Origin of the sequence: Streptomyces sp. AM8-1-1 (genome assembly GCF_032229325.1) — a bacterium.
Taxonomy (GTDB): Bacteria; Actinomycetota; Actinomycetes; order Streptomycetales; family Streptomycetaceae; genus Streptomyces; species Streptomyces achmelvichensis.
In genome coordinates this window covers 1,652,724-1,765,237 of the sequence record NZ_CP135086.1, presented here as the reverse complement: position 1 = coordinate 1,765,237, position 112,514 = coordinate 1,652,724, and the positions used below count along the sequence as shown (strand labels likewise).

110 protein-coding genes and 2 pseudogenes (2 of these 112 cut by a window edge) are annotated in these 112,514 nt (G+C 69.7%); 69 read left to right on the top strand and 43 right to left on the bottom strand.

Annotation, left to right across the window (positions count from 1 at the left end):
• The 4 genes in view from RPQ07_RS08040 to RPQ07_RS08025 are tightly spaced (each overlapping or abutting the next) and all read right to left on the bottom strand, a layout consistent with a single transcriptional unit that may run on beyond the window.
• Window positions 1–130, bottom strand: partial view of a SpoIIE family protein phosphatase gene (locus tag RPQ07_RS08040; RefSeq protein ID WP_313943376.1) — the 5' portion only. It extends 878 nt beyond the left edge of the window; only the first 130 of its 1,008 coding nucleotides appear in the window; its start codon is at window positions 128–130; its stop codon lies beyond the left edge, outside the window.
• Window positions 127–615: an anti-sigma regulatory factor gene (locus tag RPQ07_RS08035; RefSeq protein ID WP_413777711.1), complete on the bottom strand. Its 489-nt coding sequence runs from the start codon at window positions 613–615 to the stop codon at window positions 127–129. The genes RPQ07_RS08040 and RPQ07_RS08035 overlap by 4 nt, the downstream gene beginning before the upstream one ends.
• Entirely contained in the window at window positions 593–1,003 is a 411-nt protein-coding gene (locus RPQ07_RS08030) for an STAS domain-containing protein (protein ID WP_313943375.1), read from the bottom strand. Before RPQ07_RS08030 ends, RPQ07_RS08035 begins: the two co-directional genes overlap by 23 nt.
• Window positions 1,000–1,878, bottom strand: coding sequence for an STAS domain-containing protein (locus RPQ07_RS08025; RefSeq protein ID WP_313943374.1), 879 nt, complete (start codon window positions 1,876–1,878; stop codon window positions 1,000–1,002). The genes RPQ07_RS08030 and RPQ07_RS08025 overlap by 4 nt, the downstream gene beginning before the upstream one ends.
• Before the next feature lie 194 nt (window positions 1,879–2,072).
• On the opposite strand from RPQ07_RS08025, the gene RPQ07_RS08020 reads away from it, so the two are divergent.
• Window positions 2,073–2,504: a MarR family winged helix-turn-helix transcriptional regulator gene (locus RPQ07_RS08020; RefSeq protein ID WP_313943373.1), complete on the top strand. Its 432-nt coding sequence runs from the start codon at window positions 2,073–2,075 to the stop codon at window positions 2,502–2,504.
• A 157-nt stretch (window positions 2,505–2,661) separates the two neighbouring features.
• On the opposite strand, the gene RPQ07_RS08015 is transcribed toward RPQ07_RS08020, so the two are convergent.
• Entirely contained in the window at window positions 2,662–3,159 is a 498-nt protein-coding gene (locus RPQ07_RS08015) for a MarR family transcriptional regulator (RefSeq protein WP_313943372.1), read from the bottom strand.
• Between the two features lie 102 nt (window positions 3,160–3,261).
• Between RPQ07_RS08015 and RPQ07_RS08010 the strand changes: the two genes are divergently transcribed.
• The gene (locus RPQ07_RS08010) at window positions 3,262–4,428 is read left to right on the top strand and encodes a PP2C family protein-serine/threonine phosphatase (RefSeq protein ID WP_313943371.1); all 1,167 of its coding nucleotides are present in this window, start codon (window positions 3,262–3,264) and stop codon (window positions 4,426–4,428) included.
• 23 nt (window positions 4,429–4,451) lie between these two features.
• Here RPQ07_RS08010 and RPQ07_RS08005 read toward each other — a convergent pair whose 3' ends face one another.
• Entirely contained in the window at window positions 4,452–5,243 is a 792-nt protein-coding gene (locus RPQ07_RS08005; protein WP_313943370.1) for a hypothetical protein, read from the bottom strand.
• Between the two features lie 307 nt (window positions 5,244–5,550).
• Here RPQ07_RS08005 and RPQ07_RS08000 point away from each other — a divergent pair, with 307 nt between their 5' ends.
• From RPQ07_RS08000 to RPQ07_RS07970, 7 genes are all read left to right on the top strand, one after another.
• Entirely contained in the window at window positions 5,551–5,703 is a 153-nt protein-coding gene (locus RPQ07_RS08000) for a hypothetical protein (RefSeq protein ID WP_313943369.1), read from the top strand.
• The gene (gene kdpF / locus RPQ07_RS07995; RefSeq protein ID WP_063801986.1) at window positions 5,700–5,789 is read left to right on the top strand and encodes a K(+)-transporting ATPase subunit F; all 90 of its coding nucleotides are present in this window, start codon (window positions 5,700–5,702) and stop codon (window positions 5,787–5,789) included. The genes RPQ07_RS08000 and kdpF overlap by 4 nt, the downstream gene beginning before the upstream one ends.
• 8 nt (window positions 5,790–5,797) lie before the next feature.
• A complete protein-coding gene (kdpA, locus tag RPQ07_RS07990; RefSeq protein WP_313943368.1) occupies window positions 5,798–7,462 on the top strand; it encodes a potassium-transporting ATPase subunit KdpA in 1,665 nt (554 codons plus the stop codon).
• Window positions 7,459–9,603: a potassium-transporting ATPase subunit KdpB gene (kdpB, locus tag RPQ07_RS07985; protein WP_313943367.1), complete on the top strand. Its 2,145-nt coding sequence runs from the start codon at window positions 7,459–7,461 to the stop codon at window positions 9,601–9,603. Before kdpA ends, kdpB begins: the two co-directional genes overlap by 4 nt.
• 4 nt (window positions 9,604–9,607) lie before the next feature.
• Entirely contained in the window at window positions 9,608–10,285 is a 678-nt protein-coding gene (locus RPQ07_RS07980) for a potassium-transporting ATPase subunit C (RefSeq protein ID WP_313943366.1), read from the top strand.
• A gap of 151 nt (window positions 10,286–10,436) precedes the next feature.
• Window positions 10,437–11,000, top strand: coding sequence for a hypothetical protein (locus RPQ07_RS07975; protein ID WP_313943365.1), 564 nt, complete (start codon window positions 10,437–10,439; stop codon window positions 10,998–11,000).
• Between the two features lie 344 nt (window positions 11,001–11,344).
• Window positions 11,345–11,629: a DUF6896 domain-containing protein gene (locus RPQ07_RS07970; RefSeq protein WP_313943364.1), complete on the top strand. Its 285-nt coding sequence runs from the start codon at window positions 11,345–11,347 to the stop codon at window positions 11,627–11,629.
• Window positions 11,630–11,750: 121 nt separating this feature from the next.
• Here RPQ07_RS07970 and RPQ07_RS07965 read toward each other — a convergent pair.
• Window positions 11,751–12,272 (bottom strand): annotated as a pseudogene (locus RPQ07_RS07965) (transposase); the annotation flags it as partial.
• A 297-nt stretch (window positions 12,273–12,569) separates the two neighbouring features.
• On the opposite strand from RPQ07_RS07965, the gene RPQ07_RS07960 reads away from it, so the two are divergent.
• From RPQ07_RS07960 to RPQ07_RS07930, 7 genes are all read left to right on the top strand, one after another.
• Window positions 12,570–13,595, top strand: coding sequence for a hypothetical protein (locus tag RPQ07_RS07960; protein ID WP_313943363.1), 1,026 nt, complete (start codon window positions 12,570–12,572; stop codon window positions 13,593–13,595).
• Between the two features lie 83 nt (window positions 13,596–13,678).
• Complete coding sequence (locus RPQ07_RS07955; protein WP_313943362.1) at window positions 13,679–13,876, top strand: hypothetical protein; 198 nt, start codon at window positions 13,679–13,681, stop codon at window positions 13,874–13,876.
• Entirely contained in the window at window positions 13,873–14,145 is a 273-nt protein-coding gene (locus RPQ07_RS07950; RefSeq protein WP_313943361.1) for a hypothetical protein, read from the top strand. The genes RPQ07_RS07955 and RPQ07_RS07950 overlap by 4 nt, the downstream gene beginning before the upstream one ends.
• A gap of 97 nt (window positions 14,146–14,242) precedes the next feature.
• Entirely contained in the window at window positions 14,243–15,943 is a 1,701-nt protein-coding gene (locus RPQ07_RS07945) for a S8 family serine peptidase (RefSeq protein WP_313943360.1), read from the top strand.
• A 53-nt stretch (window positions 15,944–15,996) separates the two neighbouring features.
• Window positions 15,997–16,317, top strand: a complete 321-nt coding sequence (locus RPQ07_RS07940) for a hypothetical protein (RefSeq protein WP_313943359.1) — start codon at window positions 15,997–15,999, stop codon at window positions 16,315–16,317.
• 55 nt (window positions 16,318–16,372) lie between these two features.
• A complete protein-coding gene (locus RPQ07_RS07935; RefSeq protein WP_313943358.1) occupies window positions 16,373–17,056 on the top strand; it encodes a hypothetical protein in 684 nt (227 codons plus the stop codon).
• Complete coding sequence (locus tag RPQ07_RS07930) at window positions 17,013–18,026, top strand: peptidoglycan-binding domain-containing protein (protein WP_313943357.1); 1,014 nt, start codon at window positions 17,013–17,015, stop codon at window positions 18,024–18,026. Before RPQ07_RS07935 ends, RPQ07_RS07930 begins: the two co-directional genes overlap by 44 nt.
• A 498-nt stretch (window positions 18,027–18,524) precedes the next feature.
• Here the strand turns inward: RPQ07_RS07930 and RPQ07_RS07925 are convergent, their stop codons facing one another.
• Entirely contained in the window at window positions 18,525–19,664 is a 1,140-nt protein-coding gene (locus tag RPQ07_RS07925; RefSeq protein ID WP_313943356.1) for a magnesium and cobalt transport protein CorA, read from the bottom strand.
• Window positions 19,665–19,872: 208 nt separating this feature from the next.
• On the opposite strand from RPQ07_RS07925, the gene RPQ07_RS07920 reads away from it, so the two are divergent.
• Complete coding sequence (locus RPQ07_RS07920) at window positions 19,873–21,009, top strand: winged helix DNA-binding domain-containing protein (RefSeq protein WP_313943355.1); 1,137 nt, start codon at window positions 19,873–19,875, stop codon at window positions 21,007–21,009.
• Window positions 21,010–21,059: 50 nt separating this feature from the next.
• Here RPQ07_RS07920 and lysA read toward each other — a convergent pair whose 3' ends face one another.
• The 6 genes from lysA to RPQ07_RS07890 form a co-directional block, all read right to left on the bottom strand.
• A complete protein-coding gene (gene lysA, locus RPQ07_RS07915; RefSeq protein ID WP_313943354.1) occupies window positions 21,060–22,397 on the bottom strand; it encodes a diaminopimelate decarboxylase in 1,338 nt (445 codons plus the stop codon).
• 18 nt (window positions 22,398–22,415) lie between these two features.
• Window positions 22,416–22,856 (bottom strand): SAV_915 family protein, encoded by a 441-nt coding sequence (locus RPQ07_RS07910; RefSeq protein ID WP_313943353.1) that lies wholly within the window; start codon window positions 22,854–22,856, stop codon window positions 22,416–22,418.
• Window positions 22,857–23,081: 225 nt separating this feature from the next.
• Window positions 23,082–23,612 carry a chloramphenicol phosphotransferase CPT gene (gene cpt, locus RPQ07_RS07905; RefSeq protein WP_313943352.1) on the bottom strand — a complete coding sequence of 177 codons (531 nt, stop codon included), beginning with the start codon at window positions 23,610–23,612 and terminating at the stop codon, window positions 23,082–23,084.
• A gap of 169 nt (window positions 23,613–23,781) precedes the next feature.
• Complete coding sequence (locus tag RPQ07_RS07900) at window positions 23,782–24,426, bottom strand: LysE family translocator (protein WP_313943351.1); 645 nt, start codon at window positions 24,424–24,426, stop codon at window positions 23,782–23,784.
• A 149-nt stretch (window positions 24,427–24,575) separates the two neighbouring features.
• Window positions 24,576–25,331 (bottom strand): SDR family oxidoreductase, encoded by a 756-nt coding sequence (locus tag RPQ07_RS07895; protein WP_313943350.1) that lies wholly within the window; start codon window positions 25,329–25,331, stop codon window positions 24,576–24,578.
• Window positions 25,332–25,436: 105 nt separating this feature from the next.
• On the bottom strand, window positions 25,437–26,264 hold the full coding sequence (locus RPQ07_RS07890; RefSeq protein WP_313943349.1) for a helix-turn-helix transcriptional regulator: 828 nt from the start codon (window positions 26,262–26,264) through the stop codon (window positions 25,437–25,439).
• 99 nt (window positions 26,265–26,363) lie between these two features.
• Between RPQ07_RS07890 and RPQ07_RS07885 the strand changes: the two genes are divergently transcribed.
• Window positions 26,364–28,040 carry an AMP-binding protein gene (locus RPQ07_RS07885; protein ID WP_313943348.1) on the top strand — a complete coding sequence of 559 codons (1,677 nt, stop codon included), beginning with the start codon at window positions 26,364–26,366 and terminating at the stop codon, window positions 28,038–28,040.
• Entirely contained in the window at window positions 28,037–29,644 is a 1,608-nt protein-coding gene (locus tag RPQ07_RS07880) for an AMP-binding protein (protein ID WP_313943347.1), read from the top strand. Before RPQ07_RS07885 ends, RPQ07_RS07880 begins: the two co-directional genes overlap by 4 nt.
• A gap of 169 nt (window positions 29,645–29,813) precedes the next feature.
• Here the strand turns inward: RPQ07_RS07880 and RPQ07_RS07875 are convergent, their stop codons facing one another.
• Together RPQ07_RS07875 and RPQ07_RS07870 are read right to left on the bottom strand one after the other, a co-directional pair.
• Entirely contained in the window at window positions 29,814–30,320 is a 507-nt protein-coding gene (locus tag RPQ07_RS07875; RefSeq protein ID WP_313943346.1) for a GNAT family N-acetyltransferase, read from the bottom strand.
• 82 nt (window positions 30,321–30,402) lie between these two features.
• On the bottom strand, window positions 30,403–31,122 hold the full coding sequence (locus tag RPQ07_RS07870; RefSeq protein ID WP_313943345.1) for a hypothetical protein: 720 nt from the start codon (window positions 31,120–31,122) through the stop codon (window positions 30,403–30,405).
• A gap of 202 nt (window positions 31,123–31,324) precedes the next feature.
• On the opposite strand from RPQ07_RS07870, the gene gcl reads away from it, so the two are divergent.
• Complete coding sequence (gene gcl, locus RPQ07_RS07865) at window positions 31,325–33,103, top strand: glyoxylate carboligase (protein ID WP_313943344.1); 1,779 nt, start codon at window positions 31,325–31,327, stop codon at window positions 33,101–33,103.
• Between the two features lie 209 nt (window positions 33,104–33,312).
• Here the strand turns inward: gcl and RPQ07_RS07860 are convergent, their stop codons facing one another.
• Complete coding sequence (locus tag RPQ07_RS07860; protein WP_313943343.1) at window positions 33,313–34,398, bottom strand: helix-turn-helix domain-containing protein; 1,086 nt, start codon at window positions 34,396–34,398, stop codon at window positions 33,313–33,315.
• A gap of 99 nt (window positions 34,399–34,497) precedes the next feature.
• Between RPQ07_RS07860 and RPQ07_RS07855 the strand changes: the two genes are divergently transcribed.
• Window positions 34,498–35,823: an MFS transporter gene (locus RPQ07_RS07855; protein ID WP_313943342.1), complete on the top strand. Its 1,326-nt coding sequence runs from the start codon at window positions 34,498–34,500 to the stop codon at window positions 35,821–35,823.
• Here the strand turns inward: RPQ07_RS07855 and RPQ07_RS07850 are convergent.
• The 4 genes from RPQ07_RS07850 to RPQ07_RS07835 all read right to left on the bottom strand — a co-directional run bounded on the left by RPQ07_RS07850 (window position 35,736) and on the right by RPQ07_RS07835 (window position 40,482).
• The gene (locus RPQ07_RS07850; protein ID WP_313943341.1) at window positions 35,736–36,644 is read right to left on the bottom strand and encodes a hypothetical protein; all 909 of its coding nucleotides are present in this window, start codon (window positions 36,642–36,644) and stop codon (window positions 35,736–35,738) included. The genes RPQ07_RS07855 and RPQ07_RS07850 overlap by 88 nt on opposite strands.
• 375 nt (window positions 36,645–37,019) lie before the next feature.
• Window positions 37,020–38,477 (bottom strand): catalase, encoded by a 1,458-nt coding sequence (locus RPQ07_RS07845; protein WP_313943340.1) that lies wholly within the window; start codon window positions 38,475–38,477, stop codon window positions 37,020–37,022.
• Window positions 38,478–38,680: 203 nt separating this feature from the next.
• On the bottom strand, window positions 38,681–39,583 hold the full coding sequence (locus tag RPQ07_RS07840) for a 2-hydroxy-3-oxopropionate reductase (RefSeq protein ID WP_313943339.1): 903 nt from the start codon (window positions 39,581–39,583) through the stop codon (window positions 38,681–38,683).
• Window positions 39,584–39,621: 38 nt separating this feature from the next.
• Window positions 39,622–40,482 carry a TIM barrel protein gene (locus RPQ07_RS07835; RefSeq protein ID WP_313943338.1) on the bottom strand — a complete coding sequence of 287 codons (861 nt, stop codon included), beginning with the start codon at window positions 40,480–40,482 and terminating at the stop codon, window positions 39,622–39,624.
• A 123-nt stretch (window positions 40,483–40,605) separates the two neighbouring features.
• Between RPQ07_RS07835 and RPQ07_RS07830 the strand changes: the two genes are divergently transcribed.
• From RPQ07_RS07830 to RPQ07_RS07800, 7 genes are all read left to right on the top strand, one after another.
• The gene (locus RPQ07_RS07830; protein WP_313943337.1) at window positions 40,606–40,857 is read left to right on the top strand and encodes a thiamine-binding protein; all 252 of its coding nucleotides are present in this window, start codon (window positions 40,606–40,608) and stop codon (window positions 40,855–40,857) included.
• A complete protein-coding gene (locus RPQ07_RS07825; RefSeq protein WP_313943336.1) occupies window positions 40,854–41,231 on the top strand; it encodes a helix-turn-helix domain-containing protein in 378 nt (125 codons plus the stop codon). Before RPQ07_RS07830 ends, RPQ07_RS07825 begins: the two co-directional genes overlap by 4 nt.
• A 177-nt stretch (window positions 41,232–41,408) precedes the next feature.
• Entirely contained in the window at window positions 41,409–41,915 is a 507-nt protein-coding gene (gene uraD / locus RPQ07_RS07820; protein ID WP_313943335.1) for a 2-oxo-4-hydroxy-4-carboxy-5-ureidoimidazoline decarboxylase, read from the top strand.
• 3 nt (window positions 41,916–41,918) lie between these two features.
• Window positions 41,919–42,323: a hydroxyisourate hydrolase gene (gene uraH, locus RPQ07_RS07815; protein ID WP_313943334.1), complete on the top strand. Its 405-nt coding sequence runs from the start codon at window positions 41,919–41,921 to the stop codon at window positions 42,321–42,323.
• Between the two features lie 5 nt (window positions 42,324–42,328).
• On the top strand, window positions 42,329–43,252 hold the full coding sequence (gene pucL, locus RPQ07_RS07810) for a factor-independent urate hydroxylase (RefSeq protein WP_313943333.1): 924 nt from the start codon (window positions 42,329–42,331) through the stop codon (window positions 43,250–43,252).
• Window positions 43,253–43,400: 148 nt separating this feature from the next.
• Window positions 43,401–44,777: an 8-oxoguanine deaminase gene (locus RPQ07_RS07805; RefSeq protein WP_313943332.1), complete on the top strand. Its 1,377-nt coding sequence runs from the start codon at window positions 43,401–43,403 to the stop codon at window positions 44,775–44,777.
• A gap of 230 nt (window positions 44,778–45,007) precedes the next feature.
• The gene (locus RPQ07_RS07800) at window positions 45,008–46,489 is read left to right on the top strand and encodes a nucleobase:cation symporter-2 family protein (protein WP_413777710.1); all 1,482 of its coding nucleotides are present in this window, start codon (window positions 45,008–45,010) and stop codon (window positions 46,487–46,489) included.
• A 114-nt stretch (window positions 46,490–46,603) separates the two neighbouring features.
• Here RPQ07_RS07800 and RPQ07_RS07795 read toward each other — a convergent pair whose 3' ends face one another.
• Window positions 46,604–47,470 (bottom strand): chitosanase, encoded by an 867-nt coding sequence (locus RPQ07_RS07795; RefSeq protein WP_313943331.1) that lies wholly within the window; start codon window positions 47,468–47,470, stop codon window positions 46,604–46,606.
• A 143-nt stretch (window positions 47,471–47,613) separates the two neighbouring features.
• Complete coding sequence (locus RPQ07_RS07790; RefSeq protein ID WP_313943330.1) at window positions 47,614–48,213, bottom strand: exonuclease; 600 nt, start codon at window positions 48,211–48,213, stop codon at window positions 47,614–47,616.
• Between the two features lie 130 nt (window positions 48,214–48,343).
• On the opposite strand from RPQ07_RS07790, the gene RPQ07_RS07785 reads away from it, so the two are divergent.
• Complete coding sequence (locus RPQ07_RS07785) at window positions 48,344–50,452, top strand: HEAT repeat domain-containing protein (RefSeq protein WP_313943329.1); 2,109 nt, start codon at window positions 48,344–48,346, stop codon at window positions 50,450–50,452.
• A 186-nt stretch (window positions 50,453–50,638) separates the two neighbouring features.
• Here the strand turns inward: RPQ07_RS07785 and RPQ07_RS07780 are convergent, their stop codons facing one another.
• Window positions 50,639–51,244: a TIGR03086 family metal-binding protein gene (locus RPQ07_RS07780; RefSeq protein ID WP_313943328.1), complete on the bottom strand. Its 606-nt coding sequence runs from the start codon at window positions 51,242–51,244 to the stop codon at window positions 50,639–50,641.
• Window positions 51,245–51,349: 105 nt separating this feature from the next.
• Here RPQ07_RS07780 and RPQ07_RS07775 point away from each other — a divergent pair, with 105 nt between their 5' ends.
• Both RPQ07_RS07775 and RPQ07_RS07770 read left to right on the top strand, forming a co-directional pair.
• Entirely contained in the window at window positions 51,350–51,526 is a 177-nt protein-coding gene (locus tag RPQ07_RS07775; RefSeq protein ID WP_313943326.1) for a hypothetical protein, read from the top strand.
• An 81-nt stretch (window positions 51,527–51,607) separates the two neighbouring features.
• Window positions 51,608–52,159: an SUKH-4 family immunity protein gene (locus RPQ07_RS07770; protein WP_313943325.1), complete on the top strand. Its 552-nt coding sequence runs from the start codon at window positions 51,608–51,610 to the stop codon at window positions 52,157–52,159.
• 108 nt (window positions 52,160–52,267) lie between these two features.
• Here the strand turns inward: RPQ07_RS07770 and RPQ07_RS07765 are convergent, their stop codons facing one another.
• Window positions 52,268–52,849 (bottom strand): hypothetical protein, encoded by a 582-nt coding sequence (locus RPQ07_RS07765; RefSeq protein ID WP_313943324.1) that lies wholly within the window; start codon window positions 52,847–52,849, stop codon window positions 52,268–52,270.
• 36 nt (window positions 52,850–52,885) lie between these two features.
• Between RPQ07_RS07765 and RPQ07_RS07760 the strand changes: the two genes are divergently transcribed.
• Window positions 52,886–53,572: a response regulator transcription factor gene (locus RPQ07_RS07760; RefSeq protein ID WP_313943323.1), complete on the top strand. Its 687-nt coding sequence runs from the start codon at window positions 52,886–52,888 to the stop codon at window positions 53,570–53,572.
• The gene (locus tag RPQ07_RS07755) at window positions 53,569–54,873 is read left to right on the top strand and encodes a HAMP domain-containing sensor histidine kinase (protein WP_313943321.1); all 1,305 of its coding nucleotides are present in this window, start codon (window positions 53,569–53,571) and stop codon (window positions 54,871–54,873) included. The genes RPQ07_RS07760 and RPQ07_RS07755 overlap by 4 nt, the downstream gene beginning before the upstream one ends.
• A 41-nt stretch (window positions 54,874–54,914) precedes the next feature.
• Here RPQ07_RS07755 and RPQ07_RS07750 read toward each other — a convergent pair whose 3' ends face one another.
• On the bottom strand, window positions 54,915–55,754 hold the full coding sequence (locus tag RPQ07_RS07750) for a CAP domain-containing protein (RefSeq protein ID WP_313943320.1): 840 nt from the start codon (window positions 55,752–55,754) through the stop codon (window positions 54,915–54,917).
• Between the two features lie 766 nt (window positions 55,755–56,520).
• Between RPQ07_RS07750 and RPQ07_RS07745 the strand changes: the two genes are divergently transcribed.
• A complete protein-coding gene (locus tag RPQ07_RS07745; protein ID WP_313943319.1) occupies window positions 56,521–57,144 on the top strand; it encodes a hypothetical protein in 624 nt (207 codons plus the stop codon).
• A gap of 163 nt (window positions 57,145–57,307) precedes the next feature.
• Window positions 57,308–57,766 carry a hypothetical protein gene (locus tag RPQ07_RS07740; protein WP_313943318.1) on the top strand — a complete coding sequence of 153 codons (459 nt, stop codon included), beginning with the start codon at window positions 57,308–57,310 and terminating at the stop codon, window positions 57,764–57,766.
• 88 nt (window positions 57,767–57,854) lie between these two features.
• Here RPQ07_RS07740 and RPQ07_RS07735 read toward each other — a convergent pair.
• The 4 genes and pseudogenes from RPQ07_RS07735 to RPQ07_RS07720 all read right to left on the bottom strand — a co-directional run.
• Window positions 57,855–58,407: pseudogene (locus RPQ07_RS07735) on the bottom strand (UvrD-helicase domain-containing protein); the annotation flags it as partial.
• Window positions 58,408–58,480: 73 nt separating this feature from the next.
• The gene (locus RPQ07_RS07730) at window positions 58,481–59,059 is read right to left on the bottom strand and encodes a hypothetical protein (RefSeq protein WP_313943315.1); all 579 of its coding nucleotides are present in this window, start codon (window positions 59,057–59,059) and stop codon (window positions 58,481–58,483) included.
• Window positions 59,060–59,068: 9 nt separating this feature from the next.
• Entirely contained in the window at window positions 59,069–60,568 is a 1,500-nt protein-coding gene (locus RPQ07_RS07725; RefSeq protein ID WP_313943314.1) for a hypothetical protein, read from the bottom strand.
• A gap of 10 nt (window positions 60,569–60,578) precedes the next feature.
• Window positions 60,579–61,052: a hypothetical protein gene (locus RPQ07_RS07720; RefSeq protein ID WP_413777709.1), complete on the bottom strand. Its 474-nt coding sequence runs from the start codon at window positions 61,050–61,052 to the stop codon at window positions 60,579–60,581.
• Window positions 61,053–61,527: 475 nt separating this feature from the next.
• Here RPQ07_RS07720 and RPQ07_RS07715 point away from each other — a divergent pair, with 475 nt between their 5' ends.
• Both RPQ07_RS07715 and RPQ07_RS07710 read left to right on the top strand, forming a co-directional pair.
• Window positions 61,528–63,201, top strand: coding sequence for a DUF262 domain-containing protein (locus RPQ07_RS07715; RefSeq protein ID WP_313943312.1), 1,674 nt, complete (start codon window positions 61,528–61,530; stop codon window positions 63,199–63,201).
• A 126-nt stretch (window positions 63,202–63,327) separates the two neighbouring features.
• Entirely contained in the window at window positions 63,328–64,032 is a 705-nt protein-coding gene (locus RPQ07_RS07710; RefSeq protein WP_313943311.1) for a hypothetical protein, read from the top strand.
• Between the two features lie 18 nt (window positions 64,033–64,050).
• Here RPQ07_RS07710 and RPQ07_RS07705 read toward each other — a convergent pair whose 3' ends face one another.
• Entirely contained in the window at window positions 64,051–64,542 is a 492-nt protein-coding gene (locus RPQ07_RS07705) for an ATP-binding protein (protein ID WP_313943310.1), read from the bottom strand.
• 787 nt (window positions 64,543–65,329) lie between these two features.
• On the opposite strand from RPQ07_RS07705, the gene RPQ07_RS07700 reads away from it, so the two are divergent.
• The gene (locus tag RPQ07_RS07700) at window positions 65,330–65,794 is read left to right on the top strand and encodes a hypothetical protein (RefSeq protein WP_313943309.1); all 465 of its coding nucleotides are present in this window, start codon (window positions 65,330–65,332) and stop codon (window positions 65,792–65,794) included.
• Window positions 65,795–65,863: 69 nt separating this feature from the next.
• Here the strand turns inward: RPQ07_RS07700 and RPQ07_RS07695 are convergent, their stop codons facing one another.
• Entirely contained in the window at window positions 65,864–67,303 is a 1,440-nt protein-coding gene (locus RPQ07_RS07695; protein WP_313943308.1) for a hypothetical protein, read from the bottom strand.
• 578 nt (window positions 67,304–67,881) lie between these two features.
• Between RPQ07_RS07695 and RPQ07_RS07690 the strand changes: the two genes are divergently transcribed.
• Window positions 67,882–68,310 (top strand): hypothetical protein, encoded by a 429-nt coding sequence (locus tag RPQ07_RS07690; RefSeq protein ID WP_313943307.1) that lies wholly within the window; start codon window positions 67,882–67,884, stop codon window positions 68,308–68,310.
• Between the two features lie 113 nt (window positions 68,311–68,423).
• Here RPQ07_RS07690 and RPQ07_RS07685 read toward each other — a convergent pair whose 3' ends face one another.
• Window positions 68,424–68,942 carry a protein kinase domain-containing protein gene (locus RPQ07_RS07685; RefSeq protein ID WP_313948816.1) on the bottom strand — a complete coding sequence of 173 codons (519 nt, stop codon included), beginning with the start codon at window positions 68,940–68,942 and terminating at the stop codon, window positions 68,424–68,426.
• 445 nt (window positions 68,943–69,387) lie between these two features.
• Here RPQ07_RS07685 and RPQ07_RS07680 point away from each other — a divergent pair, with 445 nt between their 5' ends.
• The 3 genes from RPQ07_RS07680 (at window position 69,388) to RPQ07_RS07670 (ending at window position 75,916) form a co-directional block, all read left to right on the top strand.
• Entirely contained in the window at window positions 69,388–70,341 is a 954-nt protein-coding gene (locus tag RPQ07_RS07680) for a fibronectin type III domain-containing protein (protein ID WP_313943306.1), read from the top strand.
• Window positions 70,342–70,615: 274 nt separating this feature from the next.
• On the top strand, window positions 70,616–75,514 hold the full coding sequence (locus tag RPQ07_RS07675; protein WP_313943305.1) for a DUF3320 domain-containing protein: 4,899 nt from the start codon (window positions 70,616–70,618) through the stop codon (window positions 75,512–75,514).
• 99 nt (window positions 75,515–75,613) lie between these two features.
• Complete coding sequence (locus tag RPQ07_RS07670; protein ID WP_313943304.1) at window positions 75,614–75,916, top strand: SelT/SelW/SelH family protein; 303 nt, start codon at window positions 75,614–75,616, stop codon at window positions 75,914–75,916.
• Window positions 75,917–75,991: 75 nt separating this feature from the next.
• Here the strand turns inward: RPQ07_RS07670 and aceB are convergent, their stop codons facing one another.
• Window positions 75,992–77,614 (bottom strand): malate synthase A, encoded by a 1,623-nt coding sequence (gene aceB, locus RPQ07_RS07665; RefSeq protein WP_313943303.1) that lies wholly within the window; start codon window positions 77,612–77,614, stop codon window positions 75,992–75,994.
• A gap of 252 nt (window positions 77,615–77,866) precedes the next feature.
• Window positions 77,867–78,472 (bottom strand): nucleotidyltransferase family protein, encoded by a 606-nt coding sequence (locus RPQ07_RS07660; RefSeq protein ID WP_313943302.1) that lies wholly within the window; start codon window positions 78,470–78,472, stop codon window positions 77,867–77,869.
• A gap of 535 nt (window positions 78,473–79,007) precedes the next feature.
• Here RPQ07_RS07660 and RPQ07_RS07655 point away from each other — a divergent pair.
• On the top strand, window positions 79,008–79,319 hold the full coding sequence (locus RPQ07_RS07655; protein ID WP_313943301.1) for a DUF5955 family protein: 312 nt from the start codon (window positions 79,008–79,010) through the stop codon (window positions 79,317–79,319).
• 133 nt (window positions 79,320–79,452) lie between these two features.
• Here RPQ07_RS07655 and RPQ07_RS07650 read toward each other — a convergent pair whose 3' ends face one another.
• Window positions 79,453–79,596, bottom strand: a complete 144-nt coding sequence (locus tag RPQ07_RS07650) for a hypothetical protein (RefSeq protein ID WP_313943300.1) — start codon at window positions 79,594–79,596, stop codon at window positions 79,453–79,455.
• 232 nt (window positions 79,597–79,828) lie between these two features.
• On the opposite strand from RPQ07_RS07650, the gene RPQ07_RS07645 reads away from it, so the two are divergent.
• Window positions 79,829–81,973, top strand: coding sequence for a tetratricopeptide repeat protein (locus RPQ07_RS07645; protein WP_313943299.1), 2,145 nt, complete (start codon window positions 79,829–79,831; stop codon window positions 81,971–81,973).
• Window positions 81,974–82,046: 73 nt separating this feature from the next.
• Here the strand turns inward: RPQ07_RS07645 and RPQ07_RS07640 are convergent, their stop codons facing one another.
• The gene (locus RPQ07_RS07640; protein WP_313943298.1) at window positions 82,047–82,850 is read right to left on the bottom strand and encodes an IclR family transcriptional regulator; all 804 of its coding nucleotides are present in this window, start codon (window positions 82,848–82,850) and stop codon (window positions 82,047–82,049) included.
• A gap of 404 nt (window positions 82,851–83,254) precedes the next feature.
• Here RPQ07_RS07640 and allB point away from each other — a divergent pair, with 404 nt between their 5' ends.
• Together allB and alc are read left to right on the top strand one after the other, a co-directional pair.
• A complete protein-coding gene (gene allB, locus RPQ07_RS07635; RefSeq protein ID WP_313943297.1) occupies window positions 83,255–84,598 on the top strand; it encodes an allantoinase AllB in 1,344 nt (447 codons plus the stop codon).
• Window positions 84,595–85,713, top strand: a complete 1,119-nt coding sequence (alc, locus tag RPQ07_RS07630) for an allantoicase (protein WP_313948815.1) — start codon at window positions 84,595–84,597, stop codon at window positions 85,711–85,713. Before allB ends, alc begins: the two co-directional genes overlap by 4 nt.
• 253 nt (window positions 85,714–85,966) lie before the next feature.
• Here the strand turns inward: alc and RPQ07_RS07625 are convergent, their stop codons facing one another.
• Window positions 85,967–86,695 carry an SDR family NAD(P)-dependent oxidoreductase gene (locus RPQ07_RS07625; protein ID WP_313943296.1) on the bottom strand — a complete coding sequence of 243 codons (729 nt, stop codon included), beginning with the start codon at window positions 86,693–86,695 and terminating at the stop codon, window positions 85,967–85,969.
• A 228-nt stretch (window positions 86,696–86,923) separates the two neighbouring features.
• On the opposite strand from RPQ07_RS07625, the gene RPQ07_RS07620 reads away from it, so the two are divergent.
• Window positions 86,924–87,538: a dihydrofolate reductase family protein gene (locus RPQ07_RS07620; protein WP_313943295.1), complete on the top strand. Its 615-nt coding sequence runs from the start codon at window positions 86,924–86,926 to the stop codon at window positions 87,536–87,538.
• A gap of 36 nt (window positions 87,539–87,574) precedes the next feature.
• Entirely contained in the window at window positions 87,575–87,949 is a 375-nt protein-coding gene (locus RPQ07_RS07615; RefSeq protein ID WP_313943294.1) for a hypothetical protein, read from the top strand.
• A 42-nt stretch (window positions 87,950–87,991) separates the two neighbouring features.
• Here RPQ07_RS07615 and RPQ07_RS07610 read toward each other — a convergent pair whose 3' ends face one another.
• Complete coding sequence (locus RPQ07_RS07610; protein ID WP_313943293.1) at window positions 87,992–88,201, bottom strand: hypothetical protein; 210 nt, start codon at window positions 88,199–88,201, stop codon at window positions 87,992–87,994.
• 146 nt (window positions 88,202–88,347) lie between these two features.
• On the opposite strand from RPQ07_RS07610, the gene RPQ07_RS07605 reads away from it, so the two are divergent.
• The 4 genes from RPQ07_RS07605 (at window position 88,348) to RPQ07_RS07590 (ending at window position 91,949) form a co-directional block, all read left to right on the top strand.
• On the top strand, window positions 88,348–89,577 hold the full coding sequence (locus RPQ07_RS07605; RefSeq protein WP_313943292.1) for a sensor histidine kinase: 1,230 nt from the start codon (window positions 88,348–88,350) through the stop codon (window positions 89,575–89,577).
• The gene (locus tag RPQ07_RS07600; protein ID WP_313943291.1) at window positions 89,574–90,245 is read left to right on the top strand and encodes a response regulator transcription factor; all 672 of its coding nucleotides are present in this window, start codon (window positions 89,574–89,576) and stop codon (window positions 90,243–90,245) included. The genes RPQ07_RS07605 and RPQ07_RS07600 overlap by 4 nt, the downstream gene beginning before the upstream one ends.
• Before the next feature lie 9 nt (window positions 90,246–90,254).
• Window positions 90,255–91,433, top strand: coding sequence for a cytochrome P450 (locus RPQ07_RS07595; RefSeq protein ID WP_313943290.1), 1,179 nt, complete (start codon window positions 90,255–90,257; stop codon window positions 91,431–91,433).
• A gap of 96 nt (window positions 91,434–91,529) precedes the next feature.
• Window positions 91,530–91,949 carry a PaaI family thioesterase gene (locus RPQ07_RS07590; RefSeq protein WP_313943289.1) on the top strand — a complete coding sequence of 140 codons (420 nt, stop codon included), beginning with the start codon at window positions 91,530–91,532 and terminating at the stop codon, window positions 91,947–91,949.
• Window positions 91,950–92,089: 140 nt separating this feature from the next.
• Here RPQ07_RS07590 and RPQ07_RS07585 read toward each other — a convergent pair whose 3' ends face one another.
• On the bottom strand, window positions 92,090–93,094 hold the full coding sequence (locus tag RPQ07_RS07585) for a Gfo/Idh/MocA family oxidoreductase (RefSeq protein WP_313943288.1): 1,005 nt from the start codon (window positions 93,092–93,094) through the stop codon (window positions 92,090–92,092).
• 155 nt (window positions 93,095–93,249) lie between these two features.
• Here RPQ07_RS07585 and RPQ07_RS07580 point away from each other — a divergent pair, with 155 nt between their 5' ends.
• The 15 genes from RPQ07_RS07580 to RPQ07_RS07510 all read left to right on the top strand — a co-directional run bounded on the left by RPQ07_RS07580 (window position 93,250) and on the right by RPQ07_RS07510 (window position 106,690).
• The gene (locus RPQ07_RS07580) at window positions 93,250–93,969 is read left to right on the top strand and encodes a GntR family transcriptional regulator (protein WP_313948814.1); all 720 of its coding nucleotides are present in this window, start codon (window positions 93,250–93,252) and stop codon (window positions 93,967–93,969) included.
• Window positions 93,970–94,130: 161 nt separating this feature from the next.
• A complete protein-coding gene (locus tag RPQ07_RS07575; protein WP_313943287.1) occupies window positions 94,131–95,129 on the top strand; it encodes a sugar ABC transporter substrate-binding protein in 999 nt (332 codons plus the stop codon).
• Between the two features lie 120 nt (window positions 95,130–95,249).
• Complete coding sequence (locus RPQ07_RS07570; RefSeq protein WP_313943286.1) at window positions 95,250–96,263, top strand: sugar ABC transporter substrate-binding protein; 1,014 nt, start codon at window positions 95,250–95,252, stop codon at window positions 96,261–96,263.
• Window positions 96,260–97,321 (top strand): ABC transporter permease, encoded by a 1,062-nt coding sequence (locus tag RPQ07_RS07565; protein WP_313943285.1) that lies wholly within the window; start codon window positions 96,260–96,262, stop codon window positions 97,319–97,321. Before RPQ07_RS07570 ends, RPQ07_RS07565 begins: the two co-directional genes overlap by 4 nt.
• Window positions 97,318–98,163, top strand: coding sequence for an ATP-binding cassette domain-containing protein (locus tag RPQ07_RS07560; RefSeq protein WP_313943284.1), 846 nt, complete (start codon window positions 97,318–97,320; stop codon window positions 98,161–98,163). The genes RPQ07_RS07565 and RPQ07_RS07560 overlap by 4 nt, the downstream gene beginning before the upstream one ends.
• 131 nt (window positions 98,164–98,294) lie before the next feature.
• Window positions 98,295–99,455, top strand: coding sequence for an ROK family glucokinase (locus RPQ07_RS07555; protein WP_313943283.1), 1,161 nt, complete (start codon window positions 98,295–98,297; stop codon window positions 99,453–99,455).
• A gap of 2 nt (window positions 99,456–99,457) precedes the next feature.
• Window positions 99,458–100,033, top strand: a complete 576-nt coding sequence (locus RPQ07_RS07550; protein ID WP_313943282.1) for a hypothetical protein — start codon at window positions 99,458–99,460, stop codon at window positions 100,031–100,033.
• A gap of 101 nt (window positions 100,034–100,134) precedes the next feature.
• Complete coding sequence (gene pcaC, locus RPQ07_RS07545; protein ID WP_391837670.1) at window positions 100,135–101,421, top strand: 4-carboxymuconolactone decarboxylase; 1,287 nt, start codon at window positions 100,135–100,137, stop codon at window positions 101,419–101,421.
• 12 nt (window positions 101,422–101,433) lie between these two features.
• Window positions 101,434–102,066: an MBL fold metallo-hydrolase gene (locus tag RPQ07_RS07540; protein ID WP_313943280.1), complete on the top strand. Its 633-nt coding sequence runs from the start codon at window positions 101,434–101,436 to the stop codon at window positions 102,064–102,066.
• A gap of 30 nt (window positions 102,067–102,096) precedes the next feature.
• A complete protein-coding gene (locus RPQ07_RS07535; RefSeq protein ID WP_313943279.1) occupies window positions 102,097–102,876 on the top strand; it encodes an exodeoxyribonuclease III in 780 nt (259 codons plus the stop codon).
• Between the two features lie 58 nt (window positions 102,877–102,934).
• Complete coding sequence (locus tag RPQ07_RS07530; protein ID WP_313943278.1) at window positions 102,935–103,384, top strand: DUF6278 family protein; 450 nt, start codon at window positions 102,935–102,937, stop codon at window positions 103,382–103,384.
• 111 nt (window positions 103,385–103,495) lie between these two features.
• On the top strand, window positions 103,496–104,239 hold the full coding sequence (locus RPQ07_RS07525) for an amino acid ABC transporter ATP-binding protein (RefSeq protein WP_313943277.1): 744 nt from the start codon (window positions 103,496–103,498) through the stop codon (window positions 104,237–104,239).
• Between the two features lie 17 nt (window positions 104,240–104,256).
• Window positions 104,257–105,171, top strand: a complete 915-nt coding sequence (locus tag RPQ07_RS07520) for a glutamate ABC transporter substrate-binding protein (RefSeq protein WP_313943276.1) — start codon at window positions 104,257–104,259, stop codon at window positions 105,169–105,171.
• A gap of 11 nt (window positions 105,172–105,182) precedes the next feature.
• Window positions 105,183–105,827 carry an amino acid ABC transporter permease gene (locus RPQ07_RS07515; RefSeq protein ID WP_313943275.1) on the top strand — a complete coding sequence of 215 codons (645 nt, stop codon included), beginning with the start codon at window positions 105,183–105,185 and terminating at the stop codon, window positions 105,825–105,827.
• Window positions 105,824–106,690, top strand: coding sequence for an amino acid ABC transporter permease (locus tag RPQ07_RS07510; protein ID WP_313943274.1), 867 nt, complete (start codon window positions 105,824–105,826; stop codon window positions 106,688–106,690). The genes RPQ07_RS07515 and RPQ07_RS07510 overlap by 4 nt, the downstream gene beginning before the upstream one ends.
• Window positions 106,691–106,770: 80 nt before the next feature.
• Here the strand turns inward: RPQ07_RS07510 and RPQ07_RS07505 are convergent, their stop codons facing one another.
• Window positions 106,771–108,378, bottom strand: a complete 1,608-nt coding sequence (locus RPQ07_RS07505) for a CocE/NonD family hydrolase (RefSeq protein ID WP_313943273.1) — start codon at window positions 108,376–108,378, stop codon at window positions 106,771–106,773.
• A gap of 111 nt (window positions 108,379–108,489) precedes the next feature.
• Entirely contained in the window at window positions 108,490–109,671 is a 1,182-nt protein-coding gene (locus RPQ07_RS07500) for a L,D-transpeptidase (RefSeq protein ID WP_313943272.1), read from the bottom strand.
• Window positions 109,672–109,877: 206 nt separating this feature from the next.
• On the opposite strand from RPQ07_RS07500, the gene RPQ07_RS07495 reads away from it, so the two are divergent.
• On the top strand, window positions 109,878–110,420 hold the full coding sequence (locus RPQ07_RS07495; RefSeq protein WP_313943271.1) for a PH domain-containing protein: 543 nt from the start codon (window positions 109,878–109,880) through the stop codon (window positions 110,418–110,420).
• Window positions 110,421–110,662: 242 nt separating this feature from the next.
• On the opposite strand, the gene RPQ07_RS07490 is transcribed toward RPQ07_RS07495, so the two are convergent.
• Complete coding sequence (locus RPQ07_RS07490) at window positions 110,663–111,406, bottom strand: hypothetical protein (RefSeq protein WP_313943270.1); 744 nt, start codon at window positions 111,404–111,406, stop codon at window positions 110,663–110,665.
• Window positions 111,407–111,511: 105 nt separating this feature from the next.
• Here RPQ07_RS07490 and ggt point away from each other — a divergent pair, with 105 nt between their 5' ends.
• Window positions 111,512–112,514, top strand: partial view of a gamma-glutamyltransferase gene (gene ggt / locus RPQ07_RS07485; RefSeq protein WP_313943269.1) — the 5' portion only. Its footprint extends 815 nt past the window's final position; the window shows 1,003 of its 1,818 coding nt (coding positions 1–1,003); it begins with the start codon at window positions 111,512–111,514; the stop codon falls past the right edge of the window.

The window sequence follows — 112,514 nt, the reverse complement described above, 5'->3', positions numbered from 1 at the left end:
CGTGGTCCGGCAGCGCCCCGGGCAGGCCGCACTCCCGTGCGAGCGCGCGCGCCCGGTCCGCCGCGACCTGAACGGCACTGTGGTGGTCGACGGGGATCTGCACCGTCGGCCGGGGTACGCCAGGCGTCACGTCCGCGCGTTCCATCGCAGCGCCACGACGACCGTGCCCTGCCCGGGGGCGGTGTCCACCTCGAACTCGTCCATCAGGCGCCGCGCGCCGCCCAGGCCGTGTCCGAGGCCGGCGCCCGTCGTGTACCCGTCGGTGAGCGCCCGCTCGACGTCCGCGATGCCCGGTCCCTGATCCGCCACGGACAGGCGCAGGCCGCGCTGACCGGTGCGCTGGACGTGCTCTATCGCGAGGGTGCCGCCACCGCCGTGGACGTAGGCGTTACGGGCCAGTTCGCTGGCGGCGGTGACGATGCGTGTCTGGTCCACCAGTCCGAAACCGGCGCGCTGGGTGGCCGCTCGCACCGCGTGGCGGACGACGAGCAGGTCCTCCGCGGTCCGGATCTCGTACGTCGTGGACGTCTCGTCGCCGTCCGTCTCCGTACCGGTGGAACGCCCCGGCGATGGGGCCGGCCCCGCGTTGACCTCACCGTGTGGAAGCACCGGCACTCCCCTTCTGGAGTTGGGGAACCCGCCGCCAGCCCAGGGCGGCGAGGCCCTGTTCGGCGTTGAGCGCGGTCTCGACGCCGTCGAGCTGAAGACCGAGCTCCACCAGGGTGATGGCCACGGCGGGCCGCATTCCGGCGACCACGACGCGTGCCCCGAGCAGGCCCGCGGTGGTGGTCAGTTCCATCAGGGTGCGCGCGACGAACGAGTCGATGATCTCCAGCCGGGAGATGTCGATCAGCACACCGGAGGCCCGGTCGGCGACGATCCGCTCGGTGAGTTCGTCGGTGAAGTCGATGGCCGCCTTGTCGTCGAGCTCGTTCAGCAGCCCGGTGATCAGGACGTCTCCCAGGCGCAGGACCGGCACGCCCGCGGTACCGCCGCCGCTCACCGGAGAGCCGCTGTACCGGTCGCCTGCCCGGACGCCTCGGTGAGAGGGATGGCGGCGGCCAGGGCGTCGGCGAGGGTGGCACGGGTGAGGATGGCGGACAGGTCGATGCCGAGCTGGGAGATGGTCTGGGCGATGGGCGGGCGGATGCCGCTGATGACACAGTCGGCGCCCATGAGCCGTACGGCGTTGACCGTCTGCATCAGGTGGTGGGCCACGGCGGTGTCCACCGTCGGCACCCCGGTGATGTCGATGATCGCGACCTGCGCCTCGTACTGCTGGATGGCCTCCAGCAGGTTCTCCATCACCACCTGGGTGCGGGCGGTGTCCAGCGTGCCGATCAGCGGGACCGCGAGCACCTTGTCCCACAGCCGCACGACCGGCGTGGACACCTCCAGCAGCTGGCGGCTCTGCCGCCGGATGATCTCCTCGCGCCCCTCCACGAACGTGGCGAAGGACACCGCGGCCGCGGCGTCCAGCAGGCGGTCGGTCAGCCGGGCGGTGGCGTACAGGGACGCGCTGTCGCGCGAGAGGTCCTGCACGGCTTCCAGCAGTGCTTCCTTCAGCGCCCGCACGGCCGACGCGATCACGGCGGGCGAGGCTCCGCGCCGGGCCCGCAGCAGGGACAGCTCGGTGATCGCCTGGTGCAGGCCCCGGTGGGCCTCGACCAGCTGCTCGACCGGCTGGTCGCTCTCCAGCCCGGCCCGCAGCGCGTCGACCAGGGTGTCGGCCTCCTCGCGGAGTTCGGCTTCGGTGATCCCGGTCCCGAGCGCTGCCTGCTCCAGCTGAAGCTGCACCCACCGGTCGGCCACCTTCTCGCCCCGCTCGCGCAGTACTGCGCAGATGTCGAGCCGGGCCTCAGGCTCACTGGCGTTCATTCGGTCCACCTCGTCATGGTTGTCGCGCGGAAAATGTTAGCGGAGGGGCTGTAGGGCCCGAAGATGGCCCCGACAGCCCCGCGCATGCCGCTCGCGATGCCGGGCAGGCGCAGTACGACAGCGAACCTCGACCCGAACGTGTGATGAGCGACAGTGAAGCGCTGATACCCCGGGAAGGCAGAGATGCAGCCAAAGTGGAAGTCGAGGCTCCGGCGGGCAGCGAGACCGCGGTAGCGGCTCTGATGGCCCTGGCCGAGCACGCCGGCCTCACCGCGCCCCATCCCCACCTGTGGCTGCGGGCTCTGGTCGCCGTGCAGGGCGGAGCCGACTGCCCCGCCGAGCTGCGGCGGGCACTGGGTACCACCGCGCCCTCCACCAGCCGGTTGTGCGCCCGGCTGGAGAGTGCCGGGCTCCTCGCGCGGCACGCCGATCCGAAGGACCGGCGCAGGACGCTGGTCGAGCTCAGCCCGGCAGGCGCGGAAGAGGTGCGCAGCCATCACGCGCGCACGGCGGATCTGATCGGGGCGGCCCTGCCCGCGTCGGGGCCCGAGGTGGAGGCCTTCGGGGTCGCGTGCACCATCGCGCGCGCCCACCTCATCCGGGCGCTGTCGTCCCCCGGAAGCTGATGGCAGTGGCGCAGCACCAACGGTTGTCGTTTGACAACTGTCCACCAAAGGAAACAATCTGACCTCGTGCGGATCAGCGTCCGTGCCTCCGCGCCGTCCCTACGCTCCGGAACAAGGCAGGTGAACCGTGCAGGGATCCCGCTCCCGAACGTCCCGGTCAGGCGGACTCCGCCGCGGTGCCCGCCCGTCCGTCCTTGGAGGGCGCGCCCTCGAAGGCGAAGCGGAAGCCGCCGAGGCCGTCCACGAGCGCCGTACGCTCCGCGGGTGTCATGCTGGAGATGACCTCGAGCAGTGCGCCTTCGCGCCGGATCCGCAGATCCCGGAGGTAGCTCTCACCCCGGCCCGACAGGCGCAGCTCCAGCTCGCGGCGGCTGGCTGAGCTGGGAGATCGCTGGATGAAGCCCAGGGCTTCGAGTCGATCGCACATCCGGCTCACCGACGAGGGTGCCGACCCGAGGACCTCGCCGAGTGTGCGCAGGTTGATGGGCTGGTCGCGGTCGAGGATGTACAGCACGCGCAGTTGCGAGGACGAGACGGGGGCCGTGGACGTCGCGTCGCGGCCTTGGTGCCAGAGCACTTCGAGAAGTTCGATGACCTCACGGGCTGCGTGGACGGCGGCAGCCCGATCGTCGTTCGAAGAAGTCTCGGAATGCATGCCCCCAACTGTGACACTTCGCAACGGCCTTGTCAGTCGCTGAGACATAAGAGGCCATCCGGTCCTTTTGCTCATTCTTCCCGAACAGGTGGTAATCGAACGGTGGACAGATTCACGGCCGTGGAACGTGCGCTGCGCGGGGCTGCGCCTCACGCACTCCTCGAGGCAGTGCAGGGCGCGCTCGCCGTCCACTACGCGGCCGTCTCCGTCGATCTGCTCCTCGCCGACTACGCGATGACCATACTGCAGCCCGTCAACGTCCCCTCCGGCGCGGACCACTCGGTCCCCGCCCACGCCAACGGACAGGGCCGCGCCTTCGGGGCCCAGCAGCCTCATGTGGAGAAGGACGAGCGGTCGCAGCAGTGCACCGTCCACCTGCCGGTCAGCGTCCGCGGCGACCGCCTCGGAGTCCTCACCGTCGAACTCCCCGCCGACCGGTTCACACCCGACGCCGAGCGGGAACTGACGGACATCGCGGAGATCCTGGGACACGAGATCATCGTGGCCGGGCGGGACACCGACCGCTTCCTCGAGGCGAGCCGCGCCACCAGGCTCACGCTCGCCGCCGAGATGCAGTGGCAGCTCCTGCCCGGCCGCTCCCGCATCCGCCCGGAGTACGAGATCGGCGCCCAGCTGGAGCCCGCGTACTCCACACACGGTGACAACTTCGACTGGTCGGGCGACGCGGACCAGTTCACCCTCACGCTCACCAACGGCATGGGCGAGGGCATCGAGGCCGCCCTGCTCACCAACCTCGCCATCAACGGACTGCGCAACGCCCGCCGTGCGGGACTCTCGCTCGTGGACCAGGCCTTCCTCGCCGACCAGGCGGTCTACGGGCACTACCACGGCATCGTCCATGTCGCGGCGCTCCTGCTGCGCTTCGACCTCGCCACCGGAGACGTGGAGATCGTCGACGCCGGATCCCCGAAGATGTGGCGCATGCGGCAGGGCAGGATCGAGCCCATCGAACTCGAACCCCAGCTGCCGCTCGGCATGTTCGAGGAGACGATCTACACCGCCCAGCGCTTCCAGGTGCAGCCCGGCGACCGCCTGCTGTTCGCCAGCGACGGCGTCTACGACGTCCTCTCGCCCGCCGGCGAACGCTACGGCGAGAAGGCCCTGGCCCGGGCCATCACCTCCACCCGTCTGCTGCCGCCCTCCCAGGTACCCGGCGCCGTTCTGAAGGAGCTCTCCGGGCACCGCGGGGAGGGCGAGGCGGACGACGACGCGATGGTGGTGTGCCTCGACTGGCACGGCCGCCCCTGACGAGCAGGCGGCCGTACGCCGGGTCAGCGCATCAGTGAGGCCACATCGCCCATGACGATGACCGGGTTCCTGGCCGGGTCGAGCCGGAGCAGCAGATCCACCATGTGGGGCTGCTCCAGCGACACGCACGCGCGCGTGGGTCCGCCGTGATCCACATGTACCCAGATACCGCCGCCCTTTTCCTCGCCCTCGGGCCGGTTCCGGTCCAGCGGTGACGTACCGGGAATGCGGTTGTAATCAATGGCGACGACGTAGTTGAAAGAGCCTTCCAGCGATTCACCCAGAAAGCCGATACCGGATTCCGTGAATTGCTCGTCCTGGTCGTAGGGGAGTTTCGTACCGGGATTCGGGAGCCGCCCGCCGGCGTCACCCAGGGAGAAGACACCGACGGGCGAGCGCAGGTCGTCCACGACGTGGTCGTCCGTCCACCCGCGCAGTGCGTTGTGCGCCGGCCAGGGGCCCGCCACCGCGGCCCACGGCCGGCCCGTCTCGCGCTGGTACAGGACCGCCGAGGCGATGGAGGAATCCACGCCCGCTCCGGTGACGACCAGTGCCTGCCGTGTGCCGGCGGGGACGCGGGAGCTGGTGACGGGTCCCAGCCCCCGGATCACACCGGCGTCCGCCTTCTTCACCTGCGCCCCTGCCTGTCCGCGCGGCGACGCGGTGACGCGCGGGGCGTTCGCCGGGTCGGGAGCGCCGCCGGTGTCCGGCCCCGCCGAACACCCCGTGAGCAGAAGTCCGGCGCAGGAGAAGACGAGAAGAAATGCGCGAATGCGATTTCTGACCAGCACGTCCAGAGCCTTCCGGTCGGGCATTGACTGACCGTCAGTGTGACCCATGGTCGGCCGGAATCGTGGAATGCCGCGGGGCCGTGCCGTTCCTTTCCGCGGGCGACGGAGTCATGGGACGCGTGGCAGGGCGCCAGGCGCGCGGCCCGAATCCGGCGGGCGCCCGGCCGTGTCGCCCGGACGCCGGTCAGATGGCGGAAAACCGCCCTCTCGGCGAGGCCGGCAACCCCCGAACGGCGGAGTGCCGGACCGCATTCTCACAGGTCGGAGCGGTGGACGTCAGAGAGCCGTCAAGGCAGCGCCGATGGCCGTAAGAGACCCGTCAACGACAGGCATGTCCGCCGGGGGACGAGGTTTCCTCAAGAGGTCCGAACATTTTCCGCCTCTCTTTGAGGAGCTCACGATGGCCGACGTGGCCTTCGTCGTCATCACGATCGCGGTCTTCGCGCTGGTGGCGTTCATCGCCAAGGGGGTGGCGAAGCTGTGACTGCCGAGAACATCGTCGGCCTGATCGTGGCCGTCGCCCTGCTGGGCTACCTCGTCCTCGCCCTTGTGTACCCGGAGAGGTTCTGAGCCCTGTCATGAGTCCCATCCTCGCCGCCGTGCTCCAGATGCTCGCGCTGATCGTCGCGCTGGCGCTGGCGTACCGCCCGCTCGGCGACTACATGGCCCGGGTCTACTCCTCGACCAAGCATCTGCGGGTCGAGAAGTGGATATACAAGGCCATCGGCGCCAACCCGTCCGCCGAGATGCGCTGGCCCGCCTATCTGCGCGGTGTGCTGGCCTTCTCCGCGGTCGGCGTCCTCTTCCTCTACCTGCTCCAGCGGCTCCAGGGCAGCCTGCCCGGCTCGCTCGGCTTCGCCTCGATCGACCCGGACCAGGCGTTCAACACCGCCGCGTCCTTCGTCGCGAACACCAACTGGCAGTCGTACTACGGCGAGCAGGCCATGGGCCACGTCGTCCAGACCGGCGGTCTGGCGGTGCAGAACTTCGTCTCCGCCGCCGTCGGCATCGCCGTCGCGGTCGCCCTCGTCCGGGGCTTCGCCCGCGCCCGCACCGGTGAGCTGGGCAACTTCTGGGCAGACCTGGTCCGCGGCACCGTCCGCATCCTGCTGCCCATCGCCGTGATCGGTGCGATCCTCCTGGTCGCGTGCGGCGCGATCCAGAACTTCGCCGGGATCCACGAGGTCGGCCAGTTCATGGGCGGCACGCAGGAGTGGAACGGCGGCGCGGTGGCCTCGCAGGAGGCCATCAAGGAGCTGGGCACGAACGGCGGCGGTTACTTCAACGCCAACTCGGCCCACCCCTTCGAGAACCCGAACGGCCTGTCCAATCTGCTGGAGATCTTCCTGATCCTGCTGATCCCGTTCGCGCTGACGCGCACCTTCGGCCAGATGGTCGGCTCGGTCAAGCAGGGCTACGCGATCCTGGCGACGATGGTGGCGATCTGGATCGGGTTCACCGCGCTGATGATGTGGACCGAGTTCCACCACGGCGGCCCGGCGTTCGACATCGCCGGCGGCGCGATGGAGGGCAAGGAGACCCGCTTCGGAGTCGGCGGCTCGTCGATCTTCGCGGTGGCCACGACGCTCACCTCGACCGGCGCGGTCAACTCCTTCCACTCCTCGTTCACGGGCTTCGGCGGCGGTATCACCATGCTGGGGATGCAGCTGGGCGAGATCGCCCCCGGTGGTACGGGTTCCGGTCTCTACGGCATCCTGATCATGGCGATCATCGCCGTGTTCATCGCGGGCCTGATGGTCGGCCGTACCCCCGAGTACCTCGGCAAGAAGATCGGCACCCGCGAGATCAAGCTCGCGGCCTGCTACATCCTCATCACCCCGGCGCTGGTGCTGTGCTTCACCGCCGCGGCGCTGGTCCTGCCGACCCCGGTGAACTCGCTGACCAACTCGGGTGCGCACGGCTTCTCCGAGATCCTCTACGCGTACACCTCGGCGGCCAACAACAACGGCTCGGCCTTCGCGGGTCTGAACGCGGACACGCAGTGGTTCAACACCACCCTCGGTCTCGCGATGCTCCTGGGCCGCTTCCTGCCGATCGTGTTCGTCCTCGCCCTGGCGGGCTCCCTCGCCGAGCAGAAGCCGGTGCCGGCGACCGCGGGCACCCTGCGGACCGACAAGCCCCTCTACGCGGGCCTGCTGGTCGGCACCATCCTGATCATCGCGGGTCTGACCTACTTCCCGGCACTGGCGCTGGGCCCCCTCGCCGAAGGACTGGCGTCATGACCCCCGCAACGAAGAAGCACGAGGAGCCCCGCTCCATGTCCACTGCCACACCGACCCGGGCGCCTCACAGCGATGCGCCCACCGGTCACAAGCCCGACGCGGCCCGCGTCGGCGGGGGTCTGTTCGACCCGAAGCAGCTGATCACGTCCCTGCCGGACGCCCTCAGGAAGCTCGACCCGCGGGTGATGATCAAGTCGCCCGTGATGTTCGTGGTCCTGGTCGGCTCCGTGCTGACGACGATCTTCGCGATCACGGACCCGACCAACTGGTTCGGCTGGGCGATCGCCGCCTGGCTCTGGCTGACCACGATCTTCGCCAACCTGGCGGAGGCCGTGGCCGAGGGGCGCGGCAAGGCGCAGGCCGACACCCTGCGCAAGGCCAAGACCGACACCGTCGCCCGCCGTCTGACCAAGGACGGCAGGGCGGAGGAGCAGGTGCCCGGCACCGAGCTGCGCATCGGCGACCTGGTCGTCTGCGAGGCCGGCGACATCATCCCCGGCGACGGTGACGTCGTCGAGGGCGTCGCATCGGTCGACGAGTCGGCCATCACCGGCGAGTCGGCCCCGGTCATCCGTGAGTCCGGCGGTGACCGCAGCGCGGTCACCGGTGGTACGAAGGTGCTGTCCGACCGGATCGTCATCAAGATCACGGCGAAGCCCGGTGAGACGTTCATCGACCGGATGATCGCGCTCGTGGAGGGCGCGGCCCGTCAGAAGACACCCAACGAGATCGCGCTGAACATCCTGCTCGCCTCGCTGACCATCGTCTTCCTGCTCGCGGTCGTCACCCTCCAGCCGTTCGCGAAGTACGCCGGCGCCGAACAGACCATGATCGTGCTGACCGCACTGCTGGTCTGTCTGATCCCGACCACGATCGGCGCACTGCTCTCGGCCATCGGTATCGCGGGCATGGACCGGCTGGTCCAGCGCAATGTGCTGGCCATGTCCGGCCGCGCTGTCGAGGCCGCGGGCGACGTCTCCACCCTCCTTCTCGACAAGACCGGCACCATCACCCTCGGCAACCGCCAGGCCGCCGAGTTCGTCCCGGTCAAGGGAGTCACGGAGGCCGACCTGGCGGACGCGGCCCAGCTCTCCTCGCTCGCCGACGAGACCCCCGAGGGCCGCTCCATCGTCGTCCTGGCGAAGGAGAAGTACGCGCTGCGCGAGCGCCACCAGGGCGAACTGGCGCACGCCGAGTGGATCGCCTTCACCGCCCAGACCCGGATGTCGGGTGTGGATGTCGACGGCCGCAAGGTCCGCAAGGGCGCGGCGGGTTCGGTCATCGCCTGGGTCGCCGAGCGCGGTGGCACCGTCTCCGACGACGCCGACACCCTCGCAGGCACGATCTCGCAGGCCGGCGGCACCCCGCTGCTGGTCGCCGTCGAGGACGACCGGGGCGCCCGGATCCTGGGTGTCATCCACCTCAAGGACGTCGTCAAGGAAGGCATGCGTGAGCGGTTCGACGAACTGCGGCGCATGGGCATCAAGACGGTCATGATCACGGGTGACAACCCGCTCACCGCCCGGGCGATCGCCGAGGAGGCGGGTGTCGACGACTTCCTCGCCGAGGCCACGCCCGAGGACAAGATGGCGCTCATCAAGCGGGAGCAGGCCGGCGGCAAGCTGGTCGCGATGACCGGCGACGGTACGAACGACGCCCCCGCGCTGGCCCAGGCGGACGTCGGAGTGGCCATGAACACCGGTACCTCGGCCGCCAAGGAGGCCGGGAACATGGTGGACCTGGACTCCAACCCGACGAAGCTGATCGAGATCGTCGAGATCGGCAAGCAGCTCCTCATCACCCGAGGCGCTCTGACGACCTTCTCGATCGCCAACGACGTCGCGAAGTACTTCGCGATCATCCCCGCGATGTTCGCGGTGGTCTACCCGGGCCTGGACAAGCTCAACATCATGGGCCTGTCCTCACCGGAGTCCGCGATCCTGTCCGCGGTCATCTTCAACGCGCTGATCATCGTCGCGCTCGTGCCGCTCGCCCTCAAGGGCGTGCAGTACCGGCCGACCAGCGCCGACAAGATGCTCCGCCGCAACCTCGGGATCTACGGACTCGGCGGCCTCATCGCCCCGTTCATCGGCATCAAACTCATCGACCTGCTCATCTCCCTCATCCCTGGCATCGGGTGACGTCATGAACAACTCTGTCGGCAGCACGGCACGGCTGATCGGGGCAGGGCTGCGCGCCCTCCTCGTCCTGACCGTCGTCTGCGGCGTGATCTACCCGCTCGCCATCACCGGGGTCGCCCAGGCACTCTTCAACAACAAGGCCAACGGGTCCGAGGTGTCCTCGAACGGCAAGGTCGTCGGCTCCGAACTGATCGGGCAGACGTACAACCTTCCGCCGAAGAACCCCAACGACCCGGAGGAGGCCCCGGCCCCGGACCTGAAGTGGTTCCAGCCGCGCCCGTCCAACGGCCTGGGCAGCAACAGCGTCAACACCCAGTACTCGCTGATTCTCTCCGGAGCGACCAACCGTTCGGGCGACAACCCCGAGCTGATCCAGTGGGTCAAGGACGCCAAGGCCGCGGTGGTCAAGGACAACTCCACCGCCACCTACAAGGTCAAGCCCTCCGAGGTCCCGGCAGACGCCGTCACCTCCTCCGGCTCCGGCCTGGACCCGGCCATCTCCCCCCAGTACGCGGAGCTCCAGGTCCACCGGGTGGCCGAGAAGAACAACCTCGACGTCGGCAAGGTCGAAAAGCTGGTCAAGGACCACACCGACGGCCGAACCCTCGGCTTCATCGGCGAGCCGACGGTGAACGTCCTCGAACTCAACATCGCGCTCAAGGAGCTCACCGGCGGACACTGACCGTCGCCGGACAACGTCTGCGGCCCGCACCCTGACAGGAGGGTGCGGGCCGCAGAACCATGTGGACCGGGTCAGCCGCCGCAACCGCCGTTCACCGTCATGTGGTCGATGCCGTGCAAGCTCTGACGTCGCCGAGAAGGGCACGCACCACATGTCCGTCGACCAGGCGTCCGGGGACGCAGCGGTACGCCACCTGTACGGGGACGCGTACTCGTACGTCGCCACCGGTCCGCGCCGCAACGAGGACTCGACGCTCGACGTCCTCGCGGTGATGTCCCGCACTGCCCCCGACCCCCGGGGCTGGGCACGCATCGACGACCCGGCGCAAACTCCGGAGGGCCAACGGTTCCCCACGTACCCGTTCATCATCCGGCCCACGGAGTACGTCACGCCGCGCCTCAAGGAGATCGACCGGGAAAGTGCCGAGAACCTGCTCCTCGCCCTCACCGAGGGCGGCTGCACCCTGGCCAACCTCCAGCACTTCACCGAGTCCGAGAGCGAACTGCGCGCGATGGCGCGAACGATCGTCGAACGGTACGGGGACGCGGCCACCTGTCGCACCAACGTCAGCATGACCGGCAGCGCGCCCGGCACACTCGACTTCACGCTGAACAGCCTGGAATACAGTCCGATGACCCACTACACGGAGGACTGCGGCCTCGTCGTCATGTCGGACACCGAGGTCGGCCTGTTCTGGACCTTCAACGACCTCTGACTCGGCCGCCGATCCCGTGCAGGCCCTTCACCGCCGGCTCGCTCGGGACATGCGGTCCCGGTTCACCGTCGAAGCCGCCTGGCCCACCCGAGAGGAGCCCGTGGGCCGGGTCCCAGTTGGAGGGCGGGCTGCCGGCCGGGCGCGGACCCGTCGAAGTCCGCGCGGCACGCGTGGTTTCATACCTCTGACCGGCACATAAGCACCGTCGGTGGGAGAGTTGGCGGGCTTCGACCCGCGTATGGTCCGGATCTTACTGATCGCTTCAGAATGCCGTCCTGCGGAGACGCCGGCGGCCCCATGGACCAATTCGCCGGCCACGGACGGGCTCAGGGGGATGGCGCGGTATGGAACGGGTGGGGGCTGCACGAGACCTCGTGCTCGGCTACGTACGCGCTCTGAGCGCGATTGATGAGGCCATGCGGGTCGCGATCCCCTCGCTTGAGCGCATGGCGGACGTCGTCGGCCTGGCCCGTTCGCGCCGGATCAGGCGGAGTGATCACGTCGGCGCCTACTCCTACATGGTTCATGGGGCGGGCTGCCGCTTCGTCAGTGACAACGACACTGAGGTCGATGTGGACTTCGCAGTCGACGGGAGTGAAGTCTTCGACCTTTGGCGGCTGCGCTGTTAGGGACTGAGCCTGCCGGACACGGTTGACGTCACGGATGAGGAGCTGTGGTCCGCAGTGCGGTCGCTGCAACCGCTTCTGCACGAGGTGAGGCCGGGGTGGTTCCGGGTAGCCCACTGATCGCTCAGGGTGAGGTTCGTAGGCGGCGGAGGCATATGAGGTTGCAGGTCAGTTCGAGCAGGCCCTGGTGGAGATCGGCGACGCATCGTTCGTACCGGGTGCGGAGCCGTTGAACTGGTGCAGCCAGGCAACAGCGCGCTCGACCACTCAGCGCACCTTGACCAGTCCGCAGCCGTGGGCGACGCCGCGTCGGTGACGGCGAGCGGGGTTCCGTGACGGTCGACGATCAGGTGGTGCTTGGAGCCGGGACGGGCGCGGCAGACGGATGAGGGGCCGACGTGACCCCCCTTTGAGGGCCCGGACGCGCGATCCGTCCACGGAGAAGTCGTCCAGGGTCCAGCAGGTCGGCGCGGCGAAGCTCGCGCGGCAGGGCGGCGTGCAGGCGGGGCCGGAAGCCGGCCTCGGTCCAGTCCCGCAGTCGGCGTCAGGCCGTCACACCGGAGCCCCCCATGGTCTCCGCCGGGACGTCCCGCCATGCCGCACCGGTCCGCAGCACGAACAGGACACCGGCGGATTCGCTGACGTCTCGTCGGGCGTGTGCCCAACTGCCCATTTCTCACGAGAACCAGAATGCAATTGCATTCCCGGCAACTCGCATTCGCATGAGGGGCGTTGGCGCAACCTCTAGCCGACCTGGCGCAGAGAATCTCTTCAGAGAGGAAACGTTTTTTCATCAACTGCTGCGTATTCAAATAAAATTGTTACTTCGTCAACTATCTGCTGTTGCGGCGAATTGGAGGCGCAGTTAGTGTCGAAATGCCCCAAAATGGGATGAACGGCGTGCCCTGGGTCGACTCAGTGGCACAAAGAGAGGACGGACATCATGACGACTCCCAATGGCGGTCAGGCCACCGCTGCCCACGCTCTCGGCAATGCGCTCGGGCAGGGAATGCCCTTCTCCGCCCAGAGTGCGGGACAGGCCTCGCCTCAGCCCTCGTCACCCCAACAGCAGCAGATCGACCCGCAGTTCCTCCCCATACTCGCCGCTCTGGCGCCGGTGATAGCCAGCACTGCGCAGAGCATCATCAGTAGCCTGGGTGCGCAGCAGGGTCAGCCGCAGGGTGTGGGGGCGGCGCAGCCGCAGAGTGTGAGCCCGCAGTTCCTCCCGGGGTTCCCGGGTTTGGCGCTGCCGTTCGTGCCGAAGCCGGAGAACCTGATCAGTGGAATCGGCAAGATCTTCGGGCTGAGTGCGCCCGAGGGTCAGCCGCAGACGGCCGCCGCTGGGGGCCAGTCGCAGCAGATCGACCCGCAGTTCTTCGAGCTCGTCAAGTTCCTGCCGGGCCTGGTGGAGGTCGTCGGCGACGCCGTCAAGAGCCTGAGTGCGCCCCAGGGCCAGCCGCAGACGGCCACCGCTGGGGGCCAGTCGCAGCAGATCGACCCGCAGTTCCTCCCCATACTCGCCGCTCTGGCGCCGGTGATAGCCAGCACTGCGCAGAGCATCATCAGTAGCCTGGGTGCGCAGCAGGGTCAGCCGCAGGGTGTGGGGGCGGCGCAGCCGCAGAGTGTGAGCCCGCAGTTCCTCCCGGGGTTCCCGGGTTTGGCGCTGCCGTTCGTGCCGAAGCCGGAGAACGTGATGAGTTCTATCGGCAAGATGTTCGGGCTGAGTGCGCCCGAGGGTCAGCCGCAGACGGCCGCCGCTGGGGGCCAGTCGCAGCAGATCGACCCGCAGTTCTTCGAGCTCGTCAAGTTCCTGCCGGGGCTGGTGGAGGTCGTCGGCGACGCAGTCAAGAGCCTGAGTGCGCCCCAGGGCCAGCCGTCCTACGCGCAGCCGCAGAGTGTGAGCCCGCAGGGCTACGGGGGCACGGCTGGTGACATGTACAACAAGCTCCGATCTCAGATGGCCGTGTAAGCGTGGGCACCGCAAGCCTCACCGGGGCGGGCCCCGTGCTCTCGCCCGAATCCCGGGACGTCGTGCAAGGCATGTGTGCGGGAATGCTCCGCCGGATCCATCTCTGGCTGCAGCGCGCTGTGCTGGACGTACCGCAACTCGCGGAGGTCGTACCCACGCTCAGGCAGGCAGCCAGGCTGTACGGCGAGGGGCAGTACGAGGAGTGCCTCTCGCACGTGATGGCCGTGGGGCGGAAGCTCGAGGAATCACGTGCCGCGCAGCCGACACTGCCGCCGCTGTGAGCCCTGACATGGAGCTCGGGTCGGCCGGCGGCCGACCCGAGCAGCCCCGCCTCCCGCACATCATCGGCGCCGGCGACCCGGCGGTACTGCGCCTCCTCGCGGCCGAACTGGCCCGTGATCCGGAGGTGACCGTCCGCGGACACCACGGCTCCGCCGAGGAACCGACCCTTCTCCTCACCGATATGACAGCCGCTCACGCGGAGGTGCTGCGCCGAGCCCATCCCGCGGTGACGATCGAGGTCGACGCGCCGCTCGAACCGTACGCGTAGCCCTCTCACCGGGGACCCATGGCGGAGCACCTCGACATGGCGACGCCGTGTCCCCCGACTTCCCCCTCGACACCGCGCCAGGAAAGCGGAGACACCCATGAGCGAGTTCAGCCCCGACACATCGGAACAGGAACGCGAAGTGCAGGAGCGCCCCCTGCGCTGGCTGGTGGCACCACTGCCCGGTGCGGTACTGCCGCAGGGCGTGAGCCCCGTGCCGCCCGAGTCGGTCTTCGACCGTCTCGCGGCCGAAAGGGACGTCCAATTGTGCGGGCACATCGTGCCCGGTGAGCGGCTCCAGACTCTGTCGGAAGGCGACGCGTTTCCGGAGGTCGGGATCTTCACGATGACGGAGGAGCGGGCCCGCCGACTCAACCAGGACGTCGAGATCCACGTGGAGCGCGACCGCCGGCTGATCTACGGCATGCCCGTGGCGTCCTCGGACGACGCCCTGGTCGTGCAACCCGCAGCCGTGCCACTCCTGGCAAGCACGCTCAGCCTCGCGTTCTCCGTCCGGGGCAGTGACGGCACTCCCGTGCCACAGGCGACGGTGTCACTGAGAGGGTCTGCGTGGCCCGCCCAGGGCGTCACCGGGCCGGACGGACGCGTCGTCATCTCCGTCAACGGCGAAACCCCGGGATCTATCGACGCGGTCTACGTCAAGGCCGAGCAAGGGCACTGGGACCGCTGGCTGATGCGACCCCAACTGGTCACTGACGGGGACAACGTGGTCACCCTGGTGCGCCTGGACCAGACCGTGCCGGACTTTCCCGGCCGCCAGATGTTCGGCTGGGGACAGCGGGCGATGCACCTCGATCGCATCCCGCCCTCGTACCGCGCCCATGGGATCAAGGTCGCGGTCATCGACTCGGGCATCGCCACATCCCACCCCGACCTCGCCGGTCGTGTGGTCGGCGGTGTGGACGCGGCGGAAGGCGCGGACTGGAGCGTCGATGTCATCGGGCACGGAACGCACTGCGCGGGCACGATCGCAGGTGCCGACACCGGTACGGGAATCATCGGCTCTGCCACGGAAGCCGAAATTCATGCGTGCAGGATCTTCCCCGGTGGACGCATCAGCGCCTTGCTCGCCTCTCTGGACTACTGCATCGAGCACGACATCGATGTGGTCAACCTCAGCCTCGGTACCGGGGAGCACTCGCCGCTGGTCGCACAGAAGATCGCGGCCGGCCGCGGCATCGGCATGGCGTGCATCGCCGCATCCGGGAACAACGGCACGGACCAGGTCCTCTTTCCGGGATCACTCGACACCGTGCTGACCGTCGCCGCCATGGGCAAGAAGGGAGAGTGTCCGGAGGACAGCTCCCACGCCTTCCAGGTGTTCGGCGAGCCCACGGCCGAGGGCTACTTCTCCGGCAAGTTCAGCTCCCACGGTCCGGCGGTCGATGTTTGCGCGCCGGGAGTGGCGGTCATCTCCTCGGTACCGCCGCAGGGGTACGCCGCGCAGGACGGGACGTCCATGGCCGCCCCCCATGTCGCGAGCCTTGCCGCTCTGGCACTGGCACACCACCCGGATTTCCAGGAGCAGTTCGCCACCCGCAACGAGGCTCGGGTGGAGCGGCTGTTCCAGATCCTGCGGGACAGCTGCGATCCGCTCGACTTCGGTGACCCGCGCCGCTCCGGTGCCGGGATGCCCAATGCGGTGCGCGCCCTCGGGCTGGAGTCCGGCACGCTGCTCGGCGCGGCCGCCGCGCCGGAAACCGGGAGCTTCACCCGTTCGACCGCCGCGGCGGCGGTCGAGGAACTCGGACAGGAACTCGCACGAATCGGCATCTCCTGATGGCTTCCCGCCGCTGACGGCCGGGCCGCGTGCACGGACACGAGGAGGACAGCATGGACGGGACGGGCGACCGGACGGAGAGCAGGATCCAGCAGATCCGGGCATGGGCCGGCCTGCTCGTCGTAGGCCTGGGCGACCTGGCCATTTCGGCGGCCGCGATCTGGGGCGTCACCCATGTGGACGGCTCCGAAGCCGTTGCGGTCCTCACCAGCGCGTTCACGGCGATCAGTGCCATGACGACCGCGTACTTCGGCATCCGAGCCGCGACGAATGCGGCCCAATCCGGCGGGGCTCAGCCCTTGGCGCCTCTGGGCCCCCTGTCGGCGCCCCCAGCGGCCCCTTCGCCGGTCGGCCGTGCGACGAGTGGCCCGTGACCTCGGGGACATCCAACGCAGGCCACACCGCTGCGACTCGAGGAAGGTGTTTCCCATGTCATGGAGAGTTGCGCGGTGCCTGGATGTTCTGCTGCGCCAGATCGACGGGAGATTCCCCCACCGCGACAGGGCGAGCGACGGGGCGATCGGGGACGCCGACCACCAGAAACGCGACAGCGACCACAACCCCTGGTACGGGCCGGGCATCGTCACCGCGAGGGACTTCACCCACGACCTGGTGAACGGAGTCGACATCGGCCCCTTCACCCGTGAACTGGCAGACACGCGGGACCGGAGGATCAAGTACATCATCGCCAACGGGCTGATCCTGGACTCGCGGTCATGGCAGTGGAATCCGTACCACGGCGACAACCCGCACACCCGGCACTTCCACCTGTCCGTCGTGGCCGATCCGGTCTGCGACGACACCAGCCCGTGGGCCGTCCCGACGCTCGGTGAGGTGCCGAGCGAGGGGGGCGACGACGCGAACCGGGCGATGTTCACGACCTGGGGGACGTCGGTGAACGTCCGCGCAGAACCGCGTCTGGACGCTGCCGTCGTGAGGCTCCTGCCCGGGCCCACTCGGGTCCATGTCCGGTGCCAGACGCATGGCGACCTCGTTCGTGCCGCGGGCCTCACCAATGACGCCTGGTCCTTCGTCCCGGACCTGGGCGGTTACGTGTCCAACATCTTCGTTGACCATCCCGACGCCTGGCTGCCGGGTGTCGACGAATGCTGAGCAGGGTCGTCCCACGGGACGACGCCGAGAGGAGCCCGCGATGCACCAGAGCGTGAGAGAAGCGTTCATGCCGTTCAGCAAGCCGCTCGAGGGCCGCCTCGATTTCATGTACCTGGACGTGAAGGGCCTCGTGTCCACTGGCGTGGGCAATCTGCTGGATGCCGACGACCCGTCGGCATTCGGCAGCAACCCGAACCCACTCCCGGATATTTTCACCCTGGACTGGTTCGACAAGGACACCGGCGTACTGGCGGACCGGGCCGAGATCGAGGAGGAGTATCGAAAGGTCAAGTTCAGTGGCACGTCCCTGGCGACGACTGATCAAAAGGGAGCCGTGACACGGCTGCGGACCTCTCAGCAGGCCATCGACGCGCTCGTGACGCGCAAGCTGGACTCCTTCGAGAACTCCCTGCGGGGACGTGACATGTTCGCGGGGTACGACGGTTGGCCGGCCGACGGTCAGCTCGGCCTCCTCAGCATGGCCTGGGCCATGGGCCCTCTCTTCCGCTTTCCGAAGTTCCAGGCAGCTGCCGCGTCCGGGGACTGGCTGACCATGGCGCAGGAGTGCAGGATGACGGAGGCCGGAAACCCGGGGATCATCCCGCGCAACGTGAGAAACGGCCTGCTCTTCACGCTTGCCGGATGGGTGACGACTCTTCCGGACGGTGATCACGGCAGGCTCGTGTTCGACCCCGTGCGCAGGCTCGACGACTGGATGCGCTCAGGGGATCATCCCGTTCCGCTGAACCTGACGATCGGGCTGCAGAAGGCACTGGAGACACTCGGCTTCGACCCCAAAGGGCTCGACGGAATCATCGGGAAGGGGACCCGCGCCGCCCTCACAGCATTTCAGGCCTCGCTGGCGCTCACGCAGACGCCTGGGGTGTCCAGCGTCACCGACGTTCCGCAGGAAACCATGGTCGCACTGCGGGCCGGTCTCGACGCCAGAGGAGTCGCCTGCTTCCCCTGAGCAACGCTGCCGGTTCGGCCGGCTCCGGGCGTTCACGCAGCCGTTCGAGAGCGGCGTCCGTCAAGCGCTCGCAGCCTGCTCGGGCTGCAGCAGGCCCCAGTTGTTGCCGTACCAGGTCCTCGAAGACCGCGACCGATCCGTACGGCTCGTGCCGCAGGCGGCACGGGCGGGCGGACCACCACCCAGCGCGTGGAATCCGCGTGTCACCGTGATGTGCCAGCTCCATGTCACTGTCGCGCGGCTGGAGTTGGGGACGGCATCTGTCGTCGGCTCCGGCCTGAACCAGCCCAACGGCAAAGGAATTCATCACCGCACGACACAGAAGGAGTACGAAGGTTCTGCACGACGTACGGCAATGCCGGGCGGGCGAACCAACGTCGGTCGAGGCGGGAGAATCCGTCGTCACCCTTGTGCGTCGGCTCGGACACTCCAGCCCGACCATCACCTGCCGCGCTCGGGGCTCTGCCCTCTCGCGGTGGTGGCCCTCGCCGTGATCACTCAGAGCCAGTGACGCCGTTTGAAGATGAAGTACAGGCTCGTACACACCAGGCCCATCAGACCGATGGCAAAGGGATAGCCGAACCCCCAGCCCAGCTCCGGCATGTTCTCGAAGTTCATCCCGTAGATCGTGCCGACCAGCGTCGGGGCGAAGAGGATGGCGGCCCAGCTGGAGATCTTCTTGATCTCCTCGTTCTGCTCGAAGCCCGCCTCCGCCAGTGCCCGCATCTCCGCGTTCTGCTGCTGCGTGACCAGCGTCGCGTTCACCGTGAGGATGTCCGAGAGCGCCTGGCGGAAGCCGTCGACGCGCTCGCTGGTGTGGGTCACGTGGTCGGCTACGTCCCGCAGATAGCGCTGGAGTTCCTCGTCGGTGCCGTACTTCGCGAAGCCGGCCATCAGACCGTGCAGCATGCCGACCAGCGGACGGGTGGCCCGCTGGAACTCGACCATTTCCCGGGACAGTTCGTAGATGCGGCGGGAGACCGCCGGGTCTCCGCCGAACACCTCGGTCTCGATCTCGTCGATGTCGTTCTGCACACCCGTGACGACCGGGGCGTACCCGTCGACCACGCTGTCCAGGATGGCGTACAGCACCGCTTCCGGTCCCAGCGCCAGGAGTTCGGGGTTCTCCTCCATACGGTGGCGTACCGCGGACAGGTCCGGGGCCGCGCCGTGGCGGACCGTGATGAGGAAGTCCTTGCCCACGAACACATGCAGCTCGCCGAAGTCGACCTCCTCCTGGGCGTCGAGATAGCGCGCGGCGCGCAGGACCACGAAGAGCGTGTCGCCGTAGCGCTCCAGCTTGGGGCGCTGATGGGCCTCCATCGCGTCCTCGACGGCCAGTTCGTGCAGGTCGAACTCTGCGGCCAGCGACAGGAGTTCGGCCTCCGACGGGCGGTGCAGTCCGATCCAGGCCATGCCGTCGGGGTACTCGTGCAGCTCGCGGTAGGTCTCGGCGAGCGAGTCCGGGGTCGAGACACGACGGCCCTCGCGGTACAGCGACGCCTGGACGACGCTGCCCTGGTCCTTGTGCACCGGCCCGGCGCCGGGGGGCTCGGTGCCCGCACCGTTCTGCGGCGGAGAGCCGCCCGGGGGCTGGGGCCGGCGGCGCCACTGGGGTCGCTTCGGCGTCAACGGCATCGGCGTCTCACCTCCCACGTCGGTCGGCGGCGCGCAGGGAGACGTGCGCCGCCACGGCCTCGGTGCAGGATATCCACGTCGCATCGGCGGGTACGACCGACAGGCGTCCGTGGCGCCGCCGGGGGAGTGTCCCCGGGCGCGGCATCACACCCCCACCGCACGCCCTTGAGGACCGAAGGTGTCCGCAAGTCTGAGTAGCGTGTGGTCCATGGCCCCGAAGACGACGCATCCCGTGATCGGCAGGCGCGCCCTCAACCGCGCCACCCTCGAACGTCAGCTCCTGCTGCGCCGCGCGCCCCGTTCGGAGATGTCCGTCAAGGGCGCCGTCGAGCACCTCGTCGGCCTCCAGGCGCAGAACGTGAAACCGCCGTACTACGCCCTCGCGGCGCGGCTCGACGGCTTCCGCCCCGAAGAGCTCTCCGCGCTGATGGCGTCCCGCGAGGTCGCGCGCCTGGTCACCCTGCGATCCACCATCCATACGCACTCCGCGGACGACTGCCTCAGCCTGCGGCCGTTCGCCCAGGCCGGCGGCCCCGACCGGGAGCTGAGGATGTTCCAGTCCCGCGGCGGGCTGGACGGGGTCGATCCCGACCGGCTCCGCACCGTCGCCCGCGAGGTGGTCGAGGAGGAGCCGCGGACCCTGGGGCAACTGCGCGAGGAGCTGCTGAAGCAGTGGCCGGACGCCGATCCCTTCTCCCTGTCGGTCGCCGCCCGCTGCGTACTGCCCCTGGTGCAGATCACGCCGCGCGGCGAGTGGGGCCGCAGCGGTCAGGTCGTGCTGACGACGGCCGAGCGGTGGTTCGGCCGGGAGTCGTCGCCGGCGGCGTCCGCCGACGAGGTCGTACGGCGGTATCTGGCCGCCTTCGGGCCCGCGTCGGTCAAGGACATGCAGACGTGGTGCGGGCTGACCCGGATGCGGCAGGTCTTCGAGCGGCAGCGGCCCGGCCTCGTCGTCCTCCAGGACGAGAAGGGCGTGGAGCTGTTCGACCTCCCGGACGCGCCCCGGCCCGACGAGGACATCCCCGCCCCGCCGCGCTTCCTGCCCGAGTTCGACAATCTGCTGCTCTCGCACGCCGACCGCAGCCGCGTGGTGGCCGACGACCACAAGAGCCTGACCTGGCGCGGCAACCAGGCGTACTCCACGCTGCTCGTGGACGGCTTCCTCGCCGGGATCTGGCGGTCGGTGGAGGAGAAGGACACGGTGAGCCTGACGATCCAGGCCTTCGGGAAACTCAGCCGCGCGCAGCGCGACGCGGTGGCCGCGGAGGGGGAGTCGATGCTCTCCACCCTGTCCACGGCCACCGCGCACGACATCCGCTTCGGGGACGTTCTCGGTACGTCCTGATCGGAGCCCGACGTCCTCATCGGCCCTGAGTCCCGCTCAGTACGTCCCGGTCAGAGGCCGACGTCCCGGCTGCGGTGGTCGTCGAACGTCTCCCGGCGGACCAACAGCCGCGACCGGCCACCCGACACGGCCACCACCGGCGGCCGCCCCGTCATGTTGTAGCCGGACGCCATCGACACCTGGTACGCGCCCGACGCCGGCACGGCCAGGACGTCCCCGGGCCGTATGTCCTCCGGCAGTTCCACCGCCTCCGCGAGCACATCGCCCGCCTCGCAGTGCCGGCCGACCACCGTCGTCGCGCGCATCGGGGCGGCCGAAGCGCGCCCCACCAGGCGGACGGTGTACCGCGCCCCGTACAGCGCAGGTCTCGGGTTGTCGCTCATTCCGCCGTCGACCGCCACGAACACCTGCCCGCCGGTCCGCTTGACCGCCAGCACCCGGTAGAGGGCGATGCCCGCGGGAGCCATGATCGAACGGCCCGGCTCCACCGTGAGGCGGGGCAGCGGATAGTCGAACTCCGCGCAGCTGCGCACCAGTTCGTCGTTGATGCGACGGCCGTACGCCGCCGGAACCGGCGCCGGGTCTCCCGGCAGATACGCCACGGCGAAGCCGCCGCCGAGGTCGAGCTCGGGCAGGGTGATCCCATGACGCTCGCGGATGCGGGCCATGAAGGCGACCACCCGCCGCACATTCTGCGCGTACGGCTCCGGGGAGGAGATCTGCGAGCCCAGATGGCTGTGCAGACCGGTCAGTTCGAGCCGTGGCTGCCCGAGGATGCGGGCGATCGCGTCCTCGGCGTCGCCGTCGGCGATGGACAGGCCGAACTTCTGCCCCTCCGCGCCCGTACGGATCTTCGCGTGGGCGCCCGCCTCGATGCCGGGCAGTACGCGCACCATCACCTGCTGCGCCCCGGGTCCCGTCACCTGAGCGGCGAGCCGGGCTATCTCGCAGTCCGAGTCGATCACGATCCGGCCGACGCCGAGCCGCAGCGCGGTGCGCAGGTCCTCGGGCGACTTGGCGTTGCCGTGCAGCACGATCCGCTCGGCGGGGAAGCCGCGGACCGCGGCCAGCTCCAGCTCGCCCGCGGAACAGACGTCCAGGCCGAGGCCCTCCTGCTCCATCCAGTCGACGACGGCCCGGCACACGAACGCCTTCGCCGCGTAGACGACTTCGGCGTCGGGCAGGGCGCGCAGCCACGCACGGGCCCGGGAGCGGACCTCGTCCTCGTCGAGGATGTAGGCCGGGGTGCCGTACCGTTCGGCGATCTCGGTGAGCGGGACTCCGCCGACCGCCACGTCGCCCCCGGGTGCGGAGACGGCGGACACGGGCCACACCGAGGGTGCGGCGAGTTCGGGTATCGACACCGGTACTGCGGGGATGGCAGTCATCCGTACACCTCCAGTGGTTCAGTCGAGGAAAGCGTGGACGGCGGTGACCGCGGTCCACACGAACGCGGTCGCCCCGGTCACCCGGAGCACTCCGACCGCGTCGGGGTCCCAGCCGCCGCGGCGCGGGCAGGGCTGGACAGCGGGGGGAGCGGGCACCCGCCGGGGCGCCGGTGCGGAGAGCTGGGGGTCGACCGTCACGAGCGTCACGCCCAGCGGTTCGGCGAGCGTGCGCAGCGCGGGCTCCGCGAGGCGGATCCACTGCTGCTCGTCGCCGAGGACGGCGAGGAGCCGTTCCTTGCTGGTGAAGCCGACCGCGGTGCGTACGCCGAGCGGGGTGCGCACGAAGCGCAGCTGGTGTCCTCCGGCAGAGCCGAGCCGAACCGGCACGTAGAGCGGCCCTGCCGGGCGGCGTTCGTCGGGGTCGGCGGTGTCCGCGTCCTCACGGGTGAGGGTGTTCATCATGTCCTCCGCTGGGGGAGTCGAGCGCTTTCCTGACCCCTCGAAGCTATGCCCGCCCGGACAGGGAACGGCGGTTCCCTGACGCGCTGCTGATCGTGCGGAGCCGCTCTTTGACGCGTCTTTGGCGGGGTGACCGGAGGCGATCACCCGGTGTCATGGTGCGGAACGCGGACAGCCACCGACGGACCTCACGCGACCGGTACCAATCGAGCGCCGACGGCGCTCTCACCCGACCCGAGCGGCAATGGCCCGCGCGCACTCCATGGACTCGGTGTGCGTCGTGTCCACCTCCAGGTCGTAGCGGACGCCCGCGTGGACCAGGTCCGCCTGCGCCGCGGCCATCCCGGCGATCCGGTCGCCCCGCGCCACCTCACGGCCCGCAGCGACAGTGCTCTCGCACCGCACACCGACCCACAGCACCGGCAGTTCGCCCGCGGCCCGCTGCCACCGCTGCTGCGACGCCGCTCCACCGAGGAACACCTCGTCGACGACGACCCGGGCGCCCGCCCGCGCCATCGCGACGACCCCCTCGATCCACGCCGCCTCCACCGCCCGGAACGCGTCCCCGACGTGCACCCCGCCGTCCGCCGCGAAGTCGATCCCCGCGCCGGACGTCCGCAGGGACGCGGGCATCGCGTCGACCAGCGTGTCGACCCCGAGGACCAGCCAGGGATCCGGCAGGACCGCCTGAAGGCACCGGGCGATCCCCGACTTCCCCGAGCTGGAACCACCGTTGAGAACGATCAGCTGAGTCATCGCGCCACAGTAGGGGCGGCGACGCCACGGTCAAAAGGGATTACGGGCAGGCCGTACGACGGCGGCTACAGGCGCCTCCCGGTCGGTCCGCGCCGCCCCTGGCACCGTCGGTCCGCGCCGCGCCGGGCACCGTCGCCGTCGGTCCGCGCCGCCCCAGGCGCCGTCGCCGTCAGTCCGCGCGGCCCGTCGCCGCCACCGTCACACCCAGCCCGATCATCGCGAACCCGCCCGCGCCGCCCACCAGCGACAGCCGCCGCTCGGAGCGGGCGAACCAGCCGCGGGCCGCGGCGGCACCCAGACCCCACAGCGTGTCGGTGACCAGACCGATGCAGATCGGGACCAGTCCCAGCAGCAGCATCTGCGCGGGCAGACTGCCTGCCGAGTGGTCCACGAACTGCGGCAGCACCGCGGCGAAGAAGACGATGCCCTTGGGGTTGGTGACGCCGACGAGGATGCCGTCCACGACGGTCCGCACATCGCTGCGTGCGGGGCCGGCGGGTGCCGACATGTCGGAGACCTTCATGTCCCTGCGGTGCCGGAAGGCCTGGATGCCCAGGTGGATGAGGTAGGCCGCGCCGGCGAGCTTCACCGCCATGAACACGAGGACGGAGCGTTCGACGAGCGAGCCGACGCCCAGGGCGACGAACACCACCAGCGCGTACGAGCCGACGACATTGCCCAGCGCCGTGGCCACCGCGGTACGGCGGCCGTGCGCGAGCGCCCGCCCGATCACGAACAGCACGCTCGGGCCGGGAATCACGATCACGAGGAGGGACATCGCGGCAAAAGCGAGGAAGCGTTCGGTCGACACCATGGGCGTCATTCAACCCGACGGCGAGGAGGCGCCTCCAGGGCCGGGATCCGCCCCTCTGCTGTGACCCGGACCACGGACCGACGCGTCACCGGCGCGGTACGGCGCGCGGCGGTGGTGTCACCGTGGTGTGTCCACCGGCCCGCGGCGGCTCACCGTGCCATCCAGCCGCCGTCCACGACGAGCACATGCCCGTTCACGTAGTCCGCCGCCGACGAGGAGAGGAAGACGACGCTGCCCGCGAGGTCCTCCGGGCTGCCCCATCGGCCGGCGGGGATACGGCCCAGGATCTCGGTGTTCCGCTCAGCGTCCTCACGCAGGGACTCGGTGAAACCCGTGGCGATGTAGCCCGGCGCGACCGCGTTGACCTGCACCCCGCGCGGGCCCCACTCGGTGGCCAGCGCCTTGGTCAGACCGGCGACCGCGTGCTTGCTCGCGGCGTACGACGGCACCCCGACACCGCCCTGGAACGACAGCAGCGACGCCACGTTGACGATCTTCCCGCTGCCGCGCGCCGCCATCGCCGTGCCGATCTCCCGGCAGAGCAGGAACACGGCGTCGAGATTGACCGCGAGGACACCGCGCCACTCCTCGTAGGCGGTGTGCTCGGCCGGTGAGCGGTGGATCGCGCCCGCGTTGTTGACGAGGATGTCGACGGGCCGCCGGGCCAGCAACTCCCGCACCGCGGACGGGATCGCGCTCGGTACGGCCAGATCGAGCACCAGCGTCTCGGCGTCACGGCCGAGGGCGCGCACCGCCTTCTCGGTCTCCTCCAGGGGGCCGCCGCGGCCGGCGAGCACCAGATCGGCTCCCGCCTCCGCCAGCCCCAGGGCGATCGCCCGGCCGATGCCGGAACGGGCGCCCGTCACCAGCGCCGTACGTCCTTCCAGTGAGAACAGCCCGCTCATCGCCACTCCTCGGTCGTGCTCGCACGGCTCCTACCCGCAGGGTCGGGACCCACGCGGCGCGGACCCGCGACGCTCGTGCCTGCCCCGAGGCCCCGGCGGATCACCTCACGGCAGCAGACCCGCGCGGCGTGCCGCCACCACCGCCTCCGTCCGGGTGTGCGCACCCAGCTTCCGCATCGCGGCGCGCAGATACCCCTTCACCGTCTCCTGTTTCAGACCCAGCCGCTCCGCCGCGCCCGCGTTCGTCGCGCCCGTGGCCACACACGCCAGCACATCCAGCTCGCGGGGCGCCAGGGCGATCGCGGGGTCCGCGGACCGGCCGCCCGTGGCAGCCGCCAGCCTGCCGCAGACCTCCAGCAGCGACGCGCGCAGCGACGGATCGACGACCCGCGGCGCCAGCGCCCGCAACTGGCCGTGCGCCTCGCGGACCTCCTCCCATGCCCCGTGCCCCGCCGCCGGCTCCTGTGCGAAGGCCAGGAGCTCCCGCACCTCGTCCCGTACGACCAGGGTCTGCTCCACCTCACGGGCCGCGGCCACGGCGGCGTCGAAGGTCCGGTCGCCCAGCGGCACCGGCCGGCGCAGGGCGGCGTACAGGACGCCCCGCACCTTGCGGCGTACGACGACCGGTACCGCGAGCACCGAGCGCAGCCCTTCGGTGGAGACCGCCGCGTCGTACTCATGACTGATGTGGCGCGCCTCGCGGTAGTCGGTCACCGCGCACGGCCGGGACAGCGCCATGGACTTTCCGCCGAGACCGTTGCCCGCGCAGATCGCCAGCCCGCGCAGCGCACCGGTCTGCGCCCCGCTCAGTTCGGCTATCCGCAGCCGGCGGCTGTCGTGCAGCAGACCGCCGAACGCGATGGGCAGCCCGCTCGTCCGGCGCAGCCGCAGCAGCGCCGCTCGCATCTCGACCGCGTCGGCGGGCTCGGACACTGCTCATCTCCCTCGGCGGTTCACCCCCGAAAGGGGGTAGTGAGACCTGGGTCACTGATTACACGATGCTACGCAGTGGTGCGGCAACGAGGAGGACACATGGCGGCAAGCGGTGCGACGGAGGAGTTCCGGGCGGCACGGGACTTCCTGCTGCGGTACCGGGACGACTACGCGGCGGCCTACCAGGGCTTCGTCTGGCCGCGCCCCGAGCGGTTCAACTGGGCCCTCGACTGGTTCGACGTGATCGCCGAGGGCAACGACGCCACGGCGCTGCACATCGTCGACGAGGACGGCACCGAGACCCGGATCTCGTTCGCGGAGATGTCCGAGCGCTCGGACCGGGCCGCGAACTGGCTGCGTGCCCAGGGCGTCGGACCCGGCGACCGCATCGTCGTCATGCTGGGCAACCAGCACGAGCTGTGGGAGACCGCGCTGGCCGCCATGAAGCTGCGGGCCGTCGTCATCCCCGCCACCCCCCTGCTCGGTCCGGTCGATCTGCGCGACCGCATCGAGCGCGGCCGGGCCTCGCACGTACTCGTACGGTCCGAGGACACGGCCAAGTTCGCCGAGGTGCCCGGCGACTACACCCGGATCGCGGTCGGCGCGGAGACGGCGGGCTGGCTCCCGTACGCCGAGGCGTACGACGCCGATCCCGGCTTCGCACCCGAAGGGATCACCCGCTCCGACGACCCGCTGATGCTGTACTTCACCTCCGGTACGACCGCCCGGCCCAAGCTCGTCGAGCACACCCATGTGTCGTATCCGATCGGGCATCTCACCACGATGTACTGGATCGGGCTGAAGCCCGGCGACGTGCATCTGAACATCTCCTCGCCCGGCTGGGCCAAGCACGCCTGGTCCAATCTCTTCGCTCCCTGGAACGCCGAGGCGACCGTCTTCATCCACAACTACACGCGCTTCGACGCGGGCCGTCTGATGGCGGAGATGGACCGAGCCGGTGTGACCAGCTTCTGCGCACCGCCCACCGTGTGGCGCATGCTGATCCAGGCGGACCTCGGCCAGTTGCGGACCCGGCCGCGGGAGGTCGTCGCGGCGGGGGAGCCGCTGAATCCCGAGGTCATCGAGACGGTACGGCGCGAGTGGGGCGTGACCATCCGGGACGGCTTCGGGCAGACGGAGACCGCCGTGCAGGTCGCCAACAGCCCCGGCCAGCTGCTGAAGGCCGGTTCCATGGGCCGGCCGTGTCCCGGCTACCGGGTCGAACTGCTCGACCCGTCCACCGGTGAACCCGGCGCCGCGGAGGGCGAGATCGCCCTCGACCTGTCCGCCCGGCCCGTCGGCCTGATGACCGGATACCACGGTGACCAGGAGCGTACGGACGAGTCGATGGCGGGCGGCTTCTACCGCACCGGCGACATCGGCGCGCGCGACGGGGACGGCTACATCACCTACATCGGCCGCTCCGACGATGTCTTCAAGGCGTCCGACTACAAGATCTCGCCGTTCGAGCTGGAGAGCGCGCTGCTGGAGCACGAGGCGGTCGCCGAGGCTGCCGTCGTGCCCGCCCCCGATCCGCTGCGGCTCGCGGTCCCGAAGGCGTACGTGGTGCTGGCCGAGGGCTGGGAACCGGGACCGGACACCGCGAAAGTGCTCTTCGAGCACTCGCGTGCGGTCCTCGCCCCGTACAAGCGCATCCGCCGCCTCGAGTTCGCCGAGCTGCCGAAGACGGTCTCCGGCAAGATCCGCCGGATCGAGCTGCGCGAGCGTACGGCCGAGGGTTCGTCCGCCGAGTACACGGAGGGAGACCTGCGATGAGCCTCTCCTACGCCCACGGCACGGGCACCACGGCACTGCTCGGCGACACCATCGGGCGGAACCTCGACCGGGCGGTCGCCGCGCACCCGGGCCGCGAGGCACTCGTCGACGTGTCCTCCGGGCGTCGCTGGACGTACGCCGAGTTCGGCGCGGAGGTGGACCGCCTGGCCCGCGGGTTCATGGGGGTCGGTGTCGCCAAGGGCGACCGGGTCGGGATCTGGGCGGTGAACTGCGCGGAGTGGGTGCTCGTGCAGTACGCCACCGCCCGCATCGGCGCGATCATGGTGAACATCAACCCGGCGTACCGGGCGCACGAGCTGGAGTTCGTCCTCCGGCAGGCGGGTGTCTCGGTGCTGTGCGCCTCCCAGCGCCACAAGAGCAGCGACTACCGGGCGCTCGTCGAGCAGGTACGGGCGGACTGCCCCGGTCTGCGCTCCGTCCACTACATCGGCGACAGCTCCTGGGACGCGCTGACCGACGCGGCACCGGCCGTCTCGGACGAGCAACTCGCTGCGCGTGAGGCGGAGTTGTCCTGCGACGACCCGGTCAACATCCAGTACACCTCGGGCACCACGGGCTTCCCCAAGGGCGCGACGCTGTCGCACCACAACCTCCTCAACAACGGTTATTTCGTGGGGGAGATGATCGGCTACACCGAGCAGGACCGGGTCTGCATCCCGGTGCCCTTTTATCACTGTTTCGGCATGGTCATGGGGAACCTCGCGGCCACCTCGCACGCCGCGTGCATGGTCGTCCCGGCGCCCTCCTTCGACCCGGAGGCGACCCTGCGCGCGGTCGAGGACGAGCGCTGCACCTCGCTGTACGGCGTGCCGACGATGTTCATCGCCGAACTGAACCTTCCCGGCTTCGCCTCCTACGACCTCACCTCCCTGCGCACCGGCATCATGGCGGGCTCGCCGTGCCCGGTGGAGGTGATGAAACGGGTCGTCTCCGAGATGAACATGGCCGAGGTGTCGATCTGCTACGGCATGACGGAGACGTCCCCGGTCTCCACCCAGACCCGCCGCGACGACGACCTGGAGCGCCGCACGAGCACCGTGGGCCGGGTGCTGCCCCATGTCGAGGTCAAGGTGATCGACCCGGCGACCGGGGTGACGGTGCCGCGCGGCGAGGCGGGCGAGCTCTGCACCCGCGGCTACAGCGTGATGCTCGGCTACTGGGACGAGCCGGAGAAGACCGCCGAGGCGGTCGACGCCGGACGCTGGATGCACACCGGTGACCTGGCGACGATGCGCGAGGACGGCTGTCTCCAGATCGTCGGCCGGATCAAGGACATGATCATCAGGGGCGGTGAGAACGTCTATCCGCGCGAGATCGAGGAGTTCCTCTACAGCCACCCCAAGATCGCGGACGTGCAGGTCGTCGGCGTCCCGGACGAGAAGTACGGCGAGGAGATCCTGGCCTGCGTCGTCCCCCGCGACCCGGCCGATCCGCCCGCCCTGGAGGACATCGCCGCGTTCTGCCGCGAGCGCCTGGCGCACTACAAGGTCCCGCGCCGGCTGGAGATCCTCGACAGCTTTCCGATGACCGTCAGCGGCAAGGTGCGGAAGATCGAACTGCGTGAGCGGTACGCACGGGGCTGAGAGCCTGTCGGGTGATCTTCGATCGGGAAGCGGACGCGGTCTGGTGCGTGCGATTCCAAGGCGCCGGGATGCCCTTGTAGCGGAGCTACTGGGGCATTTCGGCAACGCGGGAAGGGTGCGTGCCAGGGTGTGGACGCCCGGTCAGAGGTCACCCGACAGGCTCTGAGGCTCACAGCTCCCGGCGCATGCACACCCGCGGCCAGCGGTCGAGGCCGCTCTCCTTCTCCGCGCGCCTGATCCGCCGCAGGCCCTCGGTGAGCTCCGCCTCGTCGAGGACCCGGAAGCCCAGGCGCGCGTAGTAGGGGGCGTTCCACGGGACCTCGGTGAACGTCGTCAGGGTGAGCGCGTCCAGGCCGCTGCCCGCGGCCCGTACGCCGAGATGGTCGATCAGACCGCGCCCGAGCCGCCGGTGGGCGGCGGCCGGGTGGACCGAGACCTGCTCGACATGCGCGGTCCCGTCCACCTCGTCGTGGATCAGATAGGCGAGGGGGTGGCCCTCGTCGTCGGCGGCCACCCAGGCGCGGCCCTCGCGACGGCAGTGCTCCAGCAGGTCCAGCGCCGGAGGCTCGTCGTCGGCGATCGCCGCCATGCCGAGGGAGCGGAACGGTTCGCCGGCCGCCCTCTCGATGTCCTGGAGCAGGGGGAGTTCGGCGGCCGCTGCCGGTCGGATGCCCATGGGGGCAGTATGACCGAACGCCCTCGTGCCTTCCGGGGCGGGTGCCGGACCGAGGCGCCGAGCGGTCCACGACCCGCGGACCCTATGCGCCCGTGGAGACCAGCGCGTCCGCCGGGCCGTTGACCGGCTGCGGACTGCCCGTGAGGTCCATGACGAACAGCGGGACGCCCACGCCGTCCGCTCGGGATCTGGCGTCGTGCTCGTAGCCCGCGAGGGAGAAGAAGACGGTCGCCGCCGAGGCGCTCATACCGCTCAGCCACAGGCACTCGACATCGCGCAGGGTCGCGGGCCGCGTGGACGGGTCGACCCGTGCGATCAGGCCCTGGGCGCGCAGATCCGTGCCGGACGCGGGCCGCGTGTCCGGCTGGACCACATCGCGGAACCCGAGCCACTGGAGATAGCGCGTCGCGGCCGTCACCGCGTCGCGCGCCGTACGGATGGTGACCGGGCGGAACGAGGGCCGCGGCACGGTCGCCGTGCGGGGCAGGGGTATGCGCGCGGGCGGCTCGGGGAAGGAGCGGCCGGCCGGGACGGGGGTGCTCACCGGGCGCACCGGAATGCGCAGCACGGTGCCGCAGGGGCAGCCGAGCTCCGGCTGCGGCCACTGGTCCTGCCGCCCGCACTCCGCGCAGCGGACGGTCACCCAGTCGTCGGTCCAGGTGCGGTGCGTGATGCGTTCCGGCGGGGCCGCGCGCACCAGCGGCGGCGCGAGCGGCGCGCCGCATGCGCACGGATACACCGGTGAGGCGAACAGATGGTCGCGGCGGCAGCACGGGCAGCGCACCGGGACCGGCTCGGCCATTACTTCCCCCTTGGTCTGTCCTGCTGCCGTCCATCGTCCATCAAGAGCGGGGCCTTGGGGAGGGACTTCGGGCATCCCTTGACGACACCAGGCCCGCCGCCTACATTGCTTCCATATAGCAGAACTATTCTTCCGCATTACGGAATCCAGCTCTGAGGGGCGCGAGGAGCCGGGATCCGCCAGGCCGAAGCAGGAGCACCCCATGCCTCGTATGACCGCTGCCCGAGCGGCAGTTGAGATCCTCAAGCGCGAAGGCGTCACCAACGCGTTCGGCGTGCCCGGCGCGGCGATCAACCCCTTCTACAAAGCCCTCCAGCAGGGCGGCGGCATCGACCACACGCTCGCGCGCCATGTCGAGGGCGCCTCCCACATGGCGGAGGGCTACACGCGGGCCAACCCGGGCAACATCGGTGTCTGCATCGGTACGTCCGGCCCCGCCGGCACCGACATGATCACCGGCCTCTACTCCGCGATCGGCGACTCGATCCCGATCCTGTGCATCACCGGCCAGGCGCCGACCGCGGTGATCCACAAGGAGGACTTCCAGGCCGTCGACATCGCCTCGATCGCCAAGCCGGTCACCAAGGCGGCGACCACCGTCCTGGAGGCGGCGCAGGTCCCCGGCGTCTTCCAGCAGGCCTTCCATCTGATGCGGTCGGGCCGTCCCGGGCCGGTCCTCATCGACCTGCCGATCGACGTCCAGCTGACCGAGATCGAGTTCGACCCGGAGACGTACACACCGTTGCCGGTCTACAAGCCCTTCGCGAGCCGCCCGCAGATCGAGAAGGCGCTGTCCCTCCTGCTGGCCTCCGAGCGGCCGCTGATCGTCGCCGGCGGCGGCATCATCAACGCCGACGCGTCCGACCTGCTCGTGGAGTTCGCCGAGCTGACCGGCACGCCCGTCATCCCGACCCTTATGGGCTGGGGCACCATCGCCGACGACCACGAGCTGAACGCCGGCATGGTCGGTCTCCAGACCTCGCACCGCTACGGCAACGCGACGTTCCTGGAGTCGGACTTCGTCATCGGCATCGGCAACCGCTGGGCCAACCGTCACACCGGCGGCCTCGACGTCTACACGAAGGACCGCACGTTCGTCCACGTCGACATCGAGCCCACCCAGATCGGCAAGATCTTCGCGCCCGACTACGGCATCGTCTCCGACGCCCGCGCGGCGCTGGAGCTGTTCGTCGAGGTCGCCAAGGAGCTCAAGGCCGAGGGCAGGCTGCCCGACCGCAGCGAGTGGGCCGCCTCCGCGCAGGAGCGCAAGGCCACGCTGCAGCGCCGTACGCACTTCGACAACGTCCCCATGAAGCCGCAGCGCGTGTACGAGGAGATGAACAAGGCCTTCGGCCCGGAGACGCGCTATGTCACCACCATCGGCCTCTCCCAGATCGCCGGCGCGCAGATGCTGCACGTCTACAAGCCGCGCCACTGGATCAACTGCGGCCAGGCGGGCCCGCTCGGCTGGACGATCCCGGCCGCGCTGGGCGTCGCCACCGCCGACCCGGAGACCCCGGTGGTCGCGCTGTCCGGCGACTACGACTTCCAGTTCATGCTGGAGGAGCTGGCGGTCGGCGCGCAGCACCGGATCCCGTACGTCCATGTGCTGGTCAACAACGCCTACCTGGGCCTGATCCGCCAGGCGCAGCGCAACCTGGACATCAACTTCCAGGTCAACCTGGAGTTCGAGAACATCAACTCCCCGGAGCTGGGTGTCTACGGCGTCGACCACATCAAGGTCGTCGAGGGCCTCGGCTGCAAGGCCATCCGCGTCACCGAGCCGGACCAGCTGCTGCCGGCCTTCGAGGAGGCCAAGAAGCTGGCGGCGGAGTACCGGGTCCCGGTGGTCGTCGAAGCGATCCTGGAGCGCGTCACCAACATCTCGATGGGCGTCCAGATCGACGGCGTGAACGAGTGGGAGGACCTGGCCACCGAGCCGGGCCACGCGCCCACGTCCATCAAGCCCCTGAAGGTCTGATCCCTCCTCTCGCCAACGGTCCCCGCCCCGGTCCTGACCCCGGGGCGGGGACCGTTTCCCTTGTCCGGGACGCTCTTCGCGCACGCCTCACCCGTTTGATCATCTGATAACAAGCCCCTTGGTCTCCTTCCCGTGGTCGGCTGCCGGGCAGCCGACAGAACCGGACCATGCCCCGAGGAGGGCGGCGGCCGGCGTTCCGGCGCAGCCGCTCAGCGCAGCACGGCCGCCAGCAGATCGGAGCCCAGCGCCGTCAGTTCGGCCGGCTTGAGGATGTGACGGACGTACCGGCCGTCCCGCTGTGCCGTGAGCAGGCCCGCGCGGCGCAGGACGGCGAGGTGGCGGGAGACCTCGGGGCGTGAGAGTTCCCAGGCGTGGGCCAGTTCGCTGGTGGTGTGCGGGCCGCGGGCGAGGGTGCGCAGCAGCCGCAGCCGTACCGGATGGGCGAGCGCCTCCAGCCGGAGTGTGACCGTGTCGAGTGATACCGGCTCTGATGGAGTCGGCTCGGCCACGGGGTACTGCACCACCGGCTGCCACCCGGGCGCGTGGACGGCCACCAGGTGGGGGCGGCCGAAGACGCTGGGGATGAAGGTGACGCCGGTGCCATGGGCGGAGGTCGCCTTGTCCTGCACCTTGTCCACGAAGATGCAGTCGCCGTCCGGTGCCAGGGTGACCGCGGCGGAGACGGATGCGAGTGCCGGCCCGACGCCGTGGTGCTTCAGCAGGTCGTTCTTCACGCGCAGATCGGTGGCGAGCTGCACGGCGGCGCCCGCCCAGGCGGCGTCGAAGAAGGCCTCGGCGCACTGTTCGAGGGTGTGGCGCACCCGCGCCCGTACAGCGGCCGGGTCGGCGAGCAGTCGTTCCGCGAAGGCCTCTTGCAGCGCACCGCGGGCCTGGGCGAGGTCCAGGGCCCGCTCGCGCGCCGCCGCGTCGGTGAGCGGCGACGGCGCAGCGAAGTGGACCCTGCTGCTGCCGCACGTGGTGACCAGCGCGGCGGTCACATACGTTGCGTCGTCGATGCGGTCCACGTCGTCCAGCTCCTCGGCGAGGGTGGGCCGTGGCCGGGCGGGGAGCAGGAAGTCCGCCTGTGAGGAACGCCAGAGGAACTCGGCCTCCCTGAGCCGCTCGGCCAGTTCCGGACGCAGCCCGGCCCAGACATCGCCTGCCCAGCCGGCGAGCTGCGGATGATGCCCGGGTTCGGCCAGTACGTGCAGCATCGCGGTCAGCTCGGCCAGCGGGGAGGCGGCGAACCGCAGTCGCTCGGACGGCAGGCCGCTGATGTCGATCCTCAACGTCATCGCCTCATCATCACCGACCGGACGGCCGGTGATGGCGTCGGTTGACAGTGTCCGTCAACCGACGCGGCAAGCCCGGCGGCCGACCGCACCGTTGACGCCATGCCAACCACCACCAAGATCCGGCCCCGCGCCCTCGTCCGTGCCACTGGAGGCCCCCGCTATGCCGTGGCCCTGGTCGTGGACGCACTCGGCACCGGCCTGCTGCGGCCCTTTCTGCTGCTCTACGGGGTGATGGTGCTGAGGCTGTCCGCGCCCGCCACCGGCGTCGCCATGACGGCGGGTGTCGTCGTGGGCCTGATGTGCATGCCCGCGGTCGGCCGATGGCTGGACCGGGGCGCGCGCAGCACGGTCGTGGCGGCATCGATGCTGGTGCGGGTGCTGGGCGTTGTCCTGCTGCTGGCCACACCGGCGGGGTACGTCTGGCCGTTCGCGGCGGCGGCGCTTCTCCTCGGCATCGGCAACCAGGCATGGCCGGCCGCCCATGCGGCTCTCGTGGCCACGGTCGCCCACGGCCGGGAACGCGACACCGCGCTCGCGGCGGGCCGCGCCCTGCGCAACGCCGGTATGGGAGTGGGCGCGCTCCTCGCCACCATATGTCTGGCGGGCGGCGCCACCGCTTTGCAGGCGCTGGCCGCCGTGACCGGGCTGGCGTATCTCACCGCGGCGGCCCTGGCGTGGTCGGTCCGACTGCGCGCCGATCCGGCCGCTGCCCCGCCCGAGGGCGGTGACGACGGGCCGCCGCCCCGGATGCGGGCGCTGCTCGCGGCCAACGTGGTGTACGCCTTCTGCCTCAATGTCCCCGAAATCGCGCTCCCCCTCGTCCTGGTGACCCAGTTGCACGCGTCCCCGGTGTGGTCGGCGGCGATCTTCGTGGCCAACACGGTGCTGGTGGTCACCCTCCAGGTTCCGCTGACCGTCCTGATGTCCCGCTTCCCCCGGCGGACGGTGCTGGCTCTCGCGGGTGTGGTCCTCGCCGCGTCCTACCTCGGCTTCCTGGCGGCGTTGTCACTGGGACACGGCTGGGGCGCACCGGCCGTCGCCGTGGTGTCCGTGGTCTGCACCCTCGGCGAGATCCTCTATGCCGGCAGCGCCACCGCGCTCGTCACCGCTGTCGCTCCGGCCCATGTCCTGGGACGGACCCTCGCCCGCTTCGAGCTCTCCACCGGCTTCGGCCTGGCGGTCTCCCCGGCGGTCATCACCGCTCTCGCACCGCTCGGCCCGGCTGCTCTCTGGGGCACCCTGGCCGGTGCGACCCTCGTCTCCGCCTCCGCTTTTGCTCCGTCAGCCGCCGACCAGGGCCGGGAGATCCCCGGCGGCGCTCGGGTGGGCCCCGGCCCCTATGCGGTGGTGCGTTCCCGTTCCGCGGCGATCGCCCGGCGCAGCGCCTCCAGTTTGAGGGGAAGCAGCGGGCGCAGACCGTCGTAGCGCAGACGGCCGACGCGGTAGGAGGTGATGAGGCCGTTCTCCTCCAGGGGCATGCCGGCGGGACGCAGTACGGTACGGCCGTCCTCGTCGAGGATCCCGTCATGGTTCATCCAGAGCGAGACCCAGAGCTTGCTGGTGCCGTGGGTGCGCCGGACGAGTTCCGCGCGCAGCGGCAGCCATCTGTCCAGGGCCGCGCGGGTCAGCGGTGAGGTGTCGATCCACTCACCCGGCTCCGCGCCGACGACGGCCCCGCCCTGTGGGTGCCGCTCGATGTAGACGGCGGCGTTGCCGTCCGCCAGATGGGCCAGGCGCTGCCCGATCAACTCGCCGCTGCGTGCGGCGGTGTCCAGCTCCATACAGAGCACGGCCGTCAGTCGGGTCTGCGCGGGGGACATGGCGCCGCCGAGGTACCTGTCGAGCTGCCGGCGCAGCGCCGAGAGCGTCGCCTGCCGCGGGACGGGGCGCAACGCGACTTCTCCGCCGGCCAGTTGTGGAGCGGGCATGCCGTGGGCCTCGCGCAGGAGGTCGACGCACCGGCGTCGGATCTCGTTCGTCGGCCCGGAGGTGGGCGGGTGGCCGCCCGCGACGCGGCGGGCCCGCAGCGCACCGGATTCGGCGAGGCGCAGATACGGGGTGATGGCGTCCTCTTCGAGGAGGCGCCGCAGGCTGCGCCGTGCGCCGACGGGCAGTGCGCCGCGGGTCAGCGCCCGGTCCATCTCGCCGCGGACCATGTCGAGCTGCCGCCGGCGCGCTTCGCCGACGCCGAGCTCGTCGAGGAGCCCGTCGAGGGCGTTGACCGCGGCGAATGTCGACGTGGGCATGGGGTGATTGTGGCGTACGGCCGGGGTGTGCGCCGGGAAATGAGGTGAGGGCGTGGAGTACGGGACCGTCCGTACTCCACGCCCTCACGTATGTGGTGCCGCCCGACGGAGCGAGGCTGGCGCGACAGGACATTCGCACCGCCGGACGGAGTCTGTTGTCTGGCTGGGACCGCGGCGGCGGCGATTGGTCCCGGGAGGCCGCCTCCTTCTGGTCAAGAAGCGGCTTCCGGAGCCTTCACCACCGCACTGGCATCGCACGACCGCCGCGGTCCTCGCCTTCGCCCGCTCGGCGGACCACCCCTCATTCGGGTCCGCCGTGCGGGCTCGGCGCCCAGGACATGACCTCCCGTCAGTTCCTGGGCGCAGTCGGTGCCCTCAGTCCTCGCGCAGGGCGCGGACCGCTTCCTCGACGCGCTTGCCGTAGTCGGCGTCGGCGGCGTGGAAGTGGGCGAGGTTCCTCTCGATGACATCGTCCCGGCCGACCTGGGACAGCCCGCCGGCGATGTTGGCGACGAGGCGCTGCTTCTCGTCCTCGGACATCAGCCGGTAGAGCTCGCCGGCCTGGAAGAAGTCGTCGTCCTTGACGTGGGCGGGGGCCGCGTGGGTGCCCGTCCAGCCCTGCACGGCGAGCGGTGCGGACTGGGCGCCGTCGCTCTGCGCCGGTCCCGCGTACGAGTTGGGCTCGTAGTTCTTCTCGTGGCGCGAGCCGTTGCGGGTGGCCATGATGCCGTCGCGGCCGTAGTTCTGCGCCGTCGTCGCCTTGGGGGCGTTCACCGGCAGCAGGGTGTGGTTGACGCCGAGGCGGTAGCGGTGCGCGTCCGCGTAGGCGAACAGCCGGCCCTGGAGCATCTTGTCCGGCGAGGGGCCGATGCCGGGAACGAAGTTGTTCGGGGAGAACGCCGCCTGCTCGACCTCGGCGAAGACGTTCTCGGGGTTGCGGTCGAGCACCAGCCGGCCGACGCGCTGGAGCGGGTAGTCGGCGTGCGGCCAGACCTTGGTGAGGTCGAACGGGTTGAAGCGGTAGTCGGCCGCTTCGGCCGCCGGCATGACCTGCACGTACAGCGTCCAGGACGGGTTGACGCCGCGTTCGATGGCCTGGAGCAGGTCGGTCTGGTGCGAGTTGGCGTCCGAGCCGACGACTTCGGCGGCCTGCTCCGAGGAGAGGCAGCGGATGCCCTGGTTGGTCTTGAAGTGGTACTTGACGAAGAAGGCGTCGCCCTCGGCGTTCATCCACTGGTAGGTGTGCGAGCCGTAGCCGTTCATGTGGCGGTACGAGGCGGGGATGCCGCGGTCGCCCATGAGCCAGGTGATCTGGTGGGTGGACTCGGGGGAGTGCGCCCAGAAGTCCCAGACGTTGTCCGGCTCCTGCTTGCCCGTGAAGGGGTCGCGCTTCTGGGAGTGGATGAAGTCGGGGAACTTGATCGGGTCCTTGATGAAGAACACCGGGGTGTTGTTGCCGACGAGGTCGTAGTTGCCCTCTTCGGTGTAGAACTTCAGGGCGAAGCCGCGCGGGTCGCGGACCGCGTCCGCGCCGCCGAGCGAGTCGGCGACGGTGGAGAAGCGGATGAAGGTCTCGGTGCGCTTGCCCACCGCGGAGAGGAAGTCTGCCTTGGTGAAGCCGGTGACGTCGTCGGTGACCTCGAAGTAGCCGTGTGCGCCGGAGCCGCGGGCGTGCACCACGCGCTCCGGGATCCGCTCGCGGTTGAAGCGGGCGAGCTTCTCCAGGAGGTGCTGGTCCTGGAGGAGGAGCGGGCCACCGACGCCGGCGGTGGCGGAGTTCTGGTTGTCGGCGACCGGGGCGCCTGACTCGGTCGTAAGCACACGCTGCGTCATGGTGGCGGGTCTGACCTTCCGTACTGAAGCTGTTGATGCGGCCGGCGGTGCGAGGAGCGTAATTTCGCCCTGGAGGCAGCGTCAACAGTTTGTTGAAAACGAAGTGTGGTGTTCCGGACGGCGCCGGCGCCTGGGCGCGACAGGACAGGTGTCAGCGCCGACGCCGCCCGGAAATCAGGGGGCCCCGAGCGAGGGCCGGTTGCTCAGACCTGCTGGCCGGAGAGCCGCTCGACGGCGCGCAGCAGGGCCGAGTGGTCCAGGCCGCCGTCGCCCTGCGCACGCAGGGAGGCGACCAGTTGGGCGACCACGGCGCCGACGGGCAGCGCGGCACCGACATTGCGGGCGGCGTCCGTGACGATGCCCATGTCCTTGTGGTGCAGGTCGATCCGGAAGCCGGGCTTGAAGTCGCGGTTCAGGAAGTTGTCCTTCTTGCGGGTCAGCACGGTGGATCCGGCGAGGCCGCCGTTGAGCACGTCGAGTGCGGCCTGGAGGTTCACGCCGGACTTCTCCAGGAAGACCACGGCCTCGGCGCATGCCTGGATGTTCACGGCGACGATCAGCTGGTTGGCGGCCTTCACCGTCTGGCCGGAGCCGTGGGGGCCGCACAGCACGATGGTCTTGCCGAGAGCTTCGAGGATCGGCAGAGCGGTGTCGAAGTCGCTCTGCTCACCGCCGACCATGATGGACAGCACGGCCTCGATCGCGCCGGCCTCGCCGCCGGAGACCGGGGCGTCGAGGACGCGCAGGCCCTTCTCGGCGGCGGCCTTCGCCAGGTCGACGGAGGTCTGCGGGGTGATCGACGACATGTCGATGATCAGTGCGCCGGACCGGGCGTTCTCCAGGATGCCGTCCGGGCCGTACGCGATGGCCTCGACCTGCGGGGACGCGGGCACCATCGTGATGACCACGTCGGCGTCCTTGACGGCCTCGGCGATCGAGGACGCGACGGTGCCGCCGGCCGCGGCGAGCCGGTCGAGCTTGTCCTGCTCCAGCGTGAAGCCGGTGACGGAGTAGCCGGCCTTCAGCAGGTTCTCGGACATGGGGGAGCCCATGATGCCGAGACCGATCCACGCGATCGCCGGGCGGGAATCTGCGAGATTGCTCATGAGGGTGCCTTCCTGAACACTTCTGTACGTCTGTGAGTTCAGCGCGCAGCGCGCGCCTCGGCCGGGAGCCAGTCGAAGGACTCGGCGCTCGGCCGGTCGCCGGCCTTGTACTCCAGGCCCACCCAGCCCTCGTATCCGGCCTTCGTCAGCTCCTCGAGGAGCTGCTCCAGCGGGAGCGAGCCGGTGCCCGGGGCGCCGCGGCCGGGGTTGTCGGCGATCTGCACGTGGCCGGTCTTGTCGGCGTAGGCCGCGATGACCTGGCTGACGTCCTCGCCGTTCATCGACAGGTGGTAGATGTCGAGCAGGAACTTGGCGTTCCCGAGGCCGGTCGCCGCGTTGACCCGGTCGATGACCTCGATCGCGGCCGGGGCGCTCACCAGCGGGTAGAGCGGGGACTCCGGCTTGTTGAGGGTCTCGACGAGCAGGATCGCCCCGATGCGGTCGGCCGCGCGGGCGGCCAGCACCAGGTTCTCCAGGGCGAGGGTGTCCTGGATCTGCGGGTTCACGTCCTCGACGCGGTTGCCGTAGAGGGCGTTGAGCGCCTTGCAGCCCACCGAGGCGGCGAAGTCCGCCGCCACCTCGATGTTGGCGCGGAAGCGGTCGGACTCCTTGCCGGGCACGGAGAGCGCGCCGCGGTCGGGGCCCGGCAGCTGCCCGGCGTAGAAGTTCAGCCCCACCAGCTGGGTGCCGGCGTCGTCGAGCGCCTTCTTGAGGGCGTCGAGCTCGGCCTGCGCCGGGGTGGGGGTCTCGATCCAGGGCCACCACAGCTCGACCGCCGTGAAGCCCGCCGCGGCGGCTGCCGCGGGGCGCTCCAGGAGCGGGAGTTCCGTGAAGAGGATCGAAAGGTTCACATCGAAGCGCTGGTCGGTGCCGTGCTTGTCCGTGGAAGAGGGGGCCATGAGGCTGTGCGCTCCTTCCGTATTGCGGAAGTCAGTTTCTGCTTAACGGAAGATTGCAGGCGGTCCGCCGAACTTGTCAAGGGGCCATCTCCGATTTCGCCTCTCTCGCGTTAGGTTGTGCGCGTGCGATTGAGAGTGGAGTTCACGACCGAGCCCTTCGACCTGGACGAAGCGCCCGCCCATGCCGTGGTGGCCCGTGAGGTCGTCCAGTCGGCCGAACTCGACGCCGTCGACGTGGGGCCGTTCGGCAACACGGCCGAGGGCGACGCCGATGCCGTGCTCACCGCGGTCGACGCGCTCGTGCGCCGCTCCCTGGAGGCCGGCGCCACCCGGGTCTCGCTCCAGATCAATCTGGTCGGGGAGGGCGAGAAGTGAACGGCCCCTCGGAGCACCCCCTGGCCCGCGCGGTCAAGCCGCTCGTCGACGCGATGGGCGGGGAGCTGGTCGAGCCCGGCCAGGCGAGCCCGGACGACGTGGTGCTCGCCTGGGAGGGCGAGGACGTCATAGCGGTTCGGCTGCCGCAGCTCTCCGACTCCCTCGACCACATCCTGGCCGCCCTGGAGCGCCGTCACGGCATGCCGCTGTCCGAACTGGACCGCAGGACGAAGCAGCTGGTCGTGCGCTCCCTGGAGGCCCGCGGGGCCTTCTCGGTGCGGCACGGCGTCGAGACGGTGGCCGGTGCGCTCGGCGTCAGCCGCTTCACCGTCTACAACTATCTGAACCGCGAGAACGGCACCAAGGGCGAGTGAGCGCGGGCCCCCGATTCACCCTGTGATCGCTCCCGGTCACGGCCCGTGGCGGCGATCTCCGGGCGGCGGCTCGCGTGTCACCGAGTTTTCAACAAAGTGTTGACGTTATGTTGCCGGAGGGCGTTAGCTGTCCGCAGCCCGTCCAACGCACAGCGAAAAACAGCCACGGAGGCTCCCGTGACTTCGAGCTCGACGCCGGGCCTCGCCCGGTTCAACACATCGGCGGAGAGCGACGCGACCGCCGCGCTCCACGAGGTGTGCGCCAGTTCGGCCTGGGGAAACAAGCTGCTCGCGCAGCGTCCCTACGCCACCGCCGAGGCCCTCTTCACCGCCAGTGACGCCGCGATGGCCGAGCTGACAGCTGCGGATCTGGCCGAGGCGATGGCGGGACACCCGCCGATCGGCCGGCCGAAGCCGGGCGACCCGACCTCCGCCCGCGAACAGCGGGGGATGGCCGGCGCCTCCGAGGAGCTGAAGGCCGAACTGCTCGAACTCAACCTGGCCTACCAGGAGAAGTTCGGTCACGTCTTCCTGATCTGCGCCACCGGCGCCACCGGTGAGCAGATGCGGGACGCGGTCAGGGTCCGGATCCAGAACTCCGACGAGAAGGAGCGGGAGATCGCCCGCGGAGAGCTCGTCAAGATCAACCGGATCCGGCTGGCCCGACTCGTAGAAGGAGAGTGACCTGTGAGCACCGAGACCACCGCTTCCGTGTCCACCCACATCCTGGACACCAGCATCGGCCGCCCCGCCGAGGGCGTCGCCATCGCGCTGTCGGCCCGCCCGGGCCCCGGCGCGGAGTGGACCGCGCTCGGCGGCTCCGCCACCGACGCCGACGGGCGGTGCAAGGACCTTCCGGCGCTGCCGGAGGGCACCACCCATGTACGTCTCGACTTCGAGACCGAGGCGTACTTCTCCAACAAGAACAACGCCAACCAGCAAGCCGAGGCGCAGCAGGACGCCCCCCGCGTAAGGGACAGCGGTGCGTTCTTCCCGGAGGTGGCGATCACATTCGCCGTCGTACCGGGCGAGCACTACCACGTACCGCTGCTGCTCAACCCGTTCGGCTACTCCGTTTACCGAGGGAGCTAGCAGACATGCCCACGATTCTCGGCCAGAACCAGTACGGCAAAGCAGAGAACCGCGTCGTCAAGATCACGCGGGACGGCGACACCCACCACATCAAGGACCTGAACGTCTCCGTCGCCCTCTCCGGCGACATGGACGACGTCCACTACTCCGGCTCCAACGCCAACGTCCTGCCGACCGACACCACCAAGAACACGGTGTACGCGTTCGCCAAGGAGCACGGCATCGAGTCCGCCGAGCAGTTCGGCATCCACCTGGCCCGTCACTTCGTGACCTCCCAGGAGCCGATCCACCGGGCGCGCATCCGTATCGAGGAGTACTCCTGGGAGCGCATCGCCACCTCGGACGCCAACTCCAAGTTCATCGGCTCCGACGAGGTGCGGCACTCCTTCGCCCGCAAGGGCCAGGAGCTGCGCACCGCCCAGATCACCTACGACGGTGAGAACTGGGAGGTCCTGTCCGGTCTGAAGGACCTCACGGTCATGAACTCCACCAACTCGGAGTTCTGGGGCTACGTCAAGGACAAGTACACGACGCTCAAGGAGGCGTACGACCGCATCCTGTGCACCGACGTCTCCTCGGTCTGGCGCTACAACTGGACCAGCGACGACGACCGGATGCCCAACTGGGAGAAGTCGTACGAGCAGGCCAAGAAGCACATCCTGCAGGCCTTCGCCGAGACGTACTCCCTCTCGCTCCAGCAGACCCTTTACCAGATGGGTTCGCGGGTGATCAACAGCCGCAGCGAGATCGACGAGATCCGCTTCTCGCTGCCGAACAACCACCACTTCCTGGTGGACCTCGAGCCGTTCGGGCTGAAGAACGACAACGAGGTGTACTTCGCGGCGGACCGCCCGTACGGCCTGATCGAGGCCACGATCCTGCGGGACGGCGTCGAGCCGCGGATCCCGGTCGACATGACCAACCTGTAGCCAACCGCTTGAACCCCCGACGCGTGCGCCGGCGTTGAGTCCCAGGGGGAGAGCGGGGGCATCTGCGCAACAACAGAACCGCGGACCCGGTCGTCACCCCGCTCGACCCCCGGGCCCGTTCCATCAATGGGAAGAACGAGGAACCGCCATGGCGGCTTCGCGCATCGTCATCGAGAACTGTGCCATCGCGACCGTGGACGCGGACGACACCGAGTACGCGTCCGGGTACATCGTCGTCGCCGACAACCGGATCGAGTCGGTGGGCGCCGGACAGGCCCCCGCCGGACTGGAGAACGTGGTCCGCCGCATCGACGGCACCGGCCATCTCGCCACGCCCGGTCTGATCAACACGCACCACCACTTCTACCAGTGGATCACCCGGGGCCTCGCCACCGACCACAACCTGTTCAACTGGCTGGTGGCGCTGTACCCGACGTGGGCGAGGATCGACGAGCCGATGGCCCGCGCGGCCGCACAGGGCTCCCTCGCCATGATGGCCCGCGGCGGAGTCACCACCGCCATGGACCACCACTACGTCTACCCGCGGGGCTCCGGCGACCTGTCCGGCGCGATCATCGGCGCCGCGAGCGAGATGGGTGTCCGCTTCACGCTCGCCCGCGGCTCCATGGACCGTGGCAAGTCCGCCGGCGGACTGCCGCCGGACTTCGCCGTCGAGTCCCTCGAAGGCGCGCTCGCCGCCACCGAGGAGACCATCGACAAGCACCACGACGCCTCCTTCGACGCGATGACGCAGATCGCCGTCGCGCCGTGCTCCCCCTTCTCCGTCTCCACCGAACTGCTGCGGCAGGGCGCCGAGCTGGCCCGCCGCAAGAACGTCCGGCTGCACACGCACGGCTCGGAGACCGTCGAGGAGGAGGAGTTCTGCAAGGAACTCTTCGGGATGGGTCCGACCGACTACTTCGAGTCGACCGGCTGGCTCGGCCAGGACGTGTGGATGGCCCACTGCGTCCACATGAACGACTCGGACATCGCCGCCTTCGGCCGTACGGGCACGGGCGTCGCGCACTGCCCGTCCTCCAACGCACGGCTCGCCGCCGGCATCGCCCGGGTCCCCGACATGCTGAAGGCGGGCGTCCCCGTCGGCCTCGGCGTCGACGGCACCGCCTCCAACGAGTCGGGCGAACTGCACACCGAGCTGCGCAACGCGCTGCTCGTCAACCGCCTCGGCCCCCACCGCGAGGCCGCCCTGAACGCGCGCCAAGCCCTGCGCCTCGGCACGTACGGCGGTGCCCAGGTCCTCGGCCGCGCCGAGCAGATCGGCTCGCTGGAGGCCGGCAAGCTCGCCGACCTCGTGCTGTGGAAGCTGGACACGCTCGCCCACTCCTCCATCGCCGACCCGGTGATCGCGCTCGTCTTCGGCGCGGCAGCCCCCGTATCCCTCTCCCTCGTGAACGGCAGGACCGTCGTCGAGGACAACCACCTGACCACGGTGGACGAGGACGCCATCGCCCGCTCCGCGCGGGACGAGGCACAGCGCCTGGCGCGGATCGCCGCACAGGACTGACCCAAGCGTCCGGTCGAGGGGGACGGCCCTCGACCGGAAGCCGTGGACCCGAGCGGGGTCCATGGCAGCCGTGACCGGGGGTGCGGCACCGCATATCGGTGCCGCGCCTCCCGGGACGGTGACTCGTGTCTTCACACCCCCGAAGCACCGGGCTCACCGCTGCACCACTTCGCACCACCTCCCTGACACCCGCGTCACCGCCGACGTGTAACCGACCGGAGGAACCGACCGTGGCCGCACAGCCCAGGTTTCCGAACGATGCAGACACACCCGCAGACGCGACAGCAGACGCAGACGCGGTACCGGCAGCGCCGGACGTACCGACGGAGAAGCATCCGGTCGACGAGACCCTGCCTCCTCTGAAGATGTTCACCAGCGGCCTTCAGCATGTGGCCGCGATGTATGCGGGTGTGGTGGCCCCGCCCATGATCGTGGGGCCCGCCGTGGGGCTGAGCGCCACGGACACGGCCTTCCTGATGGGGGCCAGCCTCTTCACCGCCGGCATAGCCACCCTTCTCCAGACGCTCGGCTTCTGGAAGGTCGGCGCCCGGCTCCCGTTCGTCAACGGTGTCTCCTTCGCCGGTGTGACCCCGATGGTCGCCATCGGCAGGGACCGCGGAGCGGACGGCATCACCGTCATCTTCGGCGCGATCATCGTCGCCAGCGTGCTCGGTTTCGTCCTCACGCCGTACTTCTCGAAGCTGGTCCGCTTCTTCCCGCCCGTCGTCACGGGCACCGTCATCACCCTCATCGGCGTGTCGCTGCTGCCGGTGGCCTTCAACTGGTCGCAGGGCGGCAACTCCACGGCCGACGACTACGGTTCGATGAAGAACATCGGCATGGCGGCCCTCACCTTCGTGATCGTGCTGGCCCTGCGCAAGGTCCTGCGCGGGTTTCTCCAGCAGATCGCGATCCTGCTCGGCCTCGTCGCGGGCACGGTGATCGCGGCGCCGCTCGGCATGGCGAACCTCGACGCCATCAAGAACGCCGACATCGTCGGCTTCCCCACGCCCTTCCACTTCGGCGCGCCGCAGTTCGAGATCGCCGCGATCGTCTCCATGTGCATCGTGATGCTCGTCTGTATGACGGAGTCGACCGCCGACATGCTCGCCCTCGGCAGGATCGTGGACCGGCCGGCCGACGAGCGGGTCATCGAGGGCGGGCTGCGGGCCGACACCCTCGGCAGTGCCATCAGCCCGCTGTTCAACGGATTCATGTGCAGCGCCTTCGCCCAGAACATCGGCCTGGTCGCGATGACGAAGGTCCGCAGCCGCTTCGTCGTCGCCGCGGGCGGCGGCATCCTGATCCTGCTGGGCCTGTGCCCCGTCGCCGCCTCGGTGATCGCGCTCGTACCGCTGCCGGTCCTCGGCGGCGCGGGGATCGTGCTCTTCGGCTCGGTCGCGGCGAGCGGCATCCAGACGCTGGCCACCGCCGCCCTGGAGAAGGGCGAGAACGCGCTGATCGTCGCCGCGTCGGTCGGCATCGGACTGATCCCGATCGCCGCGCCGGAGTTCTACCACGCCTTCCCGAAGGACGCGCTCGTCGTCCTCGACTCCGGCATCTCCACCGGCTGCATCGTGGCGATCGCGCTCAACCTCGCCTTCAACCACCTGGGAAAGAAGGGCAGTTCGGACGAGGTGCAGGAGGACGGGCAGGGCAGCGGGAAGCCGGACGGGGCGACGGTGGCCGCACCGGCGGCGGCGGTGCACTGAGCGAGCCTTCACCGATGACGGCAGGGAGGCGGACGCGCGAGAGGGCGCGTACCCCACGACGGGTACGCGCCCTCTCCGTCCGACGCCGGGCCGCGTGTGGCGGGCTCGAGGCGGTCAGTCGATATGGAAGCTGTCGCCGTAGACCTTCCAGTCGAGCGGCGTGTTCAGGTTGAGGTTGTTCTTCTGCACGAAGACCCGCTGAGCGGTGTCGACCCGGCTCGTGTCCTCGTGCGCCTCCTCCTGCTTCATCGCCCAGACACGGGCGTCGAGGAACGCGTTGAGGTAGGTCTTCTCGTTGCCGCCCTGGGCCGGGGGCTTGGCCTTGGCCAGCGCCCGCTTACGGATGCTGCTGAAGCTGGTCGAGTCGCCGCCGTCGCCGTGCATCACGATGGCGTCGTAGTAGATGAACTGGCCCAGCACGCCGACACCGTCGCTCTTGCCACGGCTCACCGCCGGGTTGAAGTACACCCGGTCCCGCTCGTCGTTCTGCGCGGTCTTGAACGCGGAGTCCTCGGCCGCCTTCTTCCAGTCCTTCGTGAAGTCCGGGTCGAGGCCGGCGTGCGAGTCGCTGCCGTCGACGTTGCGCAGCGCGGGCAGGTACTTGGCGAGGACGTTGCCCGGCTTGCGCTGCGTGTAGAGCTCGACAAGGTCGAGCATGTCGCCGGTGCCGGAGCAGAACCCGATGATCCCTGCGGTGTAGCCGCGCCCGTCGCCTATGTCCTCGATGTACTTGTACTGGGCCTTCCAGTCCAGCGAGGAGTTCTCCGCGCTGGAGACGATCTTCATGGCGATTTCCTTCTTCGCCGGGTCGTCGAGCCCGACGGCGGCCGGGGCCACCGCGGTCGTGGAACGGCCGTCGCCGGCGTCCGAAGGGGAGTTGGCCGCGAAGGCGGTGGCGGGCACCGCGATCAGTGTCACGCCGAGTGCCACGCGGGGGAGGAACCTGAGCGGACTCTTGGCGCGCTTGTGGGGGGTGGGCACCGTGCCTCCAGGGGGAGTTCGTCGTTCCGTATTCTGTTAGGAAGCTTTCCTATCAGAGCCGGGAACGACTCGTACACCCTTTCCCCGCAAGGAAATTCGACCCTGTCGCGGGCCGTGGACCCCGCAGCGGAAGACCCGCCAGGTCAGCGCCCCGGCCACGCCATGAGGTTGTTGAAGAGCTCCGCCTGCTCGATCGCGTCGTCCAGTCCGTGATGCGTGTGCCGCCTCGTGGAGTGGAGCTCCGGCGGCATGGTTCCCTTCGCGACAGCGCGCAGCGGAAGCCGCGCCTTGGTGGCGTACAGGGTCTTCATGTCGAAGCAGCCGGAGTGGCCGAACGGGCTCGCGCCGGTGAACCTGATCAGATACCAGTACAGGAACATCCAGTCGTAGGAGGCGGGGTAACCGCACATCACCGGCTGCGCACCGGTGGAGACCTCCCGCACCCAGGCACCGAACTCGGCCATGGCGTCGACCGGTTCGCTGCCCCCGGCGATCAGTGCGTCCCGGTCCAGCCCGCTCACCGCGAGGGCCTCGGGTACGAAGTCCTCGCTGATGGGGCGCAGTTCCCGGTAGAACGTCCGCGCCTGCGGATCGGCCGGCTCATAACCGTCGGCGTCCTGGCGGCCCGCCACGGCGGCACCGAAACTGATCATCGAGTAGGGGCCCGGGATCGGACCGTCCGCCTCGACGTCGACGGAGATGTAGAGGCTGGGTTTCACACGTGGTGCCGTACGTCGTGCCATACCGGGAGCATCGCACCGGAGCGGCTGACGGCACATCCGCATTTACGGGGCACGGGCTCCGCCCACAGGCGCATCGGGGCGGGAGCCTGTGTCGGAGGCGTTGTCAGACCCCCGTGACATGCTCGGAAGCATGGATCACGAGCAGGTTTTCGCCGGTCTGGACAGCGTGCGCTGGGCCGAGTTGGAGCATGCGTACGGCGAAGCCGACGACCTCCCCGGCATGCTGCGTGCGCTCGCGGGCGACGACGAGCAGTCGGCCGAGGCGCTCGACGAGCTGTGGAGCAGCATCCTGCACCAGGGCACGGTGTACGCAGCCACCGTGCAGGCCGTGCCCTTCCTGGCGCGGCTGGCCGCGGCAGGGACACGGACCGTCGATCTGCTCGTCCTGCTCGGTGGCATGGCCGAGAGCGACGACGTGTACGGACTGGCCGACCCCGGCGCCTGCCGGGCAGCCGTCGCCGCCCAACTCCCCCTGATCCTCCCGCTGTTCGCGTCCCAGGATGCGCGAGTGCGTCAGGCCGCGGTCTGGACGGCCGGCAGCACCGGTGCCGCTCCCGCCCTGCCGCAGCTGCGCCGGTTGTGGGACGAGGAGACCGAACCGGGTGTCCGGGCGGAGGTGCTCGCGGCGCTGGTGCGGCTCGGCCACCCGGAGGCCGCGGATGCCGCCCTCCAGGCGATCGCGCCCGGTGAACCCGCCGAGCTGCGGGTCGTCGCGGCCATGGCCTGCCTGGACGCCGGTCTGTCGTGGACGCCCGCGCACCAGGACACCCTGGTGTCGCTGCTCCCGGCGGACCGGCATGTCGCCGGCCGCTTCGACCAGGCACGCACCGAGCCGCTGCACCATGTCGTCGACACGCTGCTGCGGCGCGACACCGCCCAGGACCGCTCCTCGGCCTACGAGTTGATCCAGGCGGCCCTGGCCGCCGCGGACCCCGAGGCCCGGAAGGAGGCGCTGTGGGCGGCCGAGCACGCCTGCATGATCTCCCGCAGCGCCCCGGGCCGGCTGGCTCCCTCCCTGCTGGCCCTGCTGAAGCTCGGTGAGCACACGGCCTCCCTGCTGCCCGTCCTCGACAAGCTCGGCGTCCACGCGCAGCCGGCAGCCCCGGCGCTGGCCGCGCTCGCCGCAGCGGGCGGCGACCTGGCGGACCGGGCACTCGCGGTGCTGGTGCGGGTCGCGCCGCACGAGGCCGCCCCGCTGCTCGCCCGCGACCTCCCCGACCGCTCACGTGCCCTCGCGGCGGCGTGCGGATTCCCCGGAAAGCGGCGTGAGCGTGATATGCCGTACGCGCCGGAGCTGCTCAACGCCATCCGCATTCGGCTGACCGACGACGAACTGGCGGGGAACGAACCGGTGTGGCTGACCGGCCTGCTGGTGGCCTGGGGTGTGCGGGCGGCGGCCGCCCTGCCCGAACTGACCGCGGTGATGGACCGCTTCCCGGCGGCCGTGCCCCGGGCGCTCGCGGCGGTCTGCCCGCCCGACAGCCGCGACGCCACGGCGGCCGTCCTGCGGCGTGCAGCCGCCACGGGGCCGCCGGAGGGCCGGTACGCGGCGGCCGACGCCCTGTGGAACCTGACCGGTGAGACCGGCCCGCTGGTGGACGAACTCCGGCGCCGGCTGGAGCAGAGCGCGGGACCCGAGGCCTGCCGCACCGCGGGCGCGCTCGGCGAGGAAGGCGCCTGTCTGGTCCCGCAGTTGCGCTCGGCCCTGACGCCCGCGGGCCGTAGGCGCACCGTTCCCGAGCTCGACGCGGACATCCAGACAGCGCTCGCGCTGTGGCGGCTGACCGGGGAGGCGAACGAGACGGTCGATGTGCTCGGGGGCGTCCTGGCCGAGGCTTCCGACGGAACCTGGACGCGCTGGTCGCTTCGTGAAGCAGCTCTCGCCGCCGCCCATGTAGGCCCGGCGGCACAGGCGTTGACGCCCGCCCTCGAGGGTCTGCTGGACGACCCCTCCCATGCCCCGGCCGCGATCAGCGCCCTCCAGGCGATCAGCGGGACGCCGGACCCTGTCCGTACGGCGGAGATACTCCTGACCTCCGTCGAGCGGAACGCAGACGCCGACACAGCACTCGACGCCTTGGGCGCGCTCGGCCCCGAGGCCCTGACGCCCACGGTCAGTGCCCGGCTGAAGGCGCTGGCCGAACGCGATCTGCGGGTCGTGACGTCGGGACTGGAGCCGGAGATGGTCCCGGCGGACGAGCGGCTGAGGGAGCGCGCGCGGAAGCTGCTCGGGGCCTGACGGTGCATCGGGGGCTTCCGGTGGGCGTCACGGGGGTGCCGGGTCCGACCGGCGGCGGACGCGGACCGGGCTCCGGCCTACGACCGGGCTCCGGCCCACGACCAGGCGTCACTCACCGGGCGCCTCCCGTCCGGGCGCGGCTTCCCGAGGGACCGCCCGCCCGGATGCGGCACGAGGACGGCCGGCTCAGTTCCCCGGCTGCCAGTCGGGACGCCGCCCGCTGAACCCGATGACCTGGTCGAGGAGCGGCGCGTCGGCAGGGACGTCGACGACGGGTCCGAACGCGTCGCCGCGCGCCTCTTCGTCCCCGGGCGCCGGCTTCATCATCCCGTACGACTCGCGCAGGCTCGCCTCGTCGCAGGCGTACTTCTGTCCGGTGGCCCGGGCCAGGTCCCACCCGTGGACGACGAGCTCGTTCAGCGCCACCCGGCCGGCGATCGCGGCGGGGAAGGTGATCCCGCCGGCTTGCGTATCGCCCTCCCACGCCTCGGGCACGGTCCACGCGTCGGCCAGTTCGTCCAGCCGTCGCGGCAGCACGTCCCGCCAGTCGTCGCCGAGGACGGGCCGCGAATCGCCGGGACTGGAGGCGGTCAACGGACCGAGGTCCTTGCGCGCGGCATGCCGGAAGGCGGTGGACAGCAGGACGACATGGGCCAGCAGTTCCCGCACGGCGTACTCGGGACAGGGGGTCGGATCCCCGAGCCGCTCGTCCGGGATGCCGGTGATGAGCTGCCTCACCGCGTCGGCGGCGGGGTGGAGGTCGGGGCCGGAGGTCTGCGCTGTGGAGTCCATACCAGGGGAGACCGTGCCCGGGTCCGAAATTCATCGCTGGAGCATCCAGAGCCCGGGCGATAGGCTCCGACCTGCCTTTTGCCACCGTCGATTCCTGGAGCGCACGTGCCTGAGAACGACCCGGCCGACCCCGTGACGGACCACTTCGGGGCGGAGGGCCTGCGCCGCTTCCCGGCCGCGTCCCTTGCCGGGGTTCTGCTGCCTGACGACTCGGTGCGGGCGGTCCTGTCCGAGACCGGTGTTCCCATGGCCGTCGGCCCGGGGCGCACACCGACTCCATAGGCCGTCGGCCCGGGGCGCACACCGACTACATAGCAGGACTCAAGAAGAGTCATGGTCGGTAAGACAGAACAAGGACTGTGCATGACCCCGACCCCCGTGACCGCGCAGGACATCATCGCGACCCATGGCCTCGACGGCGTTGTGTTCTTCCCGCGGGCGGTTCATGAGAAAACGGAGATCGGCGCCCAATCCGCCGCCTTCCTGGCGCATGTCGGCATACCGACCGACTCGGTGTTCCTCGCGCGCAATGTTTCGACAGATCCTTCTGAGGACTCGGTGCATGTCGGTGCCTGGGCCGCCGAAATGGATGTACCGGTTCCCGAGAAGTATCGATCCTGGCTCGTCCTCGGGTATTTCCCCTATGCCACGGCGGCATTCAATCCGGAGGACGGCCGGGTCTACTCGTTCGCCGACGACGGCGAGGGTGAGCCCGTCCTGATCCATGAGAGTCTCGAATCCCTCGTGCGCGCTCTGATCGTTCTGAAGGAATTCATGAAGGACAGGGCGGTGGACCCGGACCTCTCGCCCGAGCGGATCCGGATCAGCATCGAAACCTTCGACAGGAACCCCTTCGCCGACGAGGATTCCGCCTGGAGCCAGATCTACGAAGAAATGTCCGACGGCATCTTCTGACGGCATCTTCTGACGGCACGTCCTCGAGTGACCGCACATCCTCGAGCGGGGACGGCCCGGGCGTCCCACACCCTGCGGCTGCCAGATGGTGTGCCCACGGGACAGCCCTCAGAACGACGTCTCGCGCACACTCGCCCGGTCCGACGGCTCCGTCGTCGCCGTGACCTCCGAGCGCTGCCGCTCGGCCGCGAACGTCACCGTCAGCGTCTCCGGGGCGCTCTGCGTCGTACTCGCCGTGAAGCCCTGGTTCGGCACCGCCGAGATCAGGCACACCCCGCCGCTGCCGTAGCGCACCGTGGCCCTGCCGCCCCGGGACGAGATGGTGTGCACACCGGAGCCGCCCTCCTGGCAGCCCTGGTTCCCGGCCGGCTTCTCGTCGGACGTCGGATCCTGCGGGCTCGGCGTCGCGCGCGGTGTCGGCGGCCGGGACTCCCGCGGCTTGCCGGCCGTCTTCGTCGGAGTCGGCTCAGGCTGCCGCCGGGAGGCGCTCGGAGAGGGCGTGGGGCTCGGGGAGCGCGTGGGACGCGCCGAGGGTGTGGGGGAGGCCGCGAAGTCCTCCGGTGCCGACTGCGCCACCGGCGCCGTGGGCCTGGTCGAGCCGACCACGAAGTGGACCGTGAATATCACGGCCGTGACGCTGGCTGTCGTGCACGACAGCCAGATGAGCAGATAGCGAAGGTACCGGGGCACGGCACCATACTGGCGGACCGGCTAACGTTCCTGCCCATGGCCTCCGTACTTGTCGTCGAGGACGACCCTGTGATCCGTGCCGCACTGACCGAGGTCCTCAGTGCGCACGGGTATGCGATCAAGACCGCTCACCAGGGGTTCGAAGCGCTGCGCGAGGTCACCCAGGGCCCGCCGGACATCGTCGTGCTCGACCTCGGACTGCCCGATCTGGACGGTCTCGACGTGCTGCGGATGATCCGCGGGATCTCCCGGGTGCCGGTGCTCGTCGCCACGGCCCGCGACGACGACCGGGAGGTCATCAGGCTCCTCAACGCGGGGGCCGACGACTACATGGTCAAGCCGTTCTCCGGCGGGCAGCTCGCCGCCCGGATCGCCGCCGTGCTGCGGCGGTCCGCGCCCGATGCGAACCGGGACCGGGAGCCCGTCCTCCAGGTCGCGGACCTCCGCATCGACACGCTCGCCCGTACCGTGCACCTCGCCGACCACGAGCTCTCGCTCACGCGGCGCGAGTTCGACCTGCTCGCCTACCTCGCCGCCAACGCCGACCAGGTCATGTCCCGTACGCGAATACTTTCCGAGGTGTGGCAGCAGCCGTATCTGGAGGACCAGACGGTCGACGTCCACCTCTCCTCGCTGCGCAGAAAGCTCGGCGAGAAGGCCTCGCGGCCCCGGTACCTCCACACCGTGCGCGGCATCGGGATCAAGCTGGTCAGCTCACCATGAGACGCGCCCTCGCAGGCATCGCCCTCGCCGTGACCACGATGGTCGCGCTGTCCTTTCTCATCCCCCTGGCCCTGCTCGTACGCGAACAGGCCCGGGACCGGGTCACCACCGCCGCCGAGCAGCGGGCGGCCGCCCTGTCGCCGGTACTCGCCCTGACGACGAAGCCGGCCGATGTACAGCAGGCGGTCTCGGGCCTGGGCTCCGACGACCAGCTGGCCGTACGGCTCCCGGACGGCGATCTCGTCGGCACGGTGCACGCCCCCCGGCAGGCGCTGGAACGGGCCGTGAGCAAGCGCGAGACGCTGGCGATGAACACCGCAGACGGCTGGATCTACTTGCAGCCCGTGGTCCTCGCCGAGGACCGGGTCGCGGTCGTCGAGTCGTACGTGCCCGGCGCGGATCTGACCCGCGGGGTGTGGGCGTCGTGGGGCGTGATGGCGCTGCTGGCCATCGGACTGGTGGGCGGTTCGGTGCTGGTCGCCGACCGGCTGGGCGCCCGGGTGGTCCGCTCCTCGCGGAGCCTGAAGAGCGCGTCCCTGGCCCTGGGCTCCGGCGACCTCGACGTACGGGTGGAGCCGGACGGGCCGCCGGAACTGCAGGAGGCCGGCGCGGCGTTCAACCACATGGCCGACCGCGTCGTCCAACTGCTCGCCATCGAGCGGGAGATGGTGGCCGACCTCTCGCACCGGCTCAGAACGCCGCTGACCGCGCTGTACCTGGAAGTGGACCTGATCAGGGGCTCACCGGGAGCCGGACGGATCACCGCGGCCGTCGAACAGCTCGAGACCGAGCTCGACTCGATCATCACGGCGGCCCGGACCCCGCTTGCCGCGGGCCAGGCGGGCGGGACGGTGTCGTCGAGATCGTCGGAGATGGCCGAAGTGGTCGCGATGCGGCTCGACTTCTGGTCCGTGCTTGCGGCACAGCAGGAGCGGCTGTGCGAGCGTTCCTTCACCCCACGGCGTACGCCGGTCCGCTTCCCGGAGGACGATCTCGCGGCCGTCGTCGACGCGCTGATCGGCAACGTCTTCCGGCACACCCCGCAGGGCACCGCCTTCGCCGTACGGGTGGAGCGCGACGACCGGAGCGTGCGGCTGACGGTGGACGACGCGGGACCGGGCTTCGCGGACCCGGAGACCGCGCTCACCCGCGGGGTCAGCGTCGGCGGTTCCACGGGGCTCGGCCTGGACATCGTGGCCAGGGCGGCCCATGACGCGGGCGGAGAGCTGGAGATATCGCGGGGGCCGATGGGGGGCGGGCGGGTACGGGTGTCGTTCGCGCTGGCGGACGCGGGGGAGTAGTCAGCGGGTCCGGCGCGCTGCGTGGTGCCGACCGGGTCCGGTCAGCGGCGGGCGCCGAAGTTCTGGGTCCACCAGGGGCCGCCGTCGCCGACGTGTACGCCGACGCCTATCTCCTTGAACGAGCAGTTCAGTATGTTGGCGCGGTGGCCGGGGCTGTTCATCCACGAGTCCATGACCGAGGCGGCGTCCGACTGGCCGCGGGCTATGTTCTCGCCCAGCGTGGACCAGGCGTATCCGGCGGCCTCCACCCGGCTGGTCATGGTGGACCCGTCGGGGCCGGTGTGGGACATCACGCCGCTCGCGGCCATGGTGTCGCTGTAGTCGTCGGCGGCCTTGGTCAGCTGTGCGTTCGCGGTCAGGGGCGAGCAACCGGCCGACGCGCGCTCCTTGTTGACGAGGGCGAGGACCTGCGCCTCGGCGCCGTTCGAGCTGCCGCCGTCCGAATTGCCCGACCCGCCGGACCCGGAGCCGGACCCACCGGACACCGGGCCCGACGTGCGCCCTCCGCCGCTGCCGCCCGTGCCCTTGGCGCTCTTCGCGTTGGTCTTCGGGGCGGTCGTGGGGGTCTTCTTCGCCTTGGGCTTGACCGGCACACTCGCGGTCGGGCTCGGCGTGGCCGACGGACTGGGACTCGCGGACGCGGACGGCGAGGCCAAGGCGCTGCCGGTCGTGTCCTCGCCGGCCGTCGTGTCGGGAACGCTGTCGGCAGCGGTCGTCACACGCTCCCCCTTGCCGCCCTCATCCCCGCCACCGGTGAGCAAGGTCGCCCCGACGCCGGCCGTGACGGTGAGCGCGCCCAGTGCCAGGACGAGGTTCCGCTTTCCGGGCCCGTCCTTGCGGCGGGCGTGGGAGCGGGATCGAGCGGCACGGTGGGAGCTCATGCGTCAGGCACCTCGTCGGTTCGGCGAGCCGGTAACCCCGGTAGGCGCGCGGACGCGCCCACCGGGACTGTGGGGGGTTGCTGAGAGAGCCTATGGCGGACGGGGGCCGGGGAGGGGGCCCGGAAGGGCTTCTTCAACAAGCCCTAAGAAAGCCATAAGACTTCGATCGGGCGGGTGGGGGGCGTCGGGTGGTGGCGTGCCTCGCATGGGCGGACGTGTTTCCGCCGACCCGCGAAGCCGGTTCGCCCGACGGCGGGACCGGAATTCCCAGAAGACGTCGAACGTGTCGATGTGCCGCCGGATCTCTGCCAGGACCTCTTCGCCACCGCCCGTGGCCGGAAGGGGCAACGGCATTTCCTCTCCGTCGGCCATGGCGAGGCTGCTGACGAATCGCACGAGATCCGGCGCCGGTGCGAACGAGTTCCGCAGCCACAAGGCGAAGAGGGCCGCTTCGTCGGCGGTCACATCGACGAGGTGATGAAGGCGGCCCCGAACAGGGAACCGGTGCAACCGGGGCAAGGACGAGATGCGACCATCGAGGTTCCAGGGGCGCCGTCGATGAGTATTCCGGACGGGCAGATGGCCCGCCTGCACACCAGGCATTACCCAGGAGTTCTATGGCAGGGAGCGGTTCGGTGAGGCACTACGACCCCGGCAAATCCGCTCCCAACGGCGACCTTCTCCCGAAGCCGAACGAGCCCGGGGCGCGGGGGCGGGCGTACGGATCCCGGGCGTGAACAGCAGGAAGGCCGGCAGAGGTCCCTCAATGAACAGCATCAGTGGTGATTCCTCTCGCGAGCGGTCCGCCCGTCGCCGTGTGCGGGTCCTCGGCGTCGTGGTGCTGGCGGTCATCGCCTGCGTTGCCGCGGCAGTCGGAGGGTTCGCGTACTTCGCCGACGATGGGTCGTCGGACCGGGCGGACGATGAGATGACCTGCTGCTGGGAAAGCGGCGCAACTCCTGCATGGATGAGCGAGAAGATCGGCATCCGCATCCCGAAGGCGGCTTCGGACCGGCGGGCCGGATACAAGACCGGCAGCCGCCACGACACGGGACTGCTCGTCTTCACCCTCTCCAGTCAGGAGGCGAACGAGTACACGTCCCGGCTGATCCGGCCGGGTACCAAGATGATCCGGAACTTCCATCCCGAGGAGAAGGATTACCGCCCGGCGGCCGCCTTCGCCCACCTCGAGCTTCCGGAGCCGGAGATCTTCGTCGAGGGGCTGCGGCGGGTGAGTCTGTGCCCTGATGACCTCAAGACCCCTGAGGGCCGGTATCTGCGCCGTTGCGTCGACCTCTTCGCGCACGAATTCCAGCCGGGCAGTACGCGCATCTATGTCAGGTCGTCGATCGAGCCGGGCCTGACCCCACCCCCTGCGACCAGCACGTAGCAGAAGGCCCTTCCGGTGCACGGACCGGAAATGCAGCAGACCGGCCCCCGATCTCCTGGAGGCCATCAAGAGCGCAGGGCGATCCGCTCCCAACTGACAGAGCATGACGGCCATGAGCCGCGTATCAGCCGGCTCACGCTGTGCCGTAGGAGGGTCAGACGCAATGACGGACCGCGATGTGCTGAGGACAACGTTCAGTTTCGCGCCGCCCGTCGACGACGCTGCGGCCTGGCACCTGCGGCTCGACGACCTCGCAGCAGGCATCGTGGAAGCCTTTCCCGGAGCTTCCACCTCCTGGGGCGCAGACCTGGGGCCGCGGTCGGCCGAGGCCTTGACCTTCGAAGTGCCGCTGGGTGCAGGGGTGTGGTTGGAAGGGCTGGCTACCACCCCCTGTCCGGAGGTCGGCTCGGTCATGGTGATGCACGCGTCGGCAGCCGAGGCCGCAAGGTTCGCCCTGTGGCTGCGCGACTCGTTCGTCCCTTCGCCCGATCTGGTCCGATTCACCAGTGAGATGGCGTTGAACAACGGTGACGACGCCCATGGGCATCTTCCCCCGTACGGAAGCGTCGATGAGATCGCCCAGACGCTCCAACAGCACATCGACGCGACCGGCCGATCGTGAGCTGTCGAGCCCTTCGAACTCCGTATGCCGGCGCGAGAGTCACGGCGCGCCTCGGGCACGCGTCCTAGGGGAGTCGGGGTGTTCCAGCCCTTTGAAAGAACCGCTCCGTCAACTGCCAGATCTCGGCCCTCTCCGGCCGGGTCACGTTCCTGCCGCGGCCGGCGCGCCGGCAGGGAGGAAGTCCGTCCGGGAGGCGACCGCCTGGCCGAGGATCACTTGCGTCCACTCTTCGTGAGGAACTCGGCGTCCCAGCCCGACTCATTGAGTTCGCCGAGCATCGAACGCCACTCACGCGGAGCCGGGTTGTCGTCGATGGTCTGTTTGCTGTTGCCGGGTTCGGCTTCTCGCACGACTCGCACGACTCGCACGACTCGCAGGGCCAACGGGTCGACACGGCTGATCTCCACGCGTCCCAGTAGCTCTTCACCGCCGAGTTCCAGCGGACCCGCAGGTCCGCCGCGAGGTTCTTGTTGTACGTGGTGAGCAGGACCGGCTCGGTTTCGCCCGGCAGGCAGTTGCGACACAAGGTGCCTGACGCGGTGCAGCGCGACGATGGTCTTGCCCGTGCCGGGGCCGCCGCCCACCCGGGCAGGGCCGGAGTAGTCGCGTTCCACGAGCTTGGCCTGAGTGGGGTGCAGGCGCCTGATGTACGCGCCGGTCTCCGAGTGGACTGATCGGGTCCGGGCCGCATCGGGGGCGGTCGTCGTTCCTTTTTCAAACCGTCGCCTTGATGTAGATACGGGTGACACCGGCGCCGAGTTCGTGCGCGAAGAGGTCGATACACGTTTTCAGGTGTCTGCCCTCAGGGGTGGTCAACTCGTCGGGGCACTCGCTGCCTTGTGTCAACCCTTCGACGAGGGTCTCCGGCTCCGGCAGGCCGAGGTGGGCGAAACCGTCCGGCGGGCGGAAGTCCTGATCCTGCGGGTGAAGGTTGCCGACCATTTGCGTTCCCTTCCGGAACAGGCGGGACGTGTAGGCATCGGCGTCGTCCGTGGGGAGAGTGAAGGCGAGAACTCCCGTGTCGTCGCGCTCGCCGATCTTGTGGCCCGCGCGTCGGTCTGTCGCTGGTTCGGGAATCCGGATACCGATCAGCTCGCTCAGCGCTGCCGGTGTGACGCCTTCGCGCCAGCAGCACGCGTCGGCCTTCTCTGCCCTGCCGACGGATACATCACTGCCGCTGAACAGGATCCCGCTCACCACCGCAGCCATGACCACCATCACAGCCGTGCCGGAGATCAACAGCCGTGCCGCAACGGAGAGGCCGGCACGTTCGTCGTCGGCGGATCGCTTCATGGCTGCCGATCACCTTCCCTTCTGCTGCTCGCGGCCCGGATCCGTTCGTCCGCCCTCACGGCCTGCCTCGTCGGGTGCAGGCAGGGGGGCCGGAGACGTGGTGGAGCCCAGGTCGTAGTGCTTGACCGAGCTGCTGCCCGCCATGTCGAATTCCTTCGCCGTACCTACCGTGTGCAGGCGCGCCATGTCGCCATCGGGGATGCTCATGTCCACCCCCGCGGGACCGTCAATGGTCACGCCCTTGTTCTCGTCCCAGTTGTAGCGGTCCCATGCGTTGACCTGGTAGTCCAGGCTGACCTGCGGCTGTCCGTTCGTGTCGGGAACGACAGTTACCACACCGGTGACGTTGGTCCGCGTGGAACCGACCGCGTAGTACCAGTTCTGCTGGGTCTCCTGCGGGAAGGAGTAGTCCCGGAGGTTCTGGGTTTCGACGGGAAACGCCACGGGCCGGCCCCCGTTCTGGTGGAACTCCTGCAACGCCTGCTCGCGCCAGCTGGCCTCATTGCTCGTGATCGCCTTGTCGACATAAGCGCGGTAGGCGGAGTCGTCGGACATCATCTTGTCCACCGGGAGTGTCATGTCCCTGCCGCTGTTGCCCAGGTAGTGGGCCATGTGGCGGGAGGCGTCGCTCATACCCATCCAGTCCGCGCCTTCGGAGATGAGGTTCATCTTCTCCCGCGTCCTGCGGTCGGCGGCTCCCGGCTTCTCTGTCCCGTAGAGGCCGGCCCCGGGATCGGGGGCCACCTGCTTGACGGTGGGGGAGAAAACCCCCGCGGCAAGCAGATCGTTCTTGTGGCCGAGCCACAGGTCCGCACGTGCCGACGGGCTCAGGGACTGCCAGAGCCGCTGAAGTTCGGCCCGCTGTTCGGCGTTGGCGCGGTCTCCGAGTGATGCGAGTCTGGTGGCACGCGGGATCTGGTCCTCGTCCAACGAGGTGTACGTGGCGTGCCCGGCGTTGTACGGATCACTGCCGTGGCTGCGTCGCAGCGCCCGTGTCAGAGCCGCGTCCACTTCGGCGGCATGGCTGACGAGAGCGGTGAGTGTGTCCGCGTACCACTGCATCATGTCCTTGGTGCGCTGGGAGGCCCCGTCGGCGTCACAGAAAGCTTCCATCACCTTGACGGTTCCGTCGCCGGCATCGGTCACCAGCAGCCCGGGGTCAGGGCCCTCGGCGCGATCCGGATTTCCCTTCCGGGCCTCGGCCGTCAGCTGTCTGGCGCGCTTCTGAAGGTGTTTGAGTTCGCCGCAGGCGTCCTCGAGTACAGCCGCAATGCTCTTCGCCTCGTGGTGAAGATCGAAGACCTCCTTGGCCGACGCCCGGACGAAGTCCTTCGTGACGATCGCGTTCAGCCCTGCCCACCTGGCCCGGTCCGACAGCTGTACCAGCCCGCTGTACACGTCTGTCCTCAGTCGCTCGAGCTTACTGGCCACCGCTCGCCAGTGGTCAGCCGACTGATCCAGTCGTGCGAGGTCGACCTCGATGAGGTCTGTGTAGGTGAAAGCCCCCATGATTTGTCCCCTACTTGACGTACTTCGAGATCTCGGACACCGGCACGGCAGTGCCGTCACGTCCCCTCAGGGAGGCGGCGATCTCGGCCTCGTCCCGCGCATGGGACTTCTTCGAAAAGTCCAGGTGGTTCGAGATGTGCGCGTACATCTGGAGCACTGTCTTCACCTGCGACTCCCAGACCTCCAGCGTGATGAGGAGTTCGCCGCCCGCGCTGAAGTTCCGCGCTGTCAGTTCGGCTGCGGCGCGGGCCGTCGAACCCACGCCGTCGGACCCCGCGCCCGCTCCGGCGACGTCGGCACCCTTCCGCAGTTCTCCGTGCACCCGGAATGCCTCGTTGCCGACCAACCCCAGGTCGTCCTGGTGAACCACCAGGTCGGCTGCGTCAGCTGTGCCCGACGAGCCGGTGCTGTTCAGCTCCATCCCGCCTGCGTGCCTCGCACGGGCGTGGGACGTGTGCTGCGCCCAATCCGCTTCGAATCCCATAGCTCCCCCAAGCTGCCGAGTCTCTGGCAATGATCTTATGCGGGTTGCGAGGCCAGGGCAGTGCTGAGGGTCGGCTTCAAGCCTCCGGCGGCCGGTTGCCGGACGATCGACATTCCGACGAAGAGCCACCAGGGAGGGGACTCCTGGAGCGACCTCGATCCGAGGAGTCGAGCGGACTGACCGGGTCCGAGCGGCCGCCATGTGAATCGTCGATCACAACTCCTTCTGCGACGACCGTCCGCACACCCGGAGCGCCGCAGAGGATGACTGGAGTCCAGTGCGTACGGCGCCGACCCGACCGGCAGGGGAACCGCGGCGACGTGGACGCGGTTCGGGCACGTCCAACACCTGACCCGTATCGCTCCGAGTCTTGCGGTGGACGACAACGTACCCGGAGCACGGCATCGGTAGCCGATGATCCATGTTTCTACGCATTCGGCCACGGCCTAGCGCTCCGCCTCGCCATCATGGGGCCATGCAAAAGCTCGAGGCACACGAGATGCCCTTGCACAAGGTGTTCAGCAGTGACTACGACTTCCACATCCCGGATTACCAGCGCCCCTACGCCTGGGAGGAGGAGCAGGCGGTCCAGCTGCTGACGGATCTCGTGGAAGCTCTGGACCGAGGCACGGAGGAGCCGTATTTCCTCGGCTCGATCGTGCTGGTCAAGAACAGCGGGACGTCGCGTGCCGAGGTCATCGACGGCCAGCAGAGGCTCACCACCTTGACCATCCTGCTCTCCGTGCTGCGTGACGTCGCAGAAGACGCGGAGATCCGGGACGACCTGGACAAGCTCGTGAGTGAGCCGGGTGACAAGATCCAGGGGCTCGCCAAGCAGCCGCGCCTCGCCTTGCGTGAGCGTGACAAGCACTTCTTCGAGCGATACGTACAGAACAAGGAAGCCGTACCGCATTTGCTCACCCTCGTGCCGGAGAAGCTCGACACTGATGCGCAGAGGGCGATCATCCGCAACGCACGGGCGCTGCACGACAGAGTGGCCATCTGGTCGGAGAGGCGTCGACTGGAATTGCTTCGGATGCTCGTCGGGCGGACCTATCTGGTCGTCGTCAGTACCCCGGACCTGGACAGCGCGCACCGCATCTTCAGTGTCATGAACTCGCGCGGACTCGACCTCTCGCCCACTGACATTTTCAAGGCGCGGATCATTGGAGACCTTCCCGAGCCGACCGCCGGTCAGTGCGCCACAGCGTGGGAGGACGCGGAGGAAGCCCTTGGCCGTGACGACTTCGCCGACCTCTTCCTCCACCTGCGCATGATCTACGCCAAGAAGCGGGCAGAGCAGGAACTGCTCAAGGAGTTCCCGGAGCAGGTGCTCAGCCGCTACCTCCCCGGCGAGGGAGAGGTGTTCGTCAACGACGTGCTCCGCCCTTACGCCGACGCCTACGTCCGGGTCCGCGACGCCGTCTACGAAGCACCCTTTGGAGCCGAGAAGGTCAACACGTGGTTTCGCAGGCTCCAGCAGGTCGACAACAACGACTGGCGCCCCGCAGCGCTCTGGGCGCTGCGCCACCGCGAGAACGACCCCGTGTGGCTCGACCGGTTCCTGGGGGCACTGGAACGGCTCTCCGCCAGCATGTTCATCCGGCGCGTCTACACCACTCCCCGTGTCACCCGGTACGCGGAGTTGCTGCGCCAGCTCGATCAGGGCGCCGGACTCGACGCCGAGGCACTGGAGTTGTCGGACCCGGAACGTGCCGAGACGCGGGCGAAGTTGGACGGCGACCTCTACCTCGTTGGCAGGATCCGCAAGTACGTGCTCCTGAGGGTCGACGAGGTTCTTGCACGCGGCCAGGGGGTCACGTACGACCACCCAATCATCACGGTCGAGCACGTCCTGCCGCAGAACCCGAAGCCGGACTCCGAGTGGACCCGTCTCTTCGACGAGGAGCAGCGCCTTGCCTGGACCCACCGGCTGGGAAACCTGGTCCTTCTCAACCGGGTCAAGAACTCGGCAGCCCAGAACCACGAGTTCGCCGTGAAGAAGGCCACCTACTTCGCCGGCCGGAACGGGGTGGTGCCCTTCGCGCTGACGACCCAGGTGCTCCAGCACACCGAGTGGAACCCCGCACTCGTCGGTTCACGGCAGAAGCAACTGGTCGGCCTGCTCGCCGAGGAATGGCGGCTCTAAGCGTCCCGCATGGTCGGACGCGAAGGAGCCGGCCGTCTGAGCGGCCTGCACTGGCTTACGCGCGTCCGCGCGGCCGGCCGGGCTGGGGATGCAGTCGATACACACAACGATGCGAGGAGTCAGGACATGGCAACAGAGGACATTGACGATCCGGAGCCGGCGGAAGACGGACGCGAGCACAAAGTTCTCGCCGTGCTGGACAAGGCGATAGCCGCCCAGAGCCCGCTGGTGCGCAAGAACATCGCGCGAGCTCGCCAGCGCAACCCGGAGGCGACACCGGCCGAGGTGCTCCGCACTCTGGAGCGGATGTACGTCAGCGCCTTGACCGGGACGGGCGCCGCGGTCGGGGGAGCCGCCGCCGCACCCGGCGTCGGCACGGGAGTCGCGCTGGCACTGTCGGCGGGTGAGGCGCTCTCCTCGCTCGAGCTCAGCGCCCTGTTCGCGCTCTCGGTGGCCGAGGTCCACGGAGTCTCCATCGACGAGATCGAGCGCCGGCGGACCATCGTGATGGGGGTCATGCTCGGCGGATCGGGCTCCGCCACCATCACCAAGGTCGCCGAGCGCACGGGCCAGCACTGGGGCCGTCAGGTCGTGGCCAAGGTACCGGTCGAGACGTTGCGTCAGATCAACAAGATCCTGGGGAAGAACTTCGTCACCAAGTACGGGACCAAGCAGGGGATCATCGTCCTAGGACGCGTGGCACCGTTCGGCATCGGCGCCGTGATCGGTGGGGGCGCCAACGCCGCCCTCGCAACGCTGACGGTGAGGGCCGGTCGCCGCGCGTTCGGCCCGCCGCCGACGTCGTGGCCGGAGCCGACACACATCATCTGACGCAGCCTCAGGCCCACGTCACGCGTCCTGGCGGAGCGTCGACCCCTGGGTGCCGGTGGGACCGGCACCCGGCGGTGAGAGTGGGAGGACCGCCCACACCGTCTTGCCCGGCGCCGTGGTCCTCGGGGTCACACCCCAGTCGGCGGCCAACGCCTCGACGAGCAGCAGCCCGCGGCCGGACTCACGGTCCGACGCGTGAGGGCGTGGCCCCGACGCCGGTTGTCGCTCCGAGCTGGTGTCGGTGACCTCGATGCGTGCCGTGTCGGGCGTTGCGGTGAGCCGCAGGTTGAAGTCCCGCTCGGGGACGTACCCGTGCGTGACGGCGTTTGCGACCAGTTCCGCTGCCACCAGGGTCACCGTCTGGTTGCCCTCACCCTCGTAGGGGTGGCCCCACTCGTGCAGCCAGTGCGACATCAGACGCCGGGCGAGGCGCGCCCCGCGCGGGGTCGAGGTGAACTGCATGGCGAACTCGCGGACGGGCGCCGAAGTCTGTGTGATCGGTCGGCTCATGCCCTCACACTGAGGGCGGGCTGACCCTTGTGACCAGGGAGTACGCGCGCACGGCGTTCCTCTGTACGCGGAGGCACGCTCTGCGTACGCGCAGCCTTCACGGCACGGTTGTTCAGGATCGTCACGCCCGTCGGGACGACGCCAGACCTCCGGTGTCACCCCGCAGGAACGAACAGGGTCAGCCCAAGCACCGCGGCGAGAGCGAACAGCCCCGGGAAGACGTACCACCACCTGCGCCGCAATAGGGCTGGGCCGAGGTGGCCGGCGGCCGGCGGCTTGGTGACACCGCTGAGGGCTGGGAACGACTGCCACGCGCCGCGTTCTTGCCGTGCGGGGTTCAACTTCGGATCACTCTTCCGCAGGGCTTCGATGCGCTTCAGACGCTCGGCGCGGCCGATGTCCTTCGGTGCCCGGACCGGCCCACGCTCGGTCGTCGCGACGACCAGCGGTCCGGGATCCCTTGTCGACAGGATCGATGCGCCGGCCTTCCGCAGGTCGTCATGACCAGCTTCCTCACCGCCACACGCTGCGGCAGACGGTACAACGCTTGAGCGCGGGCTGCTCCTTGGATGCTTCGGAGACGATCCCCCACCCGGACGGCGAGTCCTCCGTGGCCACGACGGTAGGCACCCACGCGGAAGTTCGGGAAGAGGCTGGCGGAAACCGGTGACCTCTCCCCGAATGCGGCATGCCGTGGCCAGTGCCTCCGAAGGGAGTGACTCGCCGCTACGGTGTCACCCATGCCTGCGGCGGTGCGGTGCGGTGTGACGCGTGACGAGGAGTTGGTGTGGCGAACCTGATGCGGCAGATGCGATTCGGAGCCGATGTGGGCTACCACAGCTTCTGCCTCCAGGAGTCGGACGACGCGACCCTCCCGGTGCCCTACCCGGACGACTCCGTCTTCGGGCAGTTCCTCAGCCTGTTCCCCGGCCGGATCGACATCTTCAGTGCCGGTCACACGCACACCGCCGCAGTGACCGCCGAGGTGTGGGACGGACGGCCGCCGGAGGAGGATCGCAGTCGCTGGGACGAGTACGGGGAGGGCGAGTACGTCTCCATGAGTGGCATCGTGGCGGTCTGGTCGATGAGCCTGGGGCGGACCGAGCAGGACATCCCGTTGTCCGCCGGGGGCGGCCGTTGGCGCGTCCAAGTACACTCCGCCGGACGGGCGGAGGTCGAGCGTCAGTCCGCCGAGACGGGCACCGCCGATGGCGTGGAGCGCTACCTCATCCGCTTCTGGCCTGCGGAGTAGGCGCGGTGGGACGCCGGTTGGGAGGTGAGGCCGTGGCCGTCCACGGGCAACGGCCCCACCCATTGGCGACTACGAGGCGATTCTCACCAGGAACCCGTCGTCAAGGCCGTCGAGGAGACGGTTCCTCGCGTAGAACCCGAGGAGCAGACTGCCGGCGGCACCGTTGTCGGCCTTGGCCACCGGCAGGACCGAGAAGTTGAACTTCTTCGCCTCCGAGTCATGGTCAGCCTGCGCGGCGCCCTCGTATGTCGTGGCGAAGGGGTACTCGTCACACTCGCGCGTGCCGCCCCAGGCGTATCCGTCACCCCAGTACCGCTTGCACTGCTTGACGGCCGCCTTTCGGTTGTCGTCCCTGCGGGCCTTCTGCACCAGGCGGTGCAGCGGCGCCTTTGTGTTCTGCCCGGGCACGTTCTTGGCGGACATGTACGGCTTGGTGTCGAGCGGCTTGGTGAAGGCGGTGCGGATGTGCTCGGCCACCGCCTTCTCCTCGGCCCCTTCCTTCGCGCTGTACGTCAGAGTGGGCAGGTAGCTGAAGGTCGCCGCGCCCTTGTGCGTGGGCGTTCCCCCACCCGTCGAGTTGGCGAGATAGATGGCGGCGTCCCAACGCGGTGCGAGAATAAACAGTTTGCCGGTCAGCTCACCGCCCAGCTTCCAGCCGGGCGGCGGCGTGATGGTGACGACCGGTTCGTACACGGAGAACACCTTGTCCGAACTGCTGCTCCCCTGACCCGGTGCCGCGCTGACGGTATGGGTATAGGTCCGCTGCCGCTTGAGTTCGTCGAACGTCCTGGTTCCCGGCGGAGTTCCGCCCTGCGTGTAGCGAACCCCTGAGGGCCAGCTCTGCGGGATCGCGCCCTTCGTTGCGACCTTCATGGCCGACGTCGCGGTCCTGCCGGTGGACTGCATCTCGGTGAAGTAGTAGGTGAACGTGATCTTGCGGCTGTTCAGCGGGATGGTGCCCACCACCCGGACGTTGAACATGCTCTCGCCGACGGGCCGGTTGTTCTGGAGCCAGGTCTGGAGGAACGTCGCGCCGGAGCACACGGCGAACCGGGACTTGATGAAGAACTTCTGCGTGCTGCCGAGTCCGTTGCGGCACTCGTCGTACGTCATCGTGCGGGCGGGCTCGGGATAGGTGGCCATCGGTGCGAACCGGGTGACGGCACCGTGCGTCCGGTCGGGTGCGGGTGCGGGTGCGGGTGCGGGTGCGACGGCGGACGGATCTGTCGCCAGTGGTGCGTATGACGCGGCCGGCCCCACGGTCTCGGCGGCGAGCCTGCCCTTGGACCGCATGTCGTCCGACAGTCGGTGCAGGCTCCCCGCCGCACCGGCGGCGCGTAGCTCGTCGAAGGTCAACGCCGACGCGCCGGACGGGAGTACGTAGGTCTCGACGCGCAGTTCGTCGGGACCGGTGGATGCTGCGGACGGTGCCGCTGCGGGCAGCAGCGCGGCGACGGTGAGCAGCGCGATCGTCCGTCCACGGGCATGGCGGAACCACGGTATTGGCATGGATGTAAACCCCCGGGTCGTGCGGTGTCGGCGCGTTGCCGATCACCGGGTCACCCCCATGTCTATCGAACTGGTGATCGCTCTTGGGTGGTGTGCGTCAGCTTGGCGTGATTCCGGGGTTCTCTGGCCTGTTGCCGGAGAGGCGGTGGCAGAACCCCGCCATGGACCAGGGGGAGGCGGCCACGCGATGAGCTCGGCAGCGAGCGGCGTGACTATCTCGTTGGGGGTGGGTTCGTATGGATGTGAAACGGGTCTGACGTACGACGCTCCGGTGTGCAGACGGGGCAGCGACTCCGTTCAACTGCCGGACGAAAGGCGGCAATCTCTGCCGCTCGTCGATACGGGAGCCCCGGCACGCCACCCGCTCCTGAGGGCGCCGATTGTCGTTCCTCGCTCCACCCCGCGCCTCCAGCGGCATACCACCGGCACTGTCCCCCATGGCGACGCCATGTGCGCTGACACGGCGTTCGATGACCAGCCAAGAGCCATGCAGATATTCGTGGAACTCGTGCAGGAATGCTCAACTTGGCTCTACAGTCGTGGTGTTGACCGAGCGTTGAGGGAAAGGGAGTCCCGTTGTGGACATCAAGCTGGGCAAGGAGGCGGCGGGACAGATCGCGCTCCTGTCGCGTGCGTGGGGGGTGGACGCCGAGCAGGTCGTGTTGCGGCTCCTGAAGCACTTCCAGGAGGGGGCTGAACAAGCTCACGATGCAGGGATCGACGAGCCGCGGGAGGAGGAGCTGGGCGGTCGGATCGGCGTGCACGTGCGCTATGCCGGTCACAGGGTTCCGGGCGCTTACGATGCCGAGTCGGAGAGCGTGGAGATTCTGACCGGGCCCGCCGCGGGACGCTACAAGTCCCCGAGTGGTGCTGCGACCGCGGTGATTCAGGCCTTCAAGCCAGGTGTCGCCCCCCATCGCAACGGCTGGTCCTTCTGGATCGTCGACGCGACCGGCGCCCGATTGCAGTCGCTTCGTGGCTCGTCCGACGGTGCTGCGGAGAACTGAGGAAGAACAGTAAAATGAGCAGAAATCCTCGTGGCCCGCGCATGCGTGGGAACGACGGAACGCAGGGCGGAGAGGACAGGCCTTTAGTCTCGCATCACGCTGCTGTCGTTGTGCTAGTGGCGGCTCTCGTTGCTCTTCTGATGGGCGGTCTCGCTGTCGCGAACGGCGCTGCCTGGCCGACGTTCGTCTCGGTGGCACTCATCGCTTTCGGCTGCACCGTGCCCGCGGCCCATCGTCTCATCGGCGACTGAATCCCGGTTCGCCCGTGGGAAGCGCAAGGGGTTGGTCGCGCCCCCGTTGGCCTGCTCGGGCGACATGCAGGCAGGGGTTCCCATGACGGTGTTGGGCGCGGCCAGGGTGGCGCCGGTCTCGGTGAACACCGCGAGCCCGAAGTCGATGATCTTGGGGCCGTTGGGGCCGTTGGGGCCGAGGAGGAGGTTCGCCGGCTTGAGGTCCCGATGCACGAGCCCTTGCTTGTGTACGGCGGCTAGGGCTTCCGCGAGTGTCGCTCCCAGGGAGGCGACGAGGACGGAGGAGAGTGGGCCATGGGTGGTGATGTGCTTGCGCAGATCGGCTCCGTCCACGTACTCCGTCGCGAGCCAAGGGCGCTCGGCCTCCGGGTCGGCGTCCAGGAACGCGGCGATGCGCGGCCCCCAGATCGTCTTGAGGATCTCGGTCTCCTGTCGAAGCGCAGCCGGGCCTCGGAGTCCACGACGGACGCCTTGATCACCTTCACCGCGGCCGGTTCACCGCCTGGTGACTCGCCGAGATAGACCTGCCCCATGCCGCCGTGCCCGATGCGGCCGAGCAGCTCGAAGCCGCCGAGGTCGGCCGGGTCCTCGGGGCTGAGCGGGGTCGTCTGCAAGAGGGTCCTCGTTCGGCTGATCAGGTAGTGAATGTGCTGGTACACGTTAGTCGACTGCCTTCGGTGACAGACCGGGTACGGGCGAATCGGCAGCAGGACTCCGGCGTGCCGACGCCGGGCCGGGGGGTCGAGGTGTCCCACCCCCTTGTGAGCGGCCCCCGACTGTGGCATATAGGTCTGGACCATTGCCCGTCGTCCGCGGAGGCCCGACCGTGCAACGTCCCCCCACCATCGCCGCGTTGACCTGTGCGGCCGCACTGCTCCTCACAGCCTGCGGCGGCGAGGAGAAGGACACCACCAGTCCGAGCACCCCCTCCGGCGTCAGCGCGCAGGCGGGCAGTGCCACATCCGTCCACGTGATGTGGCAGCACGCCACCGACGACACCGCCGTCACCGGATACGAGGTCTTCCAGAAGGGCACCAAGGTCAAGTCGCTGCCGGCCACCAAGCAGATGGTGGACATCGACCGGCTCGCGCCGAAGACCGCATACAGCTTCACCGTGCGGGCGCGTGATGCCGCCGGGAATCTGTCGAAGGCGAGCGCCGCGATCGCCGTCACCACTCCGGCCCCCACCCCGGAGGACAAGAAGGCGCCCACACGGCCGACCGCATTGAAGGGCAAGGTCGACGGAGGCCGGGCGGTGAGCCTCAGTTGGGGGCAGTCCGCGGACAACATCGAGGTCACCTCGTACGACATCTACCAGGAGGACACCCGTATCCACAGCGTGTCCGGTGCCGAGACGACCGCACAGGTCAGCGGGCTGCGGCCGGGAACGGTCTACACGTTCACCGTGCGCGCCCGTGACGCGGCGGAGAACTCGTCGCCCGACAGCGCGGCCGTCGACCTCACCACCCCCGCCGCGCCCGGCAAGGGCCCGAGCACGGCTCCCACAGGCCTCAGGGCGACGGCCCGCAAGGGCAGCATCGACCTCACCTGGACCCCGCCGGACACCGGCGGGGAGCCCGTGGAGGCCCACGAGTTGTACCTCAACGGGAAACCGGCCACGACGATCGTGTGGGGCACGATGCCGACGGGGCCGACGGCGACGTACACGATGACGGTCACCGACAAGCCGGGCACGCGCTACAGCATCAAGCTGCGGGCGAAGCTGCCGGACGGGAAGTGGGGGGACTTCTCGGCGCAGCGGACGGTCGTGGTGCGGTAGCGCGCCCGAACGGCCCGGTCGACCGGTAGCCGGTTCACGCCGCTGCTCTGGATCCCGGGTGGCGGTCCTCAATCGTTGCTGGCCGGTCTCGACCAGGCGACGCGGCCAAGTTTGTCCGAAATTGAACAACAAATCAACGTCGTGTTGGTGATCCCCGGTGTGTCGCCAGATGGAGGCTGATAAGTAGATATCTCCAGGGGGGACCTGTGCTGGTAGACACCCCTGTGCGCCCCGCTCAGGAGGTAGTCGTCGCATGCCCCAACAGTCTCGATCCGTGTCCGCTGCCACCCCTGATCCCGGCCTCGACCGCTTGAAGGCCGTTCTCGACGGATGGCGCAACTCGCTACTGGACATGGGTGGGCGTAACCGGCTGCTCAACTTCCGCCACACGAAGACCGCGACGCTGGAGATCAGCTCGCCGAGCGCCGGGGCTCTGCTCACGGATCTGGCCAAGGGCTGGGACTTCGCCCCGGTGGCGGACGGCATGGAGGACGCGGCTTTCGTTCCACACGCACGTCCCGGGCTGATCACGCAGAAGACCACCCAGAACACACTGGACAGCGCCCTGTACCAACTGCGCCAGAAGTCCGGCCAGATGTACAACGACTACGGTCTGTGGGTGCTCTGGCTGGGCATCGGCATGCTGGAATGGCGCGAGGAAGGCGCGCACGAGAGCAGCTCGGCGCCCCTCGTCCTTGTGCCGGTCGAGCTGCGCCGTGACAGCCACCGCCGTTACCGCCTGCACCTCGCCGACAACCAGGACCGCACGCACAATCCGGCGCTCGCGGTGAAGCTGGAACGACTTGGAGTCGACTGGGGCCCGGTCACGTCGACGGAAGTCACCGACCTTCCTGCCGTGATCACCGCCGCTCGTTCAGTCGCGGCCGGCCTCAAGGACTGGTCGGTCGACGAGCGAATGGTGCTCGGTCTGTTCGCGTCGCATCGCGAAGCCATGTACCAGGACCTTCAGCAGCACGAGGACCAGATTCTGGCCCACCCGCTGGTTCGCGCTGTTGCCCTCGGCCCGGATGCAGGCCTGCCGGATGACCTGATCGGCTTCGACCCGCCGGAGCTGGACCGCATCGATGACGTACAACTGCCCGAGCAGACCCCCCTGGTACTGGATGCCGACGCCTCACAGCGCCAATGCATCGCGGCCGCCCTCGACAACCGGTCGTTCGTCATGAGCGGACCGCCAGGGACGGGGAAGAGCCAGACCATCACCAACATGATCGCCGCGCTGATGCACGCGGGCCGCAGCGTGTTGTTCGTCAGTGAGAAGGCGGCAGCGCTCGACGTCGTACGCAACCGGTTGCGCGGCGTCGGCCTCGGAGACTTCGTCATGGCCCTGCACAGTGGCGACACCAGCAAGAAGGCAGTCGCCACCGAGCTCGCCCGGGTTCTGACCACCGAAGCACGCGTCACCGGGGCTGCAGAGCACGAATTGGAGCGTGCGCGCAGGCTGCGGGAGGAGCTGTCGGCCTACGCCACTGCCATGAACCAGTCCCGCGAACCGTTGCAGGCCACCCTGCACGATGTTCTCGGCCGTCTGGTTCTGCTGGACCGGGCAGGCACCCCCCACCTCCCGTTCTCTGCCGACAGCGCCAAGACCGTGCGCGGTCTTTCCGCCGGTTCGCTGAAGGAACTTGCCACCGCCTCCCAAGCCATCAGCCGTGCCTGGCGCCCCGCGGCAGAAGGCGAGTCCTTTCCGTGGCGCGGGCTGGTCGGCAGTGACGCGCACAGCGTGGTCTCCGAGGCTGCGGACGCCCTCAGCGGCCTCCGTATGGTCTCCGGGCGCCGCCCGTTCGCGGCCACCCAGGACGAGTCCCGTTCCGTCCGCGAACTCCAGCAGATGGTGCGTACCCTGCGAGCCGGGCTACCGGATGGGACGGTGGGGCCCACGGCTGGCCTTCCGGACGAACCCTCTGCCCAACTCGCCCAACTCGCCGATCTGTTCGGCCTTCCGAAGCCGGACACCGCGGAAGCAGCGTTCGCTCTCTGCGAGCTTGCCGATCTGACGACGGCGGACTGCCGACCACCTCGCGGCTGGTTCGACCACGCCGCACTCACCAGGGCCCGCGCCGCTGCGCAGGAACTGCGACGGGCGCTGGACGCCGAGCGCGCGGCACGCACCGCTGCGGAAGACGTCTTCGGGGAGCAGGTGCTGCAGTCTGCCGAACTTCCAGCGCTGGTAGGTCGTTTCACCGACCAGCACCGCGGGTTGATGGCTCGGTTCTCCGCCCAGTGCAAGGCCGACCGAGCAGCCGTGGCAGCGCTGACCCGCAACGGGATCTGGGAGAAGCCGCTCGTCGGCCGGCTGAACCATGCGCTGGCCTGGCACCACGCTGCCGCCGAAGTCGGTCGCCTCGTCGAAACACACGCAGCCCTGCTCGGCCGCTACACCCCTCGCACGCTCGAAGCCATGATCCACGTGGACAAGGCGCTGGCAACTGCTGAGCGCATCGCGGATCTGAGCCAAGCTGCTGTACGTCAGGATCAGCTCGCCGAGTACCTGGCCGACGACTCTGATCCGGAAGAACGTCTCCCGGTGCTGCTCGCGGACAACGTCCGTCGCTCCCTCGGCACCTGGTGCTCGATCGCGACGAGCCGCGCCGAGCGCTGGTCCCGGTCCGTCACGGCACTGCTCGACCTGTTCGACGCCGCCCGCGGCGGACAGCTGTCCCCGTGCCTGCTCGGCTTCTTCGACCAGGCGCAGCAGGTGATCGACGCCCTGGTTGCGGATCCGCACGGTCCCGACGAGTGGCATGCGTACCGCAACGGCATCGCCGTGCTCGCACGCCACAGCGCCGAAGATCTCGTCGCGAGTGCGGCCGAGCGAGGCGTCGAGCCCCAGCAATTGCCGGACATCGTGGAGCAGGCGGTACTGCGCTCCTGGGCCGATGGCATTCTCGCCACCGACAAGCGACTGTGCAGCACACGCTCCGACGATCTCGATGCCCGGGTGGCGGACTTCAAGGAAGCCGACCGGCGCCTGATCGCGGCAGCCGGTGGCGCGGTGATCGAGGCGTGCAACAAGCGGCGCCCGCGGCGTTTCGGCAGCGGAGGCGGCGCGGTCATCACTCGCGAGGCGGAGAAGAAGACCCGCCACATGCCGGTTCGCGAGCTGCTGGGCCGGACCCGTGAGGTCGTGGAGTCCATCAAACCGTGCTTCATGATGAGCCCGCTGACGGTAAGTCAGCTGCTGCCTGCCGACTACCACTTTGACGTGGTGATCTTCGACGAGGCGTCCCAGGTGCGGCCCAGTGACGCGATCAACTGCATCTACCGCGGCAGCACCCTCGTGGTGGCCGGCGACGAGAAGCAGTTGCCGCCAACCTCTTTCTTCGACTCCGCGGTCGACGACGACTCCGACGAGTATGCCGAGGACGTGCCCGACTCGTTCGAGTCCCTGCTGCACGCCTGCAAGGCCGGCGCGATGCGCGAGCTGCCGCTGCGTTGGCACTACCGCAGCCGCCACGAGAACCTGATCACCTTCAGTAACCGGGAGTTCTACCGGAACTCGATGATCACCTTCCCCGGCGCCCTGGACGAGGGCAACGACGTCGGCGTCGCCTTCCTCAAGGCGGACGGCGTCTACGACAGGGGAGGGCGCCGCGACAACCGCGTGGAGGCCGACTTCGTCGCCGCGCGAGTCATGCACCACTTCGAAACCCGCCCCGGGAAAACCCTCGGTGTCGTCGCGCTCTCCCAGGCTCAGGCGTCCGCCATCGATCAGGCCGTCCAGCAGGCCCGCCTGATGCGCCCCGACCTCGATCACTGTTTCACCGAGGACCGCCTCGACGGCTTCTTCGTCAAGAATCTCGAATCGGTCCAGGGCGACGAGCGTGACGTGATGATCATGTCGGTCGGCTATGGCCCGGACGAACACGGCAAACTGGGGCTGAACTTCGGCCCCATCAACAAGGGCGGCGGCTGGCGCCGTCTGAACGTTGCGGTCACCCGCGCCCGCTACCGCATGGAGGTCGTTGCCTCCTTCCGCGGCACCAGCCTCGCCGACAGCACCAACGAGAGCGTCCAGTACCTCAAGCGCTATCTCGAGTATGCGGAGAACGGGCCGTCCATCCTCGCCCGGGATGTGCTCCAGACCGACGCCGAACCCGACAGTCCCTTCGAGGAGTCCGTCCTTGCGGTCCTCAGCGACTGGGGGTACCAGGTTCAGCCGCAGGTGGGCGTTGCCGGCTATCGCATCGACCTGGGGCTGCGTCACCCCGAGCTGCCCGGCGCGTACGCCCTCGGTATCGAGTGCGACGGCGCGATGTACCACTCCTCCAAGGCGGCCCGCGACCGGGACAGGCTGCGCGAGCAGGTCCTGAACGGCCTCGGCTGGCGGCTGTACCGGATTTGGGGCACGGATTGGTACCGGGGCAGGGCGGCGGCGGAACTGCGGCTGCGGGAGGCGGTGGAGCAGGCCATTGCACAGGGGCCACTCGCGGCGTCCGGGCCCGCTGCCCGGGCCGCTGCGACGCCTGGCGAACTGCCCGAGGCCGGCTCTGCGGACGGAGCTGGTGCCCTGCCCACAGTCCCGGCCCCGCGGGCGGAGGAGCAAGGAGAGGTCGAAATCGCGTACGCCCGTGTGCCGGTCGACATCGAGGTAGAACGCGAGTGGAGTGCCCCGTACCGGACCGCGATGGTGAGTGTCACGTTGAGCTATGAACTCCACACCGTGGAGGCCCGGCCTGCGCTGCGCAAGGCGCTGGCGCAGATCATCGAAGCCGAGGGGCCGGTCCACGAGGACGTGCTGGTTCAGCGCGCACGTGAAGCGTGGGGACTGGGGCGCGCGGGCAACCGGATCCGGGACAACGTACGAGAGGTCGCGCAGGCTCTGGTCCGGTCCGGCCTTGTTGCCTGCGAGGGCTCATTCTTCGATGTTGCAGAGCGAGCGGAGGGGCTGAAAGCCCGTCGATCGGAGGACGGAGAGGTGCCGCGCAAGATCACGTACATCGCTCCGGCCGAACGACATCTGGCGCTGTGCGAACTCGCCGTCGAGTGTCCTGGAATGTCGGAAGAGGAGTTGATCAAGCAGGCGTGTGACTTCTTCGGCTGGCGCCGGATGGGCAAGGACATTCGTGACTGCTTGGCGGCGGACATCGGGGAGCTGCACCGGCAGCGCAGGCTGGAGGGCGGACCGGAGCGGGTCGGGGCGGTGCGGTGACGCGCGGGTCCAGAGAGTGAGCCGGGGCCGGCCGTCGCCCCTACTCGGCACAATGGTGTCGGCCCCGCCCGCCCTCACCAGCCGAAAGGCCTCACTCCCGTGAACACCCCCGCCGCCCCCGCCCCCACCCACCGCGTCCAGATCGAGTACTGCACCCAGTGCCGCTGGCTCCCCCGTGCCGCGTGGCTGGCGCAGGAGTTGCTCACCACCTTCGAGGCCGAGCTGGACGAGCTCGCTCTCAAGCCCGGGACCGGTGGGGTGTTCGTCGTGCGGGTCGACGGTGACGTCGTGTGGGACCGGCGCGAGCACGGGTTTCCCGAGCCGACCGCCGTCAAGCGGCTCGTGCGGGACCGCGTGGCGCCCGGGCGGACGCTTGGGCACTCCGACAGGTCGGCGGAGTAGACGGCCGTCCCGGGCCGGACACGACGACGCCCCCGGTGCTGTGCGGTACCGGGGGCGTCGATGCGATGCGGAGGGTCAGCCGCGGAGCTGCTCGTACGCCGACAGCGTGAGGAAGTCCTCGTAGTCCTCGTCCAGCGCCACCCTCAGCAGCAGGTCGTGCGCCTGCTGCCAGTTGCCGGACTCGAAGGCCTCGTCGCCCAACTCGGAGCGGATCGCCGCCAGTTCCTCCGCCGCGACCTTGCGGGCCAGTTCCGGCGTGGCCCGCTCGCCGTTCTCGAAGACCACGCCCGCGTTGATCCACTGCCAGATCTGCGAGCGGGAGATCTCGGCGGTGGCCGCGTCCTCCATCAGGTTGAAGATGGCGACCGCGCCCAGGCCCCGCAGCCAGGCCTCGATGTAGCGGATGCCGACCTGGACGGCGTTGCGCAGGCCGTCGTACGTCGGCTTGGCGTCGAGGGAGTCGATCGCGATCAGGTCGCCGGGAGCCACCGAGACGTCCTCGCGCAGCCGGTCCTTCTGGTTGGGCTTGGTGCCCAGCACCGCGTCGAAGGAGGCCATCGCGATCGGGACCAGGTCCGGGTGCGCGACCCAGGAGCCGTCGAAGCCGTCGCCCGCCTCGCGGTCCTTGTCGGCCTTGACCTTCTCGAAGGCGACCTTGTTGACCTCGGCGTCACGCCGGGACGGGATGAACGCCGCCATGCCGCCGATGGCGTGCGCGCCGCGCTTGTGGCAGGTGCGGACGAGCAGTTCGGTGTACGCGCGCATGAACGGCGCCGTCATCGTCACCGCGTTGCGGTCCGGCAGCACGAACTTCTCGCCACCGTCCCGGAAGTTCTTGACGATCGAGAAGAGGTAGTCCCAGCGGCCCGCGTTCAACCCCGCGGCGTGGTCGCGCAGTTCGTAGAGGATCTCCTCCATCTCGTACGCGGCGGTGATCGTCTCGATCAGGACGGTCGCGCGGACGGTGCCCTGCGGGACGCCGACGTAGTCCTGGGCGAAGACGAAGATGTCGTTCCAGAGGCGGGCCTCCAGGTGCGACTCCGTCTTCGGCAGATAGAAGTACGGACCCTTGCCGAGGTCGATCAGCCGCTTGGCATTGTGGAAGAAGTAGAGGCCGAAGTCGACCAGCGCGCCGGGGACCGGGCGGCCGTCGAGCTGGAGGTGGCGTTCGTCGAGGTGCCAGCCGCGGGGGCGCATCACGACGGTCGCGAGCTCGCCGGCGGGCTTCAGGGCGTACGACTTCCCGGACTTCGGGTCGGTGAAGTCGATACGGCGCTCGTAGGCGTCGATCAGATTGAGCTGGCCGAGGACCACGTTCTCCCACGTGGGGGCCGAAGCGTCCTCGAAGTCGGCGAGCCAGACCTTGGCGCCCGAGTTGAGGGCGTTGATGGTCATCTTGCGGTCGGTCGGACCGGTGATCTCCACGCGGCGGTCGTTCAGCGCCGCGGGTGCCGGGGCGACCTTCCAGGAGTCGTCCGCGCGGATGGCGGCCGTGTCCGGGAGGAAGTCCAGCGTGGAGGTGCGGGCGATCTCGGCGCGGCGTTCGCCGCGGCGGGCGAGCAGTTCGTCACGCCGGGGCGTGAACCGCCGGTGCAGCTCGGCCACGAAGGTGAGTGCCGCGTCCGTGAGGACCTCTTCCTGCCGGGGCAGGGGCTCGGCTTCGACGATGGCCAGCGGGGACGGCGCTGGTGCGGACATGAGCTGTCACTTCCTTCAGCGGGCGATGCCTGACGGCCGCCGGGCGCAGGGGTACGGCACTCGGTGCCGCAAGAGCCGAGATGCGGTCGCGGGCGCTTGTGTGGTGTCGGGCGCTTCTGACCAGTGGATAGTAGTTTCCTCATGGTGGAAGTTCAATGGTTTGTTGATATCGAGATTCTCCGGGTCGACAGACCATGGCTCTGAGTGCCACGCCGTTCACTCAAGGTGTGCCGTCTGCTCAGGGTGTGCCGGTCATTCAAGGCGCGCCAGATCCTCGGTCGTGTCGATGTCGTACGCCTCCGCGATGTCGCCGCACTCGACGAGCTCGATCGCGTCGGCGTGTTCCTTCAGATACGCGCGGGCGCCGCGATCGCCCACCGCGCTCGCCGCGATCGCCTTCCAGCGGTCCGCCCCGAACAGCACCGGGTGTCCGCGTTCCCCGTTGTACGAGGCCGCGACGAGCGCGTCCCGGGACCGGTACGCGGCCCGCACCCGTGCCACCGCGGGTGCGCCGATCCCCGGCTGGTCCACCAGGCAGACGAGCGCCGCGTCCGCGGGTGTCGCGGTCAGGGATTCCAGTCCGGTGCGCAGCGACGACCCCATGCCGTCCTGCCAGTCCGCGTTGTCGACGACGACGCAGCCGGACAGATCGGCCTCCTGCCGCACGTGCTCGGCCGCCGCGCCGAGGACCACGTGTACGGTGTCGCAGCCGCCCTCGCGCAGCACCCGTACCGCGTGCTCCACCAGTGGCCGCCCGCGGTGCGACAGCAGTGCCTTCGGGCGGCCGCCGAGGCGCCGTCCGCCGCCCGCGGCGAGCAGCAGTCCGGCGACGACGGGTTCGTTCGGTGCATGTGCCATGAGCACTCCTTACCTCAAATATGGGCGAAGCGCTGGGCGTCCGGTACTCCGGCGTCCCCTGCTGAAGTTCGCCGTGGGGCACGCGAGTCGATGAGTGGGTGCGCCCCTCGCACACCTCCGCCGAGGGCCACCCGCAGTCGCAGCATCCGCAGGTGGTCCACGCGCAGGCGCCGGTGGCCGTTCCCACGCCGCAGTGCGCTGTCCGCCGCAGCGGCACGCGATCGGCGTGCCCACAGGTCACCTCGCGCCCGCCACGGCAATGAAGAAGTCCGGTCGCGATCCGGCCATCGCCCTCGTCGCCACCGTCGTGCTCGGCGCGCTTGCCGGCGGCGGAGTGTTCCTGGCGCTTTCCGGCCGGAACGACGACAAGAAACGGTGCGGCGCGGCGCCACCGACCCCGTACGGCCGACGTCCTGAATTCGGTCCGTGCGGTGGCGCGCACGGACCCGGATGGCGTTAACTGGCCCGCGACCCTGGGTGTCCGGCCGGCGACGGTCGGTCAGAGGCGGCACGACGATGTGCGAGGGGGAGAGCTTTGTTGCGGAGCGTGGGGCAGACGCGGGTGACAGGGAGCGGCGAGGACCCGAGAACGACGGAGCTGCGTGCTGCTGTCGCCCGGCTCCGCCGTGAACTCGCCGGTCATCCGGCGGAGTTCTCCGACCGGGACATCGCCGAGGACGAACTCGCCGTGCTGGCGGCGATGGTCGCGGCCGGCGACCCGGAGATCCCCCGGATGCGGCGGTCGCTGCTGCTGATCGCCGGGGCGATCGGTTCGGTGAGCGCGCTGGCGCCGGCGCTGATGCAGGTACGCAACGCGATGGACCTCTTCGGCGAGGTGCCGCGCTAGCCGGTGCCGGTACCGGTGCCGGTACGGCTCCTGCGCACCGCCGCGCAGGGCAGGTTCGCTCGCGGGACGGGCAGGGCCCGCACCTGGGCCGTACCCGCCGCCGGCCGGGCGATGTACCCGGCCGGAGGCGGAGTCACTTCACGAGCAGGTGCAGCAGGGTGACGACGGCGATGCCGACGAGAAGTGCGGTACCGGCCGCGGGGTGAAGGAGCGCGATGTACGTCGCGCCGGCACCGGCGAGCATCAGGACGGCGGTACGTGTGTCGAGGCCGTTCATCGGCGGCTCCCCCTGACATCTTCGGAACCCGCTCCGCCGTGGGCGGCGGGGACTCGGTACGTCGGCATGCTGATCTCCGTCTCCGTGCCTTCGGGCTGTCGGCACGGGAAGACTGTGCGGCCGGATCGTACGGTTCGGACTTGTCCGGTGTGTTCTCGCAGGTAAGGTCCGGAAAACGGTGATGTTGTCCCGGGACGGAGTGGACAACCGGGGCAGCCACGCAGGGGGACACGTGACCGCGCGCAATCGGGGAGGCAGGCCCTGGGGGCCGATCCGGGCGGAGAGCCGAGAAGCCGAGGTGCTCGCCCTCTTTCTGCGCGCACAGGTCGACGCCAGCGGCAAGACGCTGACGACGCTGGCCGAACAGGTCCATGTGTCCAAGTCGCAGATCAGTCAGCAACTGGCCGGGAAGGTCCCCGGCCGGCGATTCGTGACCGACCTGATCCGCGCCACGATTCCCGAGCCACGGCTGCGCGAGCGGCGGCTGGACCAGGCCGGGAAACTCCTCCGGGCCGCTCTCAGTCCTTCGCCGGACAGGACGTCTTCCGCCCCCGTGCGTTCACCGGCTCTGGAGCTCGCCGAGGCCCGTGCCCAGCAGGTCGACGTCTACGACCGGCTCACGCGCTCGCTGGAACAGCAGAACCAGCTCAGGGAAGCCGCCGGCAACTCCGCCAAGCTCGTCATGGTCCTGCTGACGATGATCAACAAGTTGGAGGGGCGGATCAGCGACCTGGCCGACGAGCGCGATCAGCTCCGCGCCTCCCACGCCGATCCCACGGTCCTGCGGCAGACACAGCACCGGCTCACCCGCGCCCGGGAGCAGGAGCAGCGGGCCGAACAGGAACTTCAGCGTGCGCAGGAGAAGCAGCGACAGGCGGAGGAGCTCGCCGAGCGGGTTCAGGCCCGCGTCGACGAACTCACCGACCAGCTGGACCGGCTGCGCTCGGGTGCCGCCGACGGAACGCGTGACGAAGACCGCCGCGCGGTGCCCCGGCCGGTGCAGGCCCGCGGAGCCGCGGACCCGGTCGGCGACGACATCGAGCAGGCTCTCCGCAGGGCATCCGCCGTCAACGACCAGGACGGCCACGTTCTGAGGGACATCGCGCAGGACTTTGCCCAGGACCCCGCCGAGGTTGTCCCGGAAGAGGAGCCGGACAACCCCGCAAGCGGCCATTTCTCCGAGGACAACGTCAAGACCATCTGGCCCGCGATCGTCGCGGCCGGACAGATCAGGGGCGACTACCGGGAAGCGGTCCGGCTGAGCACCCTCCTTGTCGCCGCCTCGAAGAAGACGGGCCGACCGGAGGACCCGCTCACGCTGGCAGTGCGGCACACGCTCGCGCACTGGCGGGGCAAGGCAGGTGACGCTTCCGGCGCGGCGGAGGCCTTCACCGAGCTGCTCTCCGTGCGGAAGCGCGTACTGGGTCCGGAGCATCCCGACACGCTGGCCACCCGGCACAACCTCGCCGGTCTGCGAGGTGAGGCGGGCGACGTGGCCGGCGCGGTCGGGGCTTTCGCCGAGCTGGTCCCGGTGCTCGACCGGGTGATGGGTCCGGAACACCCCGCCACGCTGGCCACCCGGCACAACCTGGCCAACTGGCGCGGGCAGGCGGGGGATGCCGCCGGCGCGGTGAAGGCTTTCGGCGAGCTGCTTCCCGTGGTGGTGCGGGTATTGGGCCCGGAGCACGCGGACACGCTGGCCGTCCGGCACAGCTTCGCTGTCTGGCAAGGTGAGGCGGGCGACGCGGCCGACGCGGTGGAGGCCCTCGCCGAGCTGCTGCCGGTGCATGTCCGGGTGCTCGGCCCGGATCACCCGGAGGTGCTCACCACCCGGCACCTTCTCGGCTGGTGGCGGGGCGAGGTGGGAGATGTGTCCGGCGCTGTCGCGGCCCTGTCCGAGCTGCTTCCGGTACAGGAGCGGGTACTGGGTCCGGAGCATCCGCGCACGCTCGCCACCCGGCACGAGGCCGCCCGCTGGCAGGGTGAGGCCGGCAACGCCGTCGGCGCGGTACGGGCCTTGGCCGAGCTGCTCCAGGTGCGCGAGCGGACGCTGGGGCCGGAACACCCGGTCACTCTGGAGAACCGGCGCCACCTCGTGCGGTACGAAGGCCTGGCAGGTGATGTGGCCGGTGCGGTCGCAGCGTTCGCCGAGCTGCTTCCGGTACAGGAGCGGGTACTGGGTCCGGAGCATCCGCGGACGCTCGCCACGCGGCACGAGCTCGCCGGTCTGCGGGGTGTGCTCGGTGACATCCCGGGTCAGGTCAAGGCCTGGGCCGAGCTGCTTCCGGTGCAGGAGCGGGTGCTGGGGCCGAAGCACCCGGACACGCTCGCCACCCGGAACAAGCTGCTCCGCCGGCGCCTCCAGGCACCTGGCTGAACTCCGAGGGCGCTGGGCGCTCGGGGCAATGCGTGGGTCAGCGCAATCCGCCGGGATCCGTCAGCCGTTCCCGTCAGCCGTTCCCGCCGGCCGTGTTCGCCAGCGCCGTCGACAGGTCCTGCGCGACCTCCTGGAGGATCGGGACGATCCTCTCCGTGGCCGCCTCGGTGACCCGTCCGGCCGGGCCGGAGATGGAGACCGCCGCGGCCGTCGGTGAGTTCGGCACGGACACCGCGAGGCAGCGCACGCCGATCTCCTGCTCGTTGTCGTCCACCGCGTACCCACTGGCCCGGACCACCTCCAGCGCGTCCAGGAAGCCCTCGGGGGTGGTGATCGTCTTCTCGGTGGCGGCCGGCATGCCCGTCCTCGCCAGCAGGGCCCGCACCTCGTCCGGCGGGGTGTGGGCCAGGAGCGCCTTGCCCACACCCGTGGAGTGCGGCAGGACCCGCCGGCCGACCTCGGTGAACATGCGCATGGAGTGCTTGGACGGCACCTGGGCCACGTAGACGATCTCGTCGCCGTCGAGCAGCGCCATGTTCGCCGTCTCGCCGGTCTCCTCGACCAGGCGGGCCAGATAGGGACGCGCCCAGGTCCCGAGCAGCCGTGACGCGGACTCGCCGAGACGGATGAGCCGGGGGCCGAGCGCGTAACGGCGGTTCGACTGCTGGCGTACATAACCGCAGGCCACGAGCGTGCGCATCAGGCGGTGGATCGTGGGCAGCGGCAGACCGCTGCTGGCGGAGAGTTCGCTCAGTCCGACCTCGCCGCCCGCGTCGGCCATTCTCTCGAGCAGGTCGAAGGCACGCTCCAGGGACTGCACGCCGCCGCTGTTCGCGGCCTTGGCTGCATCGGTGGTGCTGGCGCTGGACGTCGGCACGGCAACGGTCCTTTCGGGCAGGGCGGGCAAGTCAGCAGCCTACCGGGCAGCTGCGACCGGCACACTGCTCCCTTCACGGCGTCTCTGCCGGTCAGGTGGTGTTTGTCCCTGTGTCGGCGGAGACCTCCGAGGCACTGCGACGCCCGCCTTGGTTGAAGCAACGTTCTGCTTTGTGAAATCTTACTTCCACTTTGTGGAAACGTCCAAGGTGCTGGTCCGGGCTCGGCGGATCGACGCCTCCGGGGTGGTTGGCTCGCGCGCGTGCGGTCCGGGGGGATGATCCCTTCGCAGGTCACGGGGGCTTCGGTAACCCGGAGGGGTCTTGACGGACCGCACCGAGGAGTGAAGACTCCTTCAACAGTTCGTTGAATTTTTGCCGCACGGAACGGAAGTGAGGGGCACGGGTGGCCGATGTGGACGTGAACCTGGTACTGCGCTCGACGCGGGTGATCACCCCGGACGGAACGCGGGCCGCGGCGGTCACCGTCGCCGGCGGCAAGATCGCGGCCGTGCTCCCGTACGACACCGAGGTGCCGGCCGGGGCCAGGCTGGAGGACGTCGGCGACGACGTCGTCCTGCCCGGCCTGGTGGACACCCACGTCCATGTGAACGACCCCGGCCGTACCGCATGGGAGGGCTTCTGGACCGCCACCCGCGCCGCCGCCGCGGGCGGTATCACCACGCTCCTCGACATGCCTCTCAACTCCCTTCCGCCCACCACGACCGTCGACAACCTGCGGACCAAGCAGGACGTCGCACGGCCCAAGGCCCATGTCGACACGGGCTTCTGGGGTGGCGCGATCCCGGACAACACCAAGGATCTGCGGTCACTGCACGACGCCGGGGTCTTCGGCTTCAAGTGCTTCCTGTCGCCGTCCGGGGTGGAGGAGTTCCCGGAACTCGACCAGGAGCAGCTCGCCCGCTCCATGGCCGAGATCGCCGGCTTCGGCGGACTGCTCATCGTGCACGCCGAGGACCCGCACCACCTCGCCGCCGCTCCCCAGGAGCCCGGCCCCCGGTACGCGGACTTCCTCGCCTCCCGGCCCCGCGACGCCGAGAACACCGCCATCGAGAACCTGATCGCCCACGCCAAGCGGCTGAACGCGCGGGTGCACGTCCTGCATCTGTCGTCCAGCGACGCCCTGCCGCTGATCGCCGCCGCCAAGGCGGAGGGGGTGCGGATCTCCGTCGAGTCCTGCCCGCACTTCCTCACCCTCACCGCCGAGGAAGTCCCGGACGGCGCCACGGAGTTCAAGTGCTGCCCGCCCATCCGTGAAGCCGCGAACCAGGACGCGCTCTGGGCCGGCCTGGCCGACGGCACCATCGACTGCATCGTCTCCGACCACTCACCCTGCACCACCGACCTCAAGACTCCCGACTTCGCCTCGGCCTGGGGCGGCATCTCCTCGCTTCAGCTGGGACTCCCGGCGATCTGGACCGCGGCACGCGGGCGCGGCCATTCCCTGGAGGACGTCGTGCGGTGGATGTCCGCCGGCCCGGCCGAACTCGCCGGGCTGACCCACAAGGGCGCCATCGAGGCCGGCCGCGACGCCGACTTCGCCGTCCTCGCCCCGGACGAGACCTTCACCGTCGACCCGGCCGAGCTGTACCACCGCAACCAGGTCACCGCGTACGCGGGCAAGACGCTGTACGGCGTCGTCCGTTCGACCTGGCTGCGGGGCGAGCGCATCGTGGAGAACGGCACCCTCGCGGAGCCGGCCGGCCGTCTGCTCGAAAGGAACAACTGACCGTGTCCATCCCTTCTTTCACCGGTGACGCCAGCCCCTACGGCGGCGGTGACCCGTACGGCGACTACCGCACGGCCGACTTCCCCTTCACGCACCACGCCGACCTCGCCGACCGGCGCCTGGGCGCGGGCGTCATCGCCGCCAACGACGAGTTCTTCGCCGAGCGCGAGAACATGCTGAAGCCCGAGGCGGCGGAGTTCGACCCGGAGCACTTCGGCCACAAGGGCAAGATCATGGACGGCTGGGAGACCCGCCGCCGCCGTGGCGTGGGCGCGGAGCAGCCGCATCCGACCGACGACGACCACGACTGGGCGCTCGTACGCCTCGGCGCGCCCGGTGTCGTACGCGGCATCGTCATCGACACCGCGCACTTCCGCGGCAACTACCCGCAGGCCGTCTCCGTCGAGGCGACCGCGGTGGCCGGGTCCCCCTCGCCGGAGGACCTGCTCGCGGACGACGTGAAGTGGACCGCGCTCGTACCGCGGACGGCCATCGGCGGCCACGCGGCCAACGGCTTCGTCGTCGACGTCGAACAGCGCTTCACGCACCTGCGCGTCAACCAGCACCCCGACGGCGGCATCGCGCGCCTGCGGGTGTACGGAGAGGTGACACCCGACCCGGCGTGGCTGGGCGTGCTCGGCACCTTCGACCTCGTCGCGCTGGAGAACGGCGGCCGGGTGGAGGACGCGTCCGACCGCTTCTACTCCCCGGCCACCAACACCATCCAGCCGGGCCGTTCCCGCAAGATGGACGACGGCTGGGAGACCCGCCGGCGCCGGGACAAGGGCAACGACTGGATCCGCTACCAGCTCGTGGAGCAGTCCGAGATCCGCGCGGTGGAGATCGACACGGCGTATCTGAAGGGCAACAGCGCGGGCTGGGCGGCGATTTCGCTGCGCGACGGGGAGACGGGGGAGTGGGCGGAGATCCTCCCGCGGACCCGGCTCCAGCCGGACACGAACCACCGTTTCGTGCTGGATGCGCCGGCGGTGGGCAGCCGGGTGCGGATCGACATCTACCCGGACGGCGGGATCTCGCGACTGCGGTTGTTCGGGTCGCTGACGGCGGACGGGGCGGCGCGGCTGCGGGCGCGGCACCAGGAGCTCGGGGGCTGAGGGTGCTCCGGTTCTGACTCCGGTTCTGACCCTGGCGGTCCGGGTCGAGCCGTGGACGTTCGTCCGCGGCTCGGCCCGGGCGCCCGGTTCGCCGGGGTACGGCCCCCGGCCGTGTCCTCGATCGCCGGACGGGCTCGATGCGCCGGAGTGTCACGCCGGGCCGGGACGGGCTTGATCGTCGGCCCGGTGTGTCACCCACCGCAGGCCGGACGGGCTCAATGTCCGTCCGCGGCCGGGCGGTGGGCCCGCGGCGTCACGCCGCGTGGCCGCCGTCCACCGCCAGTTCCGCTCCCGTGATGTACGACGCCTCGTCGCTCGTCACATACGCGACCAGCGACGCCACCTCCTCCGGGGTACCGAAGCGGTCCAGTGCGGTACCCGCCTTCTGCGGAGGCGCGTACGGGCCGTCCGACGGGTTCATGTCCGTGTCGATCGGGCCCGGGTGGATGAGGTTCGCCGTGATGCCGCGCGGGCCCAGTTCGCGGGCCAGTGCCTTCGTCAGGCCTGTCAGGGCCGACTTGCTCATCGCATAGAGCGTGCCTCCCGGGCCCGGCACGTACTTCGTCATGCAGGAGCCGATGGAGACGATCCGTCCGCCGCGCTCCATCCGCGCGGCTGCCGCCTGGGAAGCGAGGAAGACCGCGCGCACGTTCACCGCCAGCACCCGGTCCACGTCGGCCGTCGCCAGGCTGTCGACCGGTCCGAGTACGCCGACCCCTGCGTTGTTGACCAGGATGTCCAGCCGGCCGAGCGCGTCGGCCGCGCGGCTGACGGCGGAGGCGCCGCATTCCGTGCCTGCGGCGTCCGACCGGAGCGCGACACCCCGGCGGCCCGCCGCCTCGATCTTGCGGACCACCTCCTCGGCGGCCTCGTCGCTCCGCACATAGGTGATGGCGACATCGGCGCCCTCCTGCGCGAGTCGCAGAGCGATCGCCGCACCGATTCCGCGGCTGCCACCTGTCACCAGAGCTGTCCTGGACATGAGTTCCCCTTGTGATGATGTGTCATGACGTGTCGTAACGGCTGATGACATCAAGCAAAGCGGCCCGGCCTCCTCGGTGCTGGCGGCAAACGGACGTTGAATCCCGGTGTGACCCTTCGGCGAGCGTCCTCACGCCGGGTGACCGATGAGATCGCGGCGCCGGCAGGGTCGTAGCTGATGACCGCGTCACCACCGGGGGAACACGAGCAACGGAAGCAGGTGCCTCTCATGGGGAAGCTCTCGATCACCACCTTCGTCTCTCTCGACGGCGTCATGCAGGGACCGGGAGGGCCCGAGGAGGACCGCCGTGACGGCTTCGACCTCGGTGGCTGGACCGTTCCCTACGCGGACGACGACTTCGGTCATTTCATGGACAGCGTCTTCGGCCGCGTCGGTGCGTTTCTGCTGGGCCGCCGCACGTACGAGATCTTCGCCGGGTTCTGGCCGACGGTGAGCGACCCGGACGACCCGATCGCCTCGAAGCTCAACTCCAGGCCGAAGTACGTCGTCTCCACCACGATGGAGCGGGCCGACTGGGAGCCGTCCACGATCATCCGCGGCGATCTCGCCAAGGAGATCCCCGCGCTCAAGGAGCGCACGGACGGTGAGGTGCAGGTCCACGGCAGCGGCCGGCTCGCCCACTCGCTGCTGGAGCACGATCTGATCGACACCCTCCATGTGCTGACCTACCCCGTCGTGCTGGGCAAGGGGCTGCGGCTCTTCCCGGAGGGCGCGGTGCCCACGGCGTTCCGGCACACGGACGCCCGCATCACGGGCAGCGGTGTGACGATCCAGACCTACGAACTGGCCGGCCGCCCCGAGTACGGGACGTACGGGGCCTGACAGCGCGCGCGTGCACGGTTGCTAGGTTGGGCCGCCATGCGATCACTCCCGTACGACATCGAATTCCGCAGCCGGGCCAGGCGTGTTCAGGGCTGGGGCGTCGGACTGCTCGCGCTCTCCAGCCTGTTGTGGGTGTGGTTCGGGGTGCTGCTTCTGACGCCGTACGACGCCGACGGTACGAGCTACGAGTGCGAGGCGCGCCTGTTCACGGACCGGTCCACCGCCAACGAAGGGCTCGGCAACGGCTCTTCGTGCCCCGCCGAGCGGGACTGGCCCGAGCTCATCGCCGTGCTCGGGCTGTCCGTCCCCGTCTCCGTCGTCGGCGCGGTGCTCTTCACCAGCGGCATGGTGAGCAACCGGATGAGCGAGCATCTGGCCGAGGTCACCCGGCTCAACGAGGCGAAGGTCTGACGGTCCCCGTCCTTTGGCATCGCCTGCCTCCGCCGTCTGTCGTCACTTGAGGTCGGCCGTCATCATCACCGCGAAGCCGACCACGGCGATCACGATGTTCGTGAGCAGGGCCGCGTTCCCGAGGAAGGAGACGTTCTCCGTCAGGAAGCGGGTGAAGGCCATGAAGCGGAACCAGCCCGTGAGCTCGCGGATCACGCCGCAGCCCCCCAGCACGAGCATGATCAGGCCGGCGCCTTCGAGAATCTTCTTCATGCCCGCGATCGTCGTGCCGCGCCGCACCCTGGCGCGTCGGCCCTCGGCATGCACTCCTGCTCCGAAAGTCTCCACCTCGGCGACTTTGGTAGCTTCCCGTCCGTCCCGGCCTGTCCGACGCCTCCCACCTGCGTAACTTGGTCGGTATGACGCGTACGGAATACCCCTGGCTGCTGCCCTCGGCCATGGCGGACCCCCAGGAGCCCGACCCCCGGGGGGAGACGTCCACGGGCCGGCGCCGGCGGACCGTGCGCGACTGGATCGTGGACACCTGCGCCTTCGTCCTGGCCGCGCTGTTCGGGCTGATCGCGGCGGAGGCCAGCGATCAGTACAACACCTCCGAGATGGTGGTCCTGGCCGATCAGCTGCTGGGTGCGGCGGCGTGCTGCGCCCTGTGGGTGCGGCGGCGCTGGCCGGTCGGCCTGGCCCTGGTCCTGACCGTCGCCACCGTGCTCACGCCGGTCGCCGGGGGCGCGATGCTGGTCGCCGTCTTCAGCCTCGCCGTGCACCGGCTGTTCAGGCCGGTCGCCCTGGTGGGACTCGTCGCGCTGGTCGGCTCCGTCGTCCAGCCGCTGGTGCGCCCCGACCCGACGGTGAACTACTGGGTGTCGATGATCGCCGGGGTCGTCCTGCTGCTGCTGGCGATCGGCTGGGGCATGCTCGTACGCGCCCGGCGCCAGCTCGTCGTGGCGCTGCGGGAACGGGCCCTGCGGGCCGAGACGGAGGCGGAGCTCCGGGCCGAGCAGGCCCAGCGGCTGGCCCGTGAGGCGATCGCCCGCGAGATGCACGATGTGCTCGCCCACCGGCTCACCCTGCTCAGCGTGCACGCGGGCGCGCTCGAATTCCGGCCGGACGCGCCGCCCGCCGAGGTCGCGCGGGCCGCGGGGGTGATCCGCGACAGCGCGCACGACGCGCTCCAGGACCTCCGCGAGATCATCGGCGTGCTCCGGGCGCCCGGCGAGGGCGACCACGGCGACCGTCCGCAGCCGACGCTCGCCACGCTCGACGCGCTGGTCGCCGAGTCCCGTGAGGCCGGGATGAAGGTGACCCTCGACAACCGCATCTCCGACACGGCATCCGTCCCGGCGATCGTGGGGCGCACCGTCTACCGCATCGCACAGGAGGGCCTCACCAACGCCCGCAAACACGCGCCGGGCGCCGAGGTCACCGTCGCCGTCGGCGGAGGACCGGGCGACGGCGTCACCGTCGCGGTCGACAATCCCGCTCCGGTCGATGACGTCGGCACCGTGCCCGGTTCCGGGCAGGGGCTGATCGGGCTCACCGAACGGGCCTCGCTCGCCGGTGGCAGCCTCGAGCACGGAGCGACCGGAGACGGCGGATTCCATGTCCGGGCCTGGCTACCGTGGGCCGCATGACTATCCGGTTGCTCGTCGTCGATGACGACCCCCTGGTCCGGGCGGGCCTCTCCTTCATGCTCGGCGGGGCCGACGACCTCGAGATCGTCGGGGAGGGCGCGGACGGTTCCGAGGTACCGGAACTGATCGACCGGCTCTCGCCCGACGTCGTGCTGATGGACATCCGGATGCCGACGGTGGACGGACTGCGCGCCACCGAGGAGCTGCGGCGCAGGCCCGACGCCCCCGAGGTCGTGGTGCTCACCACGTTCCACGCGGACGAGCAGGTGCTGCGGGCGCTGCGGGCCGGGGCCGCCGGGTTCGTCCTCAAGGACACCCCGCCGGCCGAGATCGTCGCCGCGGTGCGGCGGGTGGCTTCCGGGGACCCGGTGCTCTCCCCGGCCGTGACCCGCCAGCTGATGTCGCACGTCGCCGACCGGGTGCCCGACCCGCGCCGCAGCACGGCGGCCCAGCGGCTGGACTCGCTCGCGGAACGGGAGCGGGAGGTGGCGGTCGCGGTGGGCCGCGGCCAGTCCAACGCGGAGATCGCGGCGACGCTGTACATGAGCGTGCCGACCGTGAAGACCCATGTGTCGCGCATCCTCGCGAAGCTGGATCTCAACAACCGTGTCCAGATCGCGCTGCTCGCGCACGACGCTGGCCTGCTGGACGGGGAGGGGCCGACGTAGGCTGGCGGGGTGGCGATCATCGATCTGGGGGAGTACGGGGCGGACTTCGTCGCCGATCCGTATCCGTACTATGCGAAGTGGCGCGAGGCCGGTCCCGTCCATCAGGTGCGCGGGGTGCAGGGCGAAGAGTTCTGGCTGATCGTCGGCCATGAGGAGGCGCGCGCCGCGCTCACTGACCCGAGGCTGCTCAAATCACCGGCCGTGGTGGGCCGGATGATGCTGGACGAGCGGGTCATCGGGCCGAATCTGCTGGTCCTGGACCCGCCGGACCACACACGGCTGCGCCGGCTGGTGACGCGGGAGTTCACCGGTCGCCGCGTGGAGCAACTGGCCCCGCGCATCCAGCAGATCACCGATGAGCTGCTCGACGCGATGCTGCCCGCCGGGCGGGGCGACCTGGTCGACGCTCTCGCCTTCCCGTTGCCGATCATCGTCATCTGCGAGCTGCTGGGCGTGCCGGCCGCCGACCGTGACGCCTTCCGCACCTGGTCCAACGAGGTGGTGGCTCCCACCGGGCAGGCCGAGCTGGAGCGGGCCGTCGACGAACTGGCCGTCTATCTCGACGACTTGATCGAGGACAAACGCAGCCAGGGGCCGACGGGTGACCTGCTGTCCGCCCTGATAACCGCCCGCGCGGAGGACGACGACCGGCTCTCGGCCGCCGAACTGCGGGCCCTGGCCTATCTGCTGCTGATCGCGGGCCACGAGACGACGGTCAACCTGATCGCCAACGGCGTACGGGCCCTGCTCGCGCACCCCGACCAACTGGCCGCCCTGCGAGCCGACTTCTCCCTCCTGGACGGCGCGATCGAGGAGATGCTGCGCTACGACGGACCGGTGGAGGCGGCGACCGTACGCTTCACCTCCGAGTCCCTGCGGATCGGCGACCGCACGATCCCGGCCGGCGCGATGGTCCTGGTCGGCCTCGCGGCGGCCGACCGCGACCCGGCGCGCTACGCGGCCCCGGACACCTTCGACATCCGCCGCGACACCCGCGGCCATGTGGCGTTCGGCCACGGCATCCACTTCTGCCTGGGCGCGCCCCTGGCCCGCCTGGAAACCCGCATCGCCCTCCAGTCGCTGCTCGTCCGCTGCCCCGACCTCTCCCTGGACCCGTCGGCGGGCCCGCCGGAGTGGATCCCGGGGCTGCTGATGCGGGGGGTACGCAGCCTCCCCGTGCGCTGGTAGGGCGACGATGGCGCACCGGGCGCGGTATGCCGTCGTGACCGACGGCGGCAGGAGCACGAGCGGCAGAGCGGCAACGGATACCGAGGAGCCCCCACCATGACCGGATTCGACCTGGGCCTCGCGCAGAAGGTCCTCGACAGTCAGCCCTTCAGCCGGCTGCTCCAGGCGCGCATCACCGCGTTCGGGGACGGGGCCGCCGTGCTGGAGCTCGATGTTCGGGACGAGTTGCGGCAGCAGAACGGCTATCTGCACGGCGGTGTCCTCGCCTACGCCGCCGACAACTCGATCACCTTCGCGGCCGGCACCACCCTCGGGCCCGCCGTCCTCACCGCGGGGTTCTCGGTGCAGTACGTCCGGCCCGCCACCGGGGTGATCCTCCGGGCGCGGGCCGCCGTCGTGCACAGCGGGCGGCGGCAGGCCGTGGTGCGGTGCGATCTCCTGGCGGTGGGGGAGGACGGCGAGGAGACACTGTGCGCCGTGGCCCAGGGCACGGTGCTCTCGGCCCAGACGTCCTGAAGGCCGCGCCACCTGTCCAAGACGTTCTGAGGCCCCGCCACGTGCCCCGGACGTCCTGAGGCCGCGCCACCTGCCCCGGACGTCCTGACCGCGAACCGGCTCGGGTCCCCCGACGCCCCCACGCCCCGACCGCGGCCCTCTCAGGCGCCCGCGATCTCCTCCAGCCGCACCGGCCTGTGCTCACGGCGGGACAGTTCGCACGCCTCCGCGATCCGTAGCGCCGTCAGCGCCTCCCGCCCGTCGCACGGATTCGTGCCCTCGCCCTGGACCATCCGGACGAACGCGTCCAGCTCCGCCTCGTACGCGGGGGCGAAGCGTTCCAGGAAGCCCGGCCACGGCTTGTCGGCCGCCGGGGCGCCCTGCGGCTCGGTCGAGCTGATCGGGGTGCGGTCATCGAGGCCGACCGCGACCTGGTCCAGTTCGCCCGCGAGCTCCATCCGGACGTCGTAGCCGGCGCCGTTGCACCGCGTGGCCGTGGCCGTGGCGAGCGTCCCGTCGTCCAGCGTCAGCACCGCCGCCGCCGTGTCGACGTCGCCCGCCTCGCGGAACATCGGCGGCCCGGTGTCCGAGCCGGTCGCGTAGACCTCCACCACCTCGCGACCGGTGACCCAGCGCAGGATGTCGAAGTCGTGGACCAGGCAGTCCCGGTACAGGCCGCCCGACAGCGGCAGATAGTCGGCGGGCGGCGGCGCCGGGTCGGAGGTGATCGCCCGGACCGTGTGCAGGCGGCCGAGCGCTCCCGACCGCACCAGGTCGCGGGCCACGGTGTATCCGGCGTCGAAGCGGCGCATGAAGCCGAGCTGGAGCTCCGTACCCGCGGTCTCCACCTCGCGCAGCGCGCCCAGCGTGCCCGGCAGGTCCACCGCGATCGGCTTCTCGCAGAACGCGGGGAGCCCGGCCCGGGCGGCGCGACCGATCAGTTCCGCGTGGGAGGCCGTCGCCGAGGCGATCACCACCGCGTCCACGCCCCAGGTGAAGATCTCGTGCGCGCTGGGCGCCGCCGTGGCCCCGGTCCGCTCGGCGACCGCGGCCGCCCGCGCCGGGTCGGCGTCCGCCACGACCAGGGATCCGACCTCCCGGTGGCGGGCGAGCACGCCCGCGTGGAAGGTGCCGATTCGTCCGGTTCCGATCAGTCCGATGCGCATGGCCCAAAAATGGAGCCGGGCCGGGCACTGTGTCAAGACTTTGTCCTGACAACCGAACTTCACGACTTCCCGTCAACATGAGCGGCGACTACGCTCGGCCCGTGCCCAAGCAGCCCAGACACGTGACGGACTCGTCCCTGTCTCTCCAGCTGAGCGTGGACCGCACCAGTCCGGTCCCGCTCTACTTCCAGCTGTCGCAGCAGCTGGAAGCGGCCATCGAGAGAGGGACCCTCACCCCCGGCAGTCTGCTCGGCAACGAGATCGAGCTGGCCGGCCGGCTCGGGCTGTCCCGACCCACCGTCCGCCAGGCGATCCAGTCCCTCGTCGACAAGGGCCTGCTGGTGCGCCGCCGCGGCGTCGGCACCCAGGTCGTGCACAGCCAGGTCAAGCGCCCGCTGGAGCTCAGCAGCCTCTACGACGATCTGGAGGCGGCCGGCCAGCGGCCCGCCACGATCGTCCTGAGCAATGCCGTCGAGAGTGCGAGTGCCCAGGTCGCCGCCGCTCTCGGCGTCACCGAGGGCAGTGAGGTCCAGCTGATCGAGCGGCTGCGGTACGCCCACGGCGAGCCCATGGCCCTGTTGCGCAACCACCTGCCCGCCGGACTGCTCGACTACGACACCGCGCGGCTGGAGGCCACCGGTCTGTACCGGATGATGCGCTCCGCGGGGATCACCCTGCACAGTGCCCGCCAGACGGTCGGGGCGCGGGCGGCCAGCGCCCCCGAGGCGGAACTCCTCACCGAGGAGGCGGGCGGGCCGGTGCTGACCATGGAGCGCACCACCTTCGACGACACCGGCCGGGCCGTCGAGTTCGGCTCGCACATCTACCGCGCCTCGCGCTACGCCTTCGAGTTCCAGCTCCTCGTACGCCCCTGAGCGCGGCCGGAGACCTTCCGGCGGACGATGGACATGATCAGGTCACGTAAGAATGTCCTTCTGGTAAGAATGTTCGGACAAAGTCTTGACGGGGTGCGGCCGTCGCCGTAGAAACTCACCCAGCCGCAACCGGGCGGCCGGGAGAGAAGGCGGACCCCACCATGCGAACCCACCGCAAGGCAGCAGCCGTGCTCGCCGCATGCGCCCTGGTCGCCGTCGCCGGATGCAGCAGTTCCGGCGGCAAGGAGGCCAAGGAGGACACCTCCAAGGACGGCGGAGGCGGCGTCCCCGCGGCCACCGAACGCCTCAAGATCGCCATGGTCACGCACTCCGGCGAGGGCGACACCTTCTGGGACATCGTCCAGAGCGGCGCCAAGGTCGCGGCCAAGAAGGACAACGTCGAGTTCCTCTACGCCGCCAACAAGGAGGGCAAGGAGCAGGCGCAGCTCGTCCAGACCTACATCGACCAGAAGGTCGACGGGATCATCGTCACCCTCGCCAAGCCCGAGGCGGTCGGCGCCGTCGTCAAGAAGGCCGTCGCGGCCGGGATACCCGTCGTCACGATCAACTCCGGCGCCGAGTTCTCCGATGCGCTCGGCGCGCTCAGCCACATCGGCCAGGACGAGGCCGTCGCCGGCGAGGCGGTCGGCGAGGAACTCAACAAGCGCGGCAAGAAGAAGGCGCTCTGCGTCATCCACGAGCAGGGCAACGTCTCCCTCGAAGCCCGCTGCGCCGGAGTCAAGAAGACCTTCAAGGGCACGGTCGAGAACCTCAATGTGGAGGGCACGAACATGCCCGCCTCCACCTCCTCCATCGAGGCGAAGCTGCAGAGCGGCAAGGACATCGACTCCGTGGTCACGCTCGGCGCCCCGTTCGCCGCAGCCTCCGTCAAGGCCAAGTCGGGCGCGGGCTCGAAGGCGGAGGTCAACACCTTCGACCTGAACGCCGAGGTGGTCAAACAGCTCAAGGCCGGCGAGATCGGCTTCGCCGTCGACCAGCAGCCCTACCTCCAGGGCTACCTCGCCATCGACGAGCTGTGGCTCAACAAGACCAACCTGAACGTCATCGGCGGCGGCAAGCCCGTTCTCACCGGCCCGGCGCTCGTCACCGAGAAGGACGTGCCCACGCTGGAGAAGCTCACCGCCGACGGAACCCGATGACGTACCCCGGCCCACCCGATGCCGACCCTCCCACCTGCCGTGACACATACTTGGGCGGCCGGGGCGCGAGGACACGCCCCCCGGCCGCACCGGGAGAATCGGCAAGAAGGGCACGGCGTCGTGGCTAGGGCAAGGACAGGGGTACGCGCACTGGGCGCGCTGCTGGCGGCGGTACTCGGAGCCTCTCTCGCGGGATGCAGCAGCACCGGCGGAAAGCGGGCCGAGGACGCGCGCAAGGCGCAGGCCGCGGCCGGCAAGGCCGCCGTGAACACCCCTCGCTGGACCTTCGCGATGGTCACCCACTCGGGCGACGGCGACACCTTCTGGGACATCGTCCAGAACGGCGCCAAGCAGGCCGCCGCCAAGGACAACATCAACTTCCTGTACTCCCACAGCGACGAGGGCCAGCAGCAGGCCCAGCTCGTGCAGGCCGCCATCGACAAGAAGGTCGACGGCCTGATCGTGACGCTTGCCAAGCCGGACGCGATGAAGGGCGTCCTCGCCAAGGCCACTGCCGCCGGGATCCCCGTGATCACCGTCAACTCGGGATCCGAGCAGTCCAAGCCGTACGGCGCGCTGACGCACATCGGCCAGGACGAGACCATCGCGGGCGAGGCCGTCGGCGACGAGCTGGACAAGCGGGGCAAGAAGAAGGCCCTGTGCGTCCTGCACGAGCAGGGCAACGTCGGACACGAGCAGCGCTGCGCCGGCACCAAGAAGACCTTCGACGGCACCCTCCAGAACCTGTACGTCGACGGCACCAACATGCCCGACGTGCAGGCCTCCATCGAGGCCAAGCTCCAGGCCGACCCCTCCATCGACTCGGTCGTCACCCTCGGCGCACCGTTCGCGGACGCCGCCGTACAGGCGAAGAAGACCGCGGGCAGCAAGGCCGAGGTCGACACCTTCGATCTGAACGCCAAGGTCGCGAGCGGTCTCAAGGCCGGGACCCTCGGCTTCGCGGTCGACCAGCAGCCGTTCCTCCAGGGGTACGAGGCCGTCGATCTGCTGTGGCTCTACCAGTACAACGCCGATGTCCTCGGCGGCGGGCGGCCCGTCCTCACCGGTCCGCAGATCATCACCAAGGAGAACGCCGCCGAGCTCGAGGACTACACCGAGCGGGGAACCCGATGAGTGCTACCGCACCACCTGCCGGCACCCGGCAGCCGGAGAAGACCGACGAGCGGCTGATGCGCACCTCGCCCCTGCGCAAGCTGATGGCGAGGCCCGAGCTCGGCTCGGTCGTCGGCGCGGTCGCGGTCTTCCTCTTCTTCTCGATCGTCGCGGACTCCTTCCTGCGGGCGTCCAGCTTCTCCACCGTGCTGTACGCGGCCTCCACGCTCGGCATCATGGCCGTGCCGGTCGCACTGCTGATGATCGGCGGCGAGTTCGACCTGTCGGCCGGCGTGATGGTCACGACCTCCGCGCTGATCTCGGCGATGTTCAGCTACCAGATGACCGCCAACGTCTGGGTCGGGCTGCTCGTCTCGCTGGTGGTGACGCTGGCCGTCGGGGTGTTCAACGGCTACATGCTGATCCGGACGAAACTGCCGAGCTTCATCATCACGCTCGGCACGTTCCTGATGCTGACCGGCCTCAACCTCGGCTTCACCAAGCTGATCAGCGGCACGGTCTCCACCAAGTCCATCGCCGACATGGACGGCTTCACCTCCGCGCAGAAGCTCTTCGCCTCCGAACTCACCCTCGGCGACATCACCTTGAAGGTGACGATCCTCTGGTGGTTCGCCCTGGTCGCGCTCGCCACCTGGATCCTGCTGCGCACCCGCTTCGGCAACTGGATCTTCGCCGTCGGCGGCAACGCGGACGCGGCCCGCGCGGTCGGTGTGCCGGTCACCAGGACCAAGATCGGCCTCTACATGGGCGTCGCGTTCGCCGCCTGGATCTCGGGACAGCACCTCCTCTTCTCCTTCGACGTCGTGCAGTCCGGGGAGGGCGTCGGCAACGAACTGACGTACATCATCGCGGCCGTCATCGGCGGCTGTCTGATCACCGGTGGCTACGGCTCCGCGATCGGCTCGGCGGTCGGCGCGTTCATCTTCGGCATGACCAGCAAGGGCATCGTGTACGCCGAGTGGAACCCGGACTGGTTCAAGTTCTTCCTGGGAGCGATGCTCCTTCTGGCCACCCTGCTCAACGCATGGGTCCGCAAGCGTGCGGAGGCAACGCGATGACCACGCCGAAGTCCACGGAGCCCGCGGACACCGGGCGGACGCCTCTCGTCGAGCTCGACGACGTCAGCAAGTACTACGGCAACATTCGCGCGCTGGAAGGTGTCTCGCTGGAGGTGCACGCCGGGGAGATCTCCTGCGTCCTCGGCGACAACGGCGCCGGCAAGTCCACTCTCATCAAGATCATCGCGGGGCTGCACCGGCACGACGCGGGCACCTTCCTCATCGAGGGGGAGGAGGCGGACCTGTCGAGCCCCCGCGAGGCGCTGGACCGCGGCATCGCCACGGTCTACCAGGATCTCGCCGTGGTGCCGCTCATGCCGGTCTGGCGGAACTTCTTCCTCGGCTCCGAGCCGACCAGGGGCAAGGGCCCGCTCAAGCGGCTCGACGTCGACAAGATGCGCGAGACCACCAGGTCCGAGCTGCTGCGCATGGGGATCGACCTGCGCGACGTCGACCAGCCCATCGGGACGCTGTCGGGCGGCGAGCGCCAGTGCGTGGCCATCGCCCGCGCCGTCTACTTCGGTGCGAAGGTCCTCGTCCTCGACGAGCCGACCGCCGCCCTCGGGGTGAAGCAGTCGGGCGTGGTGCTGAAGTATGTGGCCGCAGCCCGCGACGCCGGGCTGGGGGTCGTGTTGATCACCCACAACCCGCACCACGCCTATCTCGTCGGCGACCGTTTCATCCTGCTCAAGCGCGGTGTCATGTCCGCCAGCCACACCAAGGACTCCGTCACGCTCGACGAACTCACCCGCCAGATGGCGGGCGGCAGCGAGCTGGAGGACCTGCGCCACGAGCTGGAGCGCGCACCCGTACCGACGCACCTGGGCGGCCACGACCAGTAGCCGTCCGCACCGCGGACCCGGCGCTCCCGCCCAGGGGCGCCGGGCCGGTCCGGCCCTCGGCCGGGGCCGCGGGCCGACGGCCCGGATGGCAGAATCGGGCCCGTCAGCCGCCCCCGAAACCCCGCAGGGACATGAGCACCTACCGCGACTTCGCCCACCGCGGCTCCGCCCGCGCCACCGTCCTGCGTACCGTCGGCACCCGGGAGCGGCGGTCGCACCTCACGGCGCCGCGTGTGCCGACCGTCGGAATCGACATTGGCGGGACGAAGGTGATGGCCGGCGTCGTCGACGCCGACGGGGTCATCCTGGAGAAGGTCCGCACCGAGACGCCGGACAAGTCCAAGAGCCCGAAGGTCGTCGAGGACACCATCTGCGAGCTGGTGCTCGACCTCTCCGACCGGCACGACGTGCACGCGGTGGGCATCGGAGCGGCCGGCTGGGTCGACGCCGACCGGTCCACGGTGCTCTTCGCCCCGCACCTCGCCTGGCGCAACGAACCCCTGCGCGACGCGCTCACGGCCCGGCTCGCCGTGCCCGTACTGGTCGACAACGACGCCAACACCGCCGCATGGGCGGAGTGGCGCTTCGGCGCCGGCCGCGGCGAGGACCATCTCGTCATGATCACGCTCGGCACCGGCATCGGCGGCGCGATCCTCGAGGACGGCCAGGTCAAGCGGGGCAAGTACGGGGTCGCGGGTGAGTTCGGCCATATGCAGGTCGTCCCCGGCGGGCACCGCTGCCCCTGCGGAAACCGTGGCTGCTGGGAGCAGTACAGCTCCGGCAACGCCCTCGTCCGGGAGGCCCGGGAGCTGGCGGCCGCCGACTCCCCGGTCGCCTACAGCCTCATCGACCGGGTGGGCGGCAACGTCGGCGACATCACCGGACCGCTGATCACCGAACTCGCCCGCGAGGGCGACGCCATGTGCGTCGAACTGTTCCAGGACATCGGCCAGTGGCTCGGCGTCGGCATCGCCAACCTCGCCGCCGCGCTCGACCCCTCCTGCTTCGTCATCGGCGGAGGTGTCAGCGCCGCCGACGACCTGCTCATCGGACCCGCCCGGGACGCCTTCCGCCGCCACCTCACGGGCCGCGGATACCGGCCCGAGGCCAAGATCGCGAAGGCGCAGCTCGGGCCCGAGGCGGGTATGGTCGGCGCGGCCGACCTCGCTCGGCTCGTGGCTCGCCGCTTCCGCCGCACCAACCGGCGACGGGTGGAGCGCCACGAACGCTACGAGCGCTATGCGCAGGCCCTCCGCAACGCCGGATCGCCCGGCCCCACCCAGGAACCGTAGTCATGACCGTGCCCCGCCAGTCCGCCGCCCCCGACGAGAACTTCCGTCCGCCGGAGGACCGACGCCACATGATCCGCCGCCGCTGGCTGACGGCGATCATCATCGTGCTGCTCGTCGGTATCCCGGCCGGCTATCTGGTCGTCTCCGCGGAGCAGAGCCGGGACAGCGGCCGGGACAAGGAGGCCGAGTCCTCGGCCAGCGGGCTGCGGGACACCTGGCCGTCGCAGATGAAGCGCCGGGTCTTCGGGGTGCCGATCCCTCCGAAGTCCAAGGGGGTCGCGTACTACGAGACCAGCAACTGGAAGACCAGCCGGCTGTTCGTGCAGTTCCGGACCACGTCCGCGGGGCTGGACCTGTTCCTGGAAGGCGTCGGCATCAACCGCGCCGCGCTGAAGAACGGCGAGATCACCATCGGCGACCGGGACGCGGACACCGTCGGCTGGAAATTCCCGCCGTCCCGGGACTGGGCGGGCGCCAGCCATACGCAGAAGGACCCGCTGCCCAGCCAGGACATCACGGTCGACATGACCCGTACGGACCGTCCCAAGGTCTACGTCGTCTCCACGACCACCCCCTGAGTCTCCACGACCACCCCCTGACCGGCATACGGCCGGGCCTCACGGCAGCGAGCGGAGGGGGGCCGTCCACTCATGACCCCGGAGTCACTACCGTGGAGCGGGTGAGTGACACGCAGACGCCCCCGAAGACCCTTCAGTACCGGATCGACGGTCCGGACGACGCCCCCGTACTCATCCTCGGGCCCTCGCTCGGGACCACCTGGCACATGTGGGACCGCCAGATCGGGGACCTCGCCCGCCAGTGGCGGGTCCTCCGCTTCGACCTCCCCGGGCACGGCGGCGCTCCCGCGTACCCCGCCCCCTCCGTCGCCGAGCTCGCCGGCCGGCTGCTGACGACGCTCGACGAACTGGGCATCCAGCGCTTCGGATACGCGGGCTGCTCCGTCGGCGGGGCGATCGGCCTCGAACTGGCGCTGCGCCATCCCCACCGCCTCGCGTCGCTCGCGCTGGTCGCCACATCGCCGCGGTTCGGCACGGCCGACGAGTTCCGTCAGCGGGGCGTGATCGTGCGGACGAACGGCCTCGACCCGATGGCCCGCAGCGCGCCGGAACGCTGGTTCACCCAGGGCTTCGCCCTCGCGCAGCCGGCGATCGTCGAATGGGCGGTCCAGATGGTGCGCACCACCGACCCCGGCTGCTACATCGCCACCTGCGAGGCGCTCGCGGCCTTCGACGTCCGTGCCGAACTCGGCCGCGTCGGGGTGCCCACGCTCGTCCTGGTCGGCTCCGAGGATCAGGTGACCGGACCGGCCGAGGCCCGCACCCTGGTCGCCGGTATACCGGACGCCCGGCTGGCGCTGGTGCCCGGTGCCTCGCACCTCGCGCCCGTCGAGCAGCCCTCCGCCGTCACCGACCTTCTCGTGCGCCACTTCTCCAGCGCCTGGCAGGACACCCTGACCGCCATCCCGGTGCCGCACGCGGTACCGGCGGTCTCCGCGCCGATGGGCCCGGTCGCCGAGATCGGCCCCGCCGGTCACGCCCAGCCCGAGGCGGTGACGCACGGCCGCCCCGACCCCTACGAGGCGGGGATGACGGTACGCCGCGCGGTGCTCGGCGACGCGCACGTCGACCGCGCGACGGCCGCCGCCGACGGCTTCACCGGCGACTTCCAGGAGCTGATCACCCGCTACGCCTGGGGCGAGGTGTGGACGCGGGAGGGACTCGACAGACGCACGCGCAGCGTGATCACCCTGACCGCGCTGGTCGCGGGCGGTCACCTGGACGAGCTGGCGTTCCACACCAGGGCGGCGCTGCGCAACGGGCTCACCCCCGACGAGATCAAGGAAGTGCTGATCCACACCGCCGTCTACTGCGGCGTACCCGCCGCGAACTCCGCCTTCAAGGTGGCCCAGGCCGTCATCCAGGAGGAGACCACACCGAGGCCGTAGCAGGATGGAGTCATGAGGCTCACGAAGAAGAAGCACGCGTGCATCCGGCTGGAGAAGGACGGACGGACCCTCGTCGTCGATCCGGGCGCCTTCAGTGAGGAGGACGCCGCCGTCGGAGCCGACGCCGTCCTCGTCACCCACGAGCACCCCGACCACTTCGACGAGGGCCGGCTGCGGGCGGCGCTGGAGGCCAACGCGGAGGCGGAGATCTGGACCCTGCGGAGCGTCGCCGAGAAGATCTCGGCGGCGTTCCCGGGGCGGGTCCACACCGTCGGGCACGGCGACACCTTCACCGCGGCGGGCTTCGACGTCCAGGTCCACGGTGAACTGCACGCCGTGATCCACCCGGACCTGCCGAGGGTCACCAACGTCGGCTACCTGGTGGACGGTTCGGTCTTCCATCCGGGCGACGCGCTCACGGTCCCCGACCACCCCGTCGAGACGCTGATGCTTCCGGTCCACGCGCCGTGGAACAAGATCGCGGAGATCATCGACTATGTGCGCGAGGTGGAGCCGCGGCGGTCCGTCGACATCCACGACGCTCTGCTCACCGACCTCGCACGCCCTCTGTACGACCAGCATCTCGGCAATCTCAGCGGCGCGGAGCACGACCGGCTCGGCCCGGGGGAGACGGCGGACCTCTGACTGTCACACCCCGCCGTTAGGCTTCTCCTCATGCGTATCGCCACGTGGAACGTCAACTCGATCACCGCCCGGCTGCCCCGGCTGCTGGCCTGGCTGGAGAGCAGCGGCACCGATGTGGTGTGCCTCCAGGAGACCAAGTGCACCGAGGAGCAGTTCCCGGCCGACGCGCTGCGCGAGATCGGCTACGAGTCGGCGGTCCACGCCGCCGGCCGGTGGAACGGCGTGGCGCTGGTCTCCCGGGTCGGCCTGGAGGACGTGGTCAAGGGCCTGCCCGACGGCCCGGCCTACGAGGGCACACAGGAACCTCGGTCGATCGCCGGCACCTGCGGACCGGTCCGTCTCCGGTCGGTCTATGTGCCCAACGGCCGCGAGGTCGCCCACGACCACTACACCTACAAGCTGAGCTGGCTCGACGCGCTCAAGGTGTCGGTGGCCGAGGACACGGCGGGCAGCCGCCCCTTCGCGGTGCTGGGCGACTTCAACATCGCGCCGACCGACGACGACGTGTGGGACCGGTCGGTCTTCGAGGGCAGCACCCATGTCACCGAGCCCGAGCGTGCGGCCCTGGCGTCGCTGCGCGAGGCCGGTCTGTCCGACGTGGTGCCGCGTCCGCTCAAGTACGACCAGCCCTTCACCTACTGGGACTACCGCCAGCTGGCCTTCCCGAAGAACCGCGGCATGCGCATCGACCTGGTCTACGGCAACGAACCGTTCACCAAGTCCGTCAAGGACAGCTACGTGGACCGTGAGGAGCGCAAGGGCAAGGGCGCGTCGGACCATGCGCCGGTGGTCGTGGATCTGGACATCTGACGACTGCCGACGCGTGCCCTGTAGTGCGTCGGGCCGCCGGGATGCGAGGCTGAGTGGTATGAACATCCCTTTCTTGGACAACTGGCTCAAGCGCCACAGCGCCGACACCGGTGAGAGTGACTTCGCGGCCGCCGAGAAGGACCCCGAGCGCGCGGCCGCCATCGCCGAGCTGCTCTCGGAGTGCGAACTGCTGCGTGTCCGAGTGGGCCAGGCCGGGCTCGAACTGGACGACTCCCCGGCATCCTTGAGCGCTCTCGACCAGCTGCCGCCACGCTGGCGCGACGACCCGGAGGAACTGCCCTGGCTCGGCAACGACGCGGGGCTCTACCTCGGCACCGTGATCGTCCGTACCGTCCCGGGCGCGAGCTGGCACATCTGGCCGGGCGGCAGCCCGGTGGTGCGCCTCGTCTCCGGCCGTGAGATCAGCGTCGTGGAGGCCGGTCTGGACTGGGCCGTGACCGGTTCGCCGGAGCTCTCCCAGGTCTACGCGGAGGCCGCCGAAGCCTGAAGTTGGTAAATACGGCTTATGCCCCATTTATGCGTGTCGGGTGTGAAGTCCCTTATCGGGCTGGATAGTTTGCGCTGACCTCGACACTGCGATGGGTGGGTAGGGCAGTCTATGGCCGTTGATCCGTTGATCGAGCTGCGCGACGTCAACAAGTACTACGGACAGTTGCACGTCCTCCAGGACATCAACCTCACCGTCGGGCGCGGTGAGGTGGTGGTGGTCATCGGCCCCTCGGGCTCCGGTAAATCGACCCTCTGCCGGACCGTGAACAGACTCGAGACCATCGAATCCGGCAGCATCACCATCGACGGTCAACCCCTCCCGGAGGAGGGGAAAGGACTGGCGAAGCTCCGCGCCGACGTCGGCATGGTCTTCCAGTCCTTCAACCTCTTCGCGCACAAGACCGTGCTGGCCAATGTCGCCCTCGCACCGGTCAAGGTCCGCGGCCGCTCGAAGAGCGACGCGCACAAACGCGCCCATGAGCTCCTCGACCGCGTCGGACTCGCCTCCCAGGCCGACAAGTACCCCGCCCAGCTCTCCGGCGGCCAGCAGCAGCGCGTCGCCATCGCCCGCGCGCTCGCGATGGACCCCAAGGTCATGCTCTTCGACGAGCCGACGTCCGCCCTCGACCCGGAAATGATCAACGAGGTGCTGGAGGTGATGCAGCAGCTCGCCCGCGAGGGGATGACCATGGTCGTCGTCACCCACGAAATGGGCTTCGCCCGCTCCGCCGCCAACCGTGTGGTGTTCATGTCCGACGGCCGCATCATCGAGGACCGTGCCCCGGAGGACTTCTTCACGCACCCGGAGAGCGACCGCGCCAAGGACTTCCTGTCCAAGATCCTCAAGCACTGACGGGGGGTGCAGTACCGATGATGCGTACGAGGCGCGCCCTGGCGGCGCTGACGCTCGTCCTGGCGGCCGTGGCCGTCACGGCCTGCGGCAAGGAAGGCAGTCCACCGGTCAAGGGGCCGCAGGCCGACCAACTGCCGGACTACCAGGTGAACAAGGACTTCCAGCTGCCCGATTCGCCGACCTGGCGCAAGGCCGAGAAGCGCGGCCACCTCGTCGTCGGGGCCAAGGAGGACCAGCCGTACGTCGGCGAGAAGGACCCGGCCACCGGCCTGTACACCGGGTTCGACATCGAGATCGCCAAAATGGTCGGCGCCTATCTGGGCTTCGACCCCGGGACCATCACCTTCCGGACGATCGCCTCCGCGAACCGCGAAACCGCCCTGCAGAACGGCCAGATCGACTACTACGTCGGCACCTACACCATCAACGACAACCGCAAGAAGCTCGTCGGCTTCGCGGGCCCGTACTTCCTCGCCGGCCAGTCGCTGCTCGTACGGGCGGACGAGAACGACATCAAGGGCCCCCAGGACCTCGACGGCAAGCGCGTCTGTTCGGCCGCCGGCTCGACCCCCTACCAGCGCATCGCGAGCGACTACCCGAAGGCCGACCTCGTCGCGTACGACACCTACTCCGTCTGCGTCGACAACCTGCTCACCTATCAGGTCGACGCCGTGACCACCGACGACGCGATCCTCACCGGCTACGCGGCCAAGGTGCCCGACGAACTCAAGGTCGTCGGCAAGCCGTTCTCCCAGGAGCCGTACGGCATCGGCGTCCCCCGCAACGACAACGCCCTGCGCTTCGCGATCGACGACGCGCTCGCGGCCAACGAGAAGAACGGGAACTGGCAGAAGGCCTACGCAGCGACGCTCGGCCTGTCCGGGGTACCGGCCCCGAAGCCGCCCCCGATCGACCGCTATCCGGCGTCCTGAGCGAGGCACCTGTGAACGTACTGACCGACAACTTCTCCCTGTACGGCGAGGGCTTTCTCGGCACCGTCGAACTCACGGTGTACGCCTCGCTCCTCGCCCTGGTCCTCGGCTTCGTCATGGCGTCCTTCCGCGCCGCCCCCGTGGGCTCGCTGCGTGTCGTCGGCACGGTGTGGGTGACCGTGCTGCGCAACACCCCGCTCACCCTGCTGTTCTTCGCCGTCCTGCTGGGACTCCCGCGTTTCGGGCTGGTCCTGCCCTTCCAGGTCTTCGCGGTGATCGCACTGGGCTGCTACACCTCGGCCTTCATCTGCGAGGCGCTGCGCTCCGGCATCAACACCGTGCCGACGGGTCAGGGCGAGGCGGCCCGCAGCCTCGGGATGAGTTTCGGCCAGACCCTGAACACCGTGGTGCTGCCCCAGGCGTTCCGCAGCGTCATCCCACCGGTCGGCTCCACACTCATCGCCCTCGCCAAGAACTCGGCGATCGCGGGCGCGTTCAGCGTCACCGAGCTCCTCGGCGTCTACAAGCCCCTCAACGAGATGGGCTACAGCATCATCTGGTCCTTCGTCTGGATCGCTGTCGGCTACCTGATCATCACCCTGACCATCAGTGCGCTGTTCAACGTGCTCGAGAAGCGCTTCGGAGTCGCCCGATGACTTCCACCGCCCTCTACGACGTCCCCGGACCCCACACCCGCAGGCGGCACCGGCTCTACGGCATCATCTCCACCGTCGCCGTCCTCGCCCTGGTCGGCTGGATCGTTTATCTGCTGTTCGACACCGGCCAGTTCACCGCGGCCAAGTGGACCCCCTTCGAGTACAAGGGCATCCAGGAACTGCTGCTGAGGGGGCTCGGCAACACCCTCAAGGCGTTCGCCTGCGCCGCTGTGCTCTCGCTCCTCCTCGGCGGGATCCTCGCCGTCGGCCGGCTCTCCGAACACCGGGCCCTGCGCTGGCCGGCCACGGTGGTCGTGGAGTTCTTCAGGGCGATGCCCGTGCTGGTGATGATCTTCTTCATCTTCGTCGCACTGAAGGTGCAGCCGCTGCCCGCCCTGGTGGCCGGACTGACGCTCTACAACGGCTCGGTGCTCGCCGAGGTGTTCCGGGCCGGCATCAACTCCGTGGAGCCGGGCCAGCGGGAGGCCTCGTACGCACTCGGCATGCGCAAGACACAGGTCATGGCCCACGTTCTGATGCCGCAGGCCGTACGCGCGATGCTGCCGACGATCATCAGTCAGCTGGTGGTCGCCCTCAAGGACACCTCACTCGGCTATCTCATCACCTATGAGGAATTCCTCCACGCGGGCAAGCTCATCGCGTCGAATCTCGACTACGATTTGCCGTTCATCCCTGTGGTGATGGTGATTTCGCCGATCTACATCGGGATGTGCATGCTGCTCTCCTGGTTCGCCAACTGGATGGCCAGGCGGCAGCGGCGCAATCCGAGAACAGAGGCCGTGGACATCGCCCCGGCCGAACCAGGGACGCTGCTGCCCGGGGGTCCTCCCGAGCCTCGATAGGTACGGAGGGCAGGACAGCAGCTCATGGGGCACAACTCATTTCCCCGCCCTGGGCGGGGGCCCCTGGCAGCAGCCGGTGATCACTTCTGGCGCAGCGGGACCGACAGATACGACGGGTCGGCTGCGGACGAGGAGAAGGTCAGCTGCGCGCCGAACGGGTTGTGCTCGATGTAGAGCGGGTCGACAGTGTCGACGACCAGGGCGAGACGGTGGCCCGCCGGTACGTCGTAGGCCGTGGAGAACAGTTCCAGGTCGACGGCGAACGGCGTGCCGGGCGTCTTGTCGTGGAAGGTGTACGGCGCATTGCTGACCAGCTTGCCGAGGCCGAGCGGGCCCACGTCGTAGAGGTACGCGACGAGGGTGCCGCTCTCCTTGGTACCGGTGAGCGTGGTGTGCAGCTTCGCGGTTCCCCGGATCTGCTGCGTCGAGTCGTAGCGCTCCGACTGCCACACGGCGGCGAACGGCCGCGGCAGCAGCGGGATCGACGCGATCGGGGGCAGTTTCACGAACTGGTCGAGCATGCTGGACAGCAGGATGAGCCCGCCGTTGGCGCCCGAATCGACGTTGGCCCAGATCTTCTTCCTGCCGTCCAGGTTCAGCTTGCGCCGGTCCGCCGCGACCGACTTCCAGTCGGGGTAGCTCTCGTACGCGCCGGTGGAACGGGACTTGAGACGGACCGGCTGCTCGCGGTCCACGCCGTTGTCGTCGCCCTTGAGGTAGTGGTCGAGCCAGCGGTGGGTGCTGGTCCAGGTGTCGTTGGGCAGCCCGAGGAGACCGCCGATCTCGGGGGTGGCGTGGTCGCCAGGGCGGAACTCCAGCCGCTTGGGGACGGTCAGCTTCTCGTAGAAGTCCGCGGTCTGGTTCGGCGGGAAGACCGTGTCGCCCCAGGCGTTGCCCAGCATGACGGCCGTGCCGTTGGCGTTGATCCGGTCCACGAAGGCGGCCGGTGAGCGCTTCTTCCCCCAGTCGACCATCTCCTGCTCCTTGTCGAGATGGGAGCCGAGGAAGTCATGGGTGAACTGCTGGAACTCGGGGCTGGGCCGGCCGGTGAGATAGCCGGCGCCGCTGAGCAGCAGAGCGGCCTGCCGGTTCTGGGTGCGGCCGCGGTAGATGGAATCGACGAGGTCGGCCCAGCCGCTGAGGGCGGCCACGGCCTTGATCCGCTTGTCGTGGGCGGCGGCCAGCAGGCTGATCCCGGCCGCGTAGGAGACACCGGCCATCCCGATCCGGCTCGGATCGGCCGGGGTGTTGGCGAGCGTCCAGTCGATGACCTTGGACGCGTCGGCGACGTCGGGCGGCCCCGCCACCTCGATGTAGCCGCCCGACTGCCAGAAACCACGGGCGTTGTAGGTGACCACCACATATCCGGCGTCGGCGAGCTTCTTGGCCTGTGCGAGATACTCGATCTGGGGCAGCGCCCAGCTGGTGGGCAGGATCAGTACGGGATAGGTGCGGCTGCCGTCAGCGCCCGCCGGGGTGACCACGTTCCCCTTGAGCACCGTGCCGCCGTCGCCCTTGATGTCGACGAAACGTACGCCGGGTACCCCGGTCTGCTGTTCGGCCCTGAGCGGTGCGGTGACGCCCGCGACCGGTGCGGCGGGCGCGACACCGGCCGCCGGCCCGGCGAGGAGCGCGGCGGAGACGGTGCCGATGGCGGTGGTGCGCAGAACCTTGCGCGGCTGTCCCACAGGTCACTCCTCACACGTGTCACGGGAAAGTGACCCGACGGTAACGTCAGCGACTTACGCGAGGTAACTCCTCGGTAAGTTACGTGTGAGTAAAGATTGTTGGACGTCGCGTCAGTACAGGGCGCTCTTCGTCCGCCAGGTCTCCCACGGCAGATTCCACTCGCCGTAGCCGTTGTTGAGGGCCTGCGTGCCCTTGGCCTCGTTGCCCGTGACCTCGAACGGATCGCCCACCTGGACCTGGCCGTAGATCCACTTGGCGTCCGCGTCGCTCATGCCGATGCAGCCGGAACTCCGGTTGGCGTTGCCGAAGTAGCCGGTGTTCCAGGGCGCCGCGTGCGCGTACATGCCCGACCACGTCAGCCGCATCGAGTAGTCGACCATCTTGTTGTATGCGTCGCCGAGGCCCACGGTCTCCGAACGCATGTTGATCGTGCCCTCCTTCGCCATCAGCACGGTCCTGCCCCGCCAGGACGCCTTCTCGCCGCCCGGGGTGCCCGCGGACATCGGCACCTCCCTGACCGCGCGGCCGTCGCGCACCAGCGTCAGGCGGTGCCGGTCCAGGTCCACCGCGACCGACTGGCTCCTGCCGATGGTGTAGGTCGTCGCGTAGTCGCGGACGAACCACCCGCCCGCTCCCGAGTCGATGCCGGCTAGCTCGGCGTCGAGCGAGACCTTCGTGCCCGGCCGCCAGTACTCCTTCGGCCGCCAGTCGACCCTGTCCCTGCCCGACCAGTCGCGCATCCAGCCCCAGGAGCCCTCGGTGTTGTTCGAGGTGGTGACCTTGAGGTGCTTCTCCACCTGGGCCCTGTTCTTCACCGGGTGGTCGAACACGATCGACAGGGGGTGCGCGACGCCGACCGTGGAGTTCTTGCCCGGGGCCATCGCGAGCTTGTTGACCTTGGCGGGGGCGGCGGTGGCGAAAGCCGCCGTGGAGGCGCGTCCGCCGGTGTCCTTCGCCGCGACCGAGTAGCGGGCGCCCGGGGTCGCGGGGCGGACCGACGTCCAGCTCCTGCCGTCGTCGGCGATGCGTCCGTCCAGCCGTCCGCCCTTGGCGTCGGTGACCGTGACCTCCGCCAGCTTTCCGTCGGCGAGCGTCACCCGTACGGGCTCGCCGGCGGCCTGCTTGCCTGTCGGGGTCACCGAGATGGCGGGCCCGTCCTTGCCGTCGGCATCGGCGTCCGCCGTGCCGCCGGAACATCCGGTGAGCAGCACGGCAAGCACCGCGCCGCCGACGGACACGGCGGGGCGGACGGGTCGGCGGCCGAGCGGGAAGCGCGGTCGTGTGCGGCTCAAGGCAAAACCTCCGTTGCGGTCTTCGTCGCGCAGTGAGAGTCCGCTCCGGTGTCGCGGGTTCCGGAATTTCCCGGATTTCCCTCTAACTCCGGTGTGACGATAAACGCAGGGAAAGAGAAGTTTGGTCCACGGGTCCGAGGCCGGCCACGACCTCCTGCGGGCCGTGACCCCTGGTGTTCTGTCCGGTCGTCAGGCACTCTCGCCTGATGGATCCGGCACCGGCAGGAACGATCCTGCGACTGAGGCTGAGGCGGCGGGCCGAGTGGATACCGCTCGCCGCGATCGTGCTGCTCGTCGTCTGGGGCATCGCCACGGCGTCGATCGTCGACGGGCCCAACGGCACCTCCGGAGGCATCGCGCTCGCGGTCGTCGGAGTGCCGGTGGCCGTGTTGGCCGTCAGCTGCGCGGCGCATCTGGTGCGGCCGATGCGCCTCACCGTCGACGCCGGCGGGCTGGAGGTACGGCTGCCGCTCTGGCCGGCCAGGACCGTCCCCTGGTCCCGGATCACCGGCGTGAGTGCCCCGCCGGACCATGTCGTCGTCGACTGCGCCGCACCCGTCGGGGGCCTGCCGCCGACCTGCCGGCCACGGGCCGCGTACCGCAGACTCGCGGCCGACCTCGGACGGCCCGCCGGCGGTCAGGGGCTCTGCTTCGAGACGCGCGTCTTCGACCTGGAGGCGGCCGAACTGCTCGACGCGATCGCACGGCACGCCCCGCAGGGGGCCGCGGTGCGTGTGGGACGGTCCTGACGGGGCGCGAACGCGGTCCTCAGGGCTGTCCGGCAGTCCCCGGCGGGCGGACGACGACAGCTACGGCCCTCCCCCGTAGCCCTTCGGGCACGGGAGGTGCCCCCACGCCGCGTTGACGGATCGCCCGGATACGACCGGTATGAGGGCGACCTCCCCCAGCCTCCGGCGGGGTGCCCCCATCGCCGTGCGATGCACCGCATCCGACGCCGCGCGCTGATCCAACGGCGATGACGGGACAGCCCTCAGCTCGCTGCCTGGGCCGAGGGCCGCGGGGTGGGCAGCGGTGCCTGTGCCGCACGGGTGACGTCCGCGACCAGCTCGACCACGTCCGGTCCGTACGCCTGCGAGTTGACCACCTTGAGCAGAAGACAGAACGACGAGGCCCCGTGCTTGCGGGTGAGCTTCTCGTGGTTGCGGGCGAGATAGCGGGTCGCCGCCTGGTTGGTTATCGCGCGCTGGCCGCAGAAGAGGAAGACCGGCCGGGCGTCCTGGCCCGCGGTGAGCCGGGCGAGGAACACGTACTCGGCGACGCCGGGCTCCATCCGGTAGCGCTCCGACCCGATCTGGAAGGCCCCCTGGTCGGGCCCCGGCTCCGGATCGGTGTTGATCCGCACCCCGGGCAGCAGCGAATGCAGATGCGCGGCCATCCGCCGGTTCGAGAACGGTCCGCCCACACAGAACTCGGTGCGCTCGCCGAAGCCCTGCTGGGCCGTGTCGTGCCAGACGATCTGGGCGTGCGCCCCGCAGCCCTTGATCAGCGCGGAGAGCTCCAGCAGGGCGAAGACGTCGAAACGGTGCACGGAGCCGTCCCGGCCGGCCTCGCGGTTGACCACGAGCAGCGATTCGGAGTTCGTGGGCAGACCGAAGAATGCCTGCTTGCGACGGAGTTTGCGGCGCCACAGATACGTGCGCGCGAGCCAGCCGAGCGTGGCGCTGATGCCGGCGGCCACCACGCCGAGCACGATGTTGCGTACGTCGTCAGTCATGGGCGCGCATGGTAGCGGGGTTGTCGCGACATTGTTCGAGACGGTCCTGACGAGACGTGCGCGGTGAAGTTACGCTGCGCGGACGTACGTTGACTGGAGGTACGGATGCGTCGCTCCGTCGCACGGAATGTGTCGGCTCTGGCCGTGACCGCGGCCGTCATCTCGATCGGGGCCGCGGCCCCGCCCACCCCCTCGCCGCCGGGCGAGGCACCGGTCAAGAAGCCGGTCGCCGTGGGCTACGGCGGCGCCGTCGCCAGTGTCGACGCGGACGCGTCGGCCGCGGGCATCGAGGTGCTGCGCCGTGGCGGCAACGCCGTGGACGCGGCCGTCGCGACGGCCGCCGCGCTCGGCGTCACCGAGCCGTACTCCGCCGGCATCGGCGGTGGCGGCTTCTTCGTCTACTACAACGCCAAGTCCCGCACGGTCCACACCATCGACGGCCGCGAGACCGCGCCCCGCTCCGCCGACGCCTCCCTCTTCCTGGAGAACGGCAAGCCCATCCCCTTCGAGGAGGGCGTGACGAGCGGCCTGGGCGTCGGCACCCCCGGCACCCCGGCGACCTGGGAGTCGGCGCTGGACGCCTGGGGGAGCAGGCCGCTGGGGCAGCTGTTGCAGCCGGCCGAACGCCTGGCGAAGGACGGCTTCACCGTCGACGCCACCTTCCGCTCGCAGACCCAGTCCAACCAGGCCCGCTTCGCGGACTTCCCCGCATCGGCGGAGCTCTTCCTGCCCGGCGGGCAGCTCCCGGTCGTCGGCTCGGTCTTCAAGAACCCGGATCTGGCGCGTACGTACAAGGAGATCGCCCGCAAGGGCGTCGGCACGCTGTACCGCGGCGACATCGCCCAGGACATCGTGCGCACCGTCCGCACGCCTCCGGTGGCCAAGGGCGCCACCCGGGTCGTACGGCCCGGCGATCTGACCACGCGCGACCTGCGCGCGTACGAGACGATCCGGCGGGCGCCCACGAAGGTCTCCTACCGCGGCCTGGACGTCTACGGCATGGCTCCGGTCTCCTCCGGCGGCACCAGCGTCGGCGAGGCGCTCAACATCCTGGAGCGGAGCAACCTGTCGAAGGCCACGCAGACGCAGTATCTGCACCGCTTCATCG

Excerpts from the sequence above, each read along its gene's own strand:
- RPQ07_RS08025 (WP_313943374.1), bottom strand. The coding sequence starts at position 1,878 with ATGAACGCCAGTGAGCCTGAGGCCCGGCTCGACATCTGCGCAGTACTG.
- RPQ07_RS08015 (WP_313943372.1), bottom strand. The coding sequence starts at position 3,159 with ATGCATTCCGAGACTTCTTCGAACGACGATCGGGCTGCCGCCGTCCAC.
- RPQ07_RS08005 (WP_313943370.1), bottom strand. The coding sequence starts at position 5,243 with ATGCCCGACCGGAAGGCTCTGGACGTGCTGGTCAGAAATCGCATTCGC.
- RPQ07_RS08000 (WP_313943369.1), top strand. The coding sequence starts at position 5,551 with ATGTCCGCCGGGGGACGAGGTTTCCTCAAGAGGTCCGAACATTTTCCG.
- kdpA (WP_313943368.1), top strand. The coding sequence starts at position 5,798 with ATGAGTCCCATCCTCGCCGCCGTGCTCCAGATGCTCGCGCTGATCGTC.
- kdpB (WP_313943367.1), top strand. The coding sequence starts at position 7,459 with ATGACCCCCGCAACGAAGAAGCACGAGGAGCCCCGCTCCATGTCCACT.
- RPQ07_RS07980 (WP_313943366.1), top strand. The coding sequence starts at position 9,608 with ATGAACAACTCTGTCGGCAGCACGGCACGGCTGATCGGGGCAGGGCTG.
- RPQ07_RS07975 (WP_313943365.1), top strand. The coding sequence starts at position 10,437 with ATGTCCGTCGACCAGGCGTCCGGGGACGCAGCGGTACGCCACCTGTAC.
- RPQ07_RS07970 (WP_313943364.1), top strand. The coding sequence starts at position 11,345 with ATGGAACGGGTGGGGGCTGCACGAGACCTCGTGCTCGGCTACGTACGC.
- RPQ07_RS07960 (WP_313943363.1), top strand. The coding sequence starts at position 12,570 with ATGACGACTCCCAATGGCGGTCAGGCCACCGCTGCCCACGCTCTCGGC.
- RPQ07_RS07955 (WP_313943362.1), top strand. The coding sequence starts at position 13,679 with ATGCTCCGCCGGATCCATCTCTGGCTGCAGCGCGCTGTGCTGGACGTA.
- RPQ07_RS07945 (WP_313943360.1), top strand. The coding sequence starts at position 14,243 with ATGAGCGAGTTCAGCCCCGACACATCGGAACAGGAACGCGAAGTGCAG.
- RPQ07_RS07940 (WP_313943359.1), top strand. The coding sequence starts at position 15,997 with ATGGACGGGACGGGCGACCGGACGGAGAGCAGGATCCAGCAGATCCGG.
- RPQ07_RS07935 (WP_313943358.1), top strand. The coding sequence starts at position 16,373 with ATGTCATGGAGAGTTGCGCGGTGCCTGGATGTTCTGCTGCGCCAGATC.
- RPQ07_RS07925 (WP_313943356.1), bottom strand. The coding sequence starts at position 19,664 with ATGCCGTTGACGCCGAAGCGACCCCAGTGGCGCCGCCGGCCCCAGCCC.
- RPQ07_RS07920 (WP_313943355.1), top strand. The coding sequence starts at position 19,873 with ATGGCCCCGAAGACGACGCATCCCGTGATCGGCAGGCGCGCCCTCAAC.
- lysA (WP_313943354.1), bottom strand. The coding sequence starts at position 22,397 with ATGACTGCCATCCCCGCAGTACCGGTGTCGATACCCGAACTCGCCGCA.
- RPQ07_RS07910 (WP_313943353.1), bottom strand. The coding sequence starts at position 22,856 with ATGAACACCCTCACCCGTGAGGACGCGGACACCGCCGACCCCGACGAA.
- cpt (WP_313943352.1), bottom strand. The coding sequence starts at position 23,612 with ATGACTCAGCTGATCGTTCTCAACGGTGGTTCCAGCTCGGGGAAGTCG.
- RPQ07_RS07900 (WP_313943351.1), bottom strand. The coding sequence starts at position 24,426 with ATGGTGTCGACCGAACGCTTCCTCGCTTTTGCCGCGATGTCCCTCCTC.
- RPQ07_RS07895 (WP_313943350.1), bottom strand. The coding sequence starts at position 25,331 with ATGAGCGGGCTGTTCTCACTGGAAGGACGTACGGCGCTGGTGACGGGC.
- RPQ07_RS07885 (WP_313943348.1), top strand. The coding sequence starts at position 26,364 with ATGGCGGCAAGCGGTGCGACGGAGGAGTTCCGGGCGGCACGGGACTTC.
- RPQ07_RS07880 (WP_313943347.1), top strand. The coding sequence starts at position 28,037 with ATGAGCCTCTCCTACGCCCACGGCACGGGCACCACGGCACTGCTCGGC.
- RPQ07_RS07875 (WP_313943346.1), bottom strand. The coding sequence starts at position 30,320 with ATGGGCATCCGACCGGCAGCGGCCGCCGAACTCCCCCTGCTCCAGGAC.
- RPQ07_RS07870 (WP_313943345.1), bottom strand. The coding sequence starts at position 31,122 with ATGGCCGAGCCGGTCCCGGTGCGCTGCCCGTGCTGCCGCCGCGACCAT.
- gcl (WP_313943344.1), top strand. The coding sequence starts at position 31,325 with ATGCCTCGTATGACCGCTGCCCGAGCGGCAGTTGAGATCCTCAAGCGC.
- RPQ07_RS07860 (WP_313943343.1), bottom strand. The coding sequence starts at position 34,398 with ATGACGTTGAGGATCGACATCAGCGGCCTGCCGTCCGAGCGACTGCGG.
- RPQ07_RS07855 (WP_313943342.1), top strand. The coding sequence starts at position 34,498 with ATGCCAACCACCACCAAGATCCGGCCCCGCGCCCTCGTCCGTGCCACT.
- RPQ07_RS07850 (WP_313943341.1), bottom strand. The coding sequence starts at position 36,644 with ATGCCCACGTCGACATTCGCCGCGGTCAACGCCCTCGACGGGCTCCTC.
- RPQ07_RS07845 (WP_313943340.1), bottom strand. The coding sequence starts at position 38,477 with ATGACGCAGCGTGTGCTTACGACCGAGTCAGGCGCCCCGGTCGCCGAC.
- RPQ07_RS07840 (WP_313943339.1), bottom strand. The coding sequence starts at position 39,583 with ATGAGCAATCTCGCAGATTCCCGCCCGGCGATCGCGTGGATCGGTCTC.
- RPQ07_RS07835 (WP_313943338.1), bottom strand. The coding sequence starts at position 40,482 with ATGGCCCCCTCTTCCACGGACAAGCACGGCACCGACCAGCGCTTCGAT.
- pucL (WP_313943333.1), top strand. The coding sequence starts at position 42,329 with ATGCCCACGATTCTCGGCCAGAACCAGTACGGCAAAGCAGAGAACCGC.
- RPQ07_RS07805 (WP_313943332.1), top strand. The coding sequence starts at position 43,401 with ATGGCGGCTTCGCGCATCGTCATCGAGAACTGTGCCATCGCGACCGTG.
- RPQ07_RS07790 (WP_313943330.1), bottom strand. The coding sequence starts at position 48,213 with ATGGCACGACGTACGGCACCACGTGTGAAACCCAGCCTCTACATCTCC.
- RPQ07_RS07785 (WP_313943329.1), top strand. The coding sequence starts at position 48,344 with ATGGATCACGAGCAGGTTTTCGCCGGTCTGGACAGCGTGCGCTGGGCC.
- RPQ07_RS07780 (WP_313943328.1), bottom strand. The coding sequence starts at position 51,244 with ATGGACTCCACAGCGCAGACCTCCGGCCCCGACCTCCACCCCGCCGCC.
- RPQ07_RS07770 (WP_313943325.1), top strand. The coding sequence starts at position 51,608 with ATGACCCCGACCCCCGTGACCGCGCAGGACATCATCGCGACCCATGGC.
- RPQ07_RS07760 (WP_313943323.1), top strand. The coding sequence starts at position 52,886 with ATGGCCTCCGTACTTGTCGTCGAGGACGACCCTGTGATCCGTGCCGCA.
- RPQ07_RS07755 (WP_313943321.1), top strand. The coding sequence starts at position 53,569 with ATGAGACGCGCCCTCGCAGGCATCGCCCTCGCCGTGACCACGATGGTC.
- RPQ07_RS07750 (WP_313943320.1), bottom strand. The coding sequence starts at position 55,754 with ATGAGCTCCCACCGTGCCGCTCGATCCCGCTCCCACGCCCGCCGCAAG.
- RPQ07_RS07745 (WP_313943319.1), top strand. The coding sequence starts at position 56,521 with ATGAACAGCATCAGTGGTGATTCCTCTCGCGAGCGGTCCGCCCGTCGC.
- RPQ07_RS07740 (WP_313943318.1), top strand. The coding sequence starts at position 57,308 with ATGACGGACCGCGATGTGCTGAGGACAACGTTCAGTTTCGCGCCGCCC.
- RPQ07_RS07730 (WP_313943315.1), bottom strand. The coding sequence starts at position 59,059 with ATGAAGCGATCCGCCGACGACGAACGTGCCGGCCTCTCCGTTGCGGCA.
- RPQ07_RS07725 (WP_313943314.1), bottom strand. The coding sequence starts at position 60,568 with ATGGGGGCTTTCACCTACACAGACCTCATCGAGGTCGACCTCGCACGA.
- RPQ07_RS07720 (WP_413777709.1), bottom strand. The coding sequence starts at position 61,052 with ATGGGATTCGAAGCGGATTGGGCGCAGCACACGTCCCACGCCCGTGCG.
- RPQ07_RS07715 (WP_313943312.1), top strand. The coding sequence starts at position 61,528 with ATGCAAAAGCTCGAGGCACACGAGATGCCCTTGCACAAGGTGTTCAGC.
- RPQ07_RS07710 (WP_313943311.1), top strand. The coding sequence starts at position 63,328 with ATGGCAACAGAGGACATTGACGATCCGGAGCCGGCGGAAGACGGACGC.
- RPQ07_RS07705 (WP_313943310.1), bottom strand. The coding sequence starts at position 64,542 with ATGAGCCGACCGATCACACAGACTTCGGCGCCCGTCCGCGAGTTCGCC.
- RPQ07_RS07695 (WP_313943308.1), bottom strand. The coding sequence starts at position 67,303 with ATGCCAATACCGTGGTTCCGCCATGCCCGTGGACGGACGATCGCGCTG.
- aceB (WP_313943303.1), bottom strand. The coding sequence starts at position 77,614 with ATGTCCGCACCAGCGCCGTCCCCGCTGGCCATCGTCGAAGCCGAGCCC.
- RPQ07_RS07660 (WP_313943302.1), bottom strand. The coding sequence starts at position 78,472 with ATGGCACATGCACCGAACGAACCCGTCGTCGCCGGACTGCTGCTCGCC.
- RPQ07_RS07650 (WP_313943300.1), bottom strand. The coding sequence starts at position 79,596 with ATGAACGGCCTCGACACACGTACCGCCGTCCTGATGCTCGCCGGTGCC.
- RPQ07_RS07625 (WP_313943296.1), bottom strand. The coding sequence starts at position 86,695 with ATGTCCAGGACAGCTCTGGTGACAGGTGGCAGCCGCGGAATCGGTGCG.
- RPQ07_RS07620 (WP_313943295.1), top strand. The coding sequence starts at position 86,924 with ATGGGGAAGCTCTCGATCACCACCTTCGTCTCTCTCGACGGCGTCATG.
- RPQ07_RS07615 (WP_313943294.1), top strand. The coding sequence starts at position 87,575 with ATGCGATCACTCCCGTACGACATCGAATTCCGCAGCCGGGCCAGGCGT.
- RPQ07_RS07610 (WP_313943293.1), bottom strand. The coding sequence starts at position 88,201 with ATGAAGAAGATTCTCGAAGGCGCCGGCCTGATCATGCTCGTGCTGGGG.
- RPQ07_RS07605 (WP_313943292.1), top strand. The coding sequence starts at position 88,348 with ATGACGCGTACGGAATACCCCTGGCTGCTGCCCTCGGCCATGGCGGAC.
- RPQ07_RS07600 (WP_313943291.1), top strand. The coding sequence starts at position 89,574 with ATGACTATCCGGTTGCTCGTCGTCGATGACGACCCCCTGGTCCGGGCG.
- RPQ07_RS07590 (WP_313943289.1), top strand. The coding sequence starts at position 91,530 with ATGACCGGATTCGACCTGGGCCTCGCGCAGAAGGTCCTCGACAGTCAG.
- RPQ07_RS07585 (WP_313943288.1), bottom strand. The coding sequence starts at position 93,094 with ATGCGCATCGGACTGATCGGAACCGGACGAATCGGCACCTTCCACGCG.
- RPQ07_RS07575 (WP_313943287.1), top strand. The coding sequence starts at position 94,131 with ATGCGAACCCACCGCAAGGCAGCAGCCGTGCTCGCCGCATGCGCCCTG.
- RPQ07_RS07565 (WP_313943285.1), top strand. The coding sequence starts at position 96,260 with ATGAGTGCTACCGCACCACCTGCCGGCACCCGGCAGCCGGAGAAGACC.
- RPQ07_RS07560 (WP_313943284.1), top strand. The coding sequence starts at position 97,318 with ATGACCACGCCGAAGTCCACGGAGCCCGCGGACACCGGGCGGACGCCT.
- RPQ07_RS07555 (WP_313943283.1), top strand. The coding sequence starts at position 98,295 with ATGAGCACCTACCGCGACTTCGCCCACCGCGGCTCCGCCCGCGCCACC.
- RPQ07_RS07550 (WP_313943282.1), top strand. The coding sequence starts at position 99,458 with ATGACCGTGCCCCGCCAGTCCGCCGCCCCCGACGAGAACTTCCGTCCG.
- RPQ07_RS07540 (WP_313943280.1), top strand. The coding sequence starts at position 101,434 with ATGAGGCTCACGAAGAAGAAGCACGCGTGCATCCGGCTGGAGAAGGAC.
- RPQ07_RS07535 (WP_313943279.1), top strand. The coding sequence starts at position 102,097 with ATGCGTATCGCCACGTGGAACGTCAACTCGATCACCGCCCGGCTGCCC.
- RPQ07_RS07530 (WP_313943278.1), top strand. The coding sequence starts at position 102,935 with ATGAACATCCCTTTCTTGGACAACTGGCTCAAGCGCCACAGCGCCGAC.
- RPQ07_RS07525 (WP_313943277.1), top strand. The coding sequence starts at position 103,496 with ATGGCCGTTGATCCGTTGATCGAGCTGCGCGACGTCAACAAGTACTAC.
- RPQ07_RS07520 (WP_313943276.1), top strand. The coding sequence starts at position 104,257 with ATGATGCGTACGAGGCGCGCCCTGGCGGCGCTGACGCTCGTCCTGGCG.
- RPQ07_RS07510 (WP_313943274.1), top strand. The coding sequence starts at position 105,824 with ATGACTTCCACCGCCCTCTACGACGTCCCCGGACCCCACACCCGCAGG.
- RPQ07_RS07495 (WP_313943271.1), top strand. The coding sequence starts at position 109,878 with ATGGATCCGGCACCGGCAGGAACGATCCTGCGACTGAGGCTGAGGCGG.
- RPQ07_RS07490 (WP_313943270.1), bottom strand. The coding sequence starts at position 111,406 with ATGACTGACGACGTACGCAACATCGTGCTCGGCGTGGTGGCCGCCGGC.